98 protein-coding genes, 2 tRNA genes and 2 pseudogenes (2 of these 102 only partly in view) are annotated in these 113448 nt (G+C 72.6%); 58 read left to right on the top strand and 44 right to left on the bottom strand.

Translation table 11 applies throughout. The features are described from left to right. From ACFY30_RS07290 to ACFY30_RS07280, 3 genes and pseudogenes are all read left to right on the top strand, one after another. On the top strand, positions 1–84 hold the 3' portion of the coding sequence (locus ACFY30_RS07290) for an LPFR motif small protein (RefSeq protein WP_390658531.1). It extends 48 nt beyond the left edge of the window; 84 of the gene's 132 nt are visible here — the last part of the coding sequence; its start codon lies off the left edge, out of view; it ends in the stop codon at positions 82–84. Positions 85–165: 81 nt separating this feature from the next. Then, positions 166–2568: a Tex family protein gene (locus tag ACFY30_RS07285; protein WP_390844164.1), complete on the top strand. Its 2403-nt coding sequence runs from the start codon at positions 166–168 to the stop codon at positions 2566–2568. Positions 2569–2626: 58 nt separating this feature from the next. Continuing rightward, positions 2627–3031, top strand: a pseudogene (locus ACFY30_RS07280) (putative glycolipid-binding domain-containing protein). A gap of 50 nt (positions 3032–3081) precedes the next feature. On the opposite strand, the gene ACFY30_RS07275 reads toward ACFY30_RS07280, so the two are convergent. After that, entirely contained in the window at positions 3082–4722 is a 1641-nt protein-coding gene (locus ACFY30_RS07275) for an ABC-F family ATP-binding cassette domain-containing protein (RefSeq protein ID WP_390844163.1), read from the bottom strand. Positions 4723–4811: 89 nt separating this feature from the next. On the opposite strand from ACFY30_RS07275, the gene ACFY30_RS07270 reads away from it, so the two are divergent. Beyond that, on the top strand, positions 4812–5768 hold the full coding sequence (locus tag ACFY30_RS07270; protein ID WP_390844162.1) for an FAD-dependent oxidoreductase: 957 nt from the start codon (positions 4812–4814) through the stop codon (positions 5766–5768). 24 nt (positions 5769–5792) lie between these two features. Here ACFY30_RS07270 and ACFY30_RS07265 read toward each other — a convergent pair whose 3' ends face one another. The 3 genes from ACFY30_RS07265 to ACFY30_RS07255 all read right to left on the bottom strand — a co-directional run bounded on the left by ACFY30_RS07265 (position 5793) and on the right by ACFY30_RS07255 (position 9253). Next, positions 5793–7736, bottom strand: coding sequence for a Xaa-Pro dipeptidyl-peptidase (locus ACFY30_RS07265; protein WP_390844161.1), 1944 nt, complete (start codon positions 7734–7736; stop codon positions 5793–5795). A 132-nt stretch (positions 7737–7868) separates the two neighbouring features. Then, positions 7869–8768, bottom strand: coding sequence for an adenosine kinase (locus tag ACFY30_RS07260; RefSeq protein WP_390844160.1), 900 nt, complete (start codon positions 8766–8768; stop codon positions 7869–7871). Next, positions 8765–9253 (bottom strand): macro domain-containing protein, encoded by a 489-nt coding sequence (locus ACFY30_RS07255; protein WP_390844159.1) that lies wholly within the window; start codon positions 9251–9253, stop codon positions 8765–8767. Before ACFY30_RS07255 ends, ACFY30_RS07260 begins: the two co-directional genes overlap by 4 nt. Positions 9254–9458: 205 nt before the next feature. On the opposite strand from ACFY30_RS07255, the gene ACFY30_RS07250 reads away from it, so the two are divergent. Then, entirely contained in the window at positions 9459–10160 is a 702-nt protein-coding gene (locus ACFY30_RS07250; RefSeq protein WP_390844158.1) for a MerR family transcriptional regulator, read from the top strand. On the opposite strand, the gene ACFY30_RS07245 is transcribed toward ACFY30_RS07250, so the two are convergent. From ACFY30_RS07245 to ACFY30_RS07225, 5 genes are all read right to left on the bottom strand, one after another. Then, complete coding sequence (locus ACFY30_RS07245) at positions 10154–11356, bottom strand: acyltransferase family protein (RefSeq protein ID WP_390844157.1); 1203 nt, start codon at positions 11354–11356, stop codon at positions 10154–10156. The two genes, ACFY30_RS07250 and ACFY30_RS07245, sit on opposite strands and share 7 nt — an antisense overlap. 126 nt (positions 11357–11482) lie before the next feature. After that, on the bottom strand, positions 11483–13660 hold the full coding sequence (locus ACFY30_RS07240; RefSeq protein ID WP_390844156.1) for a 3-hydroxyacyl-CoA dehydrogenase NAD-binding domain-containing protein: 2178 nt from the start codon (positions 13658–13660) through the stop codon (positions 11483–11485). Between the two features lie 41 nt (positions 13661–13701). After that, positions 13702–14916 carry an acetyl-CoA C-acetyltransferase gene (locus tag ACFY30_RS07235; protein ID WP_390844155.1) on the bottom strand — a complete coding sequence of 405 codons (1215 nt, stop codon included), beginning with the start codon at positions 14914–14916 and terminating at the stop codon, positions 13702–13704. A 35-nt stretch (positions 14917–14951) separates the two neighbouring features. Next, positions 14952–16136 carry a CaiB/BaiF CoA transferase family protein gene (locus tag ACFY30_RS07230; protein WP_390844154.1) on the bottom strand — a complete coding sequence of 395 codons (1185 nt, stop codon included), beginning with the start codon at positions 16134–16136 and terminating at the stop codon, positions 14952–14954. Positions 16137–16273: 137 nt separating this feature from the next. Further along, positions 16274–16501, bottom strand: a complete 228-nt coding sequence (locus ACFY30_RS07225; RefSeq protein ID WP_390844153.1) for a hypothetical protein — start codon at positions 16499–16501, stop codon at positions 16274–16276. Between the two features lie 117 nt (positions 16502–16618). Between ACFY30_RS07225 and ACFY30_RS07220 the strand changes: the two genes are divergently transcribed. After that, complete coding sequence (locus ACFY30_RS07220; RefSeq protein WP_390844152.1) at positions 16619–17791, top strand: saccharopine dehydrogenase family protein; 1173 nt, start codon at positions 16619–16621, stop codon at positions 17789–17791. 32 nt (positions 17792–17823) lie between these two features. On the opposite strand, the gene mmpA is transcribed toward ACFY30_RS07220, so the two are convergent. The 4 genes from mmpA to ACFY30_RS07200 all read right to left on the bottom strand — a co-directional run bounded on the left by mmpA (position 17824) and on the right by ACFY30_RS07200 (position 20319). After that, positions 17824–17970, bottom strand: a complete 147-nt coding sequence (gene mmpA, locus ACFY30_RS07215; RefSeq protein ID WP_390844151.1) for a morphogenic membrane protein MmpA — start codon at positions 17968–17970, stop codon at positions 17824–17826. 73 nt (positions 17971–18043) lie between these two features. Continuing rightward, positions 18044–18739, bottom strand: coding sequence for an endonuclease V (locus ACFY30_RS07210; RefSeq protein ID WP_390844150.1), 696 nt, complete (start codon positions 18737–18739; stop codon positions 18044–18046). 60 nt (positions 18740–18799) lie between these two features. Next, complete coding sequence (locus ACFY30_RS07205; protein ID WP_390844149.1) at positions 18800–19132, bottom strand: plasmid stabilization protein; 333 nt, start codon at positions 19130–19132, stop codon at positions 18800–18802. A 62-nt stretch (positions 19133–19194) separates the two neighbouring features. After that, complete coding sequence (locus ACFY30_RS07200) at positions 19195–20319, bottom strand: WD40/YVTN/BNR-like repeat-containing protein (RefSeq protein ID WP_390844148.1); 1125 nt, start codon at positions 20317–20319, stop codon at positions 19195–19197. Between the two features lie 223 nt (positions 20320–20542). Between ACFY30_RS07200 and ACFY30_RS07195 the strand changes: the two genes are divergently transcribed. The 4 genes from ACFY30_RS07195 to ACFY30_RS07180 all read left to right on the top strand — a co-directional run bounded on the left by ACFY30_RS07195 (position 20543) and on the right by ACFY30_RS07180 (position 24991). Then, positions 20543–20959 carry an SsgA family sporulation/cell division regulator gene (locus ACFY30_RS07195; RefSeq protein WP_390658549.1) on the top strand — a complete coding sequence of 139 codons (417 nt, stop codon included), beginning with the start codon at positions 20543–20545 and terminating at the stop codon, positions 20957–20959. A 279-nt stretch (positions 20960–21238) separates the two neighbouring features. Next, the gene (locus ACFY30_RS07190) at positions 21239–22861 is read left to right on the top strand and encodes an ABC-F family ATP-binding cassette domain-containing protein (RefSeq protein WP_390844147.1); all 1623 of its coding nucleotides are present in this window, start codon (positions 21239–21241) and stop codon (positions 22859–22861) included. Between the two features lie 160 nt (positions 22862–23021). Next, on the top strand, positions 23022–23798 hold the full coding sequence (ddaH, locus tag ACFY30_RS07185; RefSeq protein WP_390844146.1) for a dimethylargininase: 777 nt from the start codon (positions 23022–23024) through the stop codon (positions 23796–23798). Between the two features lie 218 nt (positions 23799–24016). Further along, positions 24017–24991, top strand: a complete 975-nt coding sequence (locus ACFY30_RS07180; protein ID WP_390844145.1) for an acyl-ACP desaturase — start codon at positions 24017–24019, stop codon at positions 24989–24991. A 434-nt stretch (positions 24992–25425) separates the two neighbouring features. Here ACFY30_RS07180 and ACFY30_RS07175 read toward each other — a convergent pair. The 5 genes from ACFY30_RS07175 to ACFY30_RS07155 all read right to left on the bottom strand — a co-directional run bounded on the left by ACFY30_RS07175 (position 25426) and on the right by ACFY30_RS07155 (position 28645). Further along, positions 25426–25501, bottom strand: a tRNA-Trp gene (locus ACFY30_RS07175). A gap of 74 nt (positions 25502–25575) precedes the next feature. Continuing rightward, positions 25576–26790 carry a ribonuclease inhibitor gene (locus ACFY30_RS07170; RefSeq protein ID WP_390844144.1) on the bottom strand — a complete coding sequence of 405 codons (1215 nt, stop codon included), beginning with the start codon at positions 26788–26790 and terminating at the stop codon, positions 25576–25578. Next, positions 26787–28133: an SDR family NAD(P)-dependent oxidoreductase gene (locus ACFY30_RS07165; protein WP_390844143.1), complete on the bottom strand. Its 1347-nt coding sequence runs from the start codon at positions 28131–28133 to the stop codon at positions 26787–26789. Before ACFY30_RS07165 ends, ACFY30_RS07170 begins: the two co-directional genes overlap by 4 nt. Before the next feature lie 28 nt (positions 28134–28161). Further along, a tRNA-Glu gene (locus ACFY30_RS07160) sits at positions 28162–28233 on the bottom strand. Positions 28234–28399: 166 nt separating this feature from the next. After that, positions 28400–28645 (bottom strand): WhiB family transcriptional regulator, encoded by a 246-nt coding sequence (locus tag ACFY30_RS07155; RefSeq protein WP_390821884.1) that lies wholly within the window; start codon positions 28643–28645, stop codon positions 28400–28402. Positions 28646–28912: 267 nt separating this feature from the next. On the opposite strand from ACFY30_RS07155, the gene ACFY30_RS07150 reads away from it, so the two are divergent. Beyond that, the gene (locus tag ACFY30_RS07150; RefSeq protein ID WP_390844142.1) at positions 28913–29704 is read left to right on the top strand and encodes a VOC family protein; all 792 of its coding nucleotides are present in this window, start codon (positions 28913–28915) and stop codon (positions 29702–29704) included. A gap of 232 nt (positions 29705–29936) precedes the next feature. Here ACFY30_RS07150 and ACFY30_RS07145 read toward each other — a convergent pair whose 3' ends face one another. Both ACFY30_RS07145 and ligD read right to left on the bottom strand, forming a co-directional pair. After that, a complete protein-coding gene (locus ACFY30_RS07145; RefSeq protein WP_390844141.1) occupies positions 29937–30962 on the bottom strand; it encodes a LacI family DNA-binding transcriptional regulator in 1026 nt (341 codons plus the stop codon). A gap of 173 nt (positions 30963–31135) precedes the next feature. After that, entirely contained in the window at positions 31136–32173 is a 1038-nt protein-coding gene (ligD, locus tag ACFY30_RS07140) for a non-homologous end-joining DNA ligase (protein ID WP_390844140.1), read from the bottom strand. Positions 32174–32247: 74 nt separating this feature from the next. Here ligD and ACFY30_RS07135 point away from each other — a divergent pair, with 74 nt between their 5' ends. After that, positions 32248–33327 carry an ATP-dependent DNA ligase gene (locus tag ACFY30_RS07135; protein ID WP_390844139.1) on the top strand — a complete coding sequence of 360 codons (1080 nt, stop codon included), beginning with the start codon at positions 32248–32250 and terminating at the stop codon, positions 33325–33327. Positions 33328–33726: 399 nt separating this feature from the next. Here the strand turns inward: ACFY30_RS07135 and ACFY30_RS07130 are convergent, their stop codons facing one another. Continuing rightward, positions 33727–34917 carry a zinc-dependent alcohol dehydrogenase gene (locus ACFY30_RS07130; RefSeq protein WP_390658559.1) on the bottom strand — a complete coding sequence of 397 codons (1191 nt, stop codon included), beginning with the start codon at positions 34915–34917 and terminating at the stop codon, positions 33727–33729. Between the two features lie 177 nt (positions 34918–35094). Between ACFY30_RS07130 and ACFY30_RS07125 the strand changes: the two genes are divergently transcribed. Next, positions 35095–36120, top strand: a complete 1026-nt coding sequence (locus ACFY30_RS07125) for a DUF3048 domain-containing protein (RefSeq protein ID WP_390844138.1) — start codon at positions 35095–35097, stop codon at positions 36118–36120. Positions 36121–36135: 15 nt separating this feature from the next. On the opposite strand, the gene ACFY30_RS07120 is transcribed toward ACFY30_RS07125, so the two are convergent. Further along, the gene (locus ACFY30_RS07120) at positions 36136–36600 is read right to left on the bottom strand and encodes a MarR family winged helix-turn-helix transcriptional regulator (protein WP_390844137.1); all 465 of its coding nucleotides are present in this window, start codon (positions 36598–36600) and stop codon (positions 36136–36138) included. 211 nt (positions 36601–36811) lie between these two features. On the opposite strand from ACFY30_RS07120, the gene ACFY30_RS07115 reads away from it, so the two are divergent. The 8 genes from ACFY30_RS07115 to ACFY30_RS07080 all read left to right on the top strand — a co-directional run bounded on the left by ACFY30_RS07115 (position 36812) and on the right by ACFY30_RS07080 (position 44120). Continuing rightward, on the top strand, positions 36812–37567 hold the full coding sequence (locus ACFY30_RS07115; protein ID WP_390844136.1) for a CoA transferase subunit A: 756 nt from the start codon (positions 36812–36814) through the stop codon (positions 37565–37567). Then, positions 37567–38214, top strand: a complete 648-nt coding sequence (locus ACFY30_RS07110; protein ID WP_390844135.1) for a CoA transferase subunit B — start codon at positions 37567–37569, stop codon at positions 38212–38214. The genes ACFY30_RS07115 and ACFY30_RS07110 overlap by 1 nt, the downstream gene beginning before the upstream one ends. Continuing rightward, a complete protein-coding gene (locus ACFY30_RS07105) occupies positions 38211–39425 on the top strand; it encodes a thiolase family protein (RefSeq protein ID WP_390844134.1) in 1215 nt (404 codons plus the stop codon). The genes ACFY30_RS07110 and ACFY30_RS07105 overlap by 4 nt, the downstream gene beginning before the upstream one ends. Positions 39426–39441: 16 nt before the next feature. After that, positions 39442–40215 (top strand): protocatechuate 3,4-dioxygenase subunit beta, encoded by a 774-nt coding sequence (gene pcaH, locus ACFY30_RS07100; protein ID WP_390844133.1) that lies wholly within the window; start codon positions 39442–39444, stop codon positions 40213–40215. A 6-nt stretch (positions 40216–40221) separates the two neighbouring features. Next, on the top strand, positions 40222–40827 hold the full coding sequence (gene pcaG, locus ACFY30_RS07095) for a protocatechuate 3,4-dioxygenase subunit alpha (RefSeq protein ID WP_390844132.1): 606 nt from the start codon (positions 40222–40224) through the stop codon (positions 40825–40827). Next, the gene (pcaB, locus tag ACFY30_RS07090; RefSeq protein WP_390844131.1) at positions 40824–42152 is read left to right on the top strand and encodes a 3-carboxy-cis,cis-muconate cycloisomerase; all 1329 of its coding nucleotides are present in this window, start codon (positions 40824–40826) and stop codon (positions 42150–42152) included. Before pcaG ends, pcaB begins: the two co-directional genes overlap by 4 nt. Then, complete coding sequence (pcaD, locus tag ACFY30_RS07085; protein WP_390844130.1) at positions 42149–43264, top strand: 3-oxoadipate enol-lactonase; 1116 nt, start codon at positions 42149–42151, stop codon at positions 43262–43264. The genes pcaB and pcaD overlap by 4 nt, the downstream gene beginning before the upstream one ends. Positions 43265–43328: 64 nt before the next feature. Next, positions 43329–44120, top strand: coding sequence for an SDR family NAD(P)-dependent oxidoreductase (locus ACFY30_RS07080; RefSeq protein ID WP_390844129.1), 792 nt, complete (start codon positions 43329–43331; stop codon positions 44118–44120). A gap of 117 nt (positions 44121–44237) precedes the next feature. Here the strand turns inward: ACFY30_RS07080 and ACFY30_RS07075 are convergent. Then, positions 44238–46929 (bottom strand): annotated as a pseudogene (locus ACFY30_RS07075) (ATP-binding protein). Between the two features lie 288 nt (positions 46930–47217). On the opposite strand from ACFY30_RS07075, the gene ACFY30_RS07070 reads away from it, so the two are divergent. Further along, the gene (locus tag ACFY30_RS07070; protein WP_390844128.1) at positions 47218–48231 is read left to right on the top strand and encodes a DUF2510 domain-containing protein; all 1014 of its coding nucleotides are present in this window, start codon (positions 47218–47220) and stop codon (positions 48229–48231) included. A gap of 148 nt (positions 48232–48379) precedes the next feature. Here ACFY30_RS07070 and ACFY30_RS07065 read toward each other — a convergent pair whose 3' ends face one another. Continuing rightward, positions 48380–49015, bottom strand: coding sequence for a TetR/AcrR family transcriptional regulator C-terminal ligand-binding domain-containing protein (locus ACFY30_RS07065; protein WP_390658572.1), 636 nt, complete (start codon positions 49013–49015; stop codon positions 48380–48382). Positions 49016–49195: 180 nt separating this feature from the next. Here ACFY30_RS07065 and ACFY30_RS07060 point away from each other — a divergent pair, with 180 nt between their 5' ends. Then, entirely contained in the window at positions 49196–49999 is an 804-nt protein-coding gene (locus ACFY30_RS07060; RefSeq protein ID WP_390844127.1) for a phosphatase PAP2 family protein, read from the top strand. Next, entirely contained in the window at positions 49996–50949 is a 954-nt protein-coding gene (locus tag ACFY30_RS07055; protein WP_390844126.1) for a hypothetical protein, read from the top strand. The genes ACFY30_RS07060 and ACFY30_RS07055 overlap by 4 nt, the downstream gene beginning before the upstream one ends. Positions 50950–50955: 6 nt before the next feature. On the opposite strand, the gene ACFY30_RS07050 is transcribed toward ACFY30_RS07055, so the two are convergent. Next, positions 50956–51768, bottom strand: coding sequence for a phospholipid scramblase-related protein (locus tag ACFY30_RS07050; RefSeq protein WP_390844125.1), 813 nt, complete (start codon positions 51766–51768; stop codon positions 50956–50958). 66 nt (positions 51769–51834) lie between these two features. Beyond that, positions 51835–53880: a phosphocholine-specific phospholipase C gene (locus ACFY30_RS07045; RefSeq protein WP_390844124.1), complete on the bottom strand. Its 2046-nt coding sequence runs from the start codon at positions 53878–53880 to the stop codon at positions 51835–51837. Positions 53881–54466: 586 nt separating this feature from the next. Between ACFY30_RS07045 and ACFY30_RS07040 the strand changes: the two genes are divergently transcribed. The 8 genes from ACFY30_RS07040 to ACFY30_RS07005 all read left to right on the top strand — a co-directional run bounded on the left by ACFY30_RS07040 (position 54467) and on the right by ACFY30_RS07005 (position 61878). Next, positions 54467–54589: a hypothetical protein gene (locus ACFY30_RS07040; protein WP_390844123.1), complete on the top strand. Its 123-nt coding sequence runs from the start codon at positions 54467–54469 to the stop codon at positions 54587–54589. Between the two features lie 122 nt (positions 54590–54711). After that, positions 54712–56220, top strand: a complete 1509-nt coding sequence (gene pelF, locus ACFY30_RS07035; RefSeq protein ID WP_390844122.1) for a GT4 family glycosyltransferase PelF — start codon at positions 54712–54714, stop codon at positions 56218–56220. Continuing rightward, positions 56217–57635 carry a hypothetical protein gene (locus tag ACFY30_RS07030; RefSeq protein WP_390844121.1) on the top strand — a complete coding sequence of 473 codons (1419 nt, stop codon included), beginning with the start codon at positions 56217–56219 and terminating at the stop codon, positions 57633–57635. The genes pelF and ACFY30_RS07030 overlap by 4 nt, the downstream gene beginning before the upstream one ends. 89 nt (positions 57636–57724) lie before the next feature. Then, complete coding sequence (locus tag ACFY30_RS07025; RefSeq protein WP_390844120.1) at positions 57725–58726, top strand: GDP-mannose 4,6-dehydratase; 1002 nt, start codon at positions 57725–57727, stop codon at positions 58724–58726. 42 nt (positions 58727–58768) lie between these two features. Beyond that, positions 58769–59482: an NDP-sugar synthase gene (locus ACFY30_RS07020; protein WP_390844118.1), complete on the top strand. Its 714-nt coding sequence runs from the start codon at positions 58769–58771 to the stop codon at positions 59480–59482. Between the two features lie 7 nt (positions 59483–59489). Further along, positions 59490–60389 (top strand): NAD-dependent epimerase/dehydratase family protein, encoded by a 900-nt coding sequence (locus ACFY30_RS07015; RefSeq protein WP_390844117.1) that lies wholly within the window; start codon positions 59490–59492, stop codon positions 60387–60389. Continuing rightward, positions 60386–61048: a spherulation-specific family 4 protein gene (locus tag ACFY30_RS07010; protein WP_390844116.1), complete on the top strand. Its 663-nt coding sequence runs from the start codon at positions 60386–60388 to the stop codon at positions 61046–61048. The genes ACFY30_RS07015 and ACFY30_RS07010 overlap by 4 nt, the downstream gene beginning before the upstream one ends. Beyond that, positions 61045–61878: an endo alpha-1,4 polygalactosaminidase gene (locus tag ACFY30_RS07005; protein ID WP_390844115.1), complete on the top strand. Its 834-nt coding sequence runs from the start codon at positions 61045–61047 to the stop codon at positions 61876–61878. Before ACFY30_RS07010 ends, ACFY30_RS07005 begins: the two co-directional genes overlap by 4 nt. A gap of 53 nt (positions 61879–61931) precedes the next feature. Here ACFY30_RS07005 and ACFY30_RS07000 read toward each other — a convergent pair whose 3' ends face one another. After that, positions 61932–63344 (bottom strand): alpha/beta hydrolase, encoded by a 1413-nt coding sequence (locus tag ACFY30_RS07000; protein ID WP_390844114.1) that lies wholly within the window; start codon positions 63342–63344, stop codon positions 61932–61934. Between the two features lie 358 nt (positions 63345–63702). On the opposite strand from ACFY30_RS07000, the gene ACFY30_RS06995 reads away from it, so the two are divergent. The 7 genes from ACFY30_RS06995 (at position 63703) to ACFY30_RS06965 (ending at position 69485) form a co-directional block, all read left to right on the top strand. Next, positions 63703–64773 carry a Rieske 2Fe-2S domain-containing protein gene (locus ACFY30_RS06995; protein ID WP_390844113.1) on the top strand — a complete coding sequence of 357 codons (1071 nt, stop codon included), beginning with the start codon at positions 63703–63705 and terminating at the stop codon, positions 64771–64773. Next, a complete protein-coding gene (locus ACFY30_RS06990) occupies positions 64770–64976 on the top strand; it encodes a hypothetical protein (RefSeq protein ID WP_390844112.1) in 207 nt (68 codons plus the stop codon). The genes ACFY30_RS06995 and ACFY30_RS06990 overlap by 4 nt, the downstream gene beginning before the upstream one ends. Further along, the gene (locus ACFY30_RS06985) at positions 64973–65911 is read left to right on the top strand and encodes a PDR/VanB family oxidoreductase (protein ID WP_390844111.1); all 939 of its coding nucleotides are present in this window, start codon (positions 64973–64975) and stop codon (positions 65909–65911) included. Before ACFY30_RS06990 ends, ACFY30_RS06985 begins: the two co-directional genes overlap by 4 nt. A 166-nt stretch (positions 65912–66077) precedes the next feature. Beyond that, positions 66078–67049, top strand: coding sequence for an ABC transporter substrate-binding protein (locus tag ACFY30_RS06980; RefSeq protein WP_390844110.1), 972 nt, complete (start codon positions 66078–66080; stop codon positions 67047–67049). Beyond that, positions 67046–67819 (top strand): ABC transporter permease, encoded by a 774-nt coding sequence (locus tag ACFY30_RS06975; RefSeq protein WP_390844109.1) that lies wholly within the window; start codon positions 67046–67048, stop codon positions 67817–67819. Before ACFY30_RS06980 ends, ACFY30_RS06975 begins: the two co-directional genes overlap by 4 nt. Then, positions 67816–68595, top strand: coding sequence for an ABC transporter permease (locus tag ACFY30_RS06970; RefSeq protein WP_390844108.1), 780 nt, complete (start codon positions 67816–67818; stop codon positions 68593–68595). The genes ACFY30_RS06975 and ACFY30_RS06970 overlap by 4 nt, the downstream gene beginning before the upstream one ends. Before the next feature lie 20 nt (positions 68596–68615). Continuing rightward, positions 68616–69485 carry an ABC transporter ATP-binding protein gene (locus ACFY30_RS06965; RefSeq protein ID WP_390844107.1) on the top strand — a complete coding sequence of 290 codons (870 nt, stop codon included), beginning with the start codon at positions 68616–68618 and terminating at the stop codon, positions 69483–69485. Between the two features lie 54 nt (positions 69486–69539). On the opposite strand, the gene ACFY30_RS06960 is transcribed toward ACFY30_RS06965, so the two are convergent. Beyond that, a complete protein-coding gene (locus tag ACFY30_RS06960) occupies positions 69540–70208 on the bottom strand; it encodes a hypothetical protein (protein WP_390844106.1) in 669 nt (222 codons plus the stop codon). Between the two features lie 229 nt (positions 70209–70437). On the opposite strand from ACFY30_RS06960, the gene ACFY30_RS06955 reads away from it, so the two are divergent. Then, positions 70438–71088 (top strand): helix-turn-helix domain-containing protein, encoded by a 651-nt coding sequence (locus ACFY30_RS06955; protein ID WP_390658977.1) that lies wholly within the window; start codon positions 70438–70440, stop codon positions 71086–71088. Positions 71089–71120: 32 nt separating this feature from the next. Beyond that, positions 71121–71648 (top strand): toxin-antitoxin system, toxin component, encoded by a 528-nt coding sequence (locus ACFY30_RS06950; RefSeq protein ID WP_390844205.1) that lies wholly within the window; start codon positions 71121–71123, stop codon positions 71646–71648. A gap of 141 nt (positions 71649–71789) precedes the next feature. On the opposite strand, the gene ACFY30_RS06945 is transcribed toward ACFY30_RS06950, so the two are convergent. Beyond that, the gene (locus tag ACFY30_RS06945; RefSeq protein WP_390844105.1) at positions 71790–72818 is read right to left on the bottom strand and encodes an alpha/beta fold hydrolase; all 1029 of its coding nucleotides are present in this window, start codon (positions 72816–72818) and stop codon (positions 71790–71792) included. A 241-nt stretch (positions 72819–73059) separates the two neighbouring features. Here ACFY30_RS06945 and ACFY30_RS06940 point away from each other — a divergent pair, with 241 nt between their 5' ends. Then, complete coding sequence (locus ACFY30_RS06940; protein ID WP_390844104.1) at positions 73060–73317, top strand: hypothetical protein; 258 nt, start codon at positions 73060–73062, stop codon at positions 73315–73317. A gap of 95 nt (positions 73318–73412) precedes the next feature. Here ACFY30_RS06940 and ACFY30_RS06935 read toward each other — a convergent pair whose 3' ends face one another. Both ACFY30_RS06935 and ACFY30_RS06930 read right to left on the bottom strand, forming a co-directional pair. Continuing rightward, the gene (locus ACFY30_RS06935) at positions 73413–74102 is read right to left on the bottom strand and encodes a 4'-phosphopantetheinyl transferase (RefSeq protein WP_390844103.1); all 690 of its coding nucleotides are present in this window, start codon (positions 74100–74102) and stop codon (positions 73413–73415) included. Next, positions 74099–75043 carry a metallophosphoesterase family protein gene (locus tag ACFY30_RS06930; protein ID WP_390844102.1) on the bottom strand — a complete coding sequence of 315 codons (945 nt, stop codon included), beginning with the start codon at positions 75041–75043 and terminating at the stop codon, positions 74099–74101. Before ACFY30_RS06930 ends, ACFY30_RS06935 begins: the two co-directional genes overlap by 4 nt. 323 nt (positions 75044–75366) lie before the next feature. On the opposite strand from ACFY30_RS06930, the gene ACFY30_RS06925 reads away from it, so the two are divergent. Together ACFY30_RS06925 and ACFY30_RS06920 are read left to right on the top strand one after the other, a co-directional pair. Further along, positions 75367–76512, top strand: coding sequence for an ATP-grasp domain-containing protein (locus tag ACFY30_RS06925; RefSeq protein ID WP_390844101.1), 1146 nt, complete (start codon positions 75367–75369; stop codon positions 76510–76512). A 235-nt stretch (positions 76513–76747) separates the two neighbouring features. Beyond that, a complete protein-coding gene (locus tag ACFY30_RS06920; protein ID WP_390844204.1) occupies positions 76748–78388 on the top strand; it encodes a carbohydrate binding domain-containing protein in 1641 nt (546 codons plus the stop codon). Between the two features lie 390 nt (positions 78389–78778). Here the strand turns inward: ACFY30_RS06920 and ACFY30_RS06915 are convergent, their stop codons facing one another. The 5 genes from ACFY30_RS06915 to ACFY30_RS06895 all read right to left on the bottom strand — a co-directional run bounded on the left by ACFY30_RS06915 (position 78779) and on the right by ACFY30_RS06895 (position 86896). Further along, entirely contained in the window at positions 78779–79699 is a 921-nt protein-coding gene (locus ACFY30_RS06915) for a sulfotransferase (RefSeq protein ID WP_390844100.1), read from the bottom strand. A 244-nt stretch (positions 79700–79943) separates the two neighbouring features. Continuing rightward, entirely contained in the window at positions 79944–81227 is a 1284-nt protein-coding gene (locus ACFY30_RS06910; protein WP_390844099.1) for an alpha-L-fucosidase, read from the bottom strand. Positions 81228–81659: 432 nt separating this feature from the next. After that, positions 81660–84716, bottom strand: coding sequence for an alpha-mannosidase (locus tag ACFY30_RS06905; protein WP_390844098.1), 3057 nt, complete (start codon positions 84714–84716; stop codon positions 81660–81662). A 78-nt stretch (positions 84717–84794) separates the two neighbouring features. Continuing rightward, positions 84795–86135: a 6-phospho-beta-glucosidase gene (locus ACFY30_RS06900; RefSeq protein WP_390844097.1), complete on the bottom strand. Its 1341-nt coding sequence runs from the start codon at positions 86133–86135 to the stop codon at positions 84795–84797. Beyond that, on the bottom strand, positions 86132–86896 hold the full coding sequence (locus tag ACFY30_RS06895; protein WP_390844096.1) for a DeoR/GlpR family DNA-binding transcription regulator: 765 nt from the start codon (positions 86894–86896) through the stop codon (positions 86132–86134). Before ACFY30_RS06895 ends, ACFY30_RS06900 begins: the two co-directional genes overlap by 4 nt. Positions 86897–87053: 157 nt before the next feature. Between ACFY30_RS06895 and ACFY30_RS06890 the strand changes: the two genes are divergently transcribed. The 7 genes from ACFY30_RS06890 to ACFY30_RS06860 all read left to right on the top strand — a co-directional run bounded on the left by ACFY30_RS06890 (position 87054) and on the right by ACFY30_RS06860 (position 97830). After that, positions 87054–88109, top strand: coding sequence for a carbohydrate kinase family protein (locus ACFY30_RS06890; protein WP_390844095.1), 1056 nt, complete (start codon positions 87054–87056; stop codon positions 88107–88109). A gap of 87 nt (positions 88110–88196) precedes the next feature. Then, positions 88197–89483 (top strand): ABC transporter substrate-binding protein, encoded by a 1287-nt coding sequence (locus tag ACFY30_RS06885; RefSeq protein ID WP_390844094.1) that lies wholly within the window; start codon positions 88197–88199, stop codon positions 89481–89483. Further along, a complete protein-coding gene (locus ACFY30_RS06880) occupies positions 89483–90439 on the top strand; it encodes a carbohydrate ABC transporter permease (protein WP_390844093.1) in 957 nt (318 codons plus the stop codon). The genes ACFY30_RS06885 and ACFY30_RS06880 overlap by 1 nt, the downstream gene beginning before the upstream one ends. 13 nt (positions 90440–90452) lie before the next feature. Beyond that, complete coding sequence (locus ACFY30_RS06875; protein ID WP_390844092.1) at positions 90453–91289, top strand: carbohydrate ABC transporter permease; 837 nt, start codon at positions 90453–90455, stop codon at positions 91287–91289. Then, positions 91286–94228, top strand: a complete 2943-nt coding sequence (locus ACFY30_RS06870; protein WP_390844091.1) for a glycoside hydrolase family 2 TIM barrel-domain containing protein — start codon at positions 91286–91288, stop codon at positions 94226–94228. The genes ACFY30_RS06875 and ACFY30_RS06870 overlap by 4 nt, the downstream gene beginning before the upstream one ends. A 64-nt stretch (positions 94229–94292) precedes the next feature. Continuing rightward, on the top strand, positions 94293–96134 hold the full coding sequence (locus tag ACFY30_RS06865) for a LamG-like jellyroll fold domain-containing protein (RefSeq protein WP_390844090.1): 1842 nt from the start codon (positions 94293–94295) through the stop codon (positions 96132–96134). A gap of 28 nt (positions 96135–96162) precedes the next feature. Continuing rightward, positions 96163–97830 (top strand): histidinol-phosphatase, encoded by a 1668-nt coding sequence (locus ACFY30_RS06860; protein WP_390844089.1) that lies wholly within the window; start codon positions 96163–96165, stop codon positions 97828–97830. Positions 97831–97927: 97 nt separating this feature from the next. Here ACFY30_RS06860 and ACFY30_RS06855 read toward each other — a convergent pair whose 3' ends face one another. From ACFY30_RS06855 to ACFY30_RS06840, 4 genes are read right to left on the bottom strand one after another with little or no spacing between them, the layout of a single operon-like run. Beyond that, positions 97928–98383 (bottom strand): MaoC family dehydratase, encoded by a 456-nt coding sequence (locus ACFY30_RS06855; protein ID WP_390844088.1) that lies wholly within the window; start codon positions 98381–98383, stop codon positions 97928–97930. Positions 98384–98410: 27 nt separating this feature from the next. Beyond that, complete coding sequence (locus ACFY30_RS06850; RefSeq protein ID WP_390844087.1) at positions 98411–99916, bottom strand: long-chain fatty acid--CoA ligase; 1506 nt, start codon at positions 99914–99916, stop codon at positions 98411–98413. A gap of 12 nt (positions 99917–99928) precedes the next feature. Then, positions 99929–100813 (bottom strand): amidohydrolase family protein, encoded by an 885-nt coding sequence (locus ACFY30_RS06845; protein ID WP_390844086.1) that lies wholly within the window; start codon positions 100811–100813, stop codon positions 99929–99931. Positions 100814–100815: 2 nt separating this feature from the next. Further along, complete coding sequence (locus ACFY30_RS06840) at positions 100816–101733, bottom strand: SDR family oxidoreductase (RefSeq protein ID WP_390844085.1); 918 nt, start codon at positions 101731–101733, stop codon at positions 100816–100818. 263 nt (positions 101734–101996) lie between these two features. Between ACFY30_RS06840 and ACFY30_RS06835 the strand changes: the two genes are divergently transcribed. Further along, positions 101997–102422: a MarR family winged helix-turn-helix transcriptional regulator gene (locus ACFY30_RS06835; protein ID WP_390844203.1), complete on the top strand. Its 426-nt coding sequence runs from the start codon at positions 101997–101999 to the stop codon at positions 102420–102422. A gap of 4 nt (positions 102423–102426) precedes the next feature. Further along, positions 102427–103221 (top strand): IclR family transcriptional regulator, encoded by a 795-nt coding sequence (locus tag ACFY30_RS06830; RefSeq protein WP_390844084.1) that lies wholly within the window; start codon positions 102427–102429, stop codon positions 103219–103221. Positions 103222–103470: 249 nt separating this feature from the next. On the opposite strand, the gene ACFY30_RS06825 is transcribed toward ACFY30_RS06830, so the two are convergent. Continuing rightward, a complete protein-coding gene (locus ACFY30_RS06825; protein WP_390844083.1) occupies positions 103471–103875 on the bottom strand; it encodes a VOC family protein in 405 nt (134 codons plus the stop codon). A 237-nt stretch (positions 103876–104112) separates the two neighbouring features. On the opposite strand from ACFY30_RS06825, the gene ACFY30_RS06820 reads away from it, so the two are divergent. Further along, entirely contained in the window at positions 104113–105357 is a 1245-nt protein-coding gene (locus tag ACFY30_RS06820) for an Ig-like domain-containing protein (RefSeq protein ID WP_390844082.1), read from the top strand. A 158-nt stretch (positions 105358–105515) separates the two neighbouring features. After that, positions 105516–106907, top strand: a complete 1392-nt coding sequence (locus ACFY30_RS06815) for a glycoside hydrolase family 16 protein (RefSeq protein WP_390844081.1) — start codon at positions 105516–105518, stop codon at positions 106905–106907. Positions 106908–106976: 69 nt separating this feature from the next. On the opposite strand, the gene ACFY30_RS06810 is transcribed toward ACFY30_RS06815, so the two are convergent. The 3 genes from ACFY30_RS06810 to ACFY30_RS06800 all read right to left on the bottom strand — a co-directional run bounded on the left by ACFY30_RS06810 (position 106977) and on the right by ACFY30_RS06800 (position 109656). Next, positions 106977–107657, bottom strand: a complete 681-nt coding sequence (locus ACFY30_RS06810) for an SDR family NAD(P)-dependent oxidoreductase (protein WP_390844080.1) — start codon at positions 107655–107657, stop codon at positions 106977–106979. Positions 107658–107719: 62 nt separating this feature from the next. Beyond that, the gene (locus ACFY30_RS06805; protein ID WP_390844079.1) at positions 107720–108490 is read right to left on the bottom strand and encodes a 2-phosphosulfolactate phosphatase; all 771 of its coding nucleotides are present in this window, start codon (positions 108488–108490) and stop codon (positions 107720–107722) included. A 269-nt stretch (positions 108491–108759) separates the two neighbouring features. Next, positions 108760–109656: a helix-turn-helix domain-containing protein gene (locus ACFY30_RS06800; protein ID WP_390844078.1), complete on the bottom strand. Its 897-nt coding sequence runs from the start codon at positions 109654–109656 to the stop codon at positions 108760–108762. A gap of 146 nt (positions 109657–109802) precedes the next feature. Between ACFY30_RS06800 and tkt the strand changes: the two genes are divergently transcribed. The 3 genes in view from tkt to zwf are tightly spaced (at most 22 nt apart) and all read left to right on the top strand, a layout consistent with a single transcriptional unit that may run on beyond the window. Beyond that, on the top strand, positions 109803–111878 hold the full coding sequence (gene tkt / locus ACFY30_RS06795) for a transketolase (protein ID WP_390844077.1): 2076 nt from the start codon (positions 109803–109805) through the stop codon (positions 111876–111878). A 22-nt stretch (positions 111879–111900) separates the two neighbouring features. Then, entirely contained in the window at positions 111901–113043 is a 1143-nt protein-coding gene (tal, locus tag ACFY30_RS06790; protein WP_390844202.1) for a transaldolase, read from the top strand. Beyond that, positions 113040–113448, top strand: the 5' portion of a protein-coding gene (gene zwf / locus ACFY30_RS06785) for a glucose-6-phosphate dehydrogenase (protein ID WP_390844076.1). 1127 nt of this gene lie beyond the right edge of the window; only the first 409 of its 1536 coding nucleotides appear in the window; its start codon is at positions 113040–113042; its stop codon lies beyond the right edge, outside the window. Before tal ends, zwf begins: the two co-directional genes overlap by 4 nt.

The following is a 113448-nucleotide window of genomic DNA, read 5'->3' as shown; positions in this document are numbered from 1 at the left end:
GCCACCGTCGTGACGCTGCCCTTCCGGGCAGTGGCCCGGCTCTTCGGCGGCGCTTCGGGCTCCGCGAGGAGCCGGCGGGCCTGACGGCCGCGCCCTGATCCCCGACTGTCGGTCCCACCTGCCACAATTGCCGCGCAACCTCAGTGGAGAAGGCGGTACGGGATCGTGACGACACCCGGGTCCATCGAAGTAGGGTCCATCGAAGGCAGGATCGCCGAGGAGCTCGGCGTACGGGAACGGCAGGTGAAGGCCGCCGTGGAGCTGCTCGACGGCGGCTCGACGGTGCCTTTCATCGCCCGCTACCGCAAGGAAGCGACCGAGATGCTCGACGATGCGCAACTGCGCACGATCGAGGAGCGGCTGCGCTATCTGCGGGAGCTGGAGGAGCGGCGCACGGCGATCCTGGAGTCGGTGCGCGAGCAGGGCAAGCTCACCGACGCGCTGGAGGCGCAGATCCGCGGCGCCGAGACGAAGGCGCGGCTGGAGGACATCTACCTCCCGTACAAGCCCAAGCGGCGCACCAAGGCGCAGATCGCCCGCGAGGCCGGTCTCGAACCGCTGGCCGAGGGCCTGCTCGGCGACCCGACGGTGGAGCCGCTCGCCGCGGCGGCCACGTTCGTCGACGCCGACAAGGGAGTGGCCGATCCGCAGGCCGCGCTGGACGGGGCGCGGGCGATCCTGACCGAGCGCTTCTCGGAGGACGCCGACCTGATCGGCGAGCTGCGCGAGCGGATGTGGGGGCGCGGACGGCTGGCCGCCAAGGTGCGGGACGGCAAGGAGGAGGCGGGGGCGAAGTTCGCCGACTACTTCGACTTCGCCGAGCCGTTCACCGAGCTGCCCTCGCACCGGATCCTGGCGATGCTGCGCGGTGAGAAGGAGGACGTCCTCGACCTCGTCCTGGAGCCGGAGGAGCCCACGGAGGGTCCCTCGTCGTACGAGGGGATCGTGGCGTCGAGGTTCGGGATCGCCGACCGCGGCCGGCCGGCCGACAAGTGGCTGACGGACACCGTCCGCTGGGCCTGGCGGACCCGCATCCTCGTCCATCTCGGCCTCGACCTGCGGCTGCGGCTGCGCACGGCCGCCGAGGACGAGGCGGTGAACGTGTTCGCGGCGAACCTGCGCGACCTGCTGCTCGCCGCGCCGGCCGGCACGCGCGCGACGCTGGGTCTGGACCCCGGTTTCCGTACGGGCGTGAAGGTCGCCGTCGTCGACGCGACCGGCAAGGTCGTGGCGACGGACGTGATCTACCCGCACGTCCCGGCCAACAAGTGGGACGAGGCGATCGCCAAGCTCGCGCGGCTGGCGAAGGAGCACGCGGTCGAGCTCGTCGCGATCGGCAACGGCACGGCGTCCCGCGAGACCGACAAGCTCGCCGGTGAGCTGATCGGCAGGCACCCGGAGCTGAAGCTCACCAAGGTGATGGTGTCCGAGGCCGGCGCCTCGGTGTACTCCGCCTCCGCGTTCGCCTCGCAGGAGCTGCCCGACATGGACGTGTCGCTGCGCGGCGCGGTGTCCATCGCGCGCCGGCTGCAGGACCCCCTGGCCGAGCTGGTGAAGATCGACCCGAAGTCGATCGGCGTCGGCCAGTACCAGCACGACCTGTCCGAGGTGAAGCTGTCGCGTTCGCTGGACGCGGTGGTGGAGGACTGTGTGAACGGCGTGGGCGTGGACGTGAACACGGCGTCGGCGCCGCTGCTCGCCCGGGTCTCCGGCATCACCTCCGGTCTCGCCGAGAACATCGTGGCGCACCGGGACGCCAACGGGCCGTTCACCTCCCGTACGGAGCTCAGGAAGGTGCCGCGGCTCGGCCCCAAGGCGTACGAGCAGTGTGCGGGCTTCCTGCGCATCCGCGGCGGCTCCGACCCGCTGGACGCCTCCAGCGTGCACCCGGAGGCCTATCCCGTGGTGCGGCGCATGGTGAAGACCTCCGGGCAGGAGGTGGCCTCCCTCATCGGCAACACGGGCGTGCTGCGTTCCCTGCGGCCGACCGACTTCGTGGACGAGACGTTCGGTCTGCCGACGGTCACCGACATCCTCAAGGAGCTGGAGAAGCCGGGGCGCGACCCGCGGCCCGCGTTCAGGACCGCGACCTTCAAGGAGGGCGTGGAGAAGATCTCCGACCTGGCGCCCGGGATGGTCCTGGAGGGGGTCGTGACGAACGTGGCGGCCTTCGGCGCGTTCATCGACGTCGGCGTCCACCAGGACGGCCTGGCGCATGTCTCGGCGCTGTCGAAGACGTTCGTCAAGGACCCGCGGGACGTGGTCAAGCCCGGTGACATCGTCAAGGTGAAGGTCCTCGACGTCGACATCCCGCGCAAGCGGATCTCGCTGACGCTGCGACTGGACGACGAGGCGGCCCCGCAGGCGGACCGGTCCTCCGGCGGGGGCCGGCCGCAGCGGAGCGGCGGGCGTCCGCCGCAGCAGCGGCAGCAGGGCGGCCAGCGCGGCGGGAACGGCGGTCAGCGCGGTGGCGGCGGTGCGCGGCAGGCGCCGCCGCCCGCCAACAGCGCGATGGCCGACGCACTGCGCCGGGCGGGGCTGCTCGACCCGAAGAAGGGCCGGAGCTGACGACGTGGGCCGGGTCCCGGCAGGGCGCCGGGGCCCGGCCCGCTCGTACAGTGACGGTATGACGACTTTCCGTGTCCTCACCTGGAACGTCACGGCGAGCGGCGGTTACGGGACCGCGTGGACGGAGGCCGGCGAGGGGGTGCTGCGGGCCCGGCGGCGAGCGGTCGGGACCGTGCCGGAGCCCTACTGGGTGTCGTACGACCTCGACACCGCCGGCGGTTTCGTGACCCGTCGGCTGCGGGTGACGGTCGAGACGGCCGAGCGGACCAGACCGCTCGATCTGCGGCACGACGGGCACGGCGGCTGAACGGCCGACGGAGAGCCGCTGCCCGGCTTCCGGGACGCCGTCGACTGCGGTCTGGGCCTGTGCCCGCTCACCGACACCATGCCGGTGCTGCGCCACGGGCTGCTCCGGGGACCGGGCGAGCGGCGCCTGCTGACGGGATGTCGGTGCCGGCACTGACCGTGCGGTCGTCGTGGCAGACGTACACCGCTCTCGGGCCTGTCACGGCGCTAGCGTTCCGTGAGTCTGCCGTTCGCCATGTCCAGGCGGCGGGTCACGTGGACCGCGTCCAGCATGCGGCGGTCGTGGGTGACCAGGAGCAGGGTGCCCTCATAGGCGTCGAGGGCCGACTCCAGTTGCTCGATGGCCGGGAGGTCGAGGTGGTTCGTCGGCTCGTCGAGGACGAGGAGGTTGACGCCGCGGCCCTGGAGCAGGGCGAGCGCGGCGCGGGTGCGCTCGCCCGGTGACAGGGTGGCCGCCGGACGCAGGACGTGGTCCGACTTCAGGCCGAACTTGGCCAGGAGGGTGCGCACTTCGACCGGTTCGGTGTCCGGGACGGCCGCGCGGAAGGTGTCCAGGAGCGACTCGGAGCCGTGGAACAGCCGGCGCGCCTGGTCGACCTCGCCGACCAGGACGCCCGAACCGAGCGCCGCGTGGCCCGCGTCCAGCGGGATCCGGCCGAGGAGCGCGCCGAGCAGGGTCGACTTGCCCGCACCGTTCGCGCCGGTGACGGCGACCCGGTCGGCCCAGTCGATCTGCAGGGTCACCGGGCCGAAGGTGAAGTCGCCGCGCCGCACCTCGGCGTCCCGCAGGCCCGCGACCACCGCGCCGGAACGGGGGGCCGCCGCGATCTCCATGCGCAGCTCCCACTCCTTGCGGGGCTCCTCGACCACGTCCAGGCGTTCGATCATGCGCTGGGTCTGCCGGGCCTTCGCGGCCTGCTTCTCGCTGGCCTCGCTGCGGAACTTCCGGCCGATCTTGTCGTTGTCGTTGCCCGCCTTGCGGCGCGCGTTCTTCACGCCCTTGTCCATCCAGGCACGCTGGACCTGCGCGCGCTCCTGGAGGGCCGCCTTCTTGTCGGCGTACTCCTCGAAGTCGTCGCGGGCATGCCGGCGGGCCACCTCCCGCTCCTCCAGGTAGGCGTCGTAGCCGCCGCCGTAGAGGGTGATCCGCTGCTGCACGAGGTCGAGTTCGAGGACCTTGGTGACGGTGCGGGTGAGGAACTCACGGTCGTGGCTGACGACGACGGTGCCCGCCCGCAGGCCGGTCACGAAGCGTTCCAGGCGCTCCAGGCCGTCCAGGTCGAGGTCGTTGGTCGGCTCGTCGAGGAGGAAGACGTCGTAGCGGGAGAGCAGGAGGGAGGCGAGGCCCGCGCGGGCCGCCTGGCCACCGGACAGGGACGTCATGAGCTGGTCCAGGCCGACGCCGAGACCGAGGGAGTCGGCGACCTCCTCGGCGCGCTCGTCGAGGTCGGCGCCGCCGAGGCCGAGCCAGCGTTCCAGGCTCGTCGCGTACGCGTCGTCGGCGCCCGGCGCCCCGTCGACCAGGGCCTGCGTCGCCTCGTCCATGGCGCGCTGCGCCTCGGCGACGCCGGTGCGGCGGGCGAGGAACTCCCGTACCGTCTCGCCCGGCCGGCGCTCCGGCTCCTGGGGCAGATGGCCGACGGTCGCCGAAGGCGGGGAGAGGCGGAGCTCGCCCTGCTCGGGCGCGGTGAGCCCGGCGAGCAGCTTCAGCAGGGTGGACTTGCCCGCGCCGTTGGCACCGACCAGCCCGATCACGTCCCCGGGGGCGACGACGAGGTCGAGCCCGGAGAAGAGGGAGCGGTCGCCGTGCCCGGCGGCGAGGTTCTTGGCGACGAGGGTGGCAGTCATCAGACGGTAGATCCTAGTGGGCGGGCTGCACGCGGGCCGCCCGGGATGCCCTCTCGCCCTCCCCTGGTGCGGTCGGTTACCGTCCGGGCGTGGATGCTCAGGGGAACGGCGAGATCGTCGTGGTCGGCGGCGGGGTCATCGGGCTGGCGACGGCGGTCGTGCTCGCCGAGCGGGGCCGGCGGGTGCGGGTGTGGACGCGGGAGCCGGCCGAGCGGACCACCTCGGCCGTCGCGGGTGCGCTGTGGTGGCCGTACCACATCGAGCCGATGGCGTCGGCGCGAGCCTGGGCCCTGCGCTCCCTGGAGGTGTACGAGCAGCTGGCCGAGCGGCCCGGGGCGACCGGGGTGCGGCTGGTCGAGGGCGTGATGGGCGAGACCGACCTGGCGGACGTCGAGGCCTGGGCGGCGGGCCGGCTGCCCGTGCTGCGCCGGGCCACCGCGCGGGAGTACGGGGCGGGGAGCGGCGTGTGGGCGCGGCTGCCGCTGATCGACATGGCGGTCCATCTGCCGTGGCTGCGGGAGCGGTTGCTGCGCGCGGGCGGCACGGTGGAGGAGCGGAGCGTGTCCGACCTGGCGGAGGCCGACGCGCCGGTCGTGGTCAACTGCACGGGCCTGGGCGCCCGTGAGCTGGCCGCGGATCCCTCGGTGCGGCCGGTGCGCGGGCAGCTCGTCGTCGTGGAGAACCCCGGTGTCCGCACCTGGACCGTCTCCACCGCACCCGACGGGGAGACGGCCTACCTCTTCCCCCATCCCGGGCGGCTGCTGCTGGGCGGCACGGCCGACGACGACGAGTGGTCCGTGGAACCGGATCCGGCGGTGGCGGCGGCGATCGTGCGGCGGTGCGCGGCGCTGCGGCCGGAGGTGGCCGGCGCGCGGGTCCTGGAGCACCGGGTGGGACTGCGCCCGGCCCGGCCCGCGGTGCGGCTGGAGCGGGAGGTGCTGCCGGACGGGCGGGTGAGGGTGCACCACTACGGGCACGGCGGGGCGGGCGTGACAGTGGCCTGGGGCTGCGCGGAGGAGGCGGCCGCGCTGGCCGCCTCCTCCTAGGTCCGTCGGTCGCGGCGGGTCGTCCTACGGGATCCGGTACGTGTGCCGTGGTGCGCCCGCGCCGTCCCGGGGTCCGGAGTCGGGCGTGGCCGCCGTGGATCCGGCGGTGGCGGCGGCGAACGCGCCGGCGCCGCCCACGAACGGGACCCTGGCCGTGGTGCGGGCGAGGTCCAGGGTGAGGGTCGGGGTGTCGGCGGGCGGGTCGATGAGGTCCTTGTCGGTGCCCGCGACGATCAGCGCCAGGCGGTGTCCGGCCGGGACGACGTGGTCCGTGGCGGCCAGGTCGAGGGTGAGGGTGTACGCCCGGCCCGGGGTGAGCGGAACGCCCCTGCCGGGGTCGGCGTACGTGCCGAGGTCGGCCCAGCCCCGGCTGAGGACGGTGAAGTCGACGTCGGTGGTCCGGGCCCTGGTCTCCTTGAAGCAGGCGCTGTCGCCCGCCGTGCTCTCGCCCCAGCAGGTGCGGTCGGTGAGGGTGGTGATGCCCTCGCCGCTCGCCGCGTAGTCCCGGACGGTGTCGGGGCCGAGGTCGACCAGCACGGCGCTGAGGTGGGCCGTCGCGGTGGTGGGCGTGGCGGTGACGGTGACCTCGGAGGAGCCGGACAGACGCAGGTCGCGGGTGAGCGGCCCGGTGACGAAGCCGGCCTTGTCGGGCGTCGGGGTGTCGGTCCGCGCGGCCCAGTCGGTCTCGCTCAGCCGCGGGTCGTCGGTGAAGGTCTCGGTGCCGGTCCCCCCGCGCAGGCCGAGGGTGCCGACGCCGGGCTGCGGGCCGGCGGCCGGGCGCAGGGTGGCGGTCCGGGTGCCGCGCGGCGGCCAGACCTTGGAGGTGACCCACTGGTCGGGGTGGCGTTCGATGTCGGCCACGGGCTCGCGGTCGACGCCGTTGTCGTAGCCGAGGAGTTCGTGGTCGAACCAGCGGTGCAGGGTGTCGGCCCAGGCGGCGCGGCGGAAGTCGAAGGGGTCGACGTGGCCCGTCTGGGAGAGCCAGATCTTGCGCTCGACGCCGTTCTTCGCCAGGGCGTCCCACCACTGGCCGAAGTGCCGGGTGCGCACGTTGAGGTCCTGCAGACCGTGGACGACGAACACGCTCGCCCTCACCTTGCCCGCGTCCTTGACGTAGTCCCGCTCGGTCCACAGCGGGGTCCGGTCGCCGCTGCGCGGGGCCCCGTCGACGAGGTGGCGCTGGACGGCCGCGCACCGGGCGCGGGCGTCGGGGCTGTCGACGTAGTCGGAGAGCCAGTCGGGTCCTGAGTCGTAGAGCGGGGCGCCCTGGGCGAAGTAGTAGTCGTACCAGGAGGAGATGGCGGCGATCGGGACGACGGTCCTCAGGCCCTTCACGCCGGTGGCGGCGACGCCGTTGGCGATGGTGCCGTCCCAGCTCTTGCCGATCATGCCGGTTCTGCCGTTGGTCCAGTCCGCGGTGGCGGTGGCGGTGCCGGTGCGGGTGGTGTACGCGCGGGCGCGGCCGTTGAGCCAGTCGACGACGGCCTTCGCGGAGAGGATGTCGGAGCGGCCGCCGACGTCGACACAGCCGTCGGAGCGGTTGGTGCCGGCCAGGTCGACGCCGACGAAGGCGTAGCCGCGCGGGACGAAGTAGTTGTCGTAGAACAGTGGCATCTGGACGACGTCGCCGGCGGCGTCGTACGTCTTGCGCTGGCTCTCGTTGCCGCGGCCGCAGCAGGAGTAGTAGGGGCTGGCGTCCATGATGACGGGCACCTTGCGGCCCTGTGCGGCGGGTTCGCGGGGGCGGACGATGTCGACGGCGACGCGGTCCCGTCTGCCGTCGCCGTCGCCGTCGAGTCCGGTGTCGACCCAGACGGCCTCGCGGACCGCGTTCGTGTAGGAGTACACCGGCCGGCTCTCACGCGGGGTGCCGTGGGCGGCTGCCGGGGTGAGGAAGGTCGCCACCAGGACGGTGATGGCGGCGGTCGCGAGCGGTCTCCAGATCGTGAAGCGCATGCGTATCGGCATGCGCGGGACGGTACATGGGTCAACTCCCTTGCAGAAGAGGGCAACTGTGGGCCGACTGTGCACGGCCTTCGAACGGTCTGAGTCCCCGTCAGAAGGCCGTGCGGCACGGCCGTGGCCGGTGCGCCCGCCTGTTCATCCGGCACAGGCCGCCAGGAGCGCGTCGCGGGACAGGGCGGCGCTGCGGGTGGCCGGGACGGTGCACGCGAACGCCCCCGCCAGCGCGCCGTAGCGGGCGCAGCGCAGCGGGGACTCGCCGTGGAGACGGCCGAAGAGGAAGGCGGACGCGAAGGCGTCGCCCGCGCCGTTGGAGTCGACCACCGGCGCGGGAGGCGCGGCCGCCGGTATGTGGGTCAGCTCGCCGTCCGACAGCAGGTAGGCGCCCTCGGCCCCGGCCGTGGCGACGACCACCTCGGCGCGGCCCCGCTCGACGACGCGGCGCATGGTGGCCTCGGGGTCGGTGAGCGCGGTGGCGGAGACGAACACGACGTCGGCCGCGTACGCGAAGGGCTCGTGGTAGGGGTTCTCGCCGTCCCAGTCGTGCAGATCGGTGGAGAGGGGCACGCCGGTCTCGCGCAGCAGGGGCAGGGCGAGGGCACACGGCTGGGTGATGGACACATGGACGTGCCGGCTCGCCTCGGCCAGGGACCGGACCGTGGACTCCGGCAGCCGGTCCCCGTCGTGTGCGCGGCTCGTGTCGTAGAGGGAGAGCCGCCGGCCGTCGGGGCTCACGAGGTTGACGGCCCGTTTGGTGCCCGCGGGCTGCGGGACCGCGGTGAGGGCGATGCCCCGCTCCGCGTGCAGGGCGCGGACCAGGTCGCCCTCCGGGTCGTCGCCGAGGAAGTCGAGATGGTGGGTGCGCAGGCCGAGGGCGGCGAGGCCGACGGCGACGAAGTCACCGGTGTGTCCGGCGCGGGTGCGGATCCCGCTGTCGATGGGGTAGCTGTCGGCGTACGGCAGCGGCAGCCGCGGCACCTGGATGATGGTGTCCACCCCCGCGCCGCCCAGCACCAGGACATCCGTGTCACGGCTCAACTCCGGCCCTCCCCATGGTCGTACACCGTCACCGCGATGCCCCGCCGCACGAGCCGCCCGGTGATGAGCGGTTCGACGCGGGACCACGTGCCGCCGGCCAGGCCGCAGCCTATCCGGGGCATGTGCACCGACGCAGCGAGTCCGATCACCGGGTCGGCCAGGCGGGACAGGGCCGTGTCGATCGCCTCGTAGCGCACGGGAACGCCCCTGCTGCCCCTGCGGGTACCGCGCTGGCCGATCATGTTGGCGACCCACACGTCGGGCTTCACCTGGACCAGCTGCAGGGCGCCCAGGCCGAAGTCGTTGGAGGCCCGCTCGCGGTGCCAGGCACGGTAGGCCGCCTCGGGCTCCGGCCAGCGGCGCGAGAGCGCCAGGACGAAGCCCTTTCCCCATCCCCCGATGTCGTTGCAGACATGGGCGATCACCTTGACGCCCTTCACCGACGGAACGGTGGCGTCACCCCGGACATAAGTGATCCCCGACATGACGCCACCCTAGGCGGTGCCACTGACAGTGGCCCTGACCTGCTACTTCGCCGGGCCGGCCAGCTCTGCCGGTTCGGCCTTTGCCGCCTTCGAAACCGGCCGCGCCGGGCAGCGGGATCCCGGAGAGCCCCGCGATCGCACGTGGTCCACCTCACAGAGCGTGACTTCCCACACGGCCGCCCCCGCGACGGCGATACTGCTGCGCATGACGATCGAGACCGACGAGCCGCCCCTCACGGTCGACGAGCTGGCCGCCCGTGCGGGGGTCACGGTGCGCACGGTCCGCTTCTACAGCACGAGGGGTCTGCTGCCGCCGCCCGTGATCGGCCCGCGCCGGGTGGGCCACTACGGGCCGGAGCACCTCGCGCGGCTCGCGCTGATCGAGGAGTTGCAGCGGCAGGGCATGACGCTGGCGGCGATCGAGCGCTACCTGGACCGGCTGCCGCCCGGTCTCGACGCACACGATCTCGCCGTGCACCGCGCGGTCGTCGCCTCCTGGGCGCCGGACACCGTCGAGACGGTGAGCCGGGAGGAGCTCCAGCGGCGGGCGGGGCGGCCGCTGTCCGAGGAGGACGTACGGCAGCTGGTGGCGATGGACGTCCTCGAGACGGCCGGGGCCGGGACCTTCCGCGTCGACTCCGGTCTGCTGCCGCTCGGGGTGCGCCTGCTCGACGTACCGCTGTCGCAGGAGGTGATCCTCGCGGCGCGCACCGCGCTGATCGAGCACGCGCGCGCGGCGGCGCAGGAACTGTCCCGGCTGCTGCGGGGGGCGGTGGCCGAGCGGGACGCGCGGGACGTGAGGTCGCTGACCGCCCAGATGCATCCCCTGGTGGTGCAGGCCCTGCTGACGACGTTCCAGCGGTCGCTGCGGGACGAGCTGCGCCAGTGGTCCGGGCGCGATCAGTGACGGTCCGGGCGACGCGTGAGCCTGCGGCCCCATGACTGGCCCGGTGCCTCGACCCAGCGGTACGTCAACGCGCACAGCGGGAGCAGCACGGCGAGGAAGGCCACCAGGAACAGGGGGCTGTCCCGCCGCCACCGGCCGGCCGTGCCGTCGATCACCGCCAGCAGCACCGGATGCAGCAGGTAGAGGGAGTAGCTGATCACGCCCAGTGCGGCCACCGCGCGCGGGATCCGCCGCCGGCGCACCGCCAGTCCGGCGCCGAAGGTGAGCGCGGCCAGCAGGAACGCCGTGATCCAGCCGCGCCGGGTGAAGTACGCGCCGTCGCCGTAGCGGTACGCACTCACCACCGCGCAGCCGAGGACGACGACGGCGGTGCGGGCCGCCGTCCGCCGGCTGCTCCCGCCGTGTTCGGCCCGGTGCACGGCCGTGCCGAGGAACATCACGGCGAGGATCACCAGGCTCTCCCACTGCGGCACCGTGCTGTCGAACGCCACCAGTACGAGCGCCAGCACCCCGCCCAGCACTCCCCCGGTCACCCGCAGCGCGGGCGGTCCGGCGCTCGCACAGCACAGGGCGACGGCGAGGGCCGCGGCGGCGAGCGCGATCAGCGGGCCGGTGCCGGTCAGCCGGGAGAGCGCGGAGACCGGCAGGCCGGCGCCCGCCACCGCGCCCACGGCGGCGAGCACCGCCAGGGTCGTGGCGACCGCCGCGGACCGGTCGTGCCGGCGGACCGTGAAGAGGGCGACGACCAGCAGGTAGAAGGCCATCTCGTACGACAGCGTCCACAGGACGAGCAGCAGGTTCGGCGTCCCCAGCAGCTCCTGGAGCAGGGTGACATGGGCGACGGCCACGCTCGGCACGCTCTGTCCGCCGAAGTCGGCGCGGACCCGGGCCACGCCCGCGAGGTCGAGGACGAGGACCGCCGTGACGGCGACGGCCCACAGCGGACAGAGGCGGAAGATCCGGCCGGTCCAGAAGCTGCGGACGCAGCCCCGGCGCTCCAGTGAGGCGGGAACGATGTAGCCGCTCACGAAGAAGAACACCATGATGCCGTAGCGGCCGGTGCTGACATGCGGCTCCAGCTCGCGCCGCAGCTCCGGCAGGAAGGTGTACGACGCGTGGTCGAACACCACCACGAGTGCCGCGACGGCGCGCAGGGCGTCCAGCCAGTCGAGCCGTGAGCGTTCCGCGCCGTCCATGCGCGCCTCTTTCCCTGGAGGGTCCTTCGGCGGTTCCCGGACCGGGGCGCGAGGAGCGTCACGCGAGGGTCCACGAGCCGAACCCCGTCAGCCCGCCGCGGGTTACGGAGTCCGGCTCGTGGGATGTCAGCGGGCGTCGGTGAAGGTCTCCCCCCGCTCCGCCTTCTCCACCAGCAGCGCGGGCGGGGTGAAGCGGTCGCCGTAGCGTTCGGCGAGTTCACGCGCGCGTGCCACGAATCCGGGGAGACCGCCGTCGTAGCCGTTGACGTACTGGAGCACACCGCCGGTCCAGCCGGGGAAGCCGATGCCGAACAGGGAACCGATGTTGGCGTCGGCGACGGACGTCAGGACGCCCTCCTCGAGGAGCCGGACGGTGTCCAGGGCCTCGGAGAAGAGCATGCGCTCCTGCATGTCCCGGAACGGGATCCCGGCGCCCTCGCGCGTGAAGTGCTCGCGCAGCCCCGGCCACAGGGCGCCGCGTGCGCCGTCCTCGCCGTACTCGTAGAAGCCCGCTCCGCCGCTGCGGCCGGGGCGGCCGAACTCGTCGACCATGCGGTCGACGACCGCCTCGGCGGGGTGCGCGGTCCAGGTGCCGCCGGCCTCCTCGACGGCCCGCTTCGTCTCGCGGCGGATCTTCTGTCCGAGGGTGAGCGTCAGCTCGTCCATCAAGGACAGCACCCTGGCCGGGTAGCCGGCCTGGGCGGCCGCCTGCTCGATCGACGCGGGTTCGAGGCCCTCGCCGACCATGGCGACGCCCTCGTTGAGGAAGTGTCCGATCACCCGGGAGGTGAAGAAGCCGCGCGAGTCGTTGACGACGATCGGGGTCTTCTTGATCTGCCGGACCAGGTCGAAGGCGCGCGCGAGCGCCTCGTCGCCGGTGCGGTCGCCCTTGATGATCTCGACGAGGGGCATCTTGTCGACGGGCGAGAAGAAGTGCAGGCCGATGAAGTCGTCCTGGCGCTCGACGCCCTCGGCGAGCGCGGTGATGGGGAGCGTGGAGGTGTTGGAGCACAGCAGGGCGTCGGGGGCGACGATGTGTTCGATCTCCTGGAACACCTTGTGCTTGAGCGTGGTGTCCTCGAACACGGCCTCGATGACGGCGTCGCAGCCGGCCAGGTCGGCGGGGTCGGCGGTGGGCGTGATGCGGGCCAGCAGCGCATCCGCCTTCTCCTGGGTCGTACGGCCCCGGGAGACGGCCTTGGCGCAGAGCTTCTCGGAGTAGCCCCTGCCCTTGACGGCGGCTTCGAGGGAGACGTCCTTGAGGACGACCTCGATGCCCGCGCGGGCGCAGGAGTAGGCGATGCCGGCGCCCATCATGCCGGCGCCGAGGACGGCGACCTTGCGGACCTGGCGGGGCTCGACGCCCTGGGGGCGGTTGGCGCCGGAGTTGACGGCCTGGAGGTCGAAGAAGAACGCCTGGATCATGTTCTTCGAGGTCTGGCCCGCCGCGAGTTCCACGAAGTAGCGGGCCTCGATGACCTGCGCGGTCTCGAAGTCGACCTGGGCGCCCTCGACGGCGGCGGCGAGGATGTTGCGCGGGGCCGGGTAGGGGGCGCCGTTGGTCTGCTTGCGCAGGGTGGCCGGGAAGGCGGGCAGGTTGGCGGCGAACTTCGGGTGGGCGGGGGTGCCGCCGGGGATGCGGTAGCCGGGCCGGTCCCAGGGCTGCTGCGACTCGGGGTGGGCGTCGATGAACGCGCGGGCCTTGGCGAGGAGTTCCTCGGGGGTGGCGGCCACGTCGTCGACCAGGCCGTTGTCCAGGGCGCGCCGCGGGCTGTACTGGGTGCCCTGGAGCAGGACCTTCAGCAGGGCGTCGGCGATGCCCAGCAGGCGCACGGTGCGCACGACGCCGCCGCCTCCCGGGAGGAGGCCGAGGGTGACCTCGGGGCAGCCGATCTTCGAGCCGGGGGCGTCGAGGGCGATGCGGTGGTGGCAGGCGAGGGCGAGTTCGTAGCCGCCGCCCAGGGCCGCGCCGTTGAGGGCGGCGACGACGGGCTTGCCGAGGGTCTCGATGCGGCGGAGGTTGCGCTTGACCTCGAGTCCGCCGTCGAACAGCTCCTGGGCGGTCCCGGGGGTGACGCGGATGAGGTCGCGCAGGTCGCCGCCGGCGAAGAAGGTCTTCTTCGCGGAGGTGAGGATGATGCCGCGGATGGTGTCCTTCTCCGCCTCCAGGCGGTCGGTGACCGCGGCGAGGGAGGTGCGGAACGCCGCGTTCATGGTGTTGGCGGACTGGTCGGGGTCGTCGAGGACGAGGGTGACGAGGCCGGTGCGGTCCTGTTCCCAGCGGATGGTGGTGCTCTCGGTCATGACAGGGTCTCCGTAGAAGTCTGTGGGTTCCGCCGGGGATTTCAGATGCGTTCGACGATCGTGGCGATGCCCATGCCGCCGCCGACGCAGAGGGTCGCGAGGCCGTAGCGCTTGTCCTGGCGCTCCAGTTCGTCGACGAGGGAGCCGAGGATCATCGCCCCGGTGGCGCCGAGGGGGTGGCCGAGGGCGATGGCGCCGCCGTTGACGTTGACCTTGTCCAGGGACAGGCCCATGTCCTTCACGAACCGCAGGACGACCGCGGCGAACGCCTCGTTGATCTCGACGAGGTCGATGTCGTCGATGGTCAGGCCGGCCTTCTTGAGCGCCTTGCGGGTGGCGGGCGCGGGGCCGGTGAGCATGATGGTCGGCTCGGAGCCGGAGACGGCGGCGGAGACGATCCGCGCGCGCGGGGTGAGTCCGTGGCGCTCGCCGACCTCCCGCGAGCCGATCGCGACCAGCGAGGCGCCGTCGACGATGCCGGAGGAGTTGCCCGCGTGGTGGACGTGGTCGATCCGCTCCACCCAGTGGTACGTCTGCAGCGCCACCGCGTCGAAGCCGCCCAGCTCGCCGATGTCGGCGAAGGAGGGCTTGAGACCGGCGAGGGAGTCGGCGGTCGTGCCGGGGCGCATGTGCTCGTCGTGGTCGAGGACGACGAGGCCGCTGCGGTCCTTGACGGGGACCACCGAGCGGTCGAAGCGGCCCTCCTTCCAGGCCGTCGCCGCGCGCTCCTGCGACAGGGCCGCGTACTCGTCGACGTCCCGCCGGGAGAAGCCCTCGATGGTGGCGATGAGGTCGGCGCCGATGCCCTGCGGCACGAAGTTGACGGACAGGTTGGTCATCGGGTCGTTGAACCAGGCGCCGCCGTCGGAGGCCATCGGCACCCGGGACATCGACTCCACGCCGCCCGCGAGGATCAGGTCCTCCCAGCCCGAGCGGACCTTGGCCGCGGCCAGGTTGACGGCCTCCAGGCCCGAGGCGCAGAAGCGGTTCTCCTGTACGCCTGCCACGGTGTCCGGCAGCCCGGCGGCGATCGCCGCGATGCGGGCGATGTCGGAGCCCTGGTCACCGACGGGGCCGACGACACCGAGGACGATGTCGTCGATCGCGGCCGGGTCGAGGCCCGGGAAGCGGTCGCGGAGTTCGTGGATGAGGCCGACGACGAGGTCGATGGGCTTCGTGCCGTGCAGGGCTCCGCTCGCCTTGCCGCGCCCGCGCGGGGTGCGGATCGCGTCGTACACGTACGCTTCGGTGCTCACTGGTCAAGCCTTTCGGGGAGGGTGGGCCGAACGGGTCAGTCGCCCTGGTGCGGGAAGTCGTCCACGGGGGTGTTCGCGGGGGCCTTGACGAGGTCCGCCGTCAGCCGCGGCGCGTCCCAGTCACGGGCGACCTCGCGGGTGTCGGCGCCGGGCTGCGCGGGTCCGGAGCGGACGGCCGTGGGGGTGGCGGAGAAACGGGGCGCGGGGGCCGGCTGGGTGATGCCGCCGTGGTCGGTGAAGGTGCCGCGGGCCGCGAGGTGCGGGTGGTGCGGGGCCTCGCGCAGCGACAGCACGGGTGCCACGCAGGCGTCCGAGCCCTCGAAGAGCGCCGTCCACTCGTCCCGGGTGCGGGTCCTGAAGCGGGCGGCGACGGCCTCGCGCAGCTCTCCCCAGCGCGTCCAGTCCGTGCGTGCGTCGCGGAAGTCCCCGAGGCCGAGGAGGTCCGTGAACTCGTCGTAGAACTGAGGTTCGAGAGCCCCGACCGCCATGTAGCCGCCGTCGGAGGTCTCGTAGGTGCCGTAGTACGGGCAGCCGCCGTCGAGCAGGTTGGCCGCCCGCCGGTCCCGCCAGCCGCCGGCGGCGAGCATGCCGTGGATCATCGTGGACAGGTGGGCGGTGCCGTCCACGATCGCCGCGTCGACGATCTGGCCGGTGCCCGTCACGCGCGCGTGGTGGAGCGCGGCGAGGACGCCCACGACCAGGTAGAGGGAGCCGCCGGCGTAGTCGCCGAGCAGGTTGGCGGGGGCGGGCGGGGGCTCGCCGGGGGCGCCGATCATGCCGAGGGTGCCGGTGAGCGCGATGTAGGCGATGTCATGGCCGGCGCGCTGGGCGAGGGGGCCCTCCTGGCCCCAGCCGGTCATCCGGCCGTAGACCAGCCGGGGGTTGCGGGCGTGGCAGTCCTCGGGGCCGACGCCGAGGCGTTCGGCGACGCCGGGCCGGTTGCCCTCGATCAGCACGTCGGCGCGGGCGACGAGGTCGAGCACGCGCGCGGGGCCGTCCGGGGCCTTGAGGTCGACGACGACCGAGCGCTTGTTGCGGTTGGTGACGTCGAAGGCCGGGTCGACGGCGAGGGAGGGGCCGCCGGGGCGGTCCACGCGTACGACGTCGGCGCCGAGGTCGCCGAGGAGCATCGCGGCGAAGGGGCCGGGGCCGATCCCCGCGAGTTCCACCACGCGGACCCCGGCCAGCGGGCCGTGCCCGGGCGTGCGTCCCGTCGTCATCCAGCCCCCTTGCTGTGACACAACCGATGTAACACCCGTGATGTTAAGAACGTGTTCCAGTGGGCACAAGAGCTGGGCGAGCAAGCGCTTAGCCAGTTTACGGGCGACTCGCCTCGGCGGCGCGTCGCCGCTCGCGCTCAGCGGGCGTCCGGCTCCGCCGTGAGCCGTCCGGGCACGACGGCGCGACGGCTCTCCCCGACCCGGCCGCGGAGCGGTCCGGCGGGCGGGGCGCCCTTCCCCTCCAGGAGGAGGGCCGGCGCGTGGACGTGAGCCTCCTCGCCCCTGGGGAACTCCTCGCCCGCGCCCGGCAGCCCGAGCGCGGACTCGCGCGCTTTCTCCCGCTTCTCCAGGGCGTTCCTGTCCACGGCCACCTGCTGCCTCCGGGCTCGTCGTCGGCCTGCGCCCTCCTCACGCTAGCCTCAGCCACCGGCGGCGGCGCGGGCTGCGTGGCCAAGAGGTGTCACGAACGGACAAGGGGTGTCATGAGCAGGCTAAAGAGGACGGACCGTCCGTACGACATCGTGCTCTTCGGGGCGACCGGCTTCGTCGGCACGCTGACCGCGGAGTACCTCGCCGCCCACGCGCCCGAGGGCCTGCGCTGGGCGATCGCCGGGCGCAGCGAGGAGAAGCTGGAACGGCTGCGCGAGCGGCTGGGTGCCGGAACCGGGGTGCTGCGGGCGGACGTCGGCGACCCGGCCTCGCTGCGCGCGCTCGCCGAGCACGCGCGCGTGGTGGCCACGACGGTCGGCCCCTATGTGGAGTACGGCGAGGAGCTCGTGGCCGCCTGCGCGGACACCGGCGCCGACTACCTGGACCTCAGCGGCGAGCCGGAGTTCCTGGACCTGATGTACGTCCGGCACGACGCACGCGCGCGGGAGACCGGCGCGCGGCTGGTGCACGCCGTCGGCTTCGACTCCGTCCCGCACGACCTGGGCGTGTACTTCACCGTCCGGCAGCTGCCGGAGGGCGTGCCGCTGACCGTGGACGGCTTCGTGACCGCCGACGCGGCCTTCTCGGGCGGAACGTTCGCCTCGGCGCTGGGGCAGTTCGCCCGCGGCCGGCAGGTGCTCGCCGCCGCGCGGGACCGGCGCCGGCACGAGCCGCGCCTGATGGGCCGGCGTGTCTCGGCGCCGCTGAGTGCGCCCCGGTTCGCCCCGGAGGTCGGCGCCTGGGCGCTGCCCCTGCCGACCGTCGACCCGCTGATCGTGCGGCGCTCCGCGAAGGCGCTGGAACGTTACGGCCCCGACTTCCGCTACCGCCACTACGCGGCCGTACGGCGGCTGCCGGTGGCCCTGGGCGGGGTCGCGGCCGTCGGGACGATCGTCGCGGCCGCCCAGTTGCCGCCCGCCCGGCGCCGGCTGTCGGACCGGCTCAAGCCCGGGGAGGGGCCGAGCCCGCGGAAGCGGGCGCGCAGCTGGTTCTCGGTCAAATTCGTCGGCGAGGGCGGTGGCCGTCGGGTGTACACGGAGGTCTCGGGCGGCGACCCCGGCTACGACGAGACGGCGAAGATGTTCGCCGAGGGGGCGCTCGCCCTGGCCTGCGACGACCTCCCGGCGACGGCCGGTCAGGTCACCACGGCGGTGGCGATGGGCGACGCCCTGACCGAACGGCTGATCCGCGCGGGCATCCGGTTCCGGGTGGCCGCGAGCCGCTAGTGCCGCGGCACTGGGTGCGCCGTCCCGGGGTCTTACATCGGCCACTGGACGAGCGTGTAGATCATTCCGGCGATCCAGCCGAGGCCCGCCAGGACGGCGAGGACCAGGGCGGCGTTGACGGCGCGCTCGACGGGCCGGTGGGGGTCGACGAGGGGCTTCGGGGCACGGTGCGTGGTCATGGGGCCAGCCTCGCGGGCGGCGGGCGGTGCGCACATCCGTACGGATACTCAGACGGCGTACTCAGGACACGGCTCAGGCGCCGCCCGTCGCCTCCCGAAGTGCCCGCCGGCACAGTGCGTCGGCCCTGCGGGTCGTCTCGGGGAGGCGGAACCGCGGGGTGAGGGCCAGGGTGTGGGCGCAGGCGTTCTCCAGGTTCACCCGGTGGCCGACGGAGACGAACACCGGTTTGACGCCCGCCCGGGTGCGCAGGGCCCGCCCCACCTCCTCGTCGCCCGCGAGCAGCGGCGAGGAGGAGCCGCGCGCCGCGTCCGGATCGTCGTAGGTGAAGGTGAAGGGGTTCTTCGCCACGCCGATCGTGGGCAGACCGGTGAGCACGCCGAGATGGCTGGCGAGGCCGAAACGGCGCGGGTGCGCGAGTCCGTAGCCGTCGCAGACGACCAGGCCGGGCGTGCACGGCAGCGCTTCGAGGGCGGCCAGCACGGTGGGGATCTCCCGGAAGGCGAGCAGACCGGGCACGTACGGGAACGAGATCCGCCCGACGGCGGTGGCCTCGGCGACGACGTCGAGGCTCGCCGCGTCCAGGACGACGGCCGCGGCCGCCACGACGTCCCGCTCGTCGTCGTAGGCGACGTCGACCCCCGTCACCCGCCCCGTCCCGGGTCGCGGCCCCGGCTCGTCGAGAACCACCTCGGCCCGCAGCTCGTCCTGGACGGCTCGGGCCTCCTGCTCGGTCGCGGGCCAGCCCGCGGGAATGCTCACGGTCGTCATGATGAGGACGAGCGTACGACTCCCGCGCGCGGGCCCGCGATCGGGTCCCCCCGCGGCCCGTCAGCCCTTCCCGCCGCTCAGGGCACGCTGCAGCTGACTCTTGTTCATGTCCGAACGGCCCTTGATGCCGCGCTGCTTGGCCTCCTCGTAGAGCTGGTCGTACGTGGGCCCCTGGGAGCCCTTGCCGGACCGCCGGCCGCCCCGCTCGCCGGACGACATGTCCTGCGTGGAGGTGCGGCTCGCGGTCTTCGCCTCACCGGACCGGGCACGCTCCTTGTTGACCGTCCGCGCGGCGATCTCCTCGGCGCGTCCGGTGCTCTCACCCCGGTCCTGCGCGCTCTTCTTGATGTGCTCGTACTGGCGCTCCCGCTTCGGGCTGGAACCGCGTGGCATGTGCGCTCACTCCTTCCAGGTGCGCTGCCCTTCGTGTGCGCGGTCCGAGTACCCCGAATCGGTCAGCTCTCCAGCCGTGCCACCCGCCCCCGTTCGCCGGCGGCCCAGCAGCCGAGGCCGGCGGCGCAGTCCACGGTGTCGTAGGAGCCGGTGTCGAGGGTGCGCCAGGTGCTGCCGCCGTCGGTGGTCAGGTCGGTGCCCGAGGGGCCGACGGCGAGGGCGGCGGTGCGGCTGTGCGGGAGCCAGGTCACGCCGGAACGGTAGGCGGGCGGCGCGGTGGTGGCGGGGCGCCAGCTGCGCCCGGCGTCGCCGGTGGTGGCGGCGGACCGCGGGGAGGGCTGGTCGGTGCGGTAGTCGCCGCCGACGGCGAGGCCGTGCGCGCGGTCGCGGAAGGCGAGGGCGAAGACCCCGCGCGCGGGATCGCCCGCCGGGACGGGGGTGTCGGCGGCCGTCCAGGTCAGTCCCCGGTCGGCGGAGTGCAGTACACGCGCGCGTGCCGCTCCGCCGGTGGCCAGCCACACGTCCCGGGGCCCGGAGGAGACCAGGCACTGGCCACTGGCCGCGAAGCCCGCCTCGCCGTCCAGGGCGGCCGGCATGCCCGCGTCGGGCAGCACCTTCCAGGAGCGGCCGCCGTCGTCTGTCGACAGGATGCGGAACCTGCCGTCGACCGGGTCGCTCACGGCGAGGCCGTGGCGGCGGTCGAAGAAGGCCAGGCAGTCGTAGAAGGCCCTCGCGTCGGTGTTGCGGAAGGACTCCGTCCAGGTCGCTCCGCCGTCCTCGGTGCGGTAGACGCGCGAAGCCTCGCCCTCGCCGATCGCGAGCACCACCGCGCGGCGCGCGTCGAACGCCTCGATGTCCCGGAACTGCAGGTCGGCGGCGCCGGGCGGCGAGACGTTCCGCCAGCTCGCCCCGCCGTCGGTGGTGCGCAGCACCGTGCCCTGGGTGCCGGAGACCCAGGCCGTGTGCCGGTCCACCGCGGACAGCCCTCGGAAGCGTACGGACGTGCTCCCGGTGTCCTTCAGGGCCCAGTGGGGGTTCCCGTGATCCCCGTGGGCCTGGGCCACCGGCGCCGTCAGGACGGCCAGCAGCGCCCCGCAGGCCGCCGCGACCGCCCGTAAGCCCTTCGTCGCCGTCCTCGCCGTCCTCGCCGTCCGTACCGTGCGTCGCGTCTTCCCCAAGCGCCTCATGGCGCGGGAAGCTAGCCCACGGCCCCGGTGGCGTCCAGAGGCCCTCGCACGCCTCAACCGCCCTGCCGGACACGGCAGGAGAGGTGGGTCACTCCCGTGCATGAAGGCGGTGACCGAGGTCACTCGGAATCAGTGTGCACGGATCGGCCGGTTCCAGCGTCTCTTCCTGTATCCGGTCCCACCCGCCCGGAAGTCCGTTCGACCTCGACAAGGGAGCAAGGCGTTGTCCACCGTCATCGAGCAGCCCGTAGAGGCCCGCCTGGTCGCCGCCGCGCCTCGGATGCCGAGCATCCCCGCCATGCTGCACTACGACCGGAGCGATCCCTTCGCCGTCCGCATGACCTTCCCGGCGCCGGCGACCCTGGAGGGCGTCGAGGTCTGCTGGACGTTCGCCCGCGAGCTGCTCTCCGCCGGCCTCGAGGAGGCCGAGGGGCACGGCGACGTCCGCGTCCGCCCCTATGGGTACGACCGCACCGTGCTGGAGTTCCACGCTCCCGAGGGCACCGCCGTCGTGCACGTGCACTCCTCGGACATCCGCCGCTTCCTGCGGGCCACGAGCGAACTCGTCCCGGTCGGCCGGGAGCACCTCCAGCTCGACCTCGACCACGACCTGGCCGAACTGATGCGGGACGCCTGCTGACCCGGCGGCTTTTTTTAATCCTTTGACGGGGCTGCCGGCCCCTCCTATCGTCTGAAGCGGTCCTGTTGCCGTCGATTGGAGAAGGACGTTGCTCGTCTGAGGTCCTGAGACACCGCGCCACCCGTACGGGTGAGCGCTGCGTGCGACCTCGGCGTTCGAGCCGTCCTTGCGCAACAGGGCTCTTTGCATGCCCGCGCTCCCCGCTCCCGCGGTGGTCGCCGCCCTCCGGTGTCTCGACACGCGTCTGCCCTGACCGCACACGCCATCGCGAGGCCCCCTGTGACACGATCCATCACCTGCTCCTCCCTCTCCTTCTCCTGGCCCGACGGCACCCCCGTCTTCGAGGACCTCGACGTCGCCTTCGGCCCCGGCCGGACCGGCCTCGTCGGCGTCAACGGCTCCGGCAAGTCGACCCTGCTGAAACTGATCGCCGGACGGCTCACCCCGGCGGGCGGCACCGTGCGGATCTCGGGCGAGGTCGGCCACCTCCCGCAGAACGTCACGCTGGACACGGCGCTGAGAGTCGACGACGCCCTCGGCATCGCCGCACAGCGCGCAGCCCTGCACGCCATCGAGGCCGGCGACGCCCGCGACAAGCACTTCGAGACCGTCGGCGACGACTGGGACGTGGAGGAGCGCGCCCTGGCCACCCTCGGCGAACTCGGCCTCGGCCACATCGGCCTGGACCGCACCGTCGGCGAGGTGTCGGGCGGCGAGTCCGTGCTGCTGCGGCTGGCCGCTCTGCTGCTGCGCCGCCCGGACGTCCTGCTGCTCGACGAGCCGACCAACAACCTCGACCTGTACGCCCGGCGCCGGCTGTACGCGGCCGTCGCGTCCTGGCCCGGCGTGCTGATCGTGGTCAGCCACGACCGGGAGCTGCTGGACCTCGCCGACCAGATCGCCGACCTGCGGGCCGGGGAGATCACCTGGTACGGCGGCAACTTCTCCGCCTACGAGCAGGCCCTCGCCACCGAGCAGGAGGCCGCCGAGCGCATGGTGCGCGTCGCGGAGGCCGATCTGCGCAGGCAGAAACGCGAGCTGGCCGACGCCCAGGTCAAGCTGGCCCGACGCAAGCGGTACGGGCAGAAGATGTGGGACCAGAAGCGCGAACCGAAGATCGTCATGGGGGCGCGCAAGCGCGCGGCGCAGGAGTCCGCCGGAAAGCACCGCATCCTGCACGAGGAGCGGCTCAGCGAGGCGAGGGAACGGCTCGACGAGGCCGTGGAGGCCGTACGGGACGACGACGTGATCCGCGTCGACCTGCCGTACACGGCCGTCCCCCCGGGGCGTGACGTCCTCACCCTGCGGGATCTGGAACTGGCGTACGGCGCGCGCGTGGCGGGCGGTGTCGAACTGCGCGGGCCGGAGCGGGTGGCGCTCGTCGGACGCAACGGCGCCGGCAAGACGACCCTGCTGCGCACCATCGCCGGCGAACTGGCGCCGGTCGCGGGCGAGGCGCACGCGCACGTGCCGCTGCGTTTCCTGCCGCAGCGCCTGGACGTGCTCGACGACCGGCTGACCGTCGCCGAGAACGTGGCGCGGTTCGCGCCGGCGGCCACCGTCAACCGGATCCGGGCCCGGCTCGCCCGCTTCCTGTTCCGGGGCGCCCGCGCCGACCGGACGGCGGGAACGCTGTCCGGCGGGGAGCGCTTCCGGGCGGCCCTGGCGGCGCTGATGCTCGCCGAGCCGGCGCCCCAGCTGCTGATGCTGGACGAGCCGACGAACAACCTCGACATGGCGAGCGTCCGCCAGCTCACCACGGCCCTGGAGTCCTACGAGGGCGCCCTCGTCGTGGCCAGTCACGACCTGCCGTTCCTGCAGTCGCTCGGCATCACCCGCTGGCTGCTGCTGGACGGGGAGTTGCGGGAGAGCAGCTTCGAGGAGCTGGCGGATCCGCACTAGGCGGCCGGTCTCAGGAGGGGCACAGGCCGGCGACAGGGGTTTTGTCCTGGTGGACCGGCGCTGCATGATGGCGGACCGGCGCCGTGTCAGGGGCGCCGGGCGGGCCCGCGGCGTGATCCGCCGGGCGGGCCCGAGCCACCGCCGATTCGGAGACCCGTCCGTGCCCAGCAAGAAGGCCCTCGTCCGCCGCCCCGGCCCCCGTCTCGCCGAGGGTCTGGTGACCCACATCGAGCGGGAGAAGGTCGATGTGGAGCTCGCCCTGGAGCAGTGGGAGGCGTACGCGGAGGCCCTGCGCGCGCACGGCTGGGAGACGATCGAGGTCGACCCGGCCGACGACTGCCCGGACTCCGTGTTCGTCGAGGACACGGTGGTCATGTACAAGAACGTCGCCCTGATCGCGCGCCCGGGCGCCGAGTCCCGGCGCGAGGAGACCCAGGGGGTCGAGGAGGCCGTGGCCCGTCTGGGCTGCTCGGTGAACTGGGTCTGGGAGCCGGGCACCCTGGACGGCGGCGACGTGCTGAAGGTCGGCGACACGATCTACGTCGGCCGGGGCGGGCGGACCAACGCCGCCGGAGTGCAGCAGGTGCGGGCCGCGTTCGAGCCGCTGGGGGCGCGGGTCGTCGCCGTACCGGTGAGCAAGGTGCTGCACCTGAAGTCGGCGGTCACCGCGCTGCCCGACGGCACGGTGATCGGGCACATCCCGAAGGTGGACCGGCCCTCGCTGTTCCCGCGCTTCCTGTCGGTGCCCGAGGAGGCCGGCTCGCACGTGGTGCTCCTGGGCGGCCCCCAGCTGCTCATGTCGGCCGGCGCCCCGAAGACGGCGGAGCTCTTCACCGACCTCGGCTTCGAGCCCGTGGTGGTGGACATCAGCGAGTTCGAGAAGCTCGAGGGCTGCGTGACATGTCTCTCGGTGCGACTGCGGGAGCTGTACGCCTGAGCGGGTGAACGGATCGGCTGATCAGCCCTGGGACCTGCGGATCCCGGGGCTGTTGCGCGGTCCGGAATTGCGTTGTCGAGCCCGGCTGATCAGCGGTCTTTACAGCGCCCTTAACCTACGGCTTCGTAACCTACGGCTTCGTAGCCTACGATCCCGTAAGTTCCGGTTCCGCTCGCCGGAGTGTTCCGCTCCGCTTTCCCGTCCCCCTGGAGTACCTCGTGACGATCGCCACCCCTCATCTCGGCAGCTCCGCCGTCTGGACCGACGCCAAGCTGCTGTACGCCCTGGAGGAAGTGGTCGAGACGGAACTCAACCGGCATCTCAAGGTCGCCAAGGACTGGATGCCGCACGAGTACGTGCCCTGGAGCGACGGCCGCAACTTCCCCGGCTTCTTCGAGGACGGCGAGGCCTGGGACAAGGAGCAGTCCAAGGTCACCGAGATCGGCCGTGTCGCGCTCGTGGTGAACCTCCTCACCGAGGACAACCTCCCGAGCTACCACCACGAGATCGCCAGCCTGTTCGGCCGGGACGGCGCCTGGGGCACCTGGGTGCACCGCTGGACCGCCGAGGAGGGCCGGCACGGCATCGTGATGCGCGACTACCTGCTCGCCTCGCGCGCGGTGGACCCGGACAAGCTGGAAGCGTTCCGCATGGCCCACATGAGCGAGGGCTTCGAGTCGGACAACCGCCACTCGATGCTGCACTCGGTCGCCTACGTGGCCTTCCAGGAGCTCGCGACGCGCATCTCGCACCGCAACACCGGCCACCAGTCCGGCGACCCGGTCTGCGACCGCATGCTGTCCCGCATCGCCACCGACGAGAACCTCCACATGGTCTTCTACCGCAACCTGCTGAAGGCCGCCTTCGAGCTCGCCCCCGACCTCACCATGCAGGCGGTGCGGGACGTCATCGTGAACTTCCGCATGCCCGGCCACGGGATGCCCGGCTTCGAGCGGTTCGCCGCGCAGATGGCGATCGGCGAGGTCTACAACCTGCGCATCCACCACGACGACGTGCTCCAGCCCGTGCTGCGCCACCTCAAGGTCATGGACATCGACGGCCTCGGCACCGAGGGGCGGCAGGCGCAGGAGGAGCTGGGCCTGTTCCTGAACGGGCTGGACACGGAGGCCCGGAAGTTCGACGAGAAGCTGGCCGCGCGCAAGGCACGGATGGCGGCGCGCGCCGGAGCCTGATCCGCACCCGGCCGGGCGCATCGGCATCCCGGTGCGCCCCGGCAGCCCGCCCACGGCATCGGTCCGCCCGGGACGCCACGTCATCCTGCCTACGGCGACAGCACACGCTGTGTCCACGGGACGCCCCTCGGCACCGAACCCGCACCCATGGGTCCCTCCCCTGCGGGGCGAGGCACCCGGCCGCCCCGGCCCCGGGCGCGCGGGCGGGCCCGGCAAGGCACCCGGCCGGCCGGGGAGCCGTTCGGGCACGGCCCCGTCGGTGCCCCGCGCGCGACGGAACCCCTGTGCCCTGCCCTGCACACCGGGCTCCCTGTGCGCGCGCCGGGACCCTCCGCCCGTGCCGCGTGCCCGGTCCGGCGTTCCCGTCGCCTGTCGCGGGACGGAGCCGCGTTGGTGACGACGGCCGCTGTCATCGGGTGAGCCACGGCCGAGGGGGCGGGGTGGCTGGATTCGAACCAGCGTGTTCCGGTTCTGGAGACCGGCGCGCCTGCCTCTGCGCTACGACCCCGCCCTTGGCGCAGATCGTAGTGGCCCGGCCCGTCGCCGGTCGCTCCGCTCCCCCTGTGGCAGCGGGGCGAGGGGGCTCAGTCCTCGGCCGGCGCCGGTGCCGTGCGGTGCACACTGCGTACGGCGGCCACGTCGCGTGGCACGGCCGGCGGCGGGACATGGGCGCTCAGGGCCGTCAGGCGGCGCTTGACGCTGGTCGCGACGCCCTGGCCGAGCACGAAGCGGGTGGCCGTGCCGGCCCGCGCCGCGTGGTCGAGGAGGCGGTGGGCCTCGCGGCTGCGCAGGCCCGTGTGGCGCAGGAACAGATGGGCGAGGCGGTGTTCGCCGGCCGCCAGCGTCTGCCCGACGGCGTCGGCGGCCGCGAGATCGAGCCGGTTGTCCGCCGCGCCGAGCACGCCTGCGGCCCGGACCCGGCCGAGGTCCAGCAGAGTGACGCCGGCCGAGGCGGCCGCGCCCACCAGCCGGGCGGCGGCCCGCGGTCCGATGCCGTTGCTGGCGACCGAGAGCCGGGTGAGCCGCCCGTACGGCGCCCGGGCCAGCGCGTCCGCGAGACGGAGGGCGCCCGCGTCGCCCAACCGGGCGGCGGACACATAGAGTTCGTCGACCGCGCCGACTGCGATCACCGCGCCGAGCGCCTCGGCCCCCGGCTCGCCCAGCGGGTTGCCGCCGGCGAAGAGCCGCTCGACACGGCGTCCGTCGCCGGCCGCGGCCAGCATGGCATCGGCGAGGTCGAGGGCGCCCGCCGCGTCCAGGCCCGTCTGGACGAGGTCGAGGGTGCGCAACGTCCGTGCGGACGCGATGAGTTCGGCCGCCGCCCGACCTCCCCCGCCGCCGAGCGGATTGCGCTTGAGCCAGACGCCGGTGACGACCTGCGGCGAGGCGCGCAACTGGTCGGCGATCCGGCAGGCGCCGCCGGCGGTGATGCCGTTGCAGCCGAGGTAGAGCGTCTCGACCGGCGCGTCCGTGGCGGCCACGGCGGCGGCACCGGCGTCGCCGAGGGCGTCGGTGCCCAGCAGCAGATGCCGTACGGGCGACGGGCCGTCGGCCAGGGCCTCGGCGACCAGCGCGGCACCCTCCGCGCCCAGCCCCTGCTTGCACAGGTCGAGGCGGCCGTCCGGCAGGGCCGTCCCGGCGGCGAAGTCCAGCCGCTCCCCCGCCGGCCGGCCCGCGCGCAGCCAGTCGAGCAGCGGGACCAGATCAGTGAGGGGACGGGGAACGACAGGGGGCACTCCGGCGAAACCGGCCCGCCCGGTGCCCGGCCCCGGCCCGGCCGCCGTGTGCTCCTCGCTCACCACTCCGCCTCCCGGTAGTCCTTCAGGAACACGCCCGACACCGGGTTTCCGGCCTCGCCGCGCACGATCGGGTCGTACACCCGGGCCGCGCCGTCGACGACGTCCAGCGGGGTGCGGAAGCCGGCTCCCGCCATGCGGGCCTTCTTCGGCGCCGGGTTCTCGTCGGTGATCCAGCCGGTGTCGACCGCGCACATGTGGACGCCCTGCGCGGCCAGTCCGGCGGCGCTGGTGCGGGTGAGCATGTTCAGGGCCGCCTTGGCCATGTTGGTGTGCGGGTGACCGGGCATCTTGTTGCGCACGGCGAACCGGCCCTCGACGGCGGTCACGTTGACGACGTACCGGCGCGGGTGCGGGGAAGCGAGCAGCAGCGGCAGCAGCCGGTCGCACAGCAGGGCGGGGGCGAGCACGTTGACGAGCTGGGTCTCCAGTACCTCGGCCGGGTCGAGCGCGCCGAGCGTCGCGGACCAGGAGTTCTCCGGGGAGGGGTCGGGCAGCAGACCCGCCTCGTCGGCCTCGCGCAGGGCCGCCGGAAGAGAGGCGGTCCCGCCCTGGAGCATGCGCATCGGCGCGAACCCGGGGGCCTGCCGCGCCCCCTCGGGCAGCGCGTCGTGCTCGCCGGCCGCCAGCAGGGCGTAGGACTGCGGGGGGCGGCGCACGGTCTGGGCCGCGTTGTTGACGAGGACGTCGAGTGGCTCGCCCTCCGCGCGCAGGTCCTCGCACAGGCCCAGCACCTGGCGCGGGTCGCGCAGGTCGACGGCGAGGACGGTGAGCCGGTCCAGCCACTTCCCGCTGGCCGGCTCGGCGCGGAAGCGGCGCACGGTGTCGTGCGGGAACCGCGAGGTGACCAGAACCTCCGCGCCGTCCCGCAGCATCATCAGCGCCAGCTGGAAGCCGATCTTCACCCGTCCGCCGGTGAGCAGGACCCGCCGCCCGCTCAGATCGGTGCTCAGGGCCCGGCGCGCGGTGTTGTCGGCGGCGCACCCGGGGCAGAGCCGGTGGTAGAAGGTGTCGACCTGTCGATACGGCGCCTTGCAGACGTAGCAGGTGCGCGGCCGCTGGAAGACACCTGCGCGGCCGGTGCCGGCGTCCGTCAGGGGCGCGTCCTCGCGGCGGTCCGGGGCACCGGTCGCGGTCGCGGCCATCGCGGCGGCGTCGGCGGCGGACACCTCGGCGCCCCGGGCCTTGCGCCGTCCGAGCCGGCCGTCGCGCGCGAAGGACGCGGCGACCTGCTCGGCCCGCAGCCGTACGGGATCGTCGACGGGCAGGGCGCGCAGCTTGCCCACGACCCGGTGGAAGGCGGCCAGTTCCGCCTCGGTGACCGCCGCCGTGCTCCGCTCGCCCATCCGTCCCGCCCCCGTGCTCGCCCTGCCGTGGTCCCGACCGGATTCGAACCGGCGTATCCACCTTGAGAGGGTGGCGAGTCTGCCTCTGCTCTACGGGACCCTTCGCGCGCCCGGACGACCGGATGCGAACCCGGCGTGTCCGGCTGGGCGAGCCGGCGCGACTGCCTCCGCGCTGCGTCCGGAGGCGCTCCCGGATCCTAACCGCACCCCCGCGATGCGGTCGCCCGGATTTTCGGGTCGCCCTCCGTCCGTCGCGTGACGGCGGGTCAGCGGGAGGTGCGCCGGATCTGCAGGCGCTCCTTCTCGGACAGACCGCCCCAGACGCCGAAGCGTTCGTCGTTGGCCAGGGCGTACTCGAGACAGGCGGGCCGCATGTCGCACATGCCGCAGATGCGCTTGGCCTCCCGCACCGAACTGCCGGGCTCCGGGAAGAAGAAGTCCGCCCCGGTCTGCGCGCACAGCGCCTCCTGCTGCCAGCCGAGGTCGGGGGTGGGGATCGTGTCGGTATGCATGCCGGCATCGTGGCGCGCGGCGAAAAACGTCCGATCAACGCCCGATATACGCGGCGCGCCAGGGCCTCCGGCCGCCTCGATGATGGCCGGGGGCACGCCGTGGCGCACGGCGGCGCGCGGGGCGCCCGCAAACGCGGGGGCCGCGCACGGTGACCACGGGTGACCGCTCGGGCCGCCGCGCCGGTGGCCGCGCTCCGGCAGCGATTGTCAGTGGGCGGTGCGAGACTCGGCAGTGCAGACAAGGGGACCCTTGTGAGGAGGGCGAAGATGCTCACCACCCGTTTCGTCGACGGCGCCCCGAACTGGATCGACCTCGGCACGCCGGACATCGAGGGCGCCACGTCCTTCTACGGCGCCCTCTTCGGCTGGAGCTTCCGGTCGGCGGGGCCCGAGGCCGGCGGTTACGGCTTCCTCCAGCTGGACGGGAGGACCGTGGCGGGCGGCATGCAGAACCCGCCCGAGCAGGGCCCGCCGTCCTGGACGGTGTACTTCCGGACACCGGACGCGGACGCCACCGTCAAGGCCGCCGAACAGGCCCACGGCCGGGTGCTGTTCGCCCCCATGGACGTGATGGGGAAGGGCACGATGGCGATCCTCGCCGACTCGGCCGGGGTGCTGTTCGGTCTCTGGCAGCCGGGGCTGACCAAGGGCGTGGACGTGGCGGGCGATCCCGGTTCGCTGTGCTGGGTGGAGCTGTACACGCCCGACATCGCCGCCGCGGCCGCCTTCTACCACGCGACGCTGGGCCTGGAGACCTCCGCCGTCCCCTTCCCCGGCGGCACCTACACGTGCGTGAACCCCGCCGGAGCGGGCGAGGACGCCATGTTCGGGGGTGTCGTACCGCTGGCCGACGACCCGGTGGAGGCGCGGTCGGGCGCGTACTGGCTGCCGTACTTCGAGGTCACGGACGTCGACGCGGTCGTCGCCGAGGCCGAGCGGCGGGGCGGCACGGTCCGGATGCCGGCGACGGACGTCGAGGGCGTGGGCCGCATGGCCAGGCTGGCCGACCCGTACGGGGCCCGCTTCGCGGTGATCAGAAGCGCACCGCCGCAAGCCTGAGGACGGCCGGCCCCGGTCACCCGCGTGCGCGACGCCGGGGGCACCGTGTCGCGGGCCTGTGGCGCAGGTGGCGTCGTCGCCCGCAGTGCGGCCGCGCGGCGTCGATGGGGCCCCTCCCGCCCGCGAGGGGCCGAGCGTCGGGGAACATGCTCTCGGCATGCCGCCCGGAAGCCCCGGGAGCGCCGGGAGCGTGCCCGGCACCGCGCGGCGGGCGCCGCTTTCGCGGCAGACCCTAGGCCGAGGCGCGGCGGACCAGGGTGGTCGGCAGGACCACGCCGGCCGGGGGGTCGTCGGTGGTGTGCGGGTCGAGGCGGCGCAGCAGGAGGCGGGCCATGATCCGGCCCATCTCCTCGATGTCCTGACGGATCGTCGTCAGCGGCGGGTCGGTGCCCTCGGCGACCGGCAGCATGTCGTCGAAGCCGACCACGGCCACGTCCTCGGGCACGCGCCGTCCGTGTTCGCGCAGGACGCGCAGAACGCCGGAGGCGGTGAGGTCGTTGGCGGCGAACACCGCGTCGACGTCGGGGCGGCGGTCGAGGAGTGCGCGCATCGCGCGCTCTCCGCCGCCGGGTGTGAAGTCGCTCGCCACCACGAGCCCCGGGTCGGCCTCGCCCATGACGTCCCGGTAGCCGTCGAGGCGGTCCGCGGCGGAGGTCTGGTCGAGGGCGCCGGTGATGTGCGCGACGCGGGTGCGGCCGAGGCCGACGAGGTGGCGTACGGCCTCGCGGGCGCCGCCGCGGTTGTCGCTGTCGACGTACACGACATCGCCGCTGCCGTCGCTCCAGCCGGGGCGGCCGCCGAACACGGTGGGGACACCGGCGCCCTGGATGAGGCCCGGGAGGGGGTCGTCGAGGTGGAGGGAGAAGACCAGGGCGCCGTCGACATGGCCGCCGGCGAGATAGCGGGCGACGCGCGCGTGGTCGTCGCGGCCCTCGGTGAGCAGCAGTACCAGCTGGTTGTCCTGGGCCGTCAGCTCCTTGCTGATGCCGCGGAGCTGGAGCGCGAAGAAGGGGTCGGCGAAGACGCGGGTCTCCGGTTCGGCGATCACGACGGCCACGGCGCCGTGCCGCTTGGTCACCAGGCTCCGCGCGGCCTGGTTGGGCACGTACCCGAGCTCCTCCACGGCCCGCCGCACCCGCTCCACCAGCGGCTCCCGGACCCCGTCGCCGCCGTTGACGACCCTCGACACGGTGGCCCGGGACACCCCGGCCCGCGCGGCCACGGCCTCCAGGGTGGGACGCTGCGCGGTCTCGGTCACGTCGGGGCTCCTCCTCGGTGGATGCGGATCAGGATAGCTCCGGGGACGGCGGGCGGTGAGAGCGCTCTCGCCGCCGGCCGACGACCGACACGCGGTGACGCGGGGCGGCGCGGGGCGGCGACCGGGGCAGTCGGGCGGTGTGGCCGTCGGGGGCCGGTCGGGTGGGCGTCGGCTCACTCCGGGGGAGATGCCTGCTTGGGGGCCTCGGGGCGGGCCCTGCTCGGCTGGACCCGTTTCGGTTCGCCCGGCATCTTCGGGTACTCCGGGGGGTACGGGAGGTCGCCCAGGCCGTGGTCGTGTTCGTCGCGGCGGGCGAGGTCCAGGAGGGGCTCCAGGGAGTAGGCGTGCTCGTCCATGTCGGCGTGGACGTCGCCGAGTTCGGCGTACCGCACCGGCATGGTCGCGATGTCGAAGTCGCGGGGCCGGGCCACGCCGACCTCCTCCCAGCGCAGCGGCGCCGAGACGGGGGCGTGCGGGCGGGGGCGTACCGAGTAGGCGGAGGCGATGGTGCGGTCGCGGGCGGTCTGGTTGTAGTCGAGGAAGATGCGCTCGCCGCGCTCCTCCTTCCACCACTTGATCGTCACGCGGTCCGGCATACGGCGTTCCATCTCGCGGCCGACGGCGATGGCGGCGCGGCGGACCTGGGTGAAGGTCCAGCGGGGCTCGATCGGCACGAAGACGTGCAGCCCGCGGCCGCCCGAGGTCTTGGGCCAGCCCCGCAGACCACCGAACTCGTCGAGGACGGCGCGCAGTTCGTGGGCGGCGCGGACGGCGTCGTCGTAGTCGGTGCCCGGCTGCGGGTCGAGGTCGATGCGCAGTTCGTCGGGGCGGTCGACGTCGTCGCGGCGGACCGGCCAGGGGTGGAAGGTGAGGGTGCCGTACTGGGCGGCCCACAGCACCGCCGCCTCCTCGGTGGGGCACATCTCGTCGGCGCTGCGCCCGCTGGGGAAGGTGATGTGGGCGGTCGGGATCCAGTCGGGCATGCTCTTCGGGGCCCGCTTCTGGAAGAAGGACTCGCCGGTCACGCCGTCGGGGTAGCGCTCCAGGGTGGTGGGGCGGTCGCGCAGGGCACGCAGGATGCCGGGGGCGACGGCCTGGTAGTAGCGGGCGAGGTCCAGCTTGGTGAAGCCGCGCTCCGGGAAGAAGACCTTGTCGGGGCTGGACAGTCGTACGGTCCGGCCGCCTGCTTCCAGTTCCACCGCGTCGCCCATGCGAGCCACGGTAGGCGCAACGCCCAGGGCGCGCACACCGGGCGATCCGCCCGGGGCGGGCGCAGAATCGGAGCATGGATCTGCCGGTGATGCCACCCGTGAAGCCGATGCTCGCCAAGTCGGTGGCGGCGATTCCGCCGGGCATGCAGTACGAGGCGAAGTGGGACGGGTTCCGGGCGATCGTGTTCCGCGACGGGGACGAGGTCGAGCTGGGCAGCCGTACCGGAAAGCCGTTGACGAGGTACTTCCCGGAGCTGGTGGAGGCGCTGAAGGAGCGGGTGCCGCCGCGGTGCGTACTGGACGGGGAGATCGTGATCGCGCGGGAGGGGCGGCTGGACTTCGACGCCCTCACCGAGCGCATCCACCCGGCGGCGTCGAGGGTGCGCACGCTCGCCGAGCGGACCCCGGCCTCCTTCGTGGCCTTCGATCTGCTGGCGCTGGCGGACACCGCGCTCCTCGACGTGCCGCTGACGGACCGGCGGGAGCTGCTGGCCGGGGCGCTGCGGGAGGCGACCCCGCCCGTGCACCTGGCTCCGGCGACGACCGACGTCGAGGTGGCCCGGCAGTGGTTCGAGCAGTACGAGGGCGCCGGTCTGGACGGTGTGATCGCCAAGCCGCCGGCCCTGCGCTACCGGCAGGACGAGCGGGTCATGTTCAAGGTCAAGCACGAGCGCACCGCGGACGTGGTGGTCGCGGGCTACCGCTTCCACAAGAGCGGTCCCGTGGTCGGCTCGCTGCTGCTGGGCCTGTACGACGACCGGGGCGCGCTGCAGCACGTCGGGGTGTCGGCGGCGTTCCCGATGAAGCGCCGGGCCGAGCTGGTGGAGGAGCTGGAGCCGTTGCGGATGGCGGACGCGCAGGGGCATCCGTGGGCGGCCTGGTCGGAGGAGGCGGCCCATGAGACGGCCCGGCTGCCGGGCGCGCCGAGCCGCTGGTCGGGCAAGAAGGACCTGTCCTGGGTGCCGGTCAGGCCGGAGCGGGTGGCCGAGGTGGCGTACGACCACATGGAGAACGGGGCGCGGTTCCGGCACACGGCCCGTTTCCGCCGCTGGCGCCCGGACCGCACCCCGGAGAGCTGCACGTACGCGCAGCTGGAGGAGCCGGTGCGCTACGACCTCGCGGAGATCCTGGGGGCGCCGCCCAGGACGGTGTGACGCACCGGGCTCCGGGCCCGCAGCGGTCCACCGCCGCCCCCCAACCGGCGCCGGCGGCGCCCGAACGGCCCCGCCGGGTGCCCGGCGGCTTCCAGGAAGGGCGACCTCCCGGCCCTCGCCTCCGGAAGGGAGACTCACCGGGTTCCCCTGAGGGAGACTCACGCACCGCCTGGGTGACACCGGCTGAGGCCTCGGCGTGGCCCATGGCACTCCACCAGGATGTCGGCGCCGGCGCGGGCCGGGGGCGAGGCCCGGTCCGCCGCGGTCCGCCGCGCGGACCCCGAACGGACCCCGAACGGCGCCTCACGGCCCCCGGCTGCCCGACGGCTGCCCGACGGCTGCCGGGAGCGCGACGTCCGAGCTTGCGGAAGGGTGGCTCCGGCCTCCCCGAGGACCGCCTCACGGCGTCATGAGGATCTTCACCGCGCCGTCCTGCTTCCGCTGGAACATCTCGTAGGCGTGCGGCGCCTCCGACAGCGGCATGCGGTGGGTGGCGAAGTCGTCGACGCCGAGGGGGTCCTCGTCGGTGAGGTACGGGATGATGTCGTCGCTCCAGCGGCGGACGTTGGCCTGGCCCATGCGGATCTGGAGCTGCTTGTCGAACATGGTGAGCATCGGCAGCGGGTCGGCCATGCCGCCGTAGACGCCGACCAGGGAGAGGGTGCCGCCGCGCCGTACCAGCTCGATGGCGGTGTGCAGGGCGGCGAGCCGGTCGATGCTGAAGCGCTCCGCGAGGGGGCCGCCGATCCTCCGCGGCAGCAGCGCCGACGCGTTCTGGACCAGGCGGGCGGCCGCGCTGCCGTGGGCCTCGGTGCCGACGGCGTCGATCACGGCGTCGGGGCCGCGCCCGTCGGTCTCGTCGCGGATGGCGGCGACGAGTTCCTTCTCGCTGTCGAAGCTGCGCAGGTCGAACGTGGTCACCCCGCGCACCCGGGCCCGCCGCAGCCGCTCGCCGACCAGGTCGACGCCGAACACCTGGCCGGCGCCGCGCACCTGGGCGATACGGCAGGCCATGTCGCCGATGGGGCCGAGGCCGAGCACCGCGACGCTGCCGCCCTCGGGTATGTCGGCGTAGGCGACGGCCTGCCAGGCCGTCGGCAGGACGTCGGAGAGATAGACGAACCGGTCGTCGGGCGGGCCCTCGGGGACCTTGATCGGGCCGAACTGGGCCTGCGGGACGCGCAGATACTCGGCCTGGGCGCCCGGGACCGCGCCGTACAGGCGGGTGTAGCCGAACAGGGCGGCTCCCATGCCCTCGCCGGTGACCTGGGTGGTCTCGCACTGCGTGGGCAGGGAGTTCAGGCACATCCAGCAATTGCCGCAGGCGATCTGGAACGGCACCACGACCCGGTCGCCGGCCATGAGGTCGGGCACTCCGGCACCGACCTCCTCGACGATGCCCATCGGCTCGTGGCCGAGGATGTCGCCCGGGGTCATGAACGGGGTGAGCACCTCGTACAGGTGCAGGTCGGAGCCGCACAGTCCGGTGGACGTGATGCGGATGACGGCGTCCGTGGGTTCCTGGATCACCGGGTCGGGCACGGTCTCCACCCGGACGTCCCGCTTCCCCTGCCAGGTCAGTGCCTTCATGGTGCCGTGCTCCCTCCGCCGGTCCGGTGCGCCCCGGCGGGTCCGGGACTCCCGGGTCCTGGCTGCGCCCCGGGTACCCGAGCACTCCCGCGCGAATCGTGACGGCGGCACCCCATGCCCACAGATGGCCACAACCGAACAGACAAGCGCACAATCAAGACACGAGACGGGGTGGCCATGACAGGCACGCAGCGTTCCAGACGTACGGCGCACGGGGTGCGCGCGGAGGGCTCCGCGGCGACGGCGAGGGCATCGGCGACCGCGGCACTGCTCGCCGCCGCCCTGGCGCTCTCCCTCGCGGCGGGCTGCACCACCGGCCGTGACCCCACGGAGGACGACGGCCGGAGCACGTCGGGGAGACCCACCGGCCCGAACCCGTCCACCGGGCTCGGTCAGGTGCTCGCCGTGAAGATCGACAACGCGGACGCGGCCCGCCCGCAGACCGGGCTGGACGCCGCGGACCTCGTGTACGTCGAGCAGGTCGAGGGCGGGCTGAGCCGGCTGATGGCCGTGTACGCGAGCACGCTGCCGGAGACCGTCGGACCCGTGCGCAGCGCGCGCGAGTCGGACCTGGAGCTGCTGCGCCAGTTCGAGCGGCCGGTGCTGGCCTTCTCCGGAGCGCAGCACAAGCTGCTGCCGCTGATCGACCGGGCGCCGCTGGACGCCGTGACGCCCGGCGAGGCGGCCGGTGTCTACTTCCGCGGTCCGGACCGGGCCGCACCGCACAACCTCTATCTGCGTCCGGGGCGCCTGCTGTCCTCCGCGCCCGGCGCGGCCGCGCTGACCACCGGTTTCCGCTACGGCGCGGCGCCCCCCGGCGGCACGGCCCGCGGTTCGTACACCGTGCGCTACCCGGCGGCCCGCTTCACCTTCACCTGGTCGGCGGACCGGTCGCGCTGGCTGGTCTCGATGGACGGCACGCCGGCCGTGACGGCCGAGGGGCGGCGGGTGGCCCCGGCCACGGTGGTCGTGCAGTACGTGAAGGTGCGCGAGTCGGCCTTCCACGACTTCCTCGGCAACAACACGCCGTACACCGAGACGGTGGGCTCGGGGCGGGCGGAGGTGCTGCGCGACGGGCGGGTCCACGACGTCCGCTGGAAGCGGGCGACGGCGCGGGACGGCACGGACTTCACCACCAACGACGGCAAGCCGGTCGGCTTCGCGCAGGGGCAGGTGTGGGTGGTGTTCGCGAAGGCGCCCTGACCGGACGGCGCCCGGTCAGCTGTGGCCGACGAAGGGTTCCGCCGGGTTGCGCAGGTTCTCCGCCGCGTCCGAGACCCGCCGGATCAGGTCGAAGAACTGCGCCTGTTCCGCTGCGGAGAGCGGCGCCAGGAAGACCTGGTTCATCCGGGCCGTGCGCACCGTCAGCCGACGGTGGGTGCGCATCCCCTCCTCGGTGAGCCGCAGCAGGGAGCGGCGGCCGTCCGCGGGGTCGCGGACCTTGTCGAGCAGCCCTCGCCGGCTGAGCCGGCTGATCACCTCGGCGATGGTGGAGCGGTCGAGGCCCACCCGCTCCCCCACGGTGCGCTGGTCGAGGCCCGGCTCGGCGACGAGCGTGTTGAGGACCGCGAACTGCGGGGAGGTGATCTCCTCGGAGACCATCGTGTTCCACAGCAGGTAGTGCGCCTGCTGCAGCCGCCGGGCGAGGTGCCCGGGGTGGCTCGAGAGGTCCACCGCGGCCATGTGCGCTCCTCAGCGTGAGATTCGATCGGTGCACTGAACGATACCGCCCGGAAGCTGGCGTCGCCTCCCCATCCGGTGTCCTTCATCATCCCCTCTGCCTGGAGTCTTGACGAGTCGGACCTCCGATGGCAGCGTGTGGGCAACCTCGAAGAAATACTCAGTGCCCTGATTAATTGGTCGCTGGACGCTCGGAAGAGATGGGGCTCGACGGATGGACAAGGTGGTCGCCACGGCCCGGGAGGCGGTGGCCGACGTGCCGGACGGCGCGTCGCTGGCAGTGGGTGGCTTCGGACTGAGCGGCGTGCCGAACGTCCTCATCCAGGCCCTGTACGAGCGGGGAGTCACCGGTCTGTCGGTCGTCTCCAACAACTGCGGGGCCATGGAGTCGGGCCTCGCCGTCCTGCTCGCCGCCGGGCGGATCTCCCGGGTGACCGGTTCCTACATCGGCGCGAACAAGGAGTTCGCCCGTCAGTACCTGGCCGGGGAGCTCGAGGTCGAGATGATCCCGCAGGGCACCCTCGCCGAGCGGCTGCGGGCCGGCGGCGCCGGCATCCCCGCCTTCTACACCCCCGCCGGGGTGGGCACCCAGGTCGCCGAGGGCGGACTGCCGTGGCGCTACGACGGTGAGGGCGGCGTCGCGCTGGCCTCGCCGCCGAAGGAGGTGCGGGAGTTCGACGGCGTGGAGTACGTGCTGGAGCGCGGGATCCGCACCGACTTCGCGCTGGTCAGGGCGGCCCGCGGCGACCGGCACGGCAACCTGGTCTTCAACAGGTCCTCCCGCAACTTCAACCCCCTCTCCGCGATGGCCGGGAAGATCACGATCGCCGAGGTCGAGGAACTGGTCGAGCCCGGCGGGATCGACCCGGACGCCGTGCACCTGCCGGGCATCTTCGTGCAGCGCGTGATCGCGCTGACCCCGGAGCAGGCGGCCGACAAGAAGATCGAGCAGCGGACGGTGAGCAGCTGATGGCCTGGACACGTCAGGAGATGGCCGCCCGCGCCGCGCGCGAACTGCGGGACGGCCAGTACGTCAACCTCGGCATCGGACTGCCGACCCTGATCCCCAACTACCTCCCCGCGGACGTCGAGGTGGTGCTGGAGAGCGAGAACGGCATCCTGGGCACGGGTCCCTACCCCACCGAGGAGCAGGTCGACCCGGACCTGATCAACGCCGGCAAGGAGACCGTGACGGTCCTGCCGGGCGCCTCCTTCTTCGACTCGGCGCTCTCCTTCGGCATGATCCGCGGCGGTCACATCGATGTCGCCGTGCTGGGCGCGATGCAGGTCTCCGAGCGGGGCGACCTGGCGAACTGGGCGATCCCGGGCAAGATGATCACCGGGATCGGCGGTGCGATGGACCTGGTCCACGGCGCCCGCACGGTCATCGTGGTCATGACGCACACCGCCAAGGACGGCAGCCCCAAGATCCTTGCCGACTGCGCTCTGCCGCTGACCGGCAAGGCCTGTGTGAACCGGATCATCACCGACCTCGGCGTCCTCGACGTCACCGGGGACGGCCTGGTGCTGGTGGAGACCGCACCGGGTGTCACGTCAGAGGAGATCGTGGCGAAGACCGCCGCGAAGGTCCGCGTCGCCGAGGAGATCCAGCCATGAACAAGGGCCTCAGGACCGTGTACGTCGTCGACGCCGTCCGTACCCCGGTCGGCCGCTACAACGGCGGGCTGGCCTCGGTGCGCCCGGACGACCTGGCCGCCCACGCCATCAGCGCACTCGTCGCCCGGACGCCCGCGCTGGACCCCGCCCGCATCGAGGACGTCTACTTCGGCAACGCCAACGGCGCCGGCGAGGAGAACCGCAACGTCGCCCGCATGGGCGCGCTGCTCGCGGGCCTGCCCACCTCCGTGCCGGGTGTCACCGTCAACCGGCTGTGCGCCTCCGGCCTGGAGGCGGTGATCCAGGCGGCCCGCGCCATCGCGGCCGGCGACGCCTCCGTCGCCGTGGCCGGCGGAGTGGAGTCGATGACCCGGGCGCCGTACGTGCTGCCGAAGTCGGACCGGCCGTTCCCCGCGGGGCACGCCGAGCTGTACTCGACCACGCTGGGCTGGCGGATGGTCAACCCCAGGATGGACCCGCAGTGGACCGTCCCGCTGGGCGAGTCGGCGGAGCTGATCGCCGACAAGCACAAGATCAGCCGCGAGCAGCAGGACGAGTTCGCGCTGAACAGCCACCGCAAGGCCGCGAAGGCCCAGGCCGAGGGGCTGTTCGACGCCGAGATCGCACCCGTCGCGATCCCGCGGCGCAAGGGCGAGCCGGTGGTCCTCGGCGCCGACGAATGCGTACGGCCGGACGCCTCGCTCGCGGCGATGGCCAGGCTGAAGCCGTCCTTCCGTACCGAGAACGGCACCGTCACCGCGGGCAACGCCTCGCCGCTCAACGACGGAGCCGCTGCGCTCCTGCTCGTCGACGAGGAGGGGCTGAAGGCCACCGGCCGGGAGCCGCTGGCCCGGGTCTCCGCCACCGGGGTCTCGGCGATCGACCCGCACTACTTCGGGCTCGCCCCCGTCGAGGCCGTCGAGCGGGCGCTCGCCAAGGCGGGCAAGGGGTTCACCGACCTCTCCGTGCTCGAACTGAACGAGGCGTTCGCCGCCCAGGTGCTGGGCTGTGTCGCCGAGTGGCCCGAGTTCGACCCGGCGGTCCTCAACCCGCAGGGCGGCGCCATCGCCCTCGGTCACCCGCTCGGCGCCTCCGGCGCCCGCCTCGCCGGCACCGTCGCCCACCAACTGGCCCGCCGGGGCGGCGGCGTCGGTGTCGCCACCCTCTGCATCGGTGTGGGCCAGGGTCTCGCCCTCGTCCTCGAACGTTAGGCCTCCAGGAATCGCCATGACTCTCACGCAGCACGACATCGACCAGGAGATCGCGGCCGAGCACGCCGCGTACGAGAAGCGGATCGCCGACGGCGCGCCCGTCGAGCACCACCCGCGCCGCGACTACGCGCCGTACCGCTCCTCCGTCCTGCGCCACCCCAAGCAGCCGCCGATCACCATCGACGTGACCAAGGACCCGGAGCTGGTGGAGCTGCACTCCCCCGCCTTCGGCGAACGCGACATCACCGAGATCGACAACGACCTGACCCGGCAGCACAGCGGCGAGCCGATCGGCGAACGGATCACCGTCTCCGGGCGGCTGCTGGACCGCGACGGCCGTCCGGTGCGGGGCCAGCTGATCGAGATCTGGCAGGCGAACTCGGCCGGCCGCTACGCCCACCAGCGCGAGCAGCACGACGCCCCGCTGGACCCGAACTTCACCGGCGTCGGCCGCACGCTGACCGACGCGGACGGCCACTACCACTTCACCACCGTCCAGCCGGGCCCGTACCCGTGGCGCCAGCACCTCAACGCCTGGCGGCCCGCCCACATCCACTTCTCGCTCTTCGGCACGGCGTTCACCCAGCGGCTCGTGACGCAGATGTACTTCCCGAGCGACCCGCTGTTCCCCTACGACCCGATCATCCAGTCGGTCACCGACGACTCGGCCCGCCGGCGGCTGGTCGCGACCTACGACCACGACCTGTCCGTACCGGAGTTCTCGATGGGCTACCACTGGGACATCGTGCTCGACGGGCCGAACGCCACCTGGATCGAAGAAGGACGCTGACCTGCCATGACGAAGATCGACACGAGCCGTCCGGAGACCGTCCTCCCGACCCCGTCGCACACGGTCGGCCCCTTCTACGGCCACGCCCTGCCGTTCCCCGGCGGCGGCGACATCGCTCCCCTCGGCCACCCGGACACCATCGCCCTGCAGGGGTACGTCCACGACGGTGAGGGCAACCCGCTCCCCGACGCGTTCGTGGAGCTGTGGGGCGCCGACCCGGACGGCAACGTCCCGCAGGTCGACGGTTCGATGCGGCGCGACCCGTCGTCCGGCGGCTTCCTGGGCCGCAACGGCGTGGAGTTCACCGGCTGGGGCCGCGTCCAGACGGACGCGGGCGGGCACTGGTCGGCGCGGACGCTGCGGCCCGGCGCCCGCGGTGACAGCGCCCCGTACCTGAGCGTCTGCGTGTTCGCGCGCGGGCTGCTGAAGCACCTGTTCACCCGGGTCTATCTGCCCGGTGACGACGCGGCGCTCGCCGCCGACCCGCTGCTGAGGCAGCTGGACCCGGCGCGGCGCGCCACGCTGATCGCCACGGACGGCCCGCTGGGCACCTACCGTTTCGACATCCGCCTTCAGGGCGAAGGCGAGACGGTCTTCCTGGAGTTCCAGTGACAGCTGCTCAGCCCGAGTCCGGTCTGCTCTCCCCGGGGTGGACCGGCTCCCCCGCCGCCGCCGCGACCGGTGACGGCGCCTACCTCCGGGCCCTCCTGGACGCGGAAGCCGCGCTGACCCGTGCCCAGGAGGCGCTGGGGCTGGCCCCCGAGGGGGCCGGGGCGGCGGTCACCGCGGCCGCGGCCGCGGAGTTCGACGCGCGCTCCCTCGCCGAACGCGCCCGCGGCGGCGGGAACCCGGTGATCCCCCTGGTCGCGGACCTCACCGAGGCGGCCGGCACCGCGTACGGCCCGTACGTGCACCGGGGTGCCACCAGCCAGGACATCATGGACACGGCGACGATGCTGGTCGCGGCGCGGACGCTGGACCTGGTACTGACCGACCTCGACCGCGTCCAGGGGGCACTGGCCCGGCTCGCCGCCGAACACCGCGACACGGCGATGCCCGGACGGACGCTGACCCAGCACGCCGTACCGACGACCTTCGGTCTGAAGGCCGCCGGATGGCGTGCGCTGGTGCTGGACGCCCGCGACCGGGTCACGGGCGTACGGGACTCGCTGCCCGCCCAACTCGGCGGCGCGGCAGGGACGCTGGCCGCCTTCACGGCGTACGGCGCCACGGACGCGACCGCGCTGACCGCGGCGTACGCGACGGAACTGGGCCTCGCGGAACCGCTGTTGCCGTGGCACACCCTGCGCACCCCGATCGCGGACCTCGCCGCCTGCCTGGCCTTCACGGCGGGGGCGCTGGGCAAGGTCGCGACGGACGTCCTCACCCTCGCCCGCACCGAGATCGCCGAGCTGGCGGAGGGGAGCGCAGGCGGGTCCTCGGCCATGCCGCACAAGGCGAACCCGGTGCGCTCCACGCTGATCGCGGCCGCCGCCCTGCGCGCGCCGCAGCTCGCGGCCGTGCTGTACGGGTCGCTGGTCGCTCAGGACGAGCGGCCGGCCGGTGCCTGGCACGCCGAGTGGGAACCGCTCCGGGACCTGCTGCGGCTGGTCGGCGGGGCCGCGTGGGACGCGGCCGGGCTGACGGAGGGGCTGCGGGTGCGTCCGGACGCGATGCGCGCCCATCTGGGCCTCACCCACGGGCTGATCGTCTCCGAGCGGCTGTCCGCCGAGCTGTCGGCCGTGCTCGGGCGGGCCCGGGCCAAGGAGCTGCTCACCGCACTGGCCCCGCGCATCTACGCCGAGGGCCGATCGCTCGCCGAACTGCTCGCCGAAGAGCCCGAGTTGAAGGACGTCGACCTCGACGACCTCACCGACCCCGCCCGCTACACCGGCTCCGCCGGAGCCCTCACCGACCGCGCGCTGGAGCGACGTTGACCGACAAGCTGCTCAACCACCGTGCCGAGGGCCCGGCTTCCGCGCCCGCGCTGCTGCTCGGCCCCTCGCTGGGCACCTCGTACGCCCTGTGGGACAAGGTCGCGCCCGAGCTGTCCGTCACCCACCGGGTGGTCCGCTACGACCTGCCGGGGCACGGCGGCTCCCCCGCCGGTCTGATCGGGCCGGGCGCCACTGTCGGCGACCTCGCCGGCCTGGTGCTGGCCCTCGCCGACTCGCTCGGCCTGGAGCGGTTCGCCTACGCCGGTGTGTCGCTCGGCGGCGCGGTCGGCCTGCACCTCGCCCTGCACCACCCCGAGCGGGTCTCGAAGCTGGCGGTGATCTGCTCGTCGGCCCACTTCAACGGCAGCAGGCCGTGGGAGGAGCGGGCCGCGCAGGTGCGGAGCGAGGGGCTGGAGAAGCTCGCCGGGACCGCCGACGCCCGCTGGTTCACCCCCGGGTTCACGGTGCCGGAGCTGGTGGCCGACCACCGCGACGCCGACCCCGGGAGCTATGCCGCCTGCTGTGACGCGCTGGGCGCGTTCGACTTGCGCGAGCGGCTGGCGGAGATCGCCGTGCCGACGCTGCTGATCGCCGGCCGGCAGGACCCGGCGACTCCGCCCGCGCATCTGCGGGAGATCGCGGACGCGGTGCCGGACGCCGCCCTCGTGGAGATCCCGGGTGCCTCGCACCTCGCGCCGGCGGAGCGGCCGGAGGCGGTGCTGACCGCGCTGCGCGCCCATCTCGACGGGGATGCCGAGCGGGGCATGCAGGTGCGGCGCGAGGTGCTCGGCGACGCCCACGTGGACCGGGCGCAGGCCCGGCAGTCCCCCTTCACCGCCCGCTACCAGGACTTCATCTCGCGCTACGCCTGGGGCGAGATCTGGACCGACCCCACGCTCAGCCGCCGCGAGCGCAGCATGATCACCCTGACCGCGCTGGTCGCGCACGGCCACTACGACGAGCTGGCCATGCACGTGCGGGCGGCCCGGCGCAACGGGCTCACGCCCGAGGAGATCGGCGCGGTGCTGCTCCAGACGGCCGTGTACTGCGGTGTCCCGGCGGCGAACTCGGCGTTCGCGACGGCTCAGCGGGTGCTGGAGGAGGAAGGGTGATCCCCGTGGGCGTGGCTCCGGCGGGGTCTCGCACACCGGCGGGCCGCGTGCCTACGGTGGGGGCATGTCCACCATCCTGATCACCGGCGCCACCTCCGGTCTCGGCCGGTACGTCGCCTTCGAGCTGGTCCGCTCCGGGCACCTCGTCCTCGCCCACGGCCGCGACCCGGACCGTACCCGGGCCCTGGTCGAGGAGCTGCGGGCGGAGGGCGAGGCGGAGGGCTTCGTCGCCGACCTGGCCTCGCTCTCGCGGGTGCGCGAGCTGGGCGCGCGGGTCGCCGGGACCCACCCGGAGCTCGATGTGCTCGTCAACAACGCGGGTGTGGGTTCCGGTTCACCGGGTGCGGGCCGTGAGGTGAGCGCCGACGGCCATGAACTGCGGCTGGCCGTCAACTACTTGGCGCCGGTGGCGCTGACCCGGGCCCTGCTGCCGGTGCTGCGGGCGAACGCGCCGGCGCGGATCGTCAACGTGGGCTCGGCCGGCCAGGAACCCGTCGACCCCGACGACCCGGAGTTCACCCGCGGCTACGGCGGCTTCCCGGCGTACTGCCGCAGCAAGTTCGCCCTCGCGGCGCATACGTTCACCCTGGCCGAGGAGTTGGCGGGCAGCGGGGTGGCGGTGAACGTGCTGCACCCGGCCACCTTCATGGACACGGCGATGGTCCGCGAGGGCGGCGTCGCGCCCTGGTCCACGGTCGCCGACGGCGCGCCGGGCGTGCTGGCGCTGGCCACCGAGGAGCACGGCACGGGCCGCTACTTCGACGGGACGCGGCCCGCGCGCGCCCACGAGGACGCCTACGATCCGAAGCTGCGCGACCGGCTGGCCCGCCTCACCGACGACCTGCTGGCCGGCTGATTCACCTCTCCGGCGACCTGCTGACCGACCGGCCCACCTCACCGGCGACCTGCTGACCGGCTGCCCCGGAACCGGGCCGAGCACCCTCGGTCCTTGCCGTGACCGGCCAAGCGGAACCTAGCGGGCGTCCGGGGCCAGCAGCCCCCGCAGGGCGCGCTCCGCCTGGGTGACCAGGCCGTCCGCGCCGCAGGTGCGGGCCAGGGCCAGGCCGCGGTTCAGCTCGGACACCGAGCGGGACAGGATGCCGTACTCGATACGGGCGGCCGCGTGTTCGTACTGGCTGGGCGAGGACTCCAGCAGGGTGACCGCCTGGTGGGCCAGCCGGACCGCGCGCTGGCCGGTCTCCAGGGCGGCGGCGCAGCGCAGGGCCTCGCCGATCGCGGTGTCGGTGCCGAACCGCTCGGCCTGGCGGCGGGCGTCGGAGGCCAGCCGGGCCGCGCGGGCCGGGTCCTCGGTCGCCAGGGCCCGGGCGAGGTCGATCGCCCACGGAACCATCACGGGGTTGAGGTGGCCGCGGACGGCGGCCGCCTTCTCCGCCTCCTCCAGTTCGTTGACGCCCTCGGCGGTGCGGCCCACCGCGAGCAGCAGCCGGCCGCGCACCGAGCGGGGGTCGGGCAGCACGATCGTGGACGGGTAGGGCGGGGCGAAGCCGCACTCCCCGGCGACCTTCCAGGCCTCGTCGACATGGCCGCGCGCGAGCAGCACGTCGACGAGGTTGCAGGTGGCCGACCAGTACAGAGGCAGGCCGCGGCCGACGCGTTCGGCGAGGTGCAGGGCCTTCCTCAGGGACTCCTCCGCGTCCCGCAGCTTGCCCCTGCGGCGCAGCCCGAGCCCGAGGTAGGCATGGGCGAGGGCGAGGTGGCCGCCGCTCCAGCCGGCCGACTCGTAGGTGCGCAGGGCCTCGTTGAAGAGGGCGTCGGCGCGGTCGAGGCGGTCGGTGTAGGCGTAGCAGCTGGAGAGCATCATCAGCAGTTCGATGCCCCATTCCTGGTCCGTCCAGCCGAGACCGGGGGCGAGGCCTCCGTTGACCAGGGCGCGGTCGCAGAACTCGACGACCTCCTCGGCGTTCTCCCCGCGGGTCACCGCGTCGAAGCCGCGCAGGATGAGCAGGGCGCGCTCGGCGTTGTCGCGTCCGGTACAGGTCGCGGCGAGCGCGGCGAGCCGCTCGGAGCGGCGGTGAGGTCGCCTCACCCGCGTAAACGCCCTCCCACATGAACTGCACGGCCTGCAGCCGCATCTTCGCCGGGCCGGGTGCGAGCCGGTCGGCCTCGGCCTCGACCGTGCGGACGGCCTCCTCCATCTGGTCGTTGTGCAGCAGGGCCTGGGAGAGGCGGTAGACCGCGTCGATCCGCTCGTCGCCCTGGAGTCCGGGCACGGCGAGCGCCGTGCGCAGGTGTTCGACGGTCTTCGCGGGCGCGGTGAGGAGGGTGGCGCAGCCGAGGTCGTAGAGCACGCGCGCGTGGACCTCCGGGTCGGGTGGTTCCGCCAGAGCGCGCTCCAGACAGCGGCGGGCCGCGTCCGGGGCGCCGACGGCGAGGTGTTCGGCGGCGGCCCCGCGCAGCTGCTCGACGAGTTCCTGATCGCCCTCGGGGTGGACCTGGACGAGATGGCGGGAGGCGGCCGCGAGGCCCTTGCCCGCCTCGGTGACGATCTTGGCGGCGATGCCGTGCATCGCGGTGCGCAGACTCGGCGGGATGTTGTCGTAGACGGCGGTGGCGATGAGCGGGTGGACGAACTCCAGGTCGCCGCCTGCGGCGGGGACGGCCGCCGGGTCGGGTTCGGTCAGGATGCGGGCGGTGCGCAGCAGTTCGGCGCAGCGCACCGCGGTCTCGCGGCTCATGACGGCGAGCCGGGACGCCTCGTCGATGGAGATGCCGACGCCGCCGAGGATGGCGGCCGCCATGGCGAACCGGGTGGCCTCGACGCCCAGTTCCTCCAGGCGGTCGACGAGTCCGCCGCCGCGCGCCGCCCGGTTCAGGGAGCGCAGCTCCACGGCGGAGGACTCGGTGGGCTCCAGGCCCTTGTCCCTGACCTTGGCGAGGAGTTCGACGGTGTCGTAGGGGTTGCCGTCGGTGACGGCCCACACCTCGCGGCAGAACGCGGCGTCGGCGTGTTCCCCGAGGGTGGCGCGGGTGAGGCCGGCGACCGCGGCCGGGGTGAGGGTGCTGATGCTGCTGACGGCGCGACCCGCGGCCTCGCCGATCGCGTCCAGGGAGCGGCCCCGCTCTCCGTCCTGGTCGTCGGGCCTGCGGGCCACGACGACCAGGACGCAGAGACGGTCGAGGCGTTCGACGAAGGCGGTGAGCCAGCGCAGGGTCTCCTGGTCGGCCCAGTGCGCGTCGTCGATCAGCAGCACGAGCGGGTAGTAGCGCGAGGCCAGCCGGCTCACGGCGGCCACGAGGCCGTCGCACACGCCCTGCGGGTCGGCCTGGGTCTCGCCGGGTTCCGCTATGCCGAGCGCGGGGCCCGCGATGTCGTACCAGTCGCCGAGGTACTCGCGGGCCTCCTCCGGCATCAGGGACAGCAGGGCGGGCTGCAGCAGCTGCCGTACCACGTTGAAGGGAACGGACCGGAGGGTCTCGCCGCCGCGGGCGGACCAGACCGTGCAGTTGCGGTCCTCGGCCATGCGACGGGTCTCGGCCAGCAACGCGGTCTTCCCGATCCCGGCCTCGCCCCGGAGCATCAGCAGATGGCCCGAGGAGGACCGGTCGGCGCAGAGCGTGTCCACCGCCCGTGCGATGGCGGCGATCTCCTCCTCGCGCTCCCACAGGGAAGCCGGGGCGGCCCCCGCCGGCCGTGCCTCCGTCATCCCGCTACCTCCCCGATGTCGCCCGGACGACGTACAGAACTCGAGCGTAGCCGTCCGGGCGGCGCGGCGGAGGCAGTCCGCGCAGGTCGTGCCTCCACGGGGTGACGGGGCGGCTCCCGGTCCGCCCGGACGGGCCCGCACCCGAGGTCCCGGAACGACAACGGCGGGTGACGCACGGCTGATTGACGTCGATTTCACGCCATCCGGGTCGGTCTGCCCACGCCTCGGGTTCCGACGGATTGCCCTCCCTCTCATCCGCCTTTCACCGATGCCTCATACGGTGGGGTCATGACGCAGGTGACTCCTCCCGGGTGGTACCCCGACCCGGGGCAGACAAGTGACGGTCCCGCCACCGAGCGCTGGTGGGACGGCAAGGCATGGACGGACCAGACCCGCCCCGCGGGCTCGGCCGCCGCATGGGGGCCGCCGGCGCAGACGCCGACCGACGGCGCGTATGCGGCCTACCCGACTTATCCGGCATACCCGGTGCCCCCGGCGGGCTCGGACCGGCGGCGCGGACTGCGCACGGGCATAGCGGTGGCGGTGGCCGTCGCGGTCCTCACGAGCATCGGGGTCGGCGTGTACGCGCTGTCCAAGGACGACGGCAACGGCGGCGGCGGTACGGCGCAGGGGCCCGGCGGCCAGGGCGGTCCGGGCGGCGGCGACGGTTCGGGCGGCCCGTTCGGCGGGCCGGGCGGCTCGGGCGGGTCCGGGGACTCCGGCGGCTCGGGCGGGGCCTCGCCCTCACCCGAGGAGTCCGAGGCGCCGAGGATCAAGAGCGGTTCGGTGACGGACGCGCTCAACGGGATCAGCATCCCCATCCCGGACGGCTGGTACGGACAGGAGGGGAGCGCGGGCGCGGCGGTGACGTCCGAGTCCTCCTACAAGTGCCCCGGCGACACCTCCAAGACCTGCACCAAGGGCGGCGTGTACTCCGCGCCCGCCGAGGTGCTGCGCACCAAGGGCGACACCGCCGAGGAGGTCGCCAAGGCGGACATCGCGGCCAACGCCGAGCAGTCGTACGGCGGCACCACCTACGGTGAGATCACCTCGCACAAGGTGCTCGCCTCCAAGGCGGTGACCGTGGCCGGGCAGAAGGGCTACCTGGTGCGCTGGCAGGCGGTCACCAGCAAGGGCGCCGACGGCTACGTCGAGTCCCTGGTGTTCCCGGCGCCGGCGGACACCGGGCGGCTGGTGGTGCTGCGCTTCGGCGTGGACGCCGACCAGAGTGTGTCCGTCATCGACACGATCACCAAGGGCATCAAGGTGGCGTCGGGCGGCGGCAGCGGCCAGGACGTCTGAGCCGTACGGCACATCGGCCGGGTGGGGGCCCCTCCGCTCAAGGGGAACCCCACCCGGCCGGGGGGTGCGCCGCCCCCGTCCCCACGGTGCGGCGCGAGCAGGTCACCGTCCAGTCATCCCGTGAACGGCGGCCTGAGCCTGTGGACTCCTAGGAGTCCGGGCGCGGCTGCGGCCGCAGCCCGAGCGCGGGCAGCACGGCGGCCTCCACGAAGCGGACCAGGTAGTCCGGGTCGGCGTACTCCCCGTCGACCACGGGCCGGGCCCGGACCACGCCGAACATCTGCGCCGGGATGTACTCCAGCGCGGGATGGCCGGCGGGGATCTCCCCGCGCTCGACCCCGCGCCGCAGGATCTCCCGCAGCGCTTCGATCTCGGGGTCGATCAGCGCCTCGCGCAGCGCCCGCGCGAGGTCCTCGTCCCCGTGCACGGCGTGGCCGAGCGCCTGCATCAGCTGGGTGTCGTTCGTCGACCAGCGGCCCGCGGCCCGTCCGGCCTCGCGCAGGTCGTCGGCGAGCGAGCCGGTGTCGATGCCGGCGAGCCGCGCCGTGCGCCGGGAGCGCAGGGCGGCCACGACGAACTGGGGCTTGGTCTTCCACTGCCGGTAGAGCGTGGACTTGCTGCAGCGGGTGCTGGCGGCGACGCCCTCCATGGTGACCGATTCGTATCCGCACTCGCGGATCTGCTCGAGGACGGCGTCGAAGAACTCCTGCTCGCGCTGGGGCGTGAGCTTGGAGCGGCGCGTGGCGGTGACCTGCTCCGGTCCGTCCGCGGCCTGCGACGTCATCTTCTCTTCTCCTCGCTTCCGTGCTCCCGGGTGGGGCCCTCACGGGCCCTCACTCCAGTGTGTCGCATGTCAATCGATACGCCAGTGTACCGGTACTCCAACGTATCGGTACACTTCCGTATCGGTACGCAGTCGTATCGATCGATCAAACGCACCACCGTCCAGCGAAGGGGCCGGGGGATGAATGCCCGCACCGAGCCTGCGGAGGCGGAGCCGGCGACGCCGGCGCGGCCGCCGATAGTCCGCGAGTTCCTGCTCGTCGCAGGGCTCTTCCTCGTCTACAAGTTCGGGCGCCGACTGGCCACCGGCCACACCGCCGAGGCCTTCCGCAACGCCGCCGACGTCCGGCACGCCGAACGGTGGCTGCACCTGCCCGGCGAGGGCGCGGTGCAGTCCCTGCTGCTCCACGGCCACACCCTGGTCCGGGTCGCGAACACCTACTACGCGACCGTGCACTTCCCCGCCACGCTGGCCTTCCTGGTCTGGCTGTACCTGCGGCGCCCGGCGCACTACGCCTGGGCGCGCCGGGTGCTGGCCGCCGTCACCGCCGCGGCGCTCGTGCTGCACCTGGCGTTCCCGCTCGCGCCGCCGCGGATGCTCGCTGCGGCGGGCCTGGTCGACACCGCGCGGGTCTACGGCCCCTCGGTGTACGGACCGCCGCAGACCGACCATCTGTCGAACCAGTTCGCGGCGATGCCCTCGCTGCACTTCGGCTGGGCCCTGATGGTCGCCATCGGCCTGATCGCGGCGACCCGCTCGCGCCGGCGCTGGCTGTGGCTGCTGCATCCGCTGGTGACGCTGCTGGTCGTCGTGGGGACGGCGAACCACTTCTGGCTGGACGCGGTCGTGGCGGGCGCCCTGCTCGGTGTCGCGCTCGCGGTGATCCCCGCACCCGCGCGGACGGCCACCACCGCCGGCCGGGGACTGCCGCGGCCGGCGCCGGCGGAGACCGGCGACCAGGTGCTGGCGGGAGCGGTCCGGTGAACGCCACCCTCGTCGCCGTCGTCCTCTCCCTGTTCTCCGCGGTCGCCTACGCGGCCGCCGCCGTCGCCCAGGAACGGCTCGCCTCCCGGTCCCCCGGCGCGGGGCTGGCACGGATGCTGGGCCGGGGTGCCTGGTGGGCCTCGGTGGGGCTGAACGCCTCGGCCGCGCTGCTGCACGTGGTGGCGCTGAAGTACGGTCCGCTGACGGTGGTGCAGCCGCTGGGCGCGCTGACGCTGGTGGCCGCGGTGCCGATGGGTGCCCGGGTCGCCGGGCGGCGGGTCGCCGCGGCCGAGTGGCGCGGCACCGCCTTCACCCTGGCCGGGCTGGCCGCGATCCTGGTCACGGCGTCGGGACCGGCCCCCGAGGACGTGCTGAGCGGCTCCGAGGCGGTCGCCGTGGCGGGCACCACGGCGGCGGTGATCGGTCTGCTGGCGCGGCCCGGCGCCCGGCCCGGGCTGCGGCACGCGACCGCGTCGGGCTTCGCCTCCGGGGTCGCCTCCGCGCTCACCCAGACGGTGACAGTGGCGGCGACGGACCGCTCGGGCTCGCTGCTGAGCGTGCCGGTGATCGGGGTGGCGCTGCTGGTCGCGGCGTTCGCCGCGGGCGGGCTGCTGCTGTCGCAGACCGCCTACCGGGGCGGACTCGGCGCCCCGCTGGCGATGGTCACGCTGGCCAATCCGGTGGCGGCCGCGGCGATCGGCGTCGTCCTCCTGGGCGAACGGCTCCAGGGCGGGGCGGCCGGGGTCCTCCTCGCGGTGGCGGGTGCGGGCCTCGCCGGCTGGGGTGTGGTGCTGCTGTCGCGGGCGACGCCGGAGCCCGTTCCCCTGTCCGTGTCCGACGACGAGCACCCCGTGGCGGCGGTGCTGGCCCTGAGGCCGGGGACCGCGTCGGCCGAGCCGGCGCTGCTGCCCCGGCCCGCGACCGGGCCGGAGCACCTCACGCCGCTGTGACGGGCGTCAGCCGAGCCCGCGCGCGTCCTGCTTGAGGGCCGTGTCGACGGTCAGCGCCGTGGCGACGACCAGGCTCAGCAGGGGTTCGGGCAGCTGGTAGTGGATCTGCAGGACGTAGTTGTCCGCGGTGGTGAACATCGTCTTGGCGAGGCCTTCCCAGGTCTTGGTGATCCGGGCGACCTCGTTGTCCGCGTGGTCGACGATGGCGAAGTTCCACGCCCGCCAGTTCTCCGCCTTGATCGCGCCGATCTGCTGACCGCCCGCGTTGATGGCGAAGTTGATCTTCCCGAAGACGTTCTGCTGGACGATCTCGCCGACCTGCTGCCCGTCCGGGCGCGTCACGACGACCCGCGACTTGAGGAACTTCGCGGGCCGGGTCAGCAGCAGCACCGGCTGCGCGTAGGCGTCGCGGATCTCCAGCCGGTGCGTCAGGTACTGGTCGATGCTGGCGACGAAGCGCAGCACCTTGCGCAGGGCGCTCTGGCCGACCTGGACGACCGTGCCGAGCTGATTGCCCTGCTGGTCCATGACCTTGTACTCGTTGGTCAGCTCGATGAGCTTGGCCTTCTGGTTCACCACCAGCACCGGCTCGGTGAAGAGCGTGCCGCCGCGGGGGCCGCTCGGGGCGACCCCGGCCTGCTGCTGCACCTGGCGCTGGACCCGCTGGTCCGGGCCGGCCGGCTGCTGCGGCACGGCCGGGGCCTGCTGGCCGGCGTGGGTGTGGTCGGTCCACTGGGTGCCGTCCCAGTAACGCAGGGTCTGGGCCGCGCCGTGCGGATCCGGGTACCAGCCTGCAGGTGTGTTCGAATGCGTGGTCACCGGGGCACACTACCGCGAGCCCGCCAGGACCTGACCAGTCCCCACGATGCGGTGTGCACCGTGCATTTACTCCGAGACGATCGCCGGGTCGCTGACGCCCGGCAGCCCGTTCTCCACATGTCCGGCGAACCGCCGCACAAAGGTCCTGTCGGTGTCGGACGTGACGGTGAGGTCGTACCAGCGGTGGCTCCGCGCCAGGCCGGCGAAGCGCCGTACGACGGCGCCGGGGCGCACCCGCACCGAGGTGGCGCGGCCGCCGTACCCGTCGGCCAGCTTCAGCACGGCCGTGCCGGAGGTCGTGTTGGTGAAGGTGAGTTCGAGGCCGTCGCCGACGTGCCGCGCGGCCGCCTCCAGCCCGGCCCGCTCGCCCTGGAAGGTCCGCAGGAATCCGTTGGGGCCGTGCACGGTGAGGTCGTGGGAGCCGCCGGAGCAGGCGGAGTTCCAGGTGTCGGACACGGTCTTGCCGGCGCTCGTCGTGTAACTCCACGGTCCGTCGGAGCGGTTGCCGGAGGTGACGAGGAAGGCGGCACCGGCCTTCGCGCCGGAGGCGAAGGTGAGCGTGATCTCCCCGGCCGCGCCATGCACCGAGGCGTCCACGAAGGGCGCGTACCGCAGCGGGCGGGTCGGGCGGTGCCCGCGCTCCTGCTTCGGCAGCACGGCGTCGGCGGGCGGGGTGGGGACGTAGTCCGGGTGGCGGTCCCGGTCGGGCGGCCGGTAGCCGTCGGTCCCGGGCAGGGCGACCGGGCGGGTGTCCTTGCGGCCGAAGTCGAACGCGGAGGTCAGATCGCCGCAGACCGCGCGCCGCCAGGGCGAGATGTTCGGCTCGTGGACACCGAAGCGGCGCTCCATGAAGCGGATGACCGAGGTGTGGTCGAAGGTCTCGGAGCAGACGTAACCGCCCTTGCTCCAGGGGGAGACGACAAGCATGGGCACCCGCTGGCCGAGGCCGTAGGGTCCGGCGACATGGCCGCTGTCGCCCTGGAACAGGTCCGGGCCGACCTCGACGGTGGACCTGCCCTGCGCCGCGGAGGCCGGCGGGAACGGCGGGACCACGTGGTCGAAGAACCCGTCGTTCTCGTCGTACGTGATGAACAGGGCCGTTCTCGCCCAGACCGCGGGGTCGGAGGTGAGCGCGTCGAGGACCTGGGCGACGTACCAGGCGCCGTAGTTCGCGGGCCAGTTGGGGTGTTCGGTGAAGGCCTCGGGGGCGACGATCCAGGAGATCTGCGGCAGCTTCCCGCCCTTGACGTCCGCCGTGAGCTGCTCGAAGAAGCCCTCGCCCCTGCGGGCGTCGGTGCCGGTGCGGGCCTTGTCGTAGAGGGGGTCGCCGGGCCGGGCGTTCTGGTACTGGGTGAAGTAGAGCAGCGAGTTGTCGCCGTAGTTGCCGCGGTGGGCGTCCTGGATCCAGCCCCAGCCGCCGTCCTTGTCCAGGCCGTCGCCGACGTCCTGGTAGATCTTCCAGGAGATGCCCGCCCGCTCCAGCCGCTCCGGGTACGTCGTCCAGTTGTAGCCGGCCTCGTCGTTGCCGAGGACCGGGCCGCCGCCCTTGCCGTCGTTGCCGGTGAAACCGGTCCACAGGTAGTAGCGGTTGGGGTCGGTCGAGCCGATGAAGGAGCAGTGGTAGGCGTCGCAGATGGTGAAGGCGTCGGCGAGCGCGTAGTGGAACGGGATGTCCTGACGGTCGAGGTACGCCATCGTCGTCGCGGACTTGGCGGCGATCCAGCCGTCGTACCTGCCGCCGTGGAAGGCGGCGTGGCCGTCGTTCCAGCCGTGCGGGAGGTCCTGGAGGAAGGCCATGCCCAGGTCGTCGGCATCGGGGTGGAAGGGCAGGATGTCCTTGGTGCCGTCGGACTGGTGCCAGACCGGCTTTCCGTTCGCGAGCCGGACCGGCCGGGGGTCGCCGAAGCCGCGCACGCCCCTCAGGGTGCCGAAGTAGTGGTCGAAGGAGCGGTTCTCCTGCATCAGGACGACGATGTGCTCGACGTCCTCGATCGATCCCGTGCGGTGGTTCGCGGGCAGCGCGGCGGCCCGCTCGATGCTGCCGGAGAGCGCGGTGAACGCCGTTGCGGCGCCCGCCAGTCGGAGAAAGCGGCGCCGGTTGACTTCGGGCATGGGTGAGGGACCTCTCGTGCAGCAGGGGTGTTCCGCCGGCCGTTGGTGTCGTGATGCGCGCGCAAGGAGTGTTCCAAGGCCACCGAACGTCAGGGAAGGGTCGGGTGGCGTCGATGTGAAAGTCGGCCGTACGCGAGGGGTCACCCGCGCCGGGGCCGCCGCTCGTGACCGCACCACGCCTGACGTTTCGTCAACTTCGGTTCATCCCTGTGGGTGATCCGTTTCCGGCCTGATGCGTTCCGTCCTTCACGGTATAGACCATTGGCGGTTCGACCGGTGGACCCACGGGGTCCCCCGGTGCACCGGACAGGGCCCGGACCAGCACGGGAAGCCCTCCCGCCCACGGACCCCGCGGGCACCCCGGACGGAAAACACATGATTCGGTTGTCTACCGGACCTCTGGAATACGCGCACTTTTCCGTCACGTTTCGCAGCAAGACCACACAACCTACACAGACACCTCACTATGTTGACGCGACGGATGCGGCGACGACCGGCCTCGGAGGGGGAGCCGGCGTCCCGCAAGGGGGTGCGTCCGCTCCATGAGAGCGGTGTTCACCCCTGCCCGGGGAGGGGACTTCACCGCATGAAGCGGACCACACGCACCACCGCGCCGACGGTGGGCGCGCTCGCCGCCACCCGGCCCGCACCGGACACCCGGGGCCCCGCGGGCGTGACCGAGCAGATCCCGTACACCGCGGACAACTGAACGGCCCACCGACCGACCGGAGGACCGTCCGGCCGCAGTCCGCGGCCGGACCCACCGGTGGGCCCCTGCCCCGGGGCCCACCGGACACGAACCACCCCACACCTCGGCCGTGGAGCTCATCGATGCACGTTCCCCACGGCGCGCGACGCCCCGGCGCGTCGCGCGTCACCCTGCTCACCGAAGGCACCTACCCGCACAGTCACGGCGGCGTGAGCGTCTGGTGCGACCAGCTCGTCCAGGGCATGCCCGACCTCGACTTCGATGTCATCGCCGTCACCGGAACCGGGCGCGAGCCGGTCGTCTGGGACCTGCCCGCCCATGTCTCGCACGTGCTGTCCGTCCCCCTGTGGGGCGACCCGCCCGAGGGCCGCGCGCCCCGGGGCCGCGCCCGCCGTGAACTCACCGCCCGGTACGAGGAGTTCCTGACCGCGCTGCTCGACCCACGAGCCGAGCGGGGCTTCGCGCCCGCCCTGTACGCGATGGCGCGGGCCGCGGCCGGCGGGGCGCTCAGCCCGTTCCTGCGCGGCGACCGTGCGATCACGATCCTCACCTCGGTGTGGAACCGCCCGGGCCTCGCGGTGCGCGAGTCCCGGCCGGCCCTGCACGACGCGCTCACCGCGACCGCCCTCCTCGAGCACGCGCTGCGCCCGCTCGCGGCCCCCGCCCCGCGGACCGGCGTGGCCCACGCGGTCAGCGGAGGCGTCGCGGTCCTGCCGGGGCTCGCCGCGCTCGAACTGCACGGGGTGCCGCTGCTGTTGACGGAGCACGGCGTCTATCTGCGCGAGCGCTACCTCGGCTACCGCACCGCGCCCTACCGCTGGCCGGTCAAGGCGGTCGTCCTCGGCTTCTTCCGGCTGCTGGCGCAGGAGAGCTACCGGCGGGCGGCCCTGATCACACCGGGCAACCGCTACAACCGGCTGTGGGAGGAACAGGGCGGTGCCGACCCGGAGTCGATCCGCACCGTCTACAACGGCGTGGACCCGGCCGCGTTCCCGCCGGCCGGTCCGGAGCCCGAGAGGCCCACCCTCAGCTGGGCGGGCCGGGTCGACCCGATCAAGGACCTGGAGACCCTCGTCCGGGCCTTCGCCCTCGTCCGCGAGCGACTCCCCGGCGTACGGCTGCGGTTGTTCGGCGGCACCCCGCGCGGCGGGGAGGCGTACCGGGAGCGGTGCGCAGCGCTCGCCGCCGAACTGGGGCACGCCGACGCGGTCTCCTTCGAGGGCCGCGTCGACGACATCAAGGACGCGTACGCGGCCGGCAACGTCGTCATGCTCTCCAGCATCAGCGAGGGTTTCCCGTTCACGCTGATCGAGGCCATGTCGTGCGGGCGGGCGACCGTCTCCACCGACGTGGGCGGGGTGCGGGAGGCGGTCGGCGACACCGGGCTCGTGGTGCCGCCGCGCGATCCGCGGGCGATGGCGTCCGCCGCGCTGGAGCTCCTGGGCGACCCGGCGCGCCGCCGGGCGATGGGCGAGGCGGCGCGGCTGAGGGTGATCGAGCAGTTCACCCTGCGCCGGACCATCGACACGTTCCGCGCCATCTACCTCGAACTGCCCGCGCTGGACAAGGAATCGGCGGCGACCCCCGTGTCGCCGCAGCCGTTCGCGCAGGCCGCCACGGTGGCCCGATGAGCGGGCCGCTCTCCCTCGAACCCGGCGGATCCGAGCAGGACACGCTGGCGCTGCGGCTGTCCGAGACCCGCCCGCCGCGCCGGCGCCCGCGCTGGGCCTGCGACGACCCCACCGTCGCCCTGCGGCTGCCCCGGCACGGCCCCGACGAGGAGGCGGTGAGCCGGCTCGCCGCCGAGCTCGCCGACCGGATCGGGCCCGCCGTCCACCCGTACGAGGTGGCCGCGCTGCTGGAGGCGGAGGGCCTCCCGGCCTCCCTGATCAAGGAGCGCTACGGCCACCCCGACCTGTTCTCGCTGGCCGCCGCGCTGTACGAGCAGGTGCCGCGGGCGTTCCCGGAGCCCGCCCCGGCAGCCGACCCGTGGCGGCCGGACACCGTGCGCTGCCTGCTGCGGGGCGTGCTGTTCGCCCTGCCGGGGCTGGCCTATCTGCTCACCGCGCCCCTGTGGAACGCCGGTCGGCACGCCCCCGCCCTGATCGTGGCCGGTCTGCTCTCCTGGGCCTGGGGCCAGGCGCTCGGTCACCGGGCCCACCTGCGGAGGGCGACCGGGCGGCGGGAGGCGGGCCGTACGCTGCGGGCCGGCGCGCCCGCGGGGGCCGTTCTGGCGACTGCGGCCGCCGTGCCGCTCGCCGGGAGCGGACCCGTCGTCCTGGCCGCCGCCGCGCAGTCCCTGTACCTGGCGGCGGCGGGCGTCCTGCTGGTGCTGGCGCGGGAGCGGCTGCTGCTGGCGGCGCTCTCCCCGCTGGTCGCCGGAGCCGCCGTGCTGCCGTGGTGGGAACCGGGCGGCCCGCTGCGGGCCGGGCTGGCGGCGCTCGCCCTGTTGGGGACGCTCGCCGCGACCGCGTGGGCGCTCCGGGCGGCCCTCGCCGCACCCGCCGTTCCCGGCGGGGCCCGGCCGCGTCTGCGGTGGTCCCTGCCGTACGGCCTGTTCGGGCTGGCCGCCGGCCTGCTGGTGCTGCTGGAGGGACGCGAGGAGCCGTACGCGGTGGTCGTGCTGACCGTCAGCATGGGGCCCGCGGAGTGGCTGCTGTACCGCTACCGCGGGCTGTCGGTGGCGGCGCTGCGCGCCACCGCGACACCCGCCGGATTCCTCCTGCGCTCGGCCGGCGTCCTCAGCGTCTGTCTGCTCGGCTACCTCCTGCCGCTGCTGCCGGCGGCCCTGTTCACCGGCGCCACGCCCGCCGTGCTGCTGCCGCTCGCGGCCGCCCTGTGGACCGCCCTGCTGCTGCAGGCCTTCGGTGCCGCCTGGCCGTCCGCGGTCATCTGTCTGAGCGCGGCGGGCGGAGCGGGAGCGGTCACGCTCCTCGGTCTGCCGCCGGGCCCGGCCGGGGCGCTCGCCCTGTGCTGCGGCGCCGCCGCGCTCTGTCTGTGGGCGTGCGCGCTGTTGCTGCTCGGCCGCCCCGCGCAGCACGCCTGAGCACCGCGCCCGTCGCGCGCGCGTGCGCCCCCTCCCCCACGCTCACCGGAACCACCCCCCACATCGAAACAACCGGAAGGACACAGGAGTTGACCTCCTCACCGCTCGCCGCCGTCACCGGAGCCGAGGGCTTCATCGGCTCGCATCTCACCGAGGCGCTGGTCGCCTCCGGACACCGGGTGCGGGCCATGGCCCAGTACAACTCCTTCTCCTCGTACGGCTGGCTGGAGACCCTGCACCCGGACGTCCTGGACCAGGTGGAGATCGTGCTCGGCGACGTCCGGGACCCGGGCTCGGTGCGCGGCCTGCTCGAAGGGGCCGACGTGGCCTACCACCTGGCCGCGCTGATCGCGATCCCGTACTCGTACCGGGCGCCGCACAGCTACGTGGACACCAACGTCACCGGCACGCTCAACGTGCTGGAGGCGGCGCGCGCCCTCGGCACGCCCCGGCTGGTGCACACCTCCACCAGCGAGACGTACGGCACCGCGCAGACGGTGCCGATCACCGAGAACCACCCCGTCAACACCCAGTCCCCGTACGCCGCTTCGAAGGCGGGCGGGGACCGGCTGGCCGACAGCTACCACGCCAGCTTCGACACCCCCGTGGTGACCCTGCGGCCGTTCAACACCTTCGGGCCGCGCCAGTCGATGCGCGCCGTCATCCCCACCGTGATCGGCCAGGTCGCCGCCGGGGAACGCACGATCACCCTCGGCGATCTGCGGCCCACCCGCGACTTCACCTTCGTCGAGGACACCGCGCAGGCGTTCCTCGCCGTCGGCACCGCGCCCGCCGGGCGGGTCGTGGGCCGCACCTTCAACGCCGGTACCGGCGGGGAGATCTCGGTCGGCGACCTGGTCGCGCTGATCGGCAAGGTGATGGACACCGCGCTCGACGTCCGTGCGGACACCGCGCGCATCCGGCCCGCGAACTCCGAGGTGATGCGGCTGGTCGCGGACGCGAGCCGGCTCGCCGCGGCCACCGGCTGGCAGCCCGCCCACACCCTGGAGGAAGGGCTCGCGCACACCGTGGACTTCTTCCGCGACCCGGCCAACCTGGCCCGCTACAAGACCGGCTTCTACAACATCTGAGTCCGGCACGTCCGCGCGCCAAGGACACGAAGGAGGAGTCCCATGCACGCAGTGATCCTGGCCGGAGGCAAGGGCGTCCGGCTGCGGCCCTACACCACCGCGCTGCCCAAGCCGCTGGTGCCCATCGGCGACCAGCACGCCATCCTGGAGATCGTACTGCGCCAGCTGGCCACGGCCGGCTTCACCAGCTGCACCATCGCCATCGGCCATCTCGGCGAGATCATCCGCGCCTACGTCGGCGACGGCTCCGCCTGGGGCCTGTCGATCGACTACGCGACCGAGGAGAGTCCGCTGGGCACCATGGGCCCGCTGCTCACCCTGCGCGAGAGACTGCCCGAGACGTTCCTGGTGATGAACGGCGACGTCCTGACCGACCTCGACTACGCCGACGTGCTGCGCACGCACCGCGCGGCGGGGGCGCCGCTCACCATCGCCACGTACGCCCGCAAGGTGCACATCGACTTCGGGGTGCTCACCACCGACTCGGCCAAGGTCGTCGCCTTCACCGAGAAGCCCAGCATGGACTACCGCGTCTCCATGGGCGTCTACGGCCTGTCCCGCTCGACGCTGGAGGGCTACACGCCCGGACTGCCGCTCGGCTTCGACGAGTTGGTTCTCGACCTGATAAGGGCTCAGAGCCAGCCGCACGCCTACGAGTTCGACGGCTACTGGCTGGACATCGGGCGGCCGGACGACTACGACCGTGCCAATGCCGAGTTCACCACCCGCAAGTCCCTTCTCCTCAAGGGAGCCTGAGCACCACATGCGCATTCTCGTCCTGGGCGTCACCGGCTATCTGGGAGCCCATGTCGCCGAACGGCTGCGCGCCCTGCCGGGCGCGACGGTCCTCGGCGCCGGCCGCTCCCCCGGCGCCGAGTACCCGGTCGACCTCGCGTCGGCCCGGCCGGCGGAGCTGGCCAAGACCCTGGCCTCCGCCGCGCCCGACGCGGTGGTCAACTGCGCGGGCGCGACCGGCGGCGACGCCGTGACCCTCGCCGAGGTCAACGCCCGCGGTCCGGCCGTCCTGTGCGCCGCGCTGCGCGAGGCGGCCCCGGGTGCGCGCCTGGTGCACCTGGGCTCGGCCGCCGAGTACGGGCCGGGTGTGCCGGGCACCCCGGTGACGGAGTCCGCGGCCACCTGCCCGGTGGGCCCCTACGGCGCGACCAAGCTGGCGGGCACGGCCGTGGTGACCGCCTCCGGCCTGGACGCGGTGGTGCTGCGGGTGGGCAACCCGGTGGGGCCGGGTGCTCCGCCCGCCGGGCTGCCGGGCCGGCTGGCCGCCCTGCTGAGAGACGCCGGCCGGGACCCGGACGCGGTGCTGCGGCTCGGCGATCTGTCCTCCCACCGTGACTTCGTGGACGTACGCGACGTGGCGCGGGCGGCGGAGCTCGCGGTCACGGCCCCCGGCCCGCTGCCGCGGATTCTGAACATCAGTGCCGGCCGGGCGGTCCCGGTGCGCGAGCTGGTGATCGGCCTGGCCTCGAAGGCCGGTTTCCGGGGACGTCTCGAGGAGGCCACGGGCGGCGGCCGCTCGGTGCGCTCGGGCGAGGTGTCCTGGCAGTGCTCCGCCGTCGGCGCGGCCGAGGAGGCCCTGGGCTGGCGGCCCTCGCACACCCTCGACGAGGCGCTGGCCGCGCTGTGGGAAGGCGACGGCACGCCGTGAGCCTGCTGATTCCGCTGTACGTGCACCCGGCCGACGACCCGGGCGCGTGGCACCGCCTGATCCAGGCGGCCGGGCGCACGTACGGCGTGATCCTCAACCCCGCCAACGGGCCCGGCGAGGGCCCCGACCCCGCGTTCGCCGCGGCGGCCGGGGCCCTGCGGGAGGCGGGCGCGCGCGTCCTCGGCTACGTCGACACCGACTACGGCATACGCGAGCGCGCCGACGTCGTGGCCGACGTCCGCCGGCACCAGGAGTGGTACGCGGCCGACGGCTGCTTCCTCGACCAGGTCACGGCGACCCCGGACGGGCTGCCCGCCTGCCGCCGGCTGGTGCGGACCGTGCGCAAGCTGGGTGCCGGGACGGTCGTCCTCAACCCCGGGGTCCACCCCGCGCCCGGCTACGCCCGCCTCGCCGATCTGACCGTCACCTTCGAGGGCCACTGGTCCACGTACGTCTCGGCGTTCAGCCGCCCGGGGTGGACGGCGCGGCACCCGCCGCAGCGGCTCTGCCATCTCGTCTACGGCGTGCCCGAGGCGCTGGTGCCGCTCGCGGTGCGCACCGCGGGCGAGCGGGGCGCGGCGGTGTGCGGTCCCGTGACGGGCGAACTGCCCAACCCCTGGGGCGGACTGACCCCGGCGCTGACCGGAAGGGAGCCATGAGGTACACGGTACGAGCGGTCCTGCTGGCGGCCGCGCTGGCACTGGCGGGCTGCTCCGCAGCGGGCGACGGGGACGGCGGGAGACCTCCGTCCGCCGGCTCGCCCTCCGGTACGGCCGACTCCTCGGCCGGGGCCCGGTGGAGGCCCCGCCCCGGGCTGGCCTGGCAGTGGCAGCTCGACGGCAGGGCCGACCCGTCGGTGGACGTGCCCGTCTACGACATCGACGGCTTCGAGAACACGGCCGCGGACGTGGCCCGGCTGCACCGGGACGGGCGCAAGGTCATCTGCTACGTCAACGTCGGCGCCTGGGAGGACTTCCGGCCCGACGAGGACGCCTTCCCCCGGTCGGTCCTCGGCGACCGGAACGGCTGGGCGGGCGAGCGCTGGCTGGACATCCGGAAGCTCTCCGTGCTGCGGCCGATCATGGAGCGGCGCTTCGACATGTGCCGCGACAAGGGCTTCGACGCGGTGGAACCGGACCTCGTGGAGGGGTACGCCGACGAGACCGGCTTCCCGCTCACCGCCCGCGACCAGCTCCGCTACAACCGCATGATCGCGAAGATCGCGCACGAGCGGGGCCTGTCGGTGGGCTTGAAGAACGACCTGGCGCAGATCCCCCAGCTCCTGTCCGACTTCGACTTCGCGGTCAACGAGGAGTGCGCCCAGTTCGGCGAGTGCGACCGGCTCACCCCGTTCGTCGCGGCCGGCAAGGCGGTGTTCCACGTGGAGTACGCGCAGCCCACGAGCAGCTTCTGCGCCCGGTCGCGGCGCCTGAAGCTGTCCTCGATGCAGAAGAAGCTGGAGCTGGGGGTGTGGCGCAAGCCCTGCTGAACCCCGGGCGGTGTTCCTCCGGGCGCCTGCGCCCGCCCTGCCGCAGCCCGACGTCAGCGGTGGTCGGGGAGAGCCGGGCGGTCGCGGCCGACCGTCAGGGGCGCCGGGCGGTAGGGGGCGTATGCCGCGCCGTCGAGGTCGAGCGCGGTGGCGGAGCGCTGGAGCGCGGCCGGGGTCGCGACGTCGTCCCACCGGCCGGTGCTGACGCGGTGTTCGAGGGCGTGCAGGGCGGCCACGGTCTCGGCGGTGGTGAACGCGCAGTGGCCCTGTCGCTCGACGTACGCCTGCCGCAGCAGGGCGCCGTCGCCAGCGGCGCGCACACGGGCGGCGAAGCGGCTCTCCTGCTCCACCGGAACCAGGTTGTCGGCGGTGGTGTGGATGTCGAGCAGGGGCACCTCGAGGCCCTGGCCCGCGGAGGACGTCCGCTCCGCGGTGCGCACGGCCGCGGGATCGGCGGTGATCGTGGCGCCCTCGGTCAGCGTGCGCAGGTCGGCACGCAGATCGAGGCCGGCTGCCCGGTAGAGGGCGTAAACCCGGGGTGCGTGTGCCGAGCCGGCGAGCAGACGGGCGTAGTCGACGCCCCGGTTCCAGGAGTTGTTGCCGCCGACGGACTGTTCCACGGCGTACCGGCCGCCCTCGACGAACGACAGGATGCCCTGCGCGAACCAGTCGTACTGCTGCTCCTCCTGGCCCGCCCAGTCGGTCGCGGCGGGCCGGTCCTTTCCGGGCGACCAGGCGGGCAGGTTGAGGAAGGCGGCGGCCAGCGCGATCCGGGCCCGGCCCTGCGGGGTGCTCTGGGCGGCGGTGACCGCCCTGGTGAGCAGGTCGGCGGTGGCGGCGGCGTCGGCGGAGCTGTCGAACCGCACGAGTTCGACGTCCTGTCCGGGCAGCAGGAGGCGGGCGATGGTGTATTCGGCGTCCAGCTGGTAGTTGTCCAGGTCCGTGCCGCCGGCGACCAGGCCGCACTGGCCGAGCGCTCCGTCGATACGGCCGCCGCCGTCCCGGGCCAGCTGCGCGTTGACGAGCCCGCCCATCGAATTGCCCATGGCCAGCGTGCGCCGCGGGGTACCGATCTTCTCGGTGACGGCGTCGAGCGTGGCGAACTGGTCCCGTTCGGCGCTGTTCAGGGCCCACATCGAGCCGTGGGGATCGTACGACGACCCGGCCAGCGCATAGCCCTCGGCGAGCAACTCGGCGCGTACGGCTTCGGTGGGGGCGTTCCTGGCGACGGTGGGGCCGAAGCCGTGGCTGAACAGCAGCAGGGTGCCGTTCCAGCGCTCGGGGACATCCGCGACCCAGGTGGCGCCGTCGGCGAGGGTGCCGGTGAGGTGGCCGCTGACCGACGCGTCCGCCTCGGCGGCGGGCGCGGGGAGGGGGGTGAGGGCCACGGACGCCAGCGCGGCCACGGCGGCCAGGGCGACACGCAGGCGAGTACGGCGCGTCCGGATACGGGTGACGGCGGACATGGTCGGCTCCTTGGGCGAGTGGGGGGGGCGGGGGCCGGAGCCCGTGCTCAGCGCGCTGAGCGAAGGCGTCGAGGAATGTAGGGCTCATTTCTTACCAGCGTCAAGGGAATGCACAACTTCGACCGGAAACGGTGGGCACATTCCTCGGAGAGTCCCGTCGCGCGGTCAGACCCGGTGGGCAGTTCCCGGTCCGGACACGCCGGGAGACACATACGGCCGGCCAGTCGACGGCCGGCGCTTTCCGGAACTTCTTCCGTCTGGCAGAAGCCGTCTTGCCGAGGGGGCGCGGGCATCACGACCCTGATTCCAACCACGGCACGCGGGGCGACGACGCCCCGCTCTCAGGGACGGGAACGCCATGCCGCACATGACCAGTTTCGCCAGGAACCAGTGGTACGTCGCCGCCTACAGCCACGAGGTGGGCCGGGAGTTGCTGGGCCGGACGATCCTCGGGGAGCCCCTCGTCCTCTATCGCACCGAGGCGGAGGGGACGCCGGTCGCGCTGCACGACCGGTGCGTGCACCGGCGCTACCCGCTGTCCGAGGCGCCGACCCGGCTCGACGGCGACCGCGTCGTGTGCGGCTATCACGGGTTCACGTACGACACGACCGGAACGTGTGTGTACGTGCCGGGGCAGAAGCGCGTTCCGCGCACCGCGCGGGTCGCCTCCTACCCGGTGGTCGAACAGGACTCGCTGGTGTGGGTGTGGATCGGCGACCCGGCGCCGGCGGACCCGCAGAGCATCCCGCGGGCCCGCCACCTGGACTCCCCCGGGTGGGTCACCGTCCGCGGCATGGAGCCGATCGACGCCGACTACGGCCTGCTCGTCGACAACCTCCTCGACCTCTCCCACGAGACCTATCTGCACGGCGGCTACATCGGCACCCCCGAGGTCGCCGAGACGCCGATCACCACGGAGGTCGACGAGGGCGCCGGCATCGTCCGGGTCAGCCGGCGCATGGACGACGCCGAGTGCCCGCCGTTCTACGCCCGTTCGACCGGCATCGAGGGGCGCATCACGCGCTGGCAGGACATCGAGTACCACGCGCCGTGCCTGTACCTGCTGCACAGCCGGATCGCCCCGGTCGGCGTCCTGCCCGAGGCCGACGGCAGCGACCCGAACGGCTTCCACACCGAGATCACGTACGCGATCACCCCGTCGTCCGACGGCAAGGTGTACGACTTCTGGATGGTCTCGCGGGACTGGGCGACGGACGACGACGAGGTCACCGAGTTCCTGCGGGGCAACAACCACACCGTGGTCATGCAGGACGTCGACGCCCTCAACCTCCTGCAGAGGACGCTGGGTTCGGAGCGCGCCGGCTACCAGGAGCTGAGCATCAACATCGACACCGGCGGGCTGGCCGCCCGCCGTATCCTCGCCCGGCTGGTGGAGGAGGGCGACAAGCCGTCGGAGCGGGTCCTGTGAGCAGCCCGACCGGCGAGATCTACCGCATCGACTGGCTGCCGGGCACGGACGTCCTGCACGGCACCTGTCACTGCGGCGCCCGGCACACCGCCCAGGACCCCGTCGAGATGTGGGAGTGGATGCTCGGCCACCCCGAAGGACACCGTCCGGGACAGCCGACGGCAGCCCAGCCGGAACACGAGCCGCGAGGAAGCACGTCATGAGCGACGCCTACGAAGCCGAACTCGTCGTCGAACGGCGGGAGTCCGCCGCCGACGGCGTGCTCGCCCTCACCCTGCGCCACCCCCTGGGCGAGCCGCTGCCGGCCTGGGAACCGGGCGCCCATGTCGACCTGGTCCTCGGCCCCGGACTGGAGCGCCAGTACTCGCTGTGCGGAGACCCGGCGGACCGCACGGCATGGCGGGTCGCGGTGCTGCGGGAGCCGGACGGGCGGGGCGGATCCGCTTATGTGCACCAGCAGTTGGGGCGGGGTGACAAGGTGCGGGTGCGCGGCCCGCGCAACCACTTCGCCCTGCGCCCGGCCGCCCGGTACCGCTTCGTCGCGGGCGGCATCGGCATCACCCCGGTACTGCCGATGCTGGCGGCGGCGGAGGCGGCCGGCGCCGAGTGGACGCTGCTCTACGGCGGTCGCAGTCGCGCGTCCATGGCCTTCACGCAGGAGCTCGCACGCTACGGCGACCGGGTCACCGTCGCCCCCCAGGACGAGACGGGGCTGCTCGACCTCGGCTTGGTGCTGGACACGCTGCCCGAGGGGACGCTGGTCTACTGCTGCGGTCCGGGTGCGCTGCTCGACGCGGTGGAGGAGCGCTGCCCGTCCGGGGTCCTGCATGTCGAGCGGTTCCAGCCCAAGGAGCAACCGGCAGGCGAGGAGGCCGAGTTCGAGGTCGAGCTGGCCCGGAGCGGCCGTACGCTGACCGTGCCGCCCGGTGCCTCCGTCCTCGACACCGTGCGCGCCGCCGGCGTCGAGGTGCTCTACTCCTGCGCCGAGGGCACCTGCGGCACCTGTGAGACAGACGTGCTGGAGGGCACACCGGACCATCGCGACTCCGTGCTCACGCCCGAGGAGCGGGAGGCCGGGGAGACGATGATGATCTGCGTGTCGCGGTGCCGGGGGGAGAAGCTCGTCCTGGATCTCTGAGCGACGGGTGTCCGTGCGCCGGGCACATAATGTCAACAATTTCGTCAGCCAAAACCATTGACCCCGTCGGACGGCACGATCTACGTTCCCTGCACGCCGCTCGAGCACTACTGTGCGGTGTGCGCACAGCCTGTCGGAACACCGTTGTCTCTGCACAGGGGGAGCCATGCGTCGTCTGTTCGCCGGTCTCGCGGCCGGCACCTTCCTGCTCGCCGCCGCGGCCTGTGGCTCGTCCGACGACTCCGGTTCGTCCGGCGGGAGTTCGTCGTCCGGCGGGGTCACCACCGTCAAACTGGGCCTCATCCCGATCGTGGACGTGGCGCCCGTCTACCTCGGCATCGAGCAGGGGTTCTACGAGAAGCACGGCCTGAAGCTGTCGATCACCACGGCACAGGGCGGCGCGGCGATCGTCCCGGGCGTCGTCAGCGGCCAGTTCCAGTTCGGCTTCAGCAACATGACGTCACTGATGGTGGCCCAGTCCAACAACGTGCCCGTGAAGGCCGTTTCGAACGGCATCGCCTCGACCGGCGTCCAGGGCGAGGACTTCGGGGCGATCACGGTGAAGAAGGGCAGCCCGATCAGGTCCGCGAAGGACCTGGAGGGCAAGAAGGTCGCCATCAACACCCTGAAGAACATCAACGAGACCGCGGTGCGGGCGTCGGTGCGCACCGCGGGCGGTGACCCGGACCGGGTGAAGTTCGTGGAGCTCGCCTTCGACCAGATGCCGGCCGCCCTGGACAGCGGGCAGATCGACGCGGCGATGGTGGTCGAGCCGGCCCTCGCGACCGTCAAGAGCCAGGGCGGGGTGGAGATCGCCTCGCCACTGGTGGACGTGGCGCCCGACCTCACCGTGGCCATGTACTTCACCTCGGCGCAGTACGAGGCGAAGAACCCGGACGTGGTGAAGAAGTTCCAGGAGGCCACGGCGGAGTCGCTCGCGTACGCCGACTCCCACCCGGACGAGGTCCGGCAGATCGTCACCACGTACACCAAGATCCCCGCGTCGGTGCTGGCGCAGGTCACGCTGCCGAAGTGGCCCGCCGAGGCGAACCGCTCCTCCATCGAGGCGCTGGAGAAGCTGGGCGAGCGGGACAAGCTCTTCAAGACGACGCCCGACCTGGACAAGCTGCTGCCGTGAGGGCCGAGAACGCCGTACTCGGTGCGGCGGGGCTCGCGGCCTTCCTCGCCCTGGGCGAGGCGGTGCCGCGGCTCGGCCTGGTCAAGGAGGCCTACTTCCCGCCCACGAGCCGTGTCGCCGGTGCCCTCGGCGAGGAGCTGGCCGACCCCGGGTTCTGGACGGCGCTCGGCGACACCCTCACCGGCTGGGCGCTGGGTCTGGCGATCGCGGTGGGCGCCGGCGTCGTGGCGGGAGTCGTCGTCTCGGTCGTGCCGTATCTGCGGGAGGCGACGGCCTCCACGATCGAGTTCCTGCGCCCGATCCCGTCCGTCGCCCTGATCCCGCTGGCGGTCCTGCTCTACGGCACCGAACTCCGCTCGGTCCTGCTGCTCGTGGTCTACGCCGCCTTCTGGCAGGTCCTCATCCAGGTCCTGTACGGCATCCGGGACGTCGACCCGGTCGCCGAGGAGACCGCCCGTTCCTACGGCCTCGGCGGCTGGGCCCGGATCCGGCATGTGCTGTGGCCGACCGCGCTGCCGTATGTCATGACCGGTGTGCGGCTCGCCGCCGCCGTCGCGCTGATCCTCGCCGTCACCGCCGAACTCGTCATCGGCGCACCGGGGTTGGGCGCGCGGATCGCCGTCGCGCAGACCTCGCAGGCGGTGCCCGAGATGTACGCGCTGATCGTCGTGACCGGTCTCCTCGGGCTGCTGATCAACGTGGGCGCGCGGACCGTCGAGCGACGGGCGCTGGCCTGGCACCAGTCGGTGCGCGGGGAGGTGGCGGTGTGAGACGGCTGCTGCTGCGGCTGCTGTTCGCGGGGGCGCTGCCGGCCGTGCTCGTCACGGTGTGGTGGCTGGCCTCGGACGGCAGCACCGACGTCTACCGGCCGCCTCTGCGTACGATCCTCGAGGCGTTCCCGGACGTGTGGACCGGTGAGCGACTGCGCTCGGACGTACGGCCGAGCGTGCTGCGGCTCGCGGGCGGCTACGCCACGGCGGCCGTGGCCGGGATCGCGCTGGGCACGGTCATCGGGTCGTACCGGCGGGTGCGGGCGGTGTGCGAGCCGGTCCTGGAGTTCCTCCGGGCGGTGCCACCGCCGGTCCTGGTCCCGGTGATCATGCTGTTCGCGGGCATCGGCGACACCATGAAGGTCCTCGTCATCGCGAGCGGCTGTGTGTGGCCGGTGCTGCTCAACACGGTCGAGGGCGTACGGGCGGTGGACCCGGTGATGGCCGAGACGGCCCGGTCGTACGGCATCACCGGCGTCGCGCGGCTCAGAAGCGTGGTCCTGAGATCCGCGAGTCCGCAGATCTTCGCGGGCCTGCGCCAGGCGCTCTCCATCGGGATCATCCTGATGGTGATCAGCGAGATGTTCGCCGCGAGCAACGGGCTCGGCTTCACCATCGTGCAGTTCCAACGGGGCTTCGCCATCCCCGACATGTGGACCGGGATCCTGCTGCTCGGTCTGCTGGGCTTCGTGCTGTCGGTCCTCTTCCAGTTGGTCGAGCGGCGGTTGCTCGGCTGGTACCACGGTCTGCACGCATCCACCCGGCGGTCCCCGTGACCCTCGTGAAAGGGCGGTCCATGCTCGACGTACGCGGCCTGAACAAGGTCTACGAGGGATCCGGGCGCCGGGTGGAGGCGGTGCGCGACCTGACCTTCACCGTCGAGGCGGGCGAACTCGTCTGTCTCGTGGGCCCGTCGGGCTGCGGCAAGACGACCCTGCTGAAGTGCATGGGCGGACTGCTGGCGCCGACCTCCGGTGAAGTGCTGCTCGAAGGGCGGAGGGTGACCGGTCCGCCGCCCGGGACGGCGTTCGTGTTCCAGGAGTACGGGCGCAGTCTCTTCCCGTGGATGCGGGTCGGCGCGAACGTCGAACTCCCCTTGAAGCAGAAGAATTTGTCCAAGTCGCGCCGGAGGGAGCTGGTGGCCGACGCGCTGGAGTCGGTCGGGCTGGCGGACGCCGCCGGGGCGTATCCGTGGCAGCTGTCCGGCGGTATGCAGCAGCGGGTCGCGATCGCCCGGGCGCTCGCCTACGAACCCAGGGTCCTGCTGATGGACGAGCCGTTCGCCGCCGTGGACGCCCAGACCCGCGCCGATCTGGAGGACCTGGTCCGGGGTCTGTGGCGCGAGCGCGCCATCACGATCCTGTTCGTGACCCACGACATCGACGAGGCGGTCTATCTGGGCGAACGGGTGGTCGTCCTGTCCGCCTCCCCCACCGTCGTCCAGGAGCAGCTGAAGGTCGATCTCCCGGCGGACCGGGACCAGTTGCGCACCCGGGTCGCCCCGCGCTTCGCCGAGCTGCGCACCCGTGTGTACGAGCAGATCCAGGCGGCGAAACGCGGCTCACCCCGGGACGGGAAGCCTGGCACGCCGGAGGACGGGAAGCCTGGCGCGGCGCGGGGCGGGAAGCCTGTCGCGGTACGGGACGCCCTCACGAAGGACCTCTAGGCACACTCGCCCGACCAGGGCGCCGTCGGCGACCTGAACGCCGACGGTGCCCGGTCAGGCCCGGGGTGCGGGGACCACGCTGAGGTGGCTCGCGCCGCGCCGGATGGTACGGGTTCTGCGGGGCGCGGGCGCCGGGCGGGGCTCACGCAGCACCATCGTCAGCCGCGTGTACCCCATGTCCCGCAGGGTCCGGGGGGTCTCGCCGACGATACGGCACTCGGTGGTGCCCCGGCGCGGGTCGGGGTGATACAGGGGGCGGACCGCCCCGTCGTGTTCCACGGCACCCTCGCCGACCACGCGGATCCAGTGCGGCAGCCCCTGCCGGTACGCGGCCTCCATGATCGGGTCCTGGGCGATCTCGCGCCGGATCGCCTGCAGACCGGCGTCGTGCCCGTGGCGCTCCACGGCCGCCGCGAAACAGGCGAGCATCGGCAGGCACCAGCTGGCCTCGTGGTCGCCGAGGACCGAGGCCGCGTCCGGATGGAAGAGGACGAACCGGAGGAAGTTGTCGCCCGGCTGGGCCGTCGGGTGCGGCCCGACGCCACGGAAAAGTGACGCGAAAGCGGTGTTGGCCAGGACCACGTCCCAGCGGTGGTCGAGCACGACGGACGGGAAGGGGACTGCCTCCAAGTAGACGGCGTAGTCCTGGAGATACGCCCGGGCCTCGGGACTCTCGGGGACGGGCCGCGGTGCGGACCGCTGCCCTCCTGCCTGAAACGCCATCGGGAGGTCACCCCTCTTGCCTGTGCCGCCTTCACGCGGCGCCCCGATCCTGCTGCCCGCATACATGAGGTGTCAACTATCGTGGCATTCGGCGCTCGTTGACGGCTGAAATTGGCCACAGTTGTGGCGAGACCTGGATGTGAGTTCGAAAGACCGGCTAGTCTCCACGCAGTTCACGGCGATCGCCTGTGCCGGTGAGAGGGACGTGAGAGACGTAGGAGACCTGTCGGTGTCGGATGGCTTCGAGGTTCCGGGCGCCACGGCGACGGTGCTGCTGTCGGCCGTCGTCGCCCGTGTCGCCCAGCTCGCCGACCGGCTCGGCGTGCCGCACGCGGAGGTCTTCGACACCGCGCGCCTGTCCGTCGCCTGCGGTGTCCCGGAGTCCGTGGTCAAGGCCCTGCTGAGCGGCCGGCCGGCGGGCGAGCCGGATGTCCAGGCCCGGTTCCTGCAGCGCCTGGACCTGCTGCGCCGCACCCGGCTGAAGCCGAACGGCCGCAAGTACACCCAGCAGGAGATCGCCGACGGCGCCGGCATGTCGCGGCAGCAGGCGGGCGCCCTCATCAACGGCGACCGCCGCCCCACGATGGAACACTGCGACGCGCTCCAGCGGTTCTTCCGGGTCCACGCCGGCTTCCTCACGGCGGAGGACCCCGAGGCGCTCGCGGGCGCCCTCCAGCACACCGAGCAGGAGCTGCTGCAGAAACTCGCCGCACGGGAGGCGGCAGCGGCCGCCGAGGACCCGCTGGAACGGCTGCTGCAGGACCACGGCGTGCGCGGGATCGCCTGGCGGGCGGCACAGCTGCCCACCGACCAGCACCGGGACAAGGTCGCCGAGTGGCTGGACATGCTCCTGGAGAGCGTGAAGCGGCCCGAGTCGTGATCCGGGGGAGAACAGTGGGCATCGCCAGGGAAATGCGCCGCCTGTGCGGCGAACTCGTCTCCGAACTGACCCTGCCGGCCCCCGCCGCGCCGGCCGAGCTGTACACCGCCCTGTGCGACGGGATGAGCAGACGCCGGGGCCGGCCCGTCCACTTCCGCACGGCGGCCTTCCCGACCGATACGGCGAGCGGACTGTGGCTCGACATGGCCGACCAGGACCTCGTCGTCATCGAGGAACGCACCGCGCCCGACCATCAGTTGGTGATCCTCGGGCACGAGCTGTGGCACATGAACGCGGGCCACTGCGGTCACCACGTCGAGGGCGCCTCGGTCGCCGCCCGTTTACTCAACGACGGGGCCGACCTCCAGGCCACGGTCCGCAGGGTCGCCGCACGCACCCGCTTCGACCTGTCCGACGAGAAGGAGGCCGAGAGCTTCGGCCTGCTCCTGGCCAGCAAGTGCCGTACCTGGCTGGCGGGTTCGTGCCCGCGCGGCCGCGGCCGCGACCACCTCGCGGGCCGCATCGAGGCCTCGCTGGGATACCTGGGCCCACAGGGCTGACACGGACCACAGGGCTGACACCGACCGCGGGGCCGACACGGCCCGCCGGGCTGACCCCGCCCGCACGACGGCCCGGCCCGCTCGCCCCCGTGGCGCACGGCCCCGGGATTCCGGTCCTGTCCCGGGATGCCGGTACGAGGGTCAGGTCGCACTGCGCCGGCTCACCTCCCGCAGATCCCGTGCGGCCTTTCCGGGCAGGCCCGGCTGCACCGCCGGACGGCCCTCCCGCAGGAGTGCGCGCCAGTGGTCGCGGCTCCAGTCGGCCGGGGCCGTGGTGCGCGTGAACTCCTCGACCAGCGCGCGGAACCGGGCGGGGTCGCTGTGGAACGGGAAGTGTCCGGCGCCCTCGAAGATCTCCAGCCGGCTGCCCGGCATCGCCTCGTGCGCGCCGTACGCGTGCCGGACCGGCACCACGCTGTCCCGGTCCCCCCACAGCAGCATGGTCGGCATCCCCGCGGTCAGATAGCAGCGGTCGAGCATGGTCACCACTTGCCCGCGCCAGTCGACGACCGCGCGCAGGGTGCGGATGAACGCGTTGCGCGAGGTCTCGTCGGGCAGCGCGTCGACGAGGTTGAGCAAGTCGGGTGCGTCCTGGCCCAGATCGGTGTCCAGGAGCTTCATCAGCCTGACGGCGAGGCCCACCTGGAGCCGCATGCCGGGCAAGCGGAGCGCGGACAGCGCGAGATGGGCGCCGGGCAGCGAGACGAGCCGCAGGGCGGGGGTCACCTCGCGGCCGACTCCGCCGGCGCTGACCAGGATGAGCCGTTCGGTGCGCTCGGGGAACTGGTAGGCGAACTGCATCGCCACTCCCCCGCCGAGCGAGTGCCCCACCAGGGTCGCCGACTCGATGCCGAGCGTGGTCAGCAGATCGCGCACCCCGTTGGCGTACGCGGCCACCGAGTAGTCGGCGCGGGGCTTGTCGGAGGCGCCGTGACCGAGGAGGTCGGGAGCGATGACGGTGTGGGTGCGGGCGAGGCCGGGAATCAGCTCGGCCCAGGTGGCCGAGGAGTCCCCGATGCCGTGGATCAGGACCAGGGCGGGGCCCTGACCGGCCATGCGGAAGGCACGCCGGTAGCCGTGCACGACCCGGTATTGCAGTGCCGGCTCGGGGGCGCCCATAGGGCGCAGTCGTGCGGCGCGCGCCGGGCGCCGCATCGGAACGTCGACCACGCGCCCTCCTCCCGTGTCCTGGAGCCCTCGGCAGTTGGCTGAAAGCGCTTCCTCCCAGCGTAGGGGCCCTTTCCCCCAGGGCATTTCGGGGAGGTTTCGCCTCCGCTAAGCGGGCGAACCGGCGGGCGGCTGGGCCGGATTGTCAGTGGTGGGCGGCAAGCTGGGAGGTGCGCCGTCGTGGGGCGGCGTACGCGCCCACCGGGCGCGTGGGAGACGACGCCGACACGGGGAGAGCCGACCGATGCCCACTGCCGTACTGACCGATCGCGAGCGCACCGCCGTCCAGGCCTATCTGCGCCTGCTGCACACCGTACGGGCCGCCTTCGGCGAGGAGTTCGGCGACGAGTGCGACGCCTGCGGCCCGCCGCACGACCGGCTGCCTCCGATGGTCCCGCCCATCGTACTGGCCGAGGCGGAGCGGGCCTTGTCCGAGGCGGGGCTCACGGGCAACGAGGAGGAGTTCTTCCGGCTGCTGCACAGCTGGTGCCCCACGCCGTGAGCGGTCGCCGGGGGCCGGGGCGGGGCAGGGGGTGAGGCGGGGGACGCGGCCGGCGGCGGGGGATCGCCACCGGCTCCGGGTCCCCCCGGCCGGCCTCAGACGCCGTGGACGGCGATCGCCGTGGCCACCAGCCCCCGACGGACGGTCCAGCTGCCCTCGAAGTACCCGACCCGGTGGCCGCCGACCACCGGTCCGGGCACGAGGAGGCGCGCGTGGAAGGTGCCGCGCGCCTGCCCGGCGGACCCCGCCGAGACGTCGATGTCGGCCTCGCTGAAGTCCAGCCACTTACGGGTGAGAGGGAACCACGCCTTGTAGACGGACTCCTTCGCGCTGAACAGCAGCCGGTCCCAGTGCACCTCGGGCCGGTCCGCGCCCAGGCGGCGCAGCCGCTGCTCCTCGACGGGCAGGGCGACCGCGGAGAGCACTCCCTCCGGAAGCGGCTGGTGGGGCTCGGCGTCGATGCCGACGGAGGCCAGGTCCGCGGCACGGACCAGGGCCGCGGCAGCGTAGCCGTCGCAGTGCGTCATGCTGCCGGTCAGACCGTCCGGCCACTGCGGGGCGCCGCGCTCCCCGGGCAGCACGGGCTGCGGGGGCACCCCGAGCTTCTCCATCGCGCGCCGGGCGCAGGAGCGCACGACGGTGAACTCACGGCGGCGTTTCGCGACCGAGCGGGCCATCAGCGCCTCCTCCTCGGGGTACAGCGGCGCGTCCCCGAACTCCCGGACGCCGTCCTCCCCGAAGGCCTCGACGACCACCACGGACTCCGGCAGCAGCTCCTCGATCACCGGATCCCACCCTCCGCCCGCGGTTCCTTCCCCGTCCCGGTCTCCTCCGGCGTCTTCGGCGCGCTCTCCCGCTCCGGCCCCGGCCCCGGCCCCGGCCCCGCAGGAAGGATGCGGCGGAGCCGGCCCGGCGGCTGCGTACGCTTGCGCCACTCGCGCGGGTAGCCCACCGACACCTCCTCGAAGCGGACGCCCTCGTGCCAGGTGGTGCGCGGGATGTGCAGATGGCCGTAGACCATGGCCGCGACGCGGAAGCGGCGGTGCCAGTCCGCGGTCAGCTCCGTGCCGCACCACATGGCGAACTCGGGGTGCCACAGTACGTCCATCGGGTGACGGTGCAGCGGGTAGTGGTTGACGGGGACGACGGGCAGGTCGTCCGGGAGTTCGGCGAGTCTGCGTTCGGTCTCGGCGACACGCGCCCGGCACCAGGCCTCGCGGGTCGGGTAGGGGTCGGGGTGCAGCAGGTACTCGTCGTTGCAGACGATGCCGGTCCCCTCCGCGTACGCGAGCCCCTCCGCCTTGGTCGTGCATCCGGCCGGCAGGAACGAGTAGTCGTACAAGAGGAACAGCGGTGTCACGGCCACCGGGCCGCCCGGGCCCTCCCACACCGGATAGGGGTCCTCGGGGGTGATCACGCCCAGGTCGCGGCAGAGGCCGACGAGGTGCTCGTAACGGGCGACGCCGCGCAGGGCGACGGGGTCGGAGGGGTGGGTCCACAGCTCGTGGTTGCCGGGGGCCCAGACCACCTTGCGGAAGCGGCCGGCGAGGGTCTTCAGCGCCCAGCGGATGTCGGCCACGTTCTCCGAGACGTCCCCGGCCACCAGTAGCCAGTCGTCGTCCGTCTCCGGCACCATGCGCTCGACCAGGGCGCGGTTCTCGGGATAGCCGATGTGCAGATCGCTGACGGCCAGCAGCTGTCCGGCACCACCGGCCGTCGACGTCACCTCGCGTCCCTCCGTTCACCCACCCGCGAAGGTCACCACGACAGCACATTCGCGCCCTCGGGACAAGGCCACACCCGGTCGCCGACCGCGATCGTTCGGTTACCGGCGGGTCAGGTCATTACCCGAGCTCTCGACATTCGTGAACAAGATCAGAAAATCCGTAACACGCGCGTTGCACGCGGCACCCCTGGGACCCCGTATGATCGCCCCAACACCACCGCCATGAATGCCCCTTCAGCAGGGCGGTTTGGTGACCCTCCATTCCCCCTGCCCGGGCACGGGCCTGCTTTGCCCTGCCCGCGAACCGTGAAAGGCGGCCTCGCATGGTCTCTCGCGTACGCGTCTGGCTCAACCGCACGTACGCGGAGAACGTGTTCTTCATGGATCAGCTGCGGCGAAATCCGAGCGATCGCGCGGTCGAGATCCACGCGACGCACGGCGACGCGGACTCGCCCGTGCTGGCCGCCGCCGACACCGCCGACCTGGAGCCCGAGGGCCTGTCCCCCGCCGCCTACGTCGAGTACGCGCTGGACCAGTGCCAGCGCCGCGGCATCGACGTGTTCGTACCCCGGATGGAGCAGGCGGCGATCGTGGCGCACCGCGCCGACTTCGAGGCGATCGGCACGGCCCTGCTGGCGCCGACGCCCGAGGCCGTCGCCGTGTTCGAGGACAAGGTGATCGCCTACGAGGCGGTCCAGGCGATCGGCGTGCCCGTGCCGCCGTGGTACCGGGTCCGCAGTGCCGGCGAACTCGTCGCCGCCGTCGAGGAGTTGGAGGACGCCGGGCACAGGGCGTGCTTCAAGCCGGCGTCCGGCGCGGGCGGGGTGGGTTTCCGCGTGATCACGCGTTCCCCCTTCTCGCTCATGCACCTCAGCGGCTTCCCGACCCCGTACGTCCAGCTGGATCCGGTCGTCGAGGTGCTCGAGCAGGCCGACGAGACCGTGGACTGGCTGGTGATGCCCCGTCTGGAGCAGCCGGAGGTGTCGGTGGACTGCCTCACCGGGCCCGACAATCATCTGCGGATGGCCATCGGTCGCACCAAGAACGGCCGTCGGCGCGGTTTCACGCTGCACGAGCAGTGGCTGGAGCCGGCCCGGCGCATCGCCGAGGGATTCGGGCTGCACTACCTGTCCAACATCCAGTTCCGGATGTTCGGCGACCGGCCGGTGCTGATGGACGTCAACACCCGTCCGGCCGGCGGACTGCACCAGCTGTCCCTGTGCGGGGTCAACGCCCCTTGGGCCGCTGTGCAGTTGGCGCTCGGCGAGGACCCGGGCGAGGTCGTGCCGCCGTTCCTCGGGCAGGACTACACGGTGGTGTCGGGGCCCCGGCCGCTGCGCGCCGTGTCGCTGCCGCACCAGCGGATCGAGAACACCGCCGAGCCGCTGCTGCCGGCCGTGCCCGCGCAGGCCGACTCCGTGGAGACGACGGCGCCCGCGGCGGCCGCGGCGGAGGCACTGCCGCTGTAGGCGGCAGGCGGGTGCGGGTCCGTCGCGGCGGCCCGCACCGTTTCCCGCCCCCTCGCACGGATCATCTCACCGGTATGGACCAATTCTGCCTCTCTCCTTGACAGGCGGATTGGTCCATACCAACTTTGTTGCGCACCCTCTTGCACCTCCTGCACTCCCGAGCACCCCATACCTTCAGGGAGACCGCGTGCGCACGACACCCCACAGACGCCCCTGGCGTCGAGTTCTCGCCCTGATGGGCTCCGCGGCCCTCGCGCTCGCCGGGGCCATCGCCCTCCCCGGCACCGCCCAGGCAGCCAACGTCCTCACCAACCCCGGCTTCGAGTCCGGGGCGCCGTCGCCCTGGTCCTGCACCGGCAATCTCGGCTCGGTCGTCTCCTCGCCCGTGCACGGCGGCTCCAAGTCCCTTGCCGGGGCCGTGAGTTCGAGCGACAACGCCAGGTGCAGCCAGACCGTCTCCGTCCAGCCGAACACGGCGTACACGCTGAGCGGCTGGGTGCGGGGCAGCTACGTCTACCTCGGCGTCGACGGCGGCGCCTCCACCTGGACGTCGTCGACCTCTGCGTACAGCCCGCTGTCGGTGTCCTTCACCACCGGGGCCTCGCAGACCAGCGCGACCGTCTATGTGCACGGCTGGTACGCCCAGGGCACCTACTACGCCGACGACATCAGTCTGGACGGGCCGGGCGGCGGGGGCGGCGGCTCGGACACCCAGGCGCCCAGCGCGCCGTCCGGACTGACCTCCACCGGCAAGACCTCCTCCAGCGTGTCGCTGTCCTGGAACGCCTCGACGGACAACGTCGGGGTCACGGCGTACGACATCTACCGCGGGTCCACCCAGGTACTGAGCGTCGCCGGCACCTCGGCCACCGTCAGCGGGCTGTCGCCCAGCACCGGTTACACCTTCTCGGTGAAGGCGCGCGACGCCGCCGGGAACGTCTCCGCCTCCTCCGGCTCGGTGTCCGTGACGACGAACGCGGGCAGCGGCGGGACGACGTTCAAGCAGGCCGCGCCCTATCTGTACGAGGGCTGGGGCGATCCGCCGAACGTGTCCACGGTGATGAGCTCGACCGGCGTCAAGTGGTTCACGATGGCGTTCATGCTGGACGGCGGCGGCTGCAACCCGATGTGGGACAGCACCCGGCCGCTGACGGGCGGGGTCGACCAGACCGTCATCAACCAGGTCCGCTCGGCGGGCGGTGACATCGTGCCGTCGTTCGGCGGCTGGCAGGGCAGCAAGCTCGGCGCCAACTGCTCCTCCGCCGGTGCGCTCGCGGGCGCGCTGCAGAAGGTCGTCGACGCCTACTCGCTGAAGGCGATCGACATGGACATCGAGAACACGGATGAGTTCGAGAACGAGGCCGTGCAGGCGCGGATCCTCACCGCGCTGAAGACGGTGAAGGCCAACAACCCCGGCCTGAAGACCATCGTCACCTTCGGGACGTCGACCACCGGGCCGACGTACTACGGCAACCGGCTCATCGAGCAGGCCAAGTCGCTGGGCGCCGACATCGACGTCTTCACCATCATGCCGTTCGACTTCGGCGGCGGTTCCGACATGTACGGCAACACCGTGAACGCGACGGAGGGTTTGAAGGCCAAGCTGAAGTCCACCTTCGGCTGGGACGACGCCACCGCCTACGCCCACATCGGCATCTCGGGCATGAACGGCCTGTCCGACCAGCAGGAGAACACGACCCCGGCGATCTGGACGCAGATCCGCGACTGGGCCAACTCCCACCACATCGCGCGGCTCGCCTACTGGGCCGTCAACCGCGACCGGCCGTGCCCGGGCGGAGGCGTGGTGAGCAACTGCTCCGGCATCAGCCAGAGCACCTGGCAGTTCACCTCCATCACGGCCGGCTTCACCGGCTGAGTCCCCGGCGGGCCGGGCGGACCGCACCCGCCCGGCCGGCCACGTCCGCCCGCGAAGTCCCCCGGATCCAGATCCGGGGGACTTTTTTTCACGGAAGGTGTATCAGGGCCCGGGGTGGGTGCTCTTAACGATGTCACCGCGAGGGCCACCGGGGAGAACGGGGGACGACGGGGGAGCACGGGGGACCCCGGTGGGCCCGCGGTGTGGCACAGGGATCCACGAAGTTCCCTGGGGGAAGCACCACGGGGAAGCACCACAGGGTCAACGGGGGAGCCGGGGCCCGAAAGGAATCCCCGGGCACGGGGGATCGGGTCGGTCGGCCGCTGTCACGGGGAGCGGCCGACCGCTCGCCCCTGTCCGGGGTCCTCGTCCCCCGCCCGATGCCCCGGGTCACTGCGTGGGACAGCCCCAGGCCCGGGCGATCTCGTCGAGGCGCGGCGGCAGCGCGAGGGAGAGGTCGGCGGTGCGGGCGCGCTGGATGCGGCCCGACTTGATGGTGCTGGACCAGTCCCCCAGCTTCGGCCGGAAGGTGCCGTGCCGGCCCCGGCCGTACTCCAGCATGGCGGGCTCCCACGGCACCCCGAGGTACGCGCGCAGTCCCCTGACCGCGCGCTCCGGCTCGGCGGTGAGCTCCTCGTAGCGGACGACATGCGCGTGAACGAGGCTCTGCCGCGCCTCCTCCAGCTTCTCCGCGTAGCCGAGCACCTCGGCACGGACGGCCTCGTGGTCGGGGTCCTTGCGACGGTGGGTGAGGGAGGCGACCACCGCGGCGGGGTGACGCAGCAGCAGGACGTACCGGGCGCCGAGCCAACACCTCTGCAACCGGGGCCAGATGAGGGTGTTCGGGGGCGTCTTGTCGACGATGACGTCCTTGCCGCTGCGGACGAGCTCCAGGTGCAGCACCCGGTCCCAGAGCATGTGCTCCAGCTCGGTGCGGTCGAGTGCGAGCGCCTGCATCGCCTCGGCGGTGAAGTCACGGCTGGCCTCACGTGGAGGGTGCGCAGATGCATCTCGTGCGGTGCGCGGATCCGGCCGTGGCTGTTGAGGACGCCCCGCAGCAGCGTCGACCCGGAGCGCACCGAGGAGAGCACGAACACCGGGGACTCCACCAGGCGGGGCGTCGGCGGCGCGGTGTACGAGGCCGCGGCGGACGCAGGCCCGCTGCGCGGTGAGGGCACGGCGTTCAGGGTGCGCCGCGGCGGGCTCACCGCCTCCCTCATCAGCCTTCCTCGTCGCTTCAGCCCCTTGCCTATCGCGCACATGCGCGGATTGTTCACCGTGACACCTCTCTCTTGCGCCGTGCGCCCGCATCCCAGGCGCCCCGGGCGAACTCCAGGTGTCGCGCGGACGACGCGCAGGGGCCGCGAAATCCCGTATTCCGCCTCTGATCTGGCCTCTTACCCCTTTCTTAAAGGTTTCTGTGACCCCTTGTGGATGTCCTGGGCGTGGCGCCCGGCGAGACTCGTGGGAGGCCTCGGAAACGGCCCGGCCCGTCGGGGCCCGGGAAACGGTCCGGGCGTCGGGGCCTGGGAAACGGCCCGGGCCGTCGGGAGTCTCAGAAGCGGCCCGAACCCCGGTAGAGCTCCAGTTCACCGTCCAGTTCCACGGCGAGCACCGTGGCGTGCGGGTCGAGGTCGGAGACGGCCGGCGGGTCGATCCACAGCACGCCCACCGCCTCGTGCAGCCCGCCCACGACCCGGTGACCGAGTTCGGCACCGGTGCCCAGGACGGTGACCCTGCGGACGGGCGTCGCCAGCCCCCGGACGCCGATCTCCGCGCGCGGGATGTCGAACAGCGTGAGGTAGAGGGTGCGGCCGTCGGCGGAAAGAGTGCTCGGGCCGTAGTGGTGCCCGGCCGGCAGCCCGCGCACCGTCCCGTAGACGGCGTCGGCATGCCTGCGGATCCACTCCCCCAGCCCTTCGAGGCGTTCGACCTGCGGCTGCGGGATGGTGCCGTCCTCCATCGGACCGACATCGAGCAGCAGGTTGCCGCCCCCTCCGATGGTCTCGGTGAAGTAGCGGATCAGCTGGGCCAGTGACTTGTGGTTGTGGTCGTGGTGCTGGTAGCCCCAAGAGTCGTTGATCGTCAGACACAGCTCCCACGGGCCGTCCGGCGGGACGATCGGGGCGCCCTGCTCCGGGGTGGCGTAGTCGCCCTCGCTCAGCATGCGGGCGTTGAAGACCACGTCGGGCGTGTACGAGCGGATGAGCGCGGCGAGTTCGGGGATGCGCCACTGTTCCTCGCTGCGGTCCCACTCGCCGTCGAACCACATCAGGTCGGGCCGGTGCCGGGAGGCCAGTTCCCGGATCTGGCCGTCGCGGTAGGCGAGGAAGCGTTCCCAGGCCTGAAGGTCCTCTTCCTGTGCCGGGCACTCGGAGTAGCGGTTGTCCTCCATCTCCGGCGGACGTCCAGGCTTGCGCGTGCTGGCGTAGTCGGGGTGGTTCCAGTCGGAGTGGGAGTAGTAGAAACCGACCTTGAGGCCCTTCTCGCGCAGGGCGTCGGCGTATCCCGTGAGGTAGTCCCGGCCGAGGTGGAGATCGCCGTACGCGGTGTCCCACAGGGCCACGCCGTCGTGGTGACGCGTCGTCAGTACGGCGTATCGGGCGCCCGCGCGGGCGAACAGGTCGGCCCAGGCGCGCGGGTCGTACCGGGCGCCGGTGAACCGGTCGAGCTGGGACATGTACCGCTCGTGCGGCACGATGTCGTCGTAGAAGGACCAGGACTCCTGGACGCCGTCGACGGCGTAGATCCCCCAGTGGACGAAGATCCCCAACTTGGCCTCGGTGAACCAGGGTTGCATGGGCACGGCTGAACTCCTCGACTTGTCGGGTGACTTCACTGGGCGGGCGGAGCACGGCGGTCGTGCCCCGCCCGTCGGGGTCGGACCCCGCGGGCCCCGAAGCCGGGCCCGGTGGACCCTGAGTCGGACCCCGCGGACCCTGAAGCCGGGCCCGGTGGACCCTGAGTCAGGCCCCGCGGACCCTGAGGCCGGGCCTTGCGGACGCCGAGGCCGGGCCCTCCCAGGCCGCCCGAGGCCACGGAGGTCGGCCTCTGCGGCCCACTGGCCCTCTCCTCGGGCCCTACCGGCCTGTCCGGGACTTCGGGCCCCCTGCGGCCACGTGCCCGGGTGGCCTGAGGGCCCGGTGGCCTACAGGCCCGGTGGCCTACAGGCCCGGTGGTCTTCGGGCCCGGTGGCCTTCGGGCCCGGTGGCCTTCGGGCCCGGTGGCCTTCGGGCCTGAGGCCCTGCGACCCCGCCGCCCCGCCGCCGCCCTACTGGCCGCGCCGCAGCCGGAGTGTCAGGACCTGGAAGGGGCGCAGCGTCACCTCGACCGCGCCGTCACGGGTCACGGCCGCCGCCCTGTCCTCCTCCCACGGCCGTTCCAGCAGGTCGGTGACCTGGGCGCCGGCCAGCGGGAAGCCGGTGCGCAGCACGCCCCGGGCCCGGCCGCCGCGAGACTCGTACAGCCGCACGACCACGTCGCCCGACCGGTCGTCGGCGAGCTTGACCGCCTCGACGGTCACGCCCTCGCCCTCCACGGTCACGACCGGCTCGGCCGCGCCCGCCGACTCCGCCACGCGCAGCGGCAGGTTGAGCGCGTAGCCCTCGGCGACCGCGTCCCCGATCGTGGCGCCCGGCAGCAGGGAGTACGTCAACCGGTGCCGGCCCTGGTCGGCACCGGGGTCCGGGACGCGCGGGGCGCGCACCAGGCTGAGGGCGACGGTGGTCGTCGTACCACCGTCCTCGCGGACCGTGCGGGAGACGTCGTGGCCGTACGTCGAGTCGTTGAGGACCGCGACTCCGTAGCCCGGTTCGCCGATGTGCACCCAGCGGTGGCCGGAGACCTCGAAGCGGGCCGACTCCCAGGTGGTGTTGGTGTGCGTGGGCCGCTGGACATGGCCGAACTGGATCTCGGCGGAGGAGTGCGCGGCCCGGATGTCGACGGGGAAGGCCGCCTTGAGGATCTTCTCGGCCTCGTGCCAGTCGATGTCGGTCTCGATGTCGATGCGGGGGCTGCCGGCCCGGACGGTGACGGTCTGGGTGAGGGTCGAGCCCTTGCCGAAGGAGCGGGTGACCCGGATCGCGCCGAGCAGCGGGTCGTCGTCGACGACGGTGACCGAGTCCGGGTCGAGCAGGTCGGTGAAACGGTTCCTGTAGTGCTTGTCGATGTCCCAGGCGTCCCAGTAGTTGGGCAGGTCGGTGTGCAGGCGGAGCAGGTTGCCCCGGCCGGCGAGGACCTCGCGGTTCGCCCGCAGATCGTAGACAGAGGACAGTGTCCCGTCTTCCGCCACCTCCACCCGGACCAGCCCGTTGTCGAGGACCCGGCCGGACACCGTGACCGGCTGCGGCGACCCGGCGGCGGCCAGGGGCGCGCTGCCGCCGGCGGGCACCTCCACGTACGCCGGTGCGCCCGTGGAGGTGCGGATCACCTCCGCCCGGTCGTAGGGGCTCGTGTTGAACACCCGGGTCCCGCCCGTGCCGAGCGCGGCGACCGCCTCGGCGGTCAGCGCCTCCAGTTCGCCGGCCACGCGCGCGTACTCGGCCTCCGCCTCCCGGTGGACCCAGGCGATCGACGAGCCCGGCAGGATGTCGTGGAACTGGTGCAGCAGCACCGTCTTCCACAGCCGGTCCAGCCTCTCGTACGGGTAGGCGTAGCCCGGCGCGTGCAGGGCGGCCGTCGTCGCCCACAACTCGGCCTCGCGCAGGCGGTGTTCACTGCGCCGGTTGCCCTGCTTGGTGCGGGCCTGGGAGGTGTAGGTGGCGCGGTGCAGCTCCAGGTAGAGCTCGCCGACCCACACCGGGGCGTCCGGGTACTCCTCGCGGGCCTTGGCGAAGAACTGGTCGGGGTGCTCGATGACCACCTTGGGCGAGCCCTCGAGGTCGGCGAGGCGGCGGGCCCGCTCCATGATCTCGCGGGTGGGGCCGCCACCGCCGTCGCCCCAGCCGAACGGGGCGAGCGAGCGTGTACCGGCGCCCTTCTCGTTGTAGTTGCGGACCGCGCGGTCCATCTCCTCGCCGCTGAAGCGGGCGTTGTAGGTGTCGACCGGCGGGAAGTGGGTGAAGATGCGGGTGCCGTCGATTCCCTCCCACCAGAAGGTGTGGTGGGGGAACTTGTTCGTCTGGTTCCAGGAGATCTTCTGGGTGAGGAACCAGTCGTTGCCGGCGAGCTTGGCCAGCTGCGGGTAGGCGGCGGTGTAGCCGAAGGAGTCGGGCAGCCAGACGCCCTTGGTCTCGACGCCGAAGTGCTCGATGAAGAACCGCTTGCCGTGGATGAGCTGGCGGGCGATCGCCTCGCCGCCGGGCAGGTTGCCGTCGGCCTCCACCCACATGCCGCCGACCGGCACCCACTGGCCCTTCTTCACCGACTCCTGGATCCGGGCCCACACCTGCGGGTAGTTGTCGCGCACCCACTCGTACTGCTGGGCCTGCGAACAGGCGAAGACGAAGTCCTCGTACTCGTCGGCCAGGGCCGTGACGTTGGAGAAGGTGCGGGACGTCTTGCGCTTGGTCTCGCGGATCGGCCACAGCCAGGCGGAGTCGATGTGCGCGTGGCCGACGCCGGAGATGGTGTGGGCGCTGGCGTGCGCGGGCCGGGCCAGGGCGGGGGCGAGCACCTCGCGGACGGCCGCCGCGCTGCCGGAGATGTCGTCCAGGTCCAGGGTGTCCATGGCCCGGTCCAGGGTGTGCATGATCTCGTGGCGGCGCGGTTCGTGCTCGCCGAGGTGGACCATGAGCCCGCGCAGCACCTGGAGGTCCAGGTCGAGGTGCCAGACCTGCTCGTCGAGGACCGCGAGGTCGGCGCGGCGGAATGTATACAGCGGACGGTCGCCTGCCGTCAGTACATCGCCGAGCGGCGTCGGCGCGGCGAAGTCGTTCGCCAGGATGTCGGGGTTGGAGGCCGCCTCGACCAGGTAGTCGATCCGCTCGCCGCCGGCCGCGGGGTTGCCGACCGGCACGTACTGGTTGAGCGGGTTGACCGCCTTCAGCGGGGTCCCGTCGGTCCGGTGCACCAGTGCCTCGGCCTGGTTGCCGGGCCAGTCGCCGACGAACCCGAGGTCGATGACGGCCTCGACGCGCCGGCCCGCCCACTCGGCGGGCACCTGGCCGCGCATCCGGAACCACGTGGTCCCCCACGGCGGACCCCATGGAGTGTCCATCGCGAAGGGCGTGTAGGCGGCGGCCGCGGCCTCCTCGAACGAGACCGGCTCCCCCGGCGCCTGCCAGGCCTCGACCTCGAAGGGAACGGTGGCCGCGTAGATCGCGGGCTTGATGCGCTGGTTGTGGACGCGCTCGACGCGCTCCTCGATGCGGCGGCGTTCGTCGTGCATGGGGTGTCTCCAGGAAACCGGGAAGAGGGAACCGGGCGGGGAGAGCCGACGGGCTCGGAAAGCGCTTTCTCTCAGGTGTCAGCGCCTAAGGTACGCGAGCCCGGGATGAACCTCGGCATAGCCCTCGACGAGCTTGCGGGCGACGTTCACGGAGTCGACCAGCGGATGCAGCGCGAACGCCTTCACCGCCGTCGCCCGGGAGCCGGACTCGGCGGCGGCCAGCACCTCCCGCTCGACCGCCTTGACCGCGCACACCAGCCCGGTGGCGTGGCCGGGCAGCGGGTCGACCGCGACCGGGTGGGCGCCGTTGGCGTCGACGAGGCACGGCACCTCGATGACGGCGTCCGCATCGAGCACCGACAGGGTGCCCTGGTTGCGCACGTTGAGGATCAGGGTGGTGCGCTCGTCGCGGGCGATGGCCCGCATCAGGGCGAGGGCCACCTTCTCGTAGCCGCCGGAGAGGTCGTCGGCGTCGCGCTCGCCGGCGCCCGCCGTCTCCCGGTTCTCCGACATGTAGGTGGCCTCCCGCTCGGCGCGGGTGCGGTCCCAGGCGGACAGGGCCGCCGCGCCGGGGTCGCGCATCTCCTCGTAGAAACGGGCCTGCTGCTCGCGCAGGAAGGCGCCGCGGGTCTTCTCGGCCTGCTGGTAGGCGCGGACGGCCTCGCGATTGAAGTAGTAGTAGTGCAGGTACTCGTTCGGGATCGCGCCGAGCGACCGCAGCCAGTCGACGCCGAACAGCTTGCCCTCCTCGAAGGAGCCGAGCAGGTCGGGATCGGCGAGCAGCCTCGGCAGCTCGTCGCGGCCGGCGACACGCAGGCCGCGGACCCAGCCGAGGTGGTTGAGGCCGACGTAGTCGATCCACGCCTGCTTCGGGTCCGCGCCGAGCACCCGGGCGATACGGCGGCCGAGGCCGACCGGTGAGTCGCAGATGCCGATGACCCGGTCGCCGAGGTGGCGGGACATGGCCTCGGTGACCAGGCCGGCCGGGTTGGTGAAGTTGATGAGCCAGGCGTCGGGGGCGAGGCGGGCGACGCGCCGGGCGATGTCGACGGCGACGGGGACGGTCCGCAGTCCGTACGCGACACCGCCCGCGCCGACCGTCTCCTGGCCGAGGACGCCCTGCGCGAGGGCGATCCGCTCGTCGTCGGCCCGGCCCTGCAGTCCGCCGACGCGGATCGCGGAGAAGATGAAGTCGGCACCGCGCAGGGCGTCGTCCAGGTCGGTCGTGGCCGTCACAGTGGGGGCGTCGGGGACGCCCGCGGCCTGTTCCGCCAGTACACGGGCGACTGCATACAGTCGACCGTCGTCCAGATCGTGCAGAACGACCTCGGTGACCCGCCCCTCCGCACGGTCCCCGAGGAGCGCCCCGTACACGAGCGGCACCCGGAACCCGCCGCCGCCCAGAATCGTCAGCTTCACGTCTGCACCTTTCCTGCCACGACCACCTCGACGCCCGCCTCCTCCAGGGAGGCTCGGGTCGCCGGGTCGACCGGCGCGTTCGTCACCACCACGTCCAGGTCCTCGGGACCGCAGACCTTCGCCATGCCCGTACCCGGGAACTTCGCCGCGTCGGCCAGCAGGACCACCTTGTCGCCCGCCTTGATCATGGCCCGCTTCACCGGCACCTCGACGACCGTCGTGTCCATCACCTGCCCGCCCGGGCGCACTCCACTGGTGCCGAGGAAGAGCCAGTCCGCGTGCAGCTGGCGCAGGTTGTCCTCGGTGAGGAAGCCGACCAGGGAGCGGTACTCGCGACGCAGCATCCCCCCGAGCAGCACCAGTTCGATGCCCTCGTCGTCGGCGAGCTCCTCGTAGACCACCAGGTTGCTGGTGATCACGGTGAGGCGGCGGCCGTGCAGCTGACGGGCCAGGCGGTAGGCGGTGGTGCCGATGTCGAGCAGGACCGACTGGCCGTCCTCGATCAGCGCCGCCGCGTGCGCGGCGATGGCGTCCTTCTCCGGTACGCGCACCTCGGCGACCTCGGCGAAGGGCTGGTCGCCCTCCTCGACCACGGCCCCGCCGTGGACCCGGGTGAGCAGGCCGTCCTCCTCGAGTTTGACCAGGTCACGCCGGATCGTGGCGGGACTCACGCCCAGCTGTTCGGAGAGATCGGTCACGGCTGCGGGACCGCCGGAGCGCAGGGCCCGCAGGATGAGTTGATGTCGTCGTTCTGCCAGCACGCCATGAACACTACTCGTCAGCTTCAATCATTTCTATGCGCAGTTCTGCTCAGGTATTGACCAGCGGCTGCGGGCGTCGCACGATTCCGGTCACGAAATGAAGAGTTCTGACGAGCTCCCGTGACGGGCGCGAGCTCCCCGACGAGAGGACGCCTCCGTGGACGACGACCGGCCCGATGTGCTGCTGACCGGGCTGCTCTTCTACGACCTCGTCCTCACCGGACTGGGCGGACCGCCCACGCCGGGCGAGGAGATCTGGACCGACGGCATGGGCTGCGGCCCCGGCGGCATCGCCAACCTCGCGGTGGCCGCCTCCCGCTTCGGCCTCAGAACCTCCCTGGCCACGGTCTTCGGCGACGACTTCTACGGCGCGCACTGCCACGAGGTCCTCGCCGGCCAGGAGGGCGTGGACCTCTCGCTCTCCCGGGTCGCCGAGGGCTGGCCCACCCCGGTCACCGTCGCCCTCGCTCTCCCCCGCTCCCGGCCGCCCGCGCCCGGGGGGACCCCCTCGCACGACCGGGCCCTCGTCACCCACGGCCAGGAGCCGCCGTACTCCCAGGACGCGCTGATGGGCGACCCGCCCGAAGCGCGCACCGCCCTCGTGCACATCGAGGCCGAGCCACGGGAATGGCTCGCGAAGGCGGCGGCGAACGGCACGCGGATCTACGCCGACGTCGGCTGGGACCCCACCCGGCAGTGGTCCCCCGACCTCCTCGAACAGCTCGCCCTGTGCCACGCCTTCCTCCCCAACGAGGCCGAGGCGATGGCCTACACCCGCACCGACAGCCCGCTCGCGGCGCTCGGCACGCTCGCGGAGCTGGTGCCGGTGGCGGTCGTCACCCGGGGCGGCGACGGCGCCGTCGCGGTCGACCAGACGACCGGCGAGTACGCGGAGGTCCCCGCGCTTGACATCGATGTCCTGGACGCGACGGGTGCCGGTGACGTGTTCGGCGCGAGTTTCGTCGCCGCCTCGCTCGGCGGCTGGCCGCTGGAGGAACGGCTGCGGTTCGCCGTCCTGGCCGCCGGGTTGTCCGTACGCCATCACGGCGGGGCGCTGGCCGCGCCCGGCTGGTACGGCGTCGACCGTTGGTGGCGTTCGGTGACCGACCCGGAGGTGAGACGGGCGTACGGCTTCCTCGCCGGCCGCATCCCGGCGGACGTCGGCCCGCCCGTGCGGTACGCCCCGGTCACCCCGCCCGCCCGGCTGCCCTGACCGGCGCCGGTCCTTCCCCCGAAGCTCGCCCCTGGTGGTGCATCCCGTCTGTGAAGACGCGAACAGATCCGAAAGGCGGTGGGAGCGTTGCGGCTCTCACGTAGAGGCCTGCTGCGCGCCGGTCTGGCCGGCACGGCCGCCACGGCGCTCGGCGGCCTGGCGTCCGGCTGTGCCGTTCCGACCGGTTCGACCGGCCGGAACATGGTCCTGTGGTACTGGGACGGCGGCCTGGGCGACACCGTCGTCGCGAAGGCCAAGGCCCGCTACGGCGGCGCGGTCGACCTCCAGGCCATCAAGATCGGCGGTTACTACCGCTCCAAGCTGATCACCACGATGGCCGGCCGCGCCCACATCCCCGACGTCGCCGGACTCAAGGGCGAGGACATGGCGTCCTATCTGCCCAACGCCGGCCAGTTCGTGGACCTGCGCACGCTCGGCGCGGAGAAGTACCGGAGCCGGTACCTGGCCTGGAAGTGGGACCAGGGCATCGCCGACGACGGCACGATGATCGGCTTCCCGATCGACTGCGGACCGGTCGCCCACTTCTACCAGTACGACGTCTTCCGCAGGGCCGGACTGCCGTACGAGCCGCAGGACGTGTCGAAGGAGCTCGACACCTGGGAGAAGTTCTTCGCGGCGGGCGAGCGGCTCAAGCGGCGGATCCCGGGCACGTACCTGCTCACCGACGTCAACTCCGTGTTCGAGAACGCGGTGCAGCAGGGCGGCGAGCGGTACGTCGACAAGGACCGCCACTTCATCGGCGACCAGGAGCATGTGCGCGCCGCCTGGGCACTCGCCGTGGAGGCCAAGCGGCGCGGGATCGTCTCGGACCTCGTCAACGGCACCCCCGACCAGCTGTCGGCCGTCCAGGACGGCAAGCTGCCCAGTCAGCTCGGCGCCTCGTGGGCGACCAACGACCTCAAGAACGGCGTGCCGAGGACGAAGGGCCGATGGCGGGTGGCCGACATGCCGGTCCGGCCCTCCAACAACGGCGGTTCGTTCCTGGCGATCACCAAGGCCTGCCGGGAGCCCGAGCAGGCCTTCGAGATCATCACCTGGATGCTGGACGCGGCCAACCAGGCCCAGGGGTTCGTCGACGCGGGCCTCTTCCCGTCCACTCCCGCCGCGTACGGACTGAGGCAACTGCGCGAGCCCGACGACTTCTTCGGCGGCCAGGTCACCATGGACGTCTTCGGGCCCGCGGCACGAAAGATCGCCGTCGCCTACAACAGCCCGTACGACGTGGCGCTCGGCCAGCCCGTCAAGGACGAGATCAAGAACGTCGGCGTCCTCGGCAAGAACCCCGACCAGGCATGGAAGGACGCCATGAGCAAGTGCCGGCGGATCGCGGACCACCTGGGGGTGAGCCACTGATGGCCACCGCGCTGGAAAAGCCCGCCGTCACCGTGGAGCGGACCTCGGCCCCCCGACCCCGCCGGGGGTTCCGCGGACACTGGCATCTGTACGCGGCCATCTCGCCGTTCTATCTGCTGTTCCTCTGCTTCGGCCTGGTCCCGGTCGGCTTCTCGCTGTATCTGTCCTTCCACCGCTGGGACGGGCTCGGCCCGATGGAGTGGGCGGGCCTGTCGCAGTACACCTACCTGCTGAGCGACGGCGACTTCTGGAGCTCGATCGGGAACACGGTCGTGATCTGGGCGCTGGCCACCTTCCCCATGGTCTTCCTGGCGATGGTGACGGCCGTCCTGCTCAACTCGGCCGTGCGGTTCAAGAACGCCTACCGGTTCGCGTACTTCCTGCCGAACGTGACCTCGGTCGTGGCGATCGCGATCGTCTTCGGATCGGTGTTCTCCACCAACTTCGGCCTGGTGAACGCCCTGTTGCGGGCCGTCGGGGTGGAGCAGGTGGCCTGGCTGAACACGCCCTGGGGCATCAAGGTCGCCGTCGCCACGCTGATGACCTGGCAGTGGACGGGGTACAACGCGATCATCTTCCTCGCCGGACTGCAGACGATCCCCGGTGAACTGTACGAAGCGGCCCGTATGGACGGCGCCGGTCCGGTGCAGACGTTCTTCCGGGTGACGCTGCCGCTGATGCGGCCGGTGCTGCTGTTCGTGCTCGTCATCTCCACGGTCACCGGTCTGCAGAGTTTCTCCGAACCGCAGGTCCTGCTGCAGAACACCTCCAACGACTCGACGTTCTCCGGCGGTCCCGACCACGCCGGGCGGACGATGGTCCTCTACTTCTTCCAGCAGACCTTCGACAACAACGACTTCGGCTACGGCGCCGCCGTGGCGTGGGGCATCTTCCTCGTCGTCGTCCTCTTCTCGATCGTCAACTGGCGCCTGGTGCAGCGCCGGGGCGAAGACTAGGAGGCCCACCCCCATGGCATCCATCAAGGGATCCCGGCGCCGGGGCGTCGCCCTGCACGCGACGCTGATCGCCGGTGTGCTGCTGTCGGCCTTCCCGTTCTACTGGGCCGTGATCATGTCGACGCACACGTCGAGCGAGATCTTCTCCTACCCGCCGAAGCTGCTGCCGGGCTCGCACTTCGCGGACAACGTCCGCCATCTCCTCGACAGCGTCGACTTCTTCGGCTCTATGGCCAACTCGCTCCTCGTGGCGGGCTCGGTGACCGTCCTGGTGCTGTTCCTCGACTCGCTGGCCGCGTTCGTCTTCGCGAAGTTCACCTTCCCGGGAAAGCGCTTGCTGTTCGCGTTGCTCATGGCCATCTTCATGGTGCCCGCGCAGCTCGCGGCGATCCCGCAGTTCGTCATCATGGCGAAGCTCGGCTGGATCGGCTCGATGACCTCGCTGATCGTTCCGGCGGCCGCCAACGCGTTCGGCATCTTCTGGATGCGCCAGTACATGAAGGGCGCCATCCACGACGAGCTCCTCGACGCCTCCCGCATCGACGGCGCCGGCTTCCTGCGCCAGTACTGGCACGTGGCCCTGCCGGTGGTCCGCCCCGGCCTGGCCTTCCTCGGCATCTTCACCTTCATGGGCCAGTGGAACGACTACGCCTGGCCCCTGATCGCCCTCACCGACCCGGACAACGTCACCCTCCAGGTCGCGCTGTCCCAGCTCAACGGAACCCACGGAACGACGGACTACGGAATGGTCATGACCGGCGCCCTGCTCGCACTCCTCCCCCTGCTGATCGTGTTCGCGGTCGGCGCCCGCCAGATCATCGGGGACCTCGCCAAGGGAGCCGTCAAGTGACGGACCCCCTACTGGCGCTGCGCCCCTGGACGGCACCCGAGGTGACCTCCTGGGGACGGCTGCCCATGAACGCCGTCGACCGGCGCGCCGGAGCCCACTCCCTGGACGGTGACTGGCGTTTCCAGTTGCTGTCCGCTCCCCAAGCGCCGGTCGGCGGTGCGTGGTCGACGGCGGTCGTGCCGGGCGTATGGACCATGCAGGACACCGACGACCCACTGCGGTCCACGGCCGACCTTCCGCAGTATCTGAACATCCGTATGCCGTATACGGAATACCCCCCGCTCTCGCCCGCCGACCACAACCCGACGGGTGTCTACGAGCGCGAGGTCGACGTCCCCGCCGAGTGGGCCGGACGCCGGATCGTGCTGCAGGTCGGGGCTGCCGAGAGCGTGCTGCTGGTGCACGTGGACGGGCGGCCCGTCGGCGTGTCCAAGGACTCGCATCTCGCCGCCGAGTTCGATCTGTCGGACGTCGTGCGCCCCGGTGCGCGCTCGGTCGTCCGGCTGACCGTCGTCAAGTGGTCGGACGCCTCGCACATCGAGGACCAGGACCACTGGTGGCACGGCGGGATCACCCGCTCGGTGCTCCTCTACGCGACCGACCCGCTGCACCTGGCCGACGTGACCGTGCGCGCGTCGCGGGACGGGGACCTGCGGGTCGACTGCCGGGTGCGGGACGCGGGCGGGGCGCTGCCCGAGGGCTGGTACGTCAGCGGGGAGCTGGACGGGTCGGCGCTCACGCGGGACACGGAGTTCGACCGGCTCAACGCCGAGGACGAGCGGGTCTCCGCCTTCCTCGGCGAGGCACGGCTGCACACGCGCGTGCCCGAGGTGCGCGCCTGGACCGCCGAGACGCCCGAGCTGTACGGCCTGACGGTGCGCCTGCACCGCGCCGACGGCAGCGTGGCCGACACCTCCCGGCACCGGGTCGGCTTCCGGGACGTCGAGGTGGCCGGCCGGGACCTGCTGGTCAACGGGGAGCGGATCTTCGTCCGGGGCGTGAACCGGCACGACTTCCACCCGCTGACGGGGCGCACGGTGTCGTACGAGGACATGCGCGCGGACCTGGTCCTGCTGAAGCGTTTCGGCTTCAACGCGATCCGCACCGCGCACTATCCCAACGACCCCGGTCTGCTGGATCTCGCGGACGAACTCGGCTTCTACGTGGTCGACGAGGCGGACATCGAGTCCCACGACCACGCCCATGAGATCGCCGACGACCCGCGCTATCTGAACGCCTTCGTGGACCGGGTGTCGCGGATGGTGCTGCGGGACAAGAACCACCCGTCGGTGATCATCTGGTCGCTGGGCAACGAGTCGGACTACGGCGCGAACCACGACGCGGCCGCGGGCTGGCTGCGCCGGCACGACCCGACCCGGCCCCTGCAGTACGAGGGGGCCGCCAAGCGCGGCTGGGCGGATCCGGACGTCGCCTCCGACATCGCCTGCCCGATGTACGCGCCGCTGGAGGACTGCGTGGCGCACGCGCTGTCCGGGGAGCAGACCAAGCCGCTCATCCAGTGCGAGTACTCGCACGCGATGGGCAACAGCAACGGCACGCTGGCCGACCACTGGGCCGCCATCGAGGCCACCCCGGGCCTTCAGGGCGGGTTCATCTGGGAGTTCTGGGACCACGGCATCCTTCAGTCCGTGAACGACGGAAGACCGGTCGGTCGTGGGGGCGCCGGGCTCTACGACAACGGTGTCACCGCCCGGGGCCACCGCTGGGCGTACGGCGGCGACTTCGGCGAGAAGGACCACGACGGCGCGTTCGTCGCGGACGGCGTCGTCTTCCCCGACCGCACTCCGAAGCCCGTCATGTACGAGCACCGGGAGATCGCCGCGCCGGTACGGCTGGAGCTGTTCCGGCACGAGGGGCTGGTCGTCTCCAACCACCAGCACTTCCGGGGCCTGGAGTGGCTCGCGGGCGAGTGGGAGCTGGCGCTGGCGGACGGCCGTACGCTGAGGGCTCCGGCCGGACTCCCCGTGCTGCGGCCGGGCGAGACGGCCGTGGTGCCGCTGCCGATGGCGTTGCCCGACGACGGCGGCGAGGCGTGGCTGACGCTGCGCGTGACGACCGCCGAGGATCTGGCATGGGCGCCGCGGGGCACGGAGGTGTGCGCGCCGCAGGTGCGGCTGCGGGCGGCCGTCGTGGTCGAGGACCCGGTGGTCTCCGGCAGCGTCGAGGTCGACGCCGACGGGCTGCTCGTCCATCCGCTGCTGACCGCCGGGCCCACGCTGTCGCTGTGGCGGGCGCCCACCGACAACGACGAGCTCGGCGGAACGGCGTCGCGCCGGCGGGCGTGGGGGCTGGACGCGCTCGTGCGCACGGTGGTGTCGGTGCGGCGCGACGGCGACTCGGTGACCGTTCTCGCACAGTACGCGGGCACGACCGGCGTGGTCCGGCACCGGCAGGTCCTCACGCCCGTCGAGGGCGGCGTCCGGGTGGACGAACTGGCGGAACTTCCGGCGGAGTTCGAGGATGTGGCCCGGGTCGGGTCGGTCTTCGAGACGGTCGCCGGGTTCGACCGGCTGGAGTGGTTCGGGCAGGGCCCCTGGGAGTCCTACCCGGACCGGAGCGGGGGCGCGCCGGTGGGCCATCACTCCCTCCCCGTGGACGCGTTGTTCACCCCCTACCTGCGGCCCCAGGAGAGCGGCGGCCGGCACGGCGTGCGGCGCTTCACGCTCCGCGGACCGGACACCCCGGGGCTCGTGGTCACCCCGGACGAGCCTCGGCAGGTCTCCGTGACGCGGTACCGCGCCGAGGATCTGACCGCCGCCGCCCATCACGACCAACTGGTGCCGCGCGCGGGCTGCGTGGTGCACCTGGACGCCGCCCACCGGGGCCTCGGTACGGCCTCGTGCGGACCCGACACCTTCCCCTCCTACCTCGTCGCACCCGGCGTCCACCGCTGGAGCTGGACCCTGCGCACCCTGTGACCCCGCCGGCCCTGTCCCCTTCACATCCCCAAGGACCTTCCCCCGCTTCCCCTACGGAGCACATGTGTGTACGTCGCATGCCCACGGACCGGGCGAGGCCGCGCAGACCGGCGCCGGACGTCGTGGTTTCCTGCGGGCCGCCGCGCTGCTGGGCGCGGCGGCGACGGCCTCGGCCGCGCTGCCGGCCGCCGACGCCGAGGCGACGCCGTCCGCCTGGCGCCCCGACACCGACAGCCGCCGCTTCACGCTGGCCGTGATGCCCGACACCCAGTACCTCTTCGACGGTCCGAGCATCGACGGGGCGCCGGTCGAGGCGTCCCTGCGCTATCTGCTGGAGCACGGCCGGGAGGAGAACATCGTCTTCCTGTCCCACCTCGGCGACCTGACGCAGAACGGCGCTGCGGCCGAATTCGCCGCGATCGGCGCGGCGTTCGAGCCGCTGGACCGGCGCGGGGTCGGTTACAGCGTCCTGGCCGGCAACCACGACGTGCGGGCGTCGACGACCGACCAGCGGGGCACGACCCCGTACCTGGACGCGTTCGGCCCGCGGCGCTTCCGGGGGAAGTCCACCTTCGGCGGGGCCTCCCCCGACGGATACAACACCTTCCATCTGTTCCGGGCCGCCGGGCGCGAGTGGATGGTGCTGGCGCTGGACTGGCGGCTGTCGGACCGGGGGTACGCCTGGGCCGCCGATGTCCTGGCCCGGCATCCGAGGACGCCGGTCGTCCTGACGACCCACGAGCTGGTCGTCGGGGACGACTCCCTGTCGGCGTACGGAGAGCAGCTGTGGGACCGGCTGATCGAGGAACACGACCAGATCTTCCTCACCCTCAACGGGCACTACTGGCCGGCGGGCCGGGCAATACGCGTGAACGCGGCGGGACATGACGTCCACCTGCACCTGATGAACTATCAGAACCGTTACTACGGCGGAGCGGCGATGATCCGCCTGTACCGCTTCGACCTGGACCGAGACGTCATCGATGTGGAGACCGTCTCCCCGTGGATCCTGGGCCGGGCCGCGAAGGGGCTCAACGAGCTGGAGCGCCAGGAGAGCGAACTCACCGGCGCAGCAGACCGGTTCTCGGTCGGCATCGACTTCGCCGACCGCTTCTCCGGCTTCGACCCGGTACCGGCCCGGCCCGCGCGTCCGGCGTCGAAGATCGTCGTGCCCGGCACGGTCGCCTACTGGCGGTTCGACGGCCACGACGACGGTACGACCGTCTCCGGCACCGTCCGGGACCGTACGGGGAACGGAAACGACCTCGCCGTCGTCACGGTCGGCGGCGGCACACTGGGCTGGTCGACGGACCACCACCCCGACCAGCCCGGCCACGGCAGCCTGGAGTTCCGGGGCTTCAGATCCCCGCTGACGGGGGCGTACCTGCGCACGGTCGACGGCGCTCCGCTCAACACGGAGACGTTCGAGGACGGTTACACCATCGAGGCGTTCTACCGCCTCCCGGCCGACTGGGATCCGGCGCACCACGCCTGGTCGGGACTGGTCGGCCGGAGCGGAACGGGTGGCGCCGCGGGCAGGACCGGCGACGATCCCGACGAACCGCTCGCCACGCTGTCCCTGTCCGACGACCGCGAGCCGCAGTGGGCGACGCGTCCGCTGAACCAGGAGGGCATCGCCACCAACTGGGGACAGGAGACCCCGCTGGAGACCTGGTGGCACCTCGCCGCCGTCAACGACGGCGCGCACACCACGCTGTACGTCGAGGGCTGCCCGGTCGTGCGCAACCCGCGGGCGAAGGCCGTCGGCATCACCTCCGTCGGACTGCCGTGGCTGCTCGGCGGCTACGAGTACGCCGGACGCATCGACCAGATCCTGCACGGCCGCCTCGGCGACGTCCGGATCGTCTCCCGGGCACTGCCCGTCTCCTCCTTCATGAACCACTGACGCCCACGCAGAGGACCTGTACACGACCATGACCGAGCAGCAGCTTCCCGAGTGGGCCGACCCGTCCGTCTCCCCCGCGCACCTCGACGCCCAGGGCGTGTCCCGTCGCCGGCTTCTGTGCCGTGCGGGAATGTTCGGCGCCGCGTTCGCCCTCGGTTCCGGCGCGACGCCCGCGCTCGCCGCTCCGGGCCGCGGCACGGGCGGTGAGGACCCCCGCCTCGCCTACCTCGTGGGCGACCACCACGTGCACTCCGTCTACAGCCACGACGCCAAGTACACGTTCTCCCAGCAGGCCCGGGCCGCCGCCCGGTTCGGCCTGGACTGGATGGTGTTCAACGAGCACTCCAACTTCGGACACGCCCACCACGGCGCCGCGCTGGAGCACCAGGAGATCCTGAAGGCCCGTGCGGAGAACCCCCGCCGGCTGATCTTCCAGGGCCTGGAGTGGTACATCCCGGCGGCGGAGCACTGCACGGTGTTCGCCGCGCCCGGCCCCCACGAGGTCGACCTGCTCACACAGTTCGAGCTCGCCTACGACGGCAAGCTGCTCGGATACACCGAGGGATCCGCCGGCGCGGCCGACACGGCCCGCAACGAGGCCCATGCCGTCAAGGCCGTCAAGTGGCTGGCCGAGCAGCGCCGTTCGGGCTTTGTCGACGACGTCCTCGTTCTCGCGAACCATCCGCTGCGCCTCGGCATCGACTCCCCGCACGAGATGCGCGCCTGGCGCGACGCGGCGCCCGAGATCGTGATCGGCATGGAGGGCGCGCCCGGTGCCCAGGGCGCGGCGATCCCCGGCCTGCGCGGCCCCACGTCCGTCCGCGGCGAGTACGAGAACAAGCCGACGGCGCAGTCCTGGTCGGGCTACCCGGCGGACGCCTACCTCACGTTCGGCGGCTTCGACTGGGCGACCGCGACCGTCGGCGGCCTGTGGGACTCGATGCTGGCGGAGGGCCGGCTGTTCACGATCACCACCAACTCCGACAACCACCGGACCGTCTTCGACACCTGGAAGAACGGCGACTGGCCGGCCGGGCAGACCTTCGACGACACCGGCAGGCTGCCGGACCCGGTGAACACGGACACTCCGCAGCCGGGCAGCGACTTCTGGCCCGGCGAGTTCAGCCGCACCCACGTCGGCGTCACCCGCTACGGCTACCGCGCCGTGATGGCGGGCCTGCGCGCGGGCCGCGTCTGGCTCGACCACGGGCATCTGCTGGACGGACTCGACGTTCGGGTGAAGCGGGACCGCGACGCCGGCCGGGGCGTCACCCTCGGCGGACGGCTGCGGGTCCGCGAGGGCGAAAGGATCACGCTGTACGTGACGGTGACCACCGCCTCCCGGCCCAACCCACGGGGAATCCTGCCCCGGTTGGCGCACGTCGACGTGATCCGCGGCGCGGTGCGCGGCCCCGTCTCCGACCGCGACACCTGGAAGGCCCCCGACACCCGGGTCGTCCGCACGACGGACGTGAGCGGCCGTGCGGGGACGTACACCTTGCGCGTCCCGCTCACCGTGGGCGACGAGTCCTTCTACGTCCGCCTGCGCGGCAGCGACGGCAACCGCAACGGCACCGGATACCTCGGCGCGTCGGTCGACCCGCACGGCCCGGTCCCCCACGAGCCGGGCGACGGCGATCCGTGGGCGGACACGTGGTTCTACTCGAACCCGGTCTTCGTCGACGTCGTCCGCTGAGGACGCCCCGAAAGGGGCGCGGGGAACCGCGCGACCGGCCACGGCGGTCCCGCGGTTCCCCTCAACAGGAACTTCACCGCGCCAACGGCGGAGAGCCTCAGGCGTAGAAGCGCGACAGGCTCTGCAGCACCGCCGCCGGCTTGGCGGCGCCCTCGATCTCTATCGCCCCGTCGACGGTGATCTGCACCCCGCCCGGCACGTCCTCGACCTCGGTCAGCCTGCCGACCAGGCGGATGCGCGAGCCGACCTTCACCGGCGAGGGGAAACGCACCTTGTTCAGGCCGTAGTTGACCTTCGTGGTGACGCCCTGGACGTCCAGGAGTTCGGTGAAGAGGGGGATGAACAGGGAGAGCGTCAGGTAACCGTGGGCGATGGGGGCGCCGAAGGGGCCCTGCGCGGCCTTCTCCGGGTCCACATGGATCCACTGGTGGTCGCCGGTCGCGTCGGCGAACGTGTTGACGCGCTCCTGGGTGACCTCGATCCACTCGCTGGTGCCCAGGTCGCTGCCGGCCAGCTTCTTCAGCTCGTCGAGGCCGTTGACGGTGATGCTCATATGCCGTTCCTCACGTGGGAGTCGTACTCAGGAGTCGGTGCCGAACCGGGAGCGCACCCGGGCTTTCAGGAGCTTGCCCGAGGCGGTGCGGGGAAGTCCGTCCGCGACCACCACCGACTTGGGGATCTTGTATTTCGCGAGCCGTCCGGCCAGGGAGGCCAGCACCTCGTCGGGATCGAGGGTGGCGCCCTCGCGGGGTACGACCACCGCGCGCGGCACCTCGCCCCACTTGTCGTCCCGGACGCCGATGACGGCGGCCTCGACGATGTCGGGATGGCCGAGGAGGAGGTCCTCGATCTCGGCGGGGTAGATGTTCTCGCCACCGGAGATGATCATGTCCTTGATGCGGTCGACGATGTACACGTAACCGTCCTCGTCGACCTTCGCCGCGTCCCCGCTGCGGAACCAGCCGTCGGCGAAGGATGCGGAGGTCTCCTCGGGCAGCCCCCAGTAGCCGGGCATGACGTGCGGACCGCGGACGAGGACCTCGCCGGTCTCGCCGGTGTCGACCGGGGTGAGGTCGGGGCGCAGGACGCGCACGTCGCTGAAGAAGTGCGGGACTCCGGCCGAGCCCGCCTTGCTGATCGCGTGCTCGGCGTCCAGGAACAGCGTGCCGGGTGACGCCTCGGTCATGCCGTAGCCCTGCAGGAAGGTGAGGCCGCGTTCCTGGTAGGCGGCGATCAGCGGGGTGGGGACCGGGGAGCCGCCGCAGGTCAGGATGCGCAGCGACGAGAGGTCCGCGTCCGCCCAGCGCGGATGCCTGGCCACCTGGTCGAACATCGTCGGCACCCCGAACATGAAGGTGATCCGGTGCCGTTCGACCAGGTCGAGGGTGGCCTCCGGGTCGAAGGCCTCGACCAGGACACAGGTGCCGCCCTTGAGGAACACCGGGAGCGTCAGCATGTTCAGGCCCGCGGTGTGGAACAGCGGCGCGGAGACCAGGGCGCGCTCGTCGGCGATCAGGTCGGTGTCGACGATGACGTTGATCGCGTTCCAGGTGAGGTTGCCGTGCGTGAGCATGGCGCCCTTGGGACGGCCCGTCGTGCCCGAGGTGTACATGATGATGCAGGTGTCGTCGGCGCCGACGGGCTCGTCGATCGGCTCGTCGGCGGCCGACGCGAGCGCGTTCTCGTACTCGGCGCCGGCCTCGACGTACGTCCGTACGTCCGTGCTGCCCGGCAGTCCCGCGACCAGGCCCGCGTGCGCGGGGCCGTAGACGAGGGCCTTGGCGCCGGAGTCGGCGAGCTGGTAGGCGATCTCGGGGCCCGCGAGGCGGGTGTTGAGCGGAACGAAGACCGCGCCGAGCGTGCCGGCCGCGAACAGGGTCTCCAGGTAGGAGGGGTGGTTCGGGCCGAGGTAGGCGATGCGGTCGCCGCGGCGGACACCGCGGGCGCGCAGGGCGTGGGCCAGGCGCGTCACGCGTGCATACAGTGTGCGGTAGTCCGTCGACCGATCACCGTGGACCAGGGCGGTGCGGTGCGGGGTCTTGCGGGCCCGGCGTGCGGGCCACGACCCCAGTCCCTCGTTGCGCATCTCTGACGCCCCTTACGGTGTGGTCAGCCCGAGCAGACGGGCGGCGTTCTCTTTGAGGATCTTCGGCTTCACCTCGTCCTTGATCGTCAGCTTGTCGAAGTCGGCGAGCCAGCGGTCGGGCGTGAGGACGGGGAAGTCGGAGCCGAAGAGCACCTTGTCCTTCAGCAGCGTGTTGGCGTACTGGACGAGCTGCGGCGGGAAGTACTTCGGCGACCAGCCGGACAGGTCGATGTGCACGCCCGGCTTGTGCGTGGCGACGGCCAGCGCCTCGTCCTGCCAGGGGAAGGACGGATGCGCCAGGATGATCTTGAGGTGCGGGAAGTCGGCGGCCACGTCGTCCACGTGCAGCGGGTTGCTGTACTTCAGGCGGATCCCGCCGCCGCCCGGCACGCCCGCGCCGATGCCCGTCTGGCCCGTGTGGAAGAGGGCGATGGTGCCGGTCTCCTCGATGACCTCGTAGAGGCCGTAGGCCACCGAGCGGTCGTTGGGGAAGAAGCCCTGGATGCTGGGGTGGAACTTGAAGCCCTTCACCCCGTACTCCTCGACCAGGCGGCGGGCCTGCCGCACGCCCGCCCTCCCCCGGAAGGGGTCGATGGAGGCGAAGGGGATGAGGACGTCCGCGTTGGCGGCGGCGGCCTCGGCGACCTCCTCGTTGGGGACGGGGGCCGTGCCGGTCGCGGACTCCGCGTCCACCGTGAAGATCACGGCGGCCATCTTCCGCTCGCGGTAGTAGGCGGCCGTCTCCTCCAGGGTCGGCTTCCGCTTGCCCTCCACCTTGAAGTAGGCCGAGGACGCGTCGTGCAGGTCGTCGTCGAGCGAGGAGTGTCCCTTGGAGGACACCTCCGCGTGGGTGTGGACGTCGATCGCGACGAGTTCTGCGACATCGGGGGTCGCCATGGTCAGGCCTCCGGGAAGGTGGGCGCCGGGATGCCGACGGTCTGCAGCTCGGCACCGACCGAGGTGGGGAAGGCGTCGGCCAGGCTCGCGGGGGTCCAGCCGCCGTCGGCGTACGCCGCCCTGATCTCCTGCGGATGCGACCAGAGTGCCACCTTGTCGCCGCCGATGCCGATGGCCTGCCCGGTGATGCCCCGGGCGGCCTCGGAGGCGAGGAAGGGCACGAGCGCGGCGCAGTCCTCGGGAGTGCCGAAGCCCTCGCCCTTGCGCAGGAAGTCCGGCAGCGGCTCGCCGTTCCTCATGGCCTCGATGTACGGCGCGAAGGCGGGGATCGTCTCGGTCATGGCGGTGGCGGCGACCGGCACGATCGCGTTGACGGTGATGTTCGCGCGGCCCAGCTCCATCGACCAGGTGCGGGCGAACGCGGCGATGCCGGCCTTGGCGGCGGCGTAGTTCGTCTGGCCGAAGTTGCCGCGCTGGCCCGCCGGGGAGCCCACCAGGATCAGCGTGCCGCCCTCGCCCTGCTCGCGCATCCGGACGGCGGCGGCGCGGGCGCAGGTGAAGGTGCCCTTGAGGTGGGTGGTGATCACCGCGTCGAAGTCGTCGTCGGTCATCTTCCACAGCACCTTGTCGCGCAGGATGCCCGCGTTGGTGACGAGGATGTCGAGCCGTCCGAACTCCTCCACGGCCCGGCCCACCAGCCGCTCGGCCGCCTCGGCCGTACCGACCGGGACCACCTCGGCGACAGCGGTGCCACCGGCGTCGGCGAGGGACTTCACGGCCTGCTCGGCGACCTCCTCGTCCACGTCGTTGACGACCACGGACGCACCGTGGGCGGCCAGGGCGTGCGCGTAGGCGAGACCGAGGCCCCGGCCGCTGCCGGTGACGACGGCGACCTTGCCGGTCAGATCGATGCTGGTCACGAGCGAGTCCCTTCAGGAAGAACCATGACCACGAGAGGTCACAGGGAGCTGCGCCCACCGGGGCGCAGCGAGTGCGGCTGCGAGATCGAAGCTAAGAGCAATAATTGTTGTCGTCAATAGTTGTTGTCCACCTGTGGGTGAGTCATGCTGGAATCTGCAGGACGCACCGCCCCCGGGAGGGGGCCGAGACCAGGGAGCCCGCCATCGCCCGCCAGGACAACGCAGTGAACGCCGCCACCCCGATCGACGGGGACGAGCCGTGGATGCGCGGACTGCACGCGGACACGGGCTATCTGCTCTACCGGCTGGGGCTGCGCTCGGGTCAGTTGTTCAACACGTTCCTCCAGGAGTCGGGGCTGCGCCTGCGCCACTACGCGGTGCTGCGCTTCCTCGCCACCTCCGAGGGCGCGCTCCAGCGCGAGCTGAGCACCCGGCTGGGGTACGACCCGAGCGCGATCGTCGGCCTCGTCGACGATCTGGAGAAACTGGGCTTCGCCGAGCGCCGGCCCGCCCCGGACGACCGGCGCAGCCGGATCGTCGTCCTCACCGGGGACGGCCGCGCCTTCCTGCGCGGCACCGACGAGGCGGGGCTGCGCGTGACGAACGACCTGCTCGGCCCGCTCGGCCCCGCCGAACGCGAGACGCTGCACACGCTGCTGCTGCGGATCGCCGGGGACGGGCTCGCCTGATGCCATGGGGACGACCGAAGGGGACCGGGACCGTCCTGCCCCGACCTCCCGTTCCGCACCCGACCGGCTGCTCGCGGTGCTCGCCGCGTTCGACCACGCCCATCCGGCGCTGTCGCTGACCGACATCAGCCGGCGGGCCGGGCTGACCCTCACCACCGCGCACCGGCTCGTGGGCGCGCTGACCGAGTGGGGCGCGCTGGAGCGGGACGCGTCCGGCCTCTACCACGTGGGGCTGCGGCTGTGGGAGGTCGCCGCGCTCGCGCCGCGCGGCCTGGCGCTGCGCCAGGTGGCCCTGCCGTACCTGGAGGACCTGTACGAAGCCACGCACGAAAACGTGCAGTTGGCGGTGCGGGACGGGTCGGAGGTCGTCTACACCGAGTGGATCTCGGGCCGTTCGGCGGTCGGCGTGCACATCCGGGTGGGCGCCCGCTGGCCGTTGCACGTCACCGGGGTCGGACTCGTCCTGCTGGCCCACGGCGGCTCCGAGTTCCAAGAGGTGTACTGCGCGGGGCCGTTGGCGTCCCTCACGGACCACACCATCACCGATCCGGCGCGCTTGCGCCGGGTGCTGGCCGAAGTACGGCGGGCGGGTGTGGCGGTGAGCAGCCGCCAGGTGACCGACGACGCCCTGTCGGTGGCGGCGCCGGTGCGCGGACCGGGCGGGGCGGTGGTCGCCGCCGTGTCCGTGGTCGTCCCGCACGCCGACGCACAGGTGCCGGTCCTGGCGCCTGCCGTACGGGTCGCGGCGCGCGGGATCTCCCGGGCGCTCGGGTGGCAGCCGGACGGACCGCGGGACTGAGCACCCGGCTCCAGGGGCGCCGGCGCGTGACGCCGCGCGGTCTGCCAGGGGGTGGTGTTTCGACAGTCCTGTGCGGTGCCCGGGGTGTCCGGCGCGTGCTGTCGGCAGGCCGGAGGAAAGCCCACGTACTGGGCGTACGTGGGCTTTCGGCCGGTGCGGCGGTGGGGGTACCTCCCGCTCGGGCGAAGCCGAGAGCGGGGGAGCGTGCCGGGCGCCGCGGGTGCTGCGCGGGACTTGCGGAACACCCCCCTAGTCGCCGAGCTCCTCGAAGAGGGTCAGCTGCAGGGCGCCCGGCGCCCGCAGCCGGGAGTTCAGGGAGTTCCACGGGGTGCGGGTCGGCTGCGCGACCACCTCCGCCCCGGCGGCGGCGAGCCGGGCGGTGGAGTCGTCGACCCGGAAGGCGACCCGGACGTGTCCGGCCACCCGGCGTCCGACCTCGACGTCGTCTATGAACGCGGCGTGGTCGGGGTCGGTCAGCTCCAGGGTGGCGCGGCCCGCGTCGAGGATGGTGACGTGTCCGCCGGGCGAGGAGAACGCGGCCTGCTCCGGCAGGCCCAGAACGTCCCGGTAGAAGCGCAGGGCCTCCTCGTAGTCGTCGGCGGTCACCACCAGACGGAGTTCACGGACGGCGGGGGCGTCGGACGCGTCGGACATGCGGGGCTCCTCGGGGGTCGCGGGTGCGATGGTTCCGGTTCCTGGCTCGGACGTTGCCTGCGCCTCTTGCCGCTGGTGATCAACTACGCGCCCGCCTCCTTTGTTTCCCTCGCCGGCTCCCCCGCCCCAGCTCCTCCTCACGGAAATCTCAGGTTGCGGCATGGATATTCAAAGGATCAACCAATGTGAGGGGCGCAGGATGCACGCGCAAAGGTGGACAACCCAGGAAGGCGTGCCGTGGGCGTCTCGCACATGTCGAACCGGTCCGAGCAGGAGCGGGGGTGGTCCCGGCGCGGGATCCTGGCCGCGCTGGGGGCCGCCCCGGCGGTCGCGCTGACCGGGTGCAGCCCCGGGTCGGCGGACGCCTCGGAGGGCTCGGGCACCCAGGCGGCCGCCTCCACGAAGGCCTCGGAGGCCGCCAGGCGGCCGGTGATCTCGGTCACCCCCGCCGACGGCACGAAGAAGGCGCCGTTCAGCAGTCCCGTCGTGGTGACGGTGACCGACGGCACCCTCGCGTCGGTGAAGGTGACGGGCAACGACGGCTCCGCGCTGGAGGGTGCCCTGAACGACGCGAGGACCACGTGGACGTCGTCGAGGAACCCGTACTCGGGCACCAGGTACACGGTCACCGCGCGGGCGGAGGGGGCCGACGCCCGGACGGCCACGTTCACGACCAGGTCGCCCGGGGAGACCTTCGTCGGCTACTTCACCCCCGAGGCGCACTCGACCTCCGGCGTCGGCATGCCCGTGTCGATCAACTTCACGCACGCCGTGTCGGACAAGGCCGCCGTGCAGAAGGCGATCACGGTGACCGCCGAGCCGGCGGTGGAGGTCGTGGGCCACTGGTTCAGCGACACCCGGCTGGACTTCCGGCCGGAGACGTACTGGGCGGCCGGCACGAAGATCACCCTCGGTCTGCGGTTGAAGGACGTCGAAGGACAGGATGGTGTCTACGGTATGCAGTCCAAGGACGTCACCTTCCACATCGGCCGTGAGCAGATCAGCACCGTCGACCTGTCCGCCAAGCAGATGGTGGTGAAGCGGGACGGCGCGACGTACGCCACCTATCCCGTGTCCGGCGGCGACTCCGAGCACACCACCTGGGCCGGGATCATGGTGATCAGCGAGCGGTTCAAGGAGACCCGGATGGAGTCCTCCACGGTCGGGCTCGGCGACGAGTACGACATCTCCGACGTGCCGCACGCCCAGCGCCTGACCACCTCCGGCACCTTCGTCCACGGCAACTACTGGGCCTCGACGTCCGTGTTCGGCAGCCAGAACACCAGCCACGGCTGCATCGGCCTGCACGACACCAAGGGCGCGAACGACAGCTCGGTCGCCGGCTACAGGTTCTACGAGAGCTCCATGCTCGGCGACGTGGTGGTCGTGAAGAACTCGGGCGAGCGGACCGTCGACCCGGCCAACGGCCTCAACGGCTGGAACATGTCATGGGCGGACTGGAAGGCCGGCAGCGCGGTTTAGCCCGTTTGCGCGGTTCACGCCATGAACTTCCTTGCGGCGAAAGGACTTTCCTCGCTTTAAGTCTTGACGACTCTCGGCACGGAGAGCACATTGGGCCCACTTTGAGAGCGCTCTCACAGTCACCCGCACCCCACCCTTCCGTACCCGAGAGGTCCCCCATGCGTGCACCCTCCGGCATGTCGAGACGGCGACGCGCTCTCGTCGCCGTCCTCGGCACCCTCGGCCTGGCGGCCGCCGCGGCGACGGCCGTCACCCTGCCCGCGAACGCCTCCGCGCCCACGCCCCCCTCGGGCTGGACGCAGGTGTTCCTCGACGACTTCAACGGCGCCGCCGGAACCGGCGTCAACACCGCCAACTGGCAGTACAGCACCGGTACTTCGTATCCCGGAGGCCCCGCCAACTGGGGCACCGGCGAGGTCGAGACGATGACCAGCAGCACCAGCAACGTCTCGCTCGACGGCAACGGCAATCTGCGCATCACCCCGCTGCGCGACGCCGCCGGCAACTGGACCTCGGGCCGCATCGAGACCGTCCGCACCGACTTCCAGCCCCCGTCCGGCGGCAAGCTGCGGGTGGAGGCCCGGCTGCAGATGCCGAACGTCACCGGCACCGCCGCCGAGGGCTACTGGCCGGCGTTCTGGACGCTGGGCGCCCCGTACCGGGGCAACTACCAGAACTGGCCGGGCGTCGGCGAACTGGACATCATGGAGAACGTCCAGGGCCTGAACAAGGTCTGGGCCACCATGCACTGCGGCACCAACCCGGGCGGCCCGTGCAACGAGACCACCGGCATCGGCAACTCCGTCGCCTGCCCCAACACCACCTGCCAGTCCGGCTTCCACACCTACGCCATGGAGTGGGACCGCTCGGTCAGCCCCGAGGCGATCCGCTTCTCCGTCGACGGCGTCACCTACCACACCGTGACGGCCGGTCAGGTCGACGCGACCACCTGGGCCAACGCCACCAACCACGGCTACTTCGTCATCCTGAACGTGGCGATGGGCGGGGCGTTCCCCGACGCGTTCGGCGGCGGCCTCGACAGCGCCACCGAGCCGGGCCACCCGATGGTCGTCGACTATGTGCAGGTGCTCCAGGCCGCGGGCGGTGGGAGCGGTACCACGACCCCGCCGTCCGGCAGCCGTGACGCCTACTCCACGATCCAGGCCGAGTCGTACGACAGCCAGTCCGGCGTCGCGACCGAGACCACGACCGACACCGGCGGCGGCCAGGACATCGGCTACCTCGCCAACGGCGACTGGGCGCTGTACAAGGGCGTCACCTTCGGTTCGACGGCCGCGGCCCAGTTCAGCGCACGGGTCGCCAGCGGTGCGGCCTCCGGGGTCAGCGGTCTGGTCGAGGTGCGCCTGGACAGCCGTACGAGCACGCCCGTCGGCAGTTTCGCGGTGGCCAACACGGGCGGCTGGCAGACATGGAAGACGGTTCCGGCGAACATCAGCTCCGTCACCGGGACACACGACGTGTATCTCACCTTCACCAGCGGGCAGCCGGCGGACTTCGTCAACGTCAACTGGTTCACGTTCGGTCACTGACCGGGGCCGGGCCGGTGCCGGGGTCCGGCCCTCACAAGGGCCGTGCCCCGGCATTGAACTGACGAAGCGTCACCAGGGCAGCGCGTGCCCGTCGCGGAAGAAGCCGCCTGTAGGGCCGTCGTCGGGCAGCGTCGCGGCCCACACGATCCCGGCGGCGCCCTCGGCGACGGGCCGGCCGCCCGGGCCGCCCATGTCGGTGGCGACCCAGCCCGGACAGACCGAGTTGACCAGCACGCCGTCGGCGCCCAGTTCGCCCGCGAGCATCCGGGTGAGCGCGTTGAGCGCGGCCTTGGACACCGAGTAGGCGGGCGTCCCGCCGGTCATCCCGGCCAGCGAGCCGCCCTCGCTGGAGACGTTCACGACACGCGGCCGACCGCTCGCCCGCAGCAGCGGCAGCACGGCCTGGACGAGCCGCCACGGCCCGTACAGATTGGTCTCCATGGCCTCGCGTACGACGTCCAGGTCGGCGTCGGCGGCCCGCTGCCAGGTGTCGTAGGCGATCGCCGCGTTGTTCACCAGGACGTCGAGCCCGCCGAACCGCTCCCGCAGGACCCCGGCCGCCGCCTCCGCGTCCACCGCGCTGGTCACGTCCAGCCGCAGCGGATGCGCACCGGCGCCGAGCCGGGCCGCGGCCTCGGCGGCGGCCCGCTCGGACCGGGCGGTGACCAGGACCGTCCAGCCCAGGCCGAGGAACTGGCGCGAGACCTCGTGTCCGATTCCCCGGTTCGCCCCCGTCACCAGTGCGATCACCGCCGCTCCCCTTCGCCGCCCCGACTCGTGCCGGGCCCAACCTTTCCAGAGGGGAGACCCGATCAGCCCGATCCCGTGTCGGACACGGCCGTGAAGGCGCCGTCCGTGAGCACGGGCACGGCGGAGCAGACGTCCAGCTCGGTCGCGACCGCGACGTCGTCGGGGAAACCTCCCCGGACCAGTTCGAGTCCCGAGGAGCAGCGGGCCACGGTGTCCGCCACGTCCGGGGTCCCGGTGAAGGCGGCCCGTGCGGCGGCTGCCTCGGACGACAGGGGGCCGGCCCCCTGCCCGCGCAGCTCGGCGATGATCGCGCCGGCCCCCAGCAGGTCCTCCAGCGCGGGTCTCAGGCTGCCGTCCGGCCAGCGCTCGCCGGCCGCGACGACACCGACGGGGCGGTGCTCGGTTCCGTACCCCTGGGCGGCGAGCAGGCGTCCCACGGCCGTCGCGTTGCGCAGACAGCCCGCGAACACGGTCGCGTCGCCGGCCGCGGCGGCTATGGCCGAGCCATTGGGCGACGGCAGGACCAGCCGGGGGGTGAGAGGGGCGGTGCGGAGGGCGGCGGGCGAGAGCGACCAGGGCGCGTCCGGTGTCATCTCCCTCCGCCCCACCGCGAGTTCGGCCTTTCTCTCGCAGGCGAACGCGCGTGCCGTCCCGTCGCGCCAGGCGTAGGGGAAGACCCGGGTTCCGCGCTCCGCGGCGACGGTCACCGAGGTGGTGAAGGAGAGAACGTCGACCACGACGAGGCACGCGACCTCCGCGGCGAGCCGCCGGGCGCCGACGGGACCCCACTCGAACCGCACCCCGTGCCCCTGCTGCAGGAACCAGTCAGTCATGAGAGGCGAGTCTCGACGCAAACCCCCGCGAGCCTCAACCCCGCCGGTCGGCCGTCAACTGTCTACAGTCGCCCGCCGACCGACGCCCGGCGACCGGCGACGGGCGACCGGCGACCGGGGATCGGCGACGGGCGACCGGCGACCGGGGATCGGCGACGGGCGACCGGCGACCGGCGACCGGCGACCAGCACCCAGTCCACCGCCGACCCCGACCCCGACCGCGACCGCGACCGCGACCGCGACAGCGACCGCGACCGCCGACCCTCCCCTCACCGCAACTCCGCCCGGAACCCCACCGGCGTCTGCCCCGTGTGCAGCTGGAAGAACTTCGAGAAGTTCGCCGGATCGGGAAAGCCCACCGCCGCGCCGACGCGCCCGATCGGCAGGTCCGTGTGGGCCAGCAGCCGCTTCGCCTCCAGGACCACCCGTTTGTCGATGAAGCCCTTGGGCGTCTCGCCGGTGGCGGCGCGGACCGCCCGTACCAGGGTGCGGCGGGAGTAACCGAGGGCGTCGGCGTAGGCGCTGACGCTGTGGTTGGTCGCGAAGTCCCGCTCCACGGCGTCCCGGAAGAGGGTGAACGTCGACTCGGTGCGCCGCCCGGCCTCCGCCGAACTCGCCGCGAGGTGCGCGAGCCGCAGCAGGAACGCGGACAGGGAGTGCCGCAGCACCGCCGTGTGCAGACTCAGCGGGAGGGTCGCGTGGTCCTCGTACTCCTGGCGCAGACAGGTCAGGGCCGCGCGCAGTCCCGCGAGCCGGGCCGGGTCGGGGCGCAGCAGGGGCGGCAGGTCGTAGCGGTACAGGCCGGTGGCCTCGACCGTGGCGCGGGGCAGGAAGCCGGGTTGCATGGTGAGAACGGTTCCGCGGTACTCGCTCGACTTCGAGAAGCGGTGGACCTGCCCCGGGCGGATCCACAGCAGGTCGCCGGCCGTCGCCTCGTACTCCGCGAAGTCGATCATGTGGTGGACGGGGCCGTCGTCGAACAGCATCACCACGTGGAAGTCGATGCGGTGGACGCGGTCCAACGGCGCGCCCTCGGCGCTCCAGGTGCGGCCGGGGCCCATGGGGCCGACCTGCATGCCGACGCCGCCGACGCTCCGCTCGACCGGGAAGGGGAAGGTTCTGATGCCGTCGCCGACGGTCTCGTATCGGGGGTTTCTGTCCGCCATGTCGTTCTCGCGCCGTTCCGCTGCCGCCGTCCGTGTCCCACTTTCACCACAGGCTGACACAGACAGACCTTCCCCCGTAAAAGTCAGACTTTTACTTTTGAACGCGTCAGAGCGCGTCTCCCCCTCCCATCGAGGACTTCTTGAAGATGAGCACGCAGATACCGAGCAGCTTCGAGTGGACCGAACTCGACCGGCGTGCCGTCGACACCGCACGCCTCCTGGCGGCGGATGCCGTAGAGCGGGTGGGCAACGGCCACCCCGGCACCGCGATGAGCCTGGCCCCGGTGGCGTACACGATCTTTCAGAAGCTGATGCGTCATGATCCGGCCGACCCGGAGTGGACCGGCCGTGACCGCTTCGTCCTCTCCCCGGGCCACACCTCGCTGACCCTCTACACCCAGCTCTTCCTCTCCGGCTACGAGCTGGACCTGGAGGACCTGAAGGCTTTCCGGACCCACGGTTCGAAGACGCCCGGGCACCCCGAGTACGGGCACACCGCCGGCGTCGAGACGACCACCGGGCCGCTCGGCCAGGGTGTCGCCAACGCCGTCGGCATGGCGATGGCCGCCCGGTACGAGCGCGGCCTGTTCGATCCGGACGCCCCGCGGGGCGAGTCCCCGTTCGACCACACGATCTGGGCGATCGTCTCCGACGGCGACCTGCAGGAGGGCGTCTCGGCCGAGGCCTCCTCGCTGGCCGGCCACCAAAGGCTCGGCAACCTGGTCTTCCTCTACGACGACAACCACATCTCCATCGAGGGCGACACCGCGACCGCGTTCTCCGAGGACGTGCTGAAGCGGTACGAGGCGTACGGCTGGCACGTGCAGCGCGTCGAGCCCGCCGGGAACGGCGACGTCGACGTGCCCGCCCTGTACGCGGCCCTGAAGGCGGCGCGGGCCGAGACCGGCCGCCCGTCGATCGTCGCGCTGCGCACGATCATCGCCTGGCCCGCCCCGAACGCGCGGAACACCGAGGCCTCGCACGGCTCCGCACTCGGCGCGAAGGAGGTCGCCGCCACCAAGCGGGTGCTCGGCTTCGACCCCGAGCGCTCCTTCCAGGTCGACGCCGACGTCCTCGCCCACACCCGCGCCGCCCTGGACCGGGGCGCCGAGGCCCACGCCGGCTGGGACAAGCAGCTCGACGCATGGCGAGGCGCCCACCCGGAGCGGGCGGAGCTGTTCGACCGGGTCGTCGCCGGTCAGCTCCCGCGGGGCTGGGAGGACGCGCTGCCGGTGTTCGAGCCCGGCAGGTCCGTCGCCACCCGCGCCGCCTCCGGCAAGGTGCTCCAGGCGCTGGGCGCGGTCGTCCCCGAGCTGTGGGGCGGCTCCGCCGACCTGGCCGGCTCCAACAACACCACCATCGAAGGGGCCTCCTCCTTCCTCCCCGAGGGCAACCCGCTGCCCGAGGCCGACCCGTACGGCCGTACCGTGCACTTCGGCATCCGCGAGTTCTCGATGGCCGCGGAGATGAACGGCATCGCCCTGCACGGCAACACCCGTGTCTACGGCGGCACGTTCCTGGTGTTCTCCGACTACATGCGCAACGCGGTGCGCATGTCGGCGCTGATGCAGCTGCCGGTCACCTACGTGTGGACGCACGACTCCATCGGTCTCGGCGAGGACGGCCCCACCCACCAGCCCGTCGAGCACCTCGCGTCGCTGCGGGCCGTCCCGGGCCTGAACGTGGTCCGCCCGGCCGACGCCAACGAGACCGCGATCGCCTGGGCCGAGATCCTCGAGCGGCACGCCACCCGCCCCGGCCCGCACGGTCTGGTCCTCACCCGCCAGGGCGTGCCGACGTACGCACCCAACCCCGATGCGGCCAAGGGCGGTTACGTCCTCCAGGACTCCTCGTCCGAGGTTCCGGACGTGATCCTCGTCGCCACGGGCTCCGAGGTGCGGCTCGCCCTCGGCGCGCGGGAACTCCTGGAGGCCGAGGGGATCGGGACGCGGGTGGTGTCGATGCCGTCCGTGGAGTGGTTCGAGGAGCAGCAGCGCGCCTACCGCGACAGCGTCCTGCCGCCGGCGGTGAAGGCGCGGGTCGCGGTCGAGGCCGGCATCGGTCTGACCTGGTACCGGTTCGTGGGGGACGCGGGTCGCGTCGTCTCCCTCGAGCACTTCGGCGCCTCCGCCGACGCGGACACCCTGTTCACCGCGTACGGCTTCACCCCCGACAACGTCGCCGCCGCGGCCCGGGAATCCCTTGCCGCCGCGCGCGGTTGATCCGAACGCCAGAAAGAAGACGATCACAGTGACCGAAGCAACCGCCTCCGCGGGAGCCCTGCAGCGCCTGTCCGACGAGGGCGTCTCCATCTGGCTGGACGACCTGTCGCGCAAGCGGATCCAGTCCGGCAACCTCGCCGAACTCGTCGCCACGAAGCACGTCGTGGGCGTCACCACGAACCCGTCCATCTTCCAGGCCGCCATCGGCTCCGGCGAGGGCTACGAGGACCAGCTCGCCGATCTGGCGGTGCGCGGCGTGACGGTCGACGAGGCCGTCCGGATGATGACGACCGCCGACGTGCGGGCCGCAGCCGATGTCCTGCATTCCGTGTTCACCGCATCGGGCGGCCGCGACGGCCGGGTGTCCATCGAGGTCGACCCCCGCCTCGCCCACGACACGGCGGCCACCGTCGCCGAGGCCAAGCAGCTCGCCTGGCTCGTCGACCGCCCCAACGTCATGATCAAGATCCCGGCGACCAAGGCCGGTCTCCCGGCGATCACCGAGGTCATCGGCCTGGGCATCAGCGTCAACGTCACGCTGATCTTCTCGCTGGAGCGCTACCGCGAGGTCATGGACGCCTACCTGGCCGGCCTGGAGAAGGCCCGCGCCAGGGGCCTCGACCTCTCGCTGATCCACTCCGTGGCCTCCTTCTTCGTCTCCCGCGTCGACGCCGAGATCGACAAGCGGCTCACGGTGCTCGGCACGGACGAGGCCCTGGCGCTGAAGGGCCGGGCCGCGCTGGCCAACGCGCGGCTGGCCTACGAGGCGTACGAGGAGGTCTTCGCCGGTGACCGCTGGACCGCGCTGGCCGGGGCGAAGGCGAACGAGCAGCGTCCGCTGTGGGCGTCCACCGGTGTGAAGGATCCCGCATACAAGGACACGCTGTACGTGGACGATCTGGTGGCGCCGGGCACCGTCAACACCATGCCCGAGGCCACCTTGAACGCCACCGCCGACCACGGTGCCGTCACCGGCGACACGGTGACCGGCGGCTACGCACAGGCCCGCGCCGACCTGGCCGCCGTAGCGGCACTCGGCATCTCGTACGACGAGGTGGTCACCCGGTTGGAGGACGAGGGTGTCGCCAAGTTCGAGACGGCGTGGGAGGACTTGCTGAACACGGTCACGAAGTCGCTGCTGAGCAAGGGAGCTGACGCGGAATGAGCACCACCCCTGTGTGGGACAACCCCCTCCGGGATCCCCGCGACCGGCGTCTGCCCCGGATCGCCGGGCCGTCCGGACTCGTCATCTTCGGTGTGACGGGCGACCTGTCCCGCAAGAAGCTGATGCCGGCCGTCTACGACCTCGCCAACCGCGGGCTGCTGCCGCCGGGCTTCTCGCTCGTCGGCTTCGCCCGCCGGGACTGGGAGGACCAGGACTTCGCGCAGGTCGTCCACGACGCGGTGCGCGAGCACGCGCGCACCCCGTTCCGTGAGGAGGTCTGGCAGCAGCTCGCCGAGGGGATGCGGTTCATCCCCGGCGACTTCGACGACGACACGGCGTTCAAGCAGCTCAAGGCAGCCGTCGACGAGCTGGACAGCTCCCGCGGCACCGGCGGCAACTTCGCCT

The sequence above is a fragment of the Streptomyces sp. NPDC000345 genome, from assembly GCF_042898825.1.
GTDB lineage: Bacteria > Actinomycetota > Actinomycetes > Streptomycetales > Streptomycetaceae > Streptomyces.
This window is presented reverse-complemented; position numbering and strand designations above follow the sequence as displayed.

What these genes read in the sequence shown, in the direction of transcription:
- ACFY30_RS07275 (WP_390844163.1), bottom strand. Translation starts at nt 4,722, where the DNA reads ATGACTGCCACCCTCGTCGCCAAGAACCTCGCCGCCGGGCACGGCGAC.
- ACFY30_RS07265 (WP_390844161.1), bottom strand. Translation starts at nt 7,736, where the DNA reads ATGCCGATACGCATGCGCTTCACGATCTGGAGACCGCTCGCGACCGCC.
- ACFY30_RS07255 (WP_390844159.1), bottom strand. Translation starts at nt 9,253, where the DNA reads ATGTCGGGGATCACTTATGTCCGGGGTGACGCCACCGTTCCGTCGGTG.
- ACFY30_RS07250 (WP_390844158.1), top strand. Translation starts at nt 9,459, where the DNA reads ATGACGATCGAGACCGACGAGCCGCCCCTCACGGTCGACGAGCTGGCC.
- ACFY30_RS07245 (WP_390844157.1), bottom strand. Translation starts at nt 11,356, where the DNA reads ATGGACGGCGCGGAACGCTCACGGCTCGACTGGCTGGACGCCCTGCGC.
- ACFY30_RS07240 (WP_390844156.1), bottom strand. Translation starts at nt 13,660, where the DNA reads ATGACCGAGAGCACCACCATCCGCTGGGAACAGGACCGCACCGGCCTC.
- ACFY30_RS07230 (WP_390844154.1), bottom strand. Translation starts at nt 16,136, where the DNA reads ATGACGACGGGACGCACGCCCGGGCACGGCCCGCTGGCCGGGGTCCGC.
- ACFY30_RS07220 (WP_390844152.1), top strand. Translation starts at nt 16,619, where the DNA reads ATGAGCAGGCTAAAGAGGACGGACCGTCCGTACGACATCGTGCTCTTC.
- mmpA (WP_390844151.1), bottom strand. Translation starts at nt 17,970, where the DNA reads ATGACCACGCACCGTGCCCCGAAGCCCCTCGTCGACCCCCACCGGCCC.
- ACFY30_RS07210 (WP_390844150.1), bottom strand. Translation starts at nt 18,739, where the DNA reads ATGACGACCGTGAGCATTCCCGCGGGCTGGCCCGCGACCGAGCAGGAG.
- ACFY30_RS07205 (WP_390844149.1), bottom strand. Translation starts at nt 19,132, where the DNA reads ATGCCACGCGGTTCCAGCCCGAAGCGGGAGCGCCAGTACGAGCACATC.
- ACFY30_RS07200 (WP_390844148.1), bottom strand. Translation starts at nt 20,319, where the DNA reads ATGAGGCGCTTGGGGAAGACGCGACGCACGGTACGGACGGCGAGGACG.
- ACFY30_RS07165 (WP_390844143.1), bottom strand. Translation starts at nt 28,133, where the DNA reads ATGGGCGAGCGGAGCACGGCGGCGGTCACCGAGGCGGAACTGGCCGCC.
- ACFY30_RS07155 (WP_390821884.1), bottom strand. Translation starts at nt 28,645, where the DNA reads ATGCATACCGACACGATCCCCACCCCCGACCTCGGCTGGCAGCAGGAG.
- ACFY30_RS07150 (WP_390844142.1), top strand. Translation starts at nt 28,913, where the DNA reads ATGCTCACCACCCGTTTCGTCGACGGCGCCCCGAACTGGATCGACCTC.
- ligD (WP_390844140.1), bottom strand. Translation starts at nt 32,173, where the DNA reads ATGGGCGACGCGGTGGAACTGGAAGCAGGCGGCCGGACCGTACGACTG.
- ACFY30_RS07135 (WP_390844139.1), top strand. Translation starts at nt 32,248, where the DNA reads ATGGATCTGCCGGTGATGCCACCCGTGAAGCCGATGCTCGCCAAGTCG.
- ACFY30_RS07130 (WP_390658559.1), bottom strand. Translation starts at nt 34,917, where the DNA reads ATGAAGGCACTGACCTGGCAGGGGAAGCGGGACGTCCGGGTGGAGACC.
- ACFY30_RS07125 (WP_390844138.1), top strand. Translation starts at nt 35,095, where the DNA reads ATGACAGGCACGCAGCGTTCCAGACGTACGGCGCACGGGGTGCGCGCG.
- ACFY30_RS07120 (WP_390844137.1), bottom strand. Translation starts at nt 36,600, where the DNA reads ATGGCCGCGGTGGACCTCTCGAGCCACCCCGGGCACCTCGCCCGGCGG.
- ACFY30_RS07115 (WP_390844136.1), top strand. Translation starts at nt 36,812, where the DNA reads ATGGACAAGGTGGTCGCCACGGCCCGGGAGGCGGTGGCCGACGTGCCG.
- ACFY30_RS07110 (WP_390844135.1), top strand. Translation starts at nt 37,567, where the DNA reads ATGGCCTGGACACGTCAGGAGATGGCCGCCCGCGCCGCGCGCGAACTG.
- ACFY30_RS07105 (WP_390844134.1), top strand. Translation starts at nt 38,211, where the DNA reads ATGAACAAGGGCCTCAGGACCGTGTACGTCGTCGACGCCGTCCGTACC.
- pcaH (WP_390844133.1), top strand. Translation starts at nt 39,442, where the DNA reads ATGACTCTCACGCAGCACGACATCGACCAGGAGATCGCGGCCGAGCAC.
- pcaG (WP_390844132.1), top strand. Translation starts at nt 40,222, where the DNA reads ATGACGAAGATCGACACGAGCCGTCCGGAGACCGTCCTCCCGACCCCG.
- ACFY30_RS07080 (WP_390844129.1), top strand. Translation starts at nt 43,329, where the DNA reads ATGTCCACCATCCTGATCACCGGCGCCACCTCCGGTCTCGGCCGGTAC.
- ACFY30_RS07070 (WP_390844128.1), top strand. Translation starts at nt 47,218, where the DNA reads ATGACGCAGGTGACTCCTCCCGGGTGGTACCCCGACCCGGGGCAGACA.
- ACFY30_RS07065 (WP_390658572.1), bottom strand. Translation starts at nt 49,015, where the DNA reads ATGACGTCGCAGGCCGCGGACGGACCGGAGCAGGTCACCGCCACGCGC.
- ACFY30_RS07060 (WP_390844127.1), top strand. Translation starts at nt 49,196, where the DNA reads ATGAATGCCCGCACCGAGCCTGCGGAGGCGGAGCCGGCGACGCCGGCG.
- ACFY30_RS07045 (WP_390844124.1), bottom strand. Translation starts at nt 53,880, where the DNA reads ATGCCCGAAGTCAACCGGCGCCGCTTTCTCCGACTGGCGGGCGCCGCA.
- ACFY30_RS07040 (WP_390844123.1), top strand. Translation starts at nt 54,467, where the DNA reads ATGAAGCGGACCACACGCACCACCGCGCCGACGGTGGGCGCGCTCGCC.
- pelF (WP_390844122.1), top strand. Translation starts at nt 54,712, where the DNA reads ATGCACGTTCCCCACGGCGCGCGACGCCCCGGCGCGTCGCGCGTCACC.
- ACFY30_RS07030 (WP_390844121.1), top strand. Translation starts at nt 56,217, where the DNA reads ATGAGCGGGCCGCTCTCCCTCGAACCCGGCGGATCCGAGCAGGACACG.
- ACFY30_RS07020 (WP_390844118.1), top strand. Translation starts at nt 58,769, where the DNA reads ATGCACGCAGTGATCCTGGCCGGAGGCAAGGGCGTCCGGCTGCGGCCC.
- ACFY30_RS07015 (WP_390844117.1), top strand. Translation starts at nt 59,490, where the DNA reads ATGCGCATTCTCGTCCTGGGCGTCACCGGCTATCTGGGAGCCCATGTC.
- ACFY30_RS07005 (WP_390844115.1), top strand. Translation starts at nt 61,045, where the DNA reads ATGAGGTACACGGTACGAGCGGTCCTGCTGGCGGCCGCGCTGGCACTG.
- ACFY30_RS07000 (WP_390844114.1), bottom strand. Translation starts at nt 63,344, where the DNA reads ATGTCCGCCGTCACCCGTATCCGGACGCGCCGTACTCGCCTGCGTGTC.
- ACFY30_RS06995 (WP_390844113.1), top strand. Translation starts at nt 63,703, where the DNA reads ATGCCGCACATGACCAGTTTCGCCAGGAACCAGTGGTACGTCGCCGCC.
- ACFY30_RS06985 (WP_390844111.1), top strand. Translation starts at nt 64,973, where the DNA reads ATGAGCGACGCCTACGAAGCCGAACTCGTCGTCGAACGGCGGGAGTCC.
- ACFY30_RS06980 (WP_390844110.1), top strand. Translation starts at nt 66,078, where the DNA reads ATGCGTCGTCTGTTCGCCGGTCTCGCGGCCGGCACCTTCCTGCTCGCC.
- ACFY30_RS06965 (WP_390844107.1), top strand. Translation starts at nt 68,616, where the DNA reads ATGCTCGACGTACGCGGCCTGAACAAGGTCTACGAGGGATCCGGGCGC.
- ACFY30_RS06960 (WP_390844106.1), bottom strand. Translation starts at nt 70,208, where the DNA reads ATGGCGTTTCAGGCAGGAGGGCAGCGGTCCGCACCGCGGCCCGTCCCC.
- ACFY30_RS06950 (WP_390844205.1), top strand. Translation starts at nt 71,121, where the DNA reads ATGCGCCGCCTGTGCGGCGAACTCGTCTCCGAACTGACCCTGCCGGCC.
- ACFY30_RS06940 (WP_390844104.1), top strand. Translation starts at nt 73,060, where the DNA reads ATGCCCACTGCCGTACTGACCGATCGCGAGCGCACCGCCGTCCAGGCC.
- ACFY30_RS06925 (WP_390844101.1), top strand. Translation starts at nt 75,367, where the DNA reads ATGGTCTCTCGCGTACGCGTCTGGCTCAACCGCACGTACGCGGAGAAC.
- ACFY30_RS06920 (WP_390844204.1), top strand. Translation starts at nt 76,748, where the DNA reads ATGGGCTCCGCGGCCCTCGCGCTCGCCGGGGCCATCGCCCTCCCCGGC.
- ACFY30_RS06915 (WP_390844100.1), bottom strand. Translation starts at nt 79,699, where the DNA reads ATGCGGGCGCACGGCGCAAGAGAGAGGTGTCACGGTGAACAATCCGCG.
- ACFY30_RS06905 (WP_390844098.1), bottom strand. Translation starts at nt 84,716, where the DNA reads ATGCACGACGAACGCCGCCGCATCGAGGAGCGCGTCGAGCGCGTCCAC.
- ACFY30_RS06880 (WP_390844093.1), top strand. Translation starts at nt 89,483, where the DNA reads ATGGCCACCGCGCTGGAAAAGCCCGCCGTCACCGTGGAGCGGACCTCG.
- ACFY30_RS06875 (WP_390844092.1), top strand. Translation starts at nt 90,453, where the DNA reads ATGGCATCCATCAAGGGATCCCGGCGCCGGGGCGTCGCCCTGCACGCG.
- ACFY30_RS06860 (WP_390844089.1), top strand. Translation starts at nt 96,163, where the DNA reads ATGACCGAGCAGCAGCTTCCCGAGTGGGCCGACCCGTCCGTCTCCCCC.
- ACFY30_RS06855 (WP_390844088.1), bottom strand. Translation starts at nt 98,383, where the DNA reads ATGAGCATCACCGTCAACGGCCTCGACGAGCTGAAGAAGCTGGCCGGC.
- ACFY30_RS06850 (WP_390844087.1), bottom strand. Translation starts at nt 99,916, where the DNA reads ATGCGCAACGAGGGACTGGGGTCGTGGCCCGCACGCCGGGCCCGCAAG.
- ACFY30_RS06845 (WP_390844086.1), bottom strand. Translation starts at nt 100,813, where the DNA reads ATGGCGACCCCCGATGTCGCAGAACTCGTCGCGATCGACGTCCACACC.
- ACFY30_RS06835 (WP_390844203.1), top strand. Translation starts at nt 101,997, where the DNA reads ATGCGCGGACTGCACGCGGACACGGGCTATCTGCTCTACCGGCTGGGG.
- ACFY30_RS06830 (WP_390844084.1), top strand. Translation starts at nt 102,427, where the DNA reads ATGGGGACGACCGAAGGGGACCGGGACCGTCCTGCCCCGACCTCCCGT.
- ACFY30_RS06825 (WP_390844083.1), bottom strand. Translation starts at nt 103,875, where the DNA reads ATGTCCGACGCGTCCGACGCCCCCGCCGTCCGTGAACTCCGTCTGGTG.
- ACFY30_RS06815 (WP_390844081.1), top strand. Translation starts at nt 105,516, where the DNA reads ATGCGTGCACCCTCCGGCATGTCGAGACGGCGACGCGCTCTCGTCGCC.
- ACFY30_RS06805 (WP_390844079.1), bottom strand. Translation starts at nt 108,490, where the DNA reads ATGACTGACTGGTTCCTGCAGCAGGGGCACGGGGTGCGGTTCGAGTGG.
- ACFY30_RS06800 (WP_390844078.1), bottom strand. Translation starts at nt 109,656, where the DNA reads ATGGCGGACAGAAACCCCCGATACGAGACCGTCGGCGACGGCATCAGA.
- tkt (WP_390844077.1), top strand. Translation starts at nt 109,803, where the DNA reads ATGAGCACGCAGATACCGAGCAGCTTCGAGTGGACCGAACTCGACCGG.